Source organism: Rhizobium sp. CF122, from assembly GCF_000282035.1.
Taxonomy (GTDB): domain Bacteria; phylum Pseudomonadota; class Alphaproteobacteria; order Rhizobiales; family Rhizobiaceae; genus Rhizobium.
Genome location: NZ_AKKA01000075.1, coordinates 1 through 114,348, shown reverse-complemented (window position 1 = coordinate 114,348; position 114,348 = coordinate 1). Strand labels below are relative to the sequence as shown.

Sequence of the window (114,348 nt, the reverse complement as noted above, 5' to 3'; positions counted from 1 at the left end):
GACGACGAGTTCCTTCAGTTGATCGTTGGTGAGCGCGACGGCTCCTGCCTTGGTCAGATCCTCGACGGTCAGGCCGCGCTCGGCCTTGGCGACGGCCGCAGGCGTCGGCGTGTACCAGATCGGCGACGTCCATGCGCGTTCCTGCACCGTGGCGGCCACGCTGCTGGGTGGAAGGATGCCGAGCTTGGCGGCGTCGTATGTGCTCCAGCGCGGTGTCGGTATCTGCAGGACGCGCGAGTAGTAGAACGCGTGCAGGCTCGGGTCGAACTCGGGGTCAGTCCAGACCGCCTTCAGTTCCACCGCGCCGATGTCGTTGGTGTAGGTCGCCTTGGTGATATCGACGGTGCTCCCGATCGGCGGCAGCTTGCCGGTGACCGGATCGGGCTGCCGGTTTCCTGCCCAGGCGACGTCGAAGATCTTTTCGAAGATCTGACCCTGCTTTGTCCAGCCCTTGACGATCTGGATCCGATCGAGATTACCGTCGTCAGGGTCCTTCACCGCCGAGACGATAAAGGATGGAACCTTGTCGTCGGCCGCAGGAAGATCGCCTCCCATCGGCACACCGCCGGCATAGGCGCTCTTGGCCCAGTCCGCGTTCGCCAGGACACCCTTGTCGTAGTCCCAGCCGCCGAACATCCGTGCCTGGATCCGCACGCCACTCGTGGCGTAGACCTCCTTGCGCAGCATCGCATTGAAGATTGCATCGCGGGAGTTCTGTTCCGCCCAGACGACGGTGAGGCCCGAGGTTCCGGTCTCGAGGATGTTCATGCCGGATTCGACTTTGCCCGCCAGTCGTGAGGCGGGCGTCGCGTCGACGAGGCCATGATCGCCGAAAAAGTTCGATTGCGAATAAGCGGTGACGGTGTTGTGAGAGTCCCCGGCGCCGACTACCCCGAACTTGTAGGGGTTGTAGCCCCGGGTCGCCTGCATCGCCAAACCGTTCTCGTATGCTTCTCGGGCGTAGCTGCCGCGCAGCCTGGAAGTGCTGTTATCGAGCCCGATCAGGAAGTTCATGATCTCGAAGTTGGCGAACTCGTCGTTCGGCGACAGGTTCGGATGGGTCTCGGAAGCCCCTTTCACCTGCTTGAGTTCCGTGAGCGGCTCGTTGGTCATGCGCTGCTGAGCCCAGGCGGCATCGAGCGGGTTGCCCTTGCTGTCGACATCGGTCGGAAACATGATGCCGTTCGAAAGGTTGGCATTATGCGAGATGGCCAGTACCTCGTTCCCGGCCTTTCGCTGACCGTCCATCCACGTCCAGAGGTCTTCGGGATGGTCGGATTGGATTGCGGAGAACGGGGCTTCCGGAAGCTTTGCGCAGTCTTTGAAGAAGACGTTTCGATGCATGTTCTGGTTATTGGGCATCGACGTCCACTCGTACGAACAGAAGGTGGTGAACGTTCCCGGCTTGTTGTACTTCTCGGCGATGGCGGTGTTCTCCTTCCACACCGTGCCTGCCAATGCCGGATCAAGGAGTTCGGTGACTGGCTGGTGTTTGGCAATGCTTCCGGCCAGGAACTGGAAGATTTTCATCGCGCTGTTGTCTTTGGTCACCTTCAGCTTCGCGGCGATCGGCAGCTTGCTGATCGGCGACGTGGGATCATTGGCAAGACGGACGACACCGACATATTCCGAGTGATCGGTCACCCCTTGAAAATCGAGCGGCGTCTTGATCTTCACATCGAAGCCGGCCGGATGCTTGATGGTCTGCCCCATCGAGTACTGGTAGGCCTCTTCCGGTCCCGTCACGGTGTTTCCGATGATGTAGGCATCAAGCGACCAGCTCGTGTGCTGGTGGGTCTGTCCGAAGTACGCATGTCGCTCCTGTGCCGAGGCCGCTCCGACGCTGACCGTCAAAACCGTGGAGGATAGCAAGAGAATTGGTAGGTTCGAACTGCGCATTGCTTCGACCCTTCATGTGGGATGAATTTGCCGTCGTTATTGGAAGTTCAGCGGACAAGTTCGATTTCGGTTGGACGCCATTCCTTCGTGAAGAAGGGCTCAAGCGGGCTGTAGAGCCGCAAGATCGTAAACCATCCCTTGCCGGGAACCGTCTGTACCCAGTTGCCTCGCTTGACGCCTTTCGGCTGATCGGGGCCGAAATAGATCGTGGTGGAGCCATCCGCGGCTGCTTCCGCCGCGGGAGACGGATAGGTTTGGCTGCCCGCACGAGGATATCGCTGGGGCGTGTCGAGCATGGAGCGGGTCTGGTTGTCGTAGACCGTGAACGACCAGAAGGCCGCCTCCGGTATGCCCTTGGGCAGCGTTAACTTGTAGGTCTTGCCGCCGTCGAGGGCCTTCTTCTCACCGTCCAGGAAGCCCATGAGGTACTGCGAACCGACGCGCGGCAGTCGCATGATCATACCGGGGGAGTCCAGGGTGTAGCCGTAGTAGAAGGCCGTCTTGGAGTCGAGCGTGCGCGCGCCAGTCGGCGGAAGCGGATCGAACAAACCGTCCTTGGTGAGCATCGGCGGCGGCGTCTCGAAGTTCGCGCCACCCTCCCACAGCATGTTGGCCCAGGACGAGTCCGGATAGTAGGTCCATCCGAGGGAATCCTTCGGCCGCCAGTTGAGCACGCGCCCGGAGGCGTTTCCGACCGCCGCGGCGTCCACGAGAATCTTCTTCATCCTCTCGTTCGGCTTGAACTCCTTGCCCTTGGCGATCCCGATCGCCGCCAGTTGTCCGGCCAGCTCGGGATTGTAGGAGTCGGCTGGCTCCGCCTGGATGTTGTCATTGATCATCTCGAAAAATGAGAAGTCGTTTGGCGGGATCGTGTTGAAGGCCTTGCCGCTGGCGTCGATGAAATTTGTTTCGGGAACCGGTGGATTGGCTTCGAGCCTGACCTTGCCTTCGAGGGCCGTCGCTATGCTCGTTCCGAAGCCGCCGGGCGTGTAGGGGTAGATCTTCAATGTCTTCTTGATCAGGTCGACGGTCGGCTTCGGATCATTTTCCGTCAAGAAGGCGCGGGCAGCGTACAGCGCACGCAATGTCCTGGAGTGCGCCACATGGAAACCGCTGTCCGGGAGCGGACCATCGTAGCCCGGCGGGATCAGCAGATATCTTCCGCCTTCGCCGCGATCCGGGCCGGGAAAGCCGATATCGATGATCCACTGGAACCACATGTCGTTGATGGTGCCTAGCCCCTTCGGCGGCTGTTCGATGACAACCGGCCCCTTGGAAAGATCGATGACGGCGAGGTAGTAGACCGTGTCTGCATTGGCCGTGAGGAACAGCGACTTGGAATCCATCAGTTCGGGAAAGATGACGACGTCGTTGTCCTTCGCGCCGATGCTTTGGAACCCGCGTTCGAGCGCGATCGCGGATGCGCCGCCATAGCTATTGAGGAAGGCGTCGAGGCCGCGCGTGAAGTCGAGCGTGTCATAGATCTTCTGGGCGGTCTCCGGAGTAGGAGCGCCGTCCTTGAAGTCTAGCGTGCCGATCCGCGTCTCGACCTTGTCGGGGGTCGTTATCGCTTTCGGGACTTCGAACGCGTTCTGGGCGAACGCCAAGGTGCCCAAAGCCGACGTGGCCAAGGCAACTGCTAGTAGCGAGACCGTTCTTTTTTGCGCCGTCATGATGTTCCCTCGAGCGGTAGACCTATCATTCAGCGGAGCTCTGCCCTGACGGCATGAGACACCGAGCAACTCTTAACTCGGGATCCTGACCGGGCATCGCAAAAGCGCAAGTATGTAACAGTAACATACGGGGTAGTTTTCGGGTGGCTCGGCGCTTGCTGCATGATCTTGTCGACGTCTTCTTTGGGCCCGGCCCCACGATATTAACCCACGGCGCAAAAACAGCTTGCGTCGTGTGCAGTATCTGCGTGGACGACGATCGATTTCTGCAGTAGGTTGCATTCGAAATGCTTCATATAATTTCTGGTACAGGCGTCCCTCAAGAGCGGGTGAGGAGAAAGTCGTGCAGAATGAATTGCCAGATGGGCGCATCGCTGCGCCATCATCGCCGCGCCCTCCTCCCACCCTGGACGATATTCGCGACCAGCTAGCGCGCGTCGTCAACAGTGCGGAATTCCCCCGCGTTGGCCGCAGCGCCGCATTCCTTACCTATGTGACGGACGAGGTGCTTTCCGGGCGTGGAGATCGGATCAAGGGCTATTCGATCGCCGTGGAAGTGTTCAAGCGCTCGGAAGGCTTCAAGCAGGACGATCCCGTCGTTCGCATCGAGGCTGGACGCCTGCGGCGGGCGCTGGAGCGTTACTACCTGGTGGCCGGACAGAATGATCCGATTCGAATAGACATGCCCAAGGGCGGATACGTTCCGTCCTTCGTGTGGAACGATGCTTCACCGAACCCCGACGATCCAGGCTTGTCCCGGCCGCGCGCGCAATGGCGGAAGCTGATGCCGATAGGCGTGGGAGCCGCGCTGATGCTCTGCGTCGTGGTGACCGCACTCGTGCTGTCTGCTTATCTGCTGCCAGGTTTGCCGAAGTCTCTGAAGGCCCAGTCGGAAGGTCCGACGCTCGTCGTCGCGCCGTTCGCCAACCTCGGGGATGGCCCGAAGGCGGCGCTCTACACCGCCGGCTTGACGGAGGAGCTTCTGACAGCGCTTCCTCGCTTCAAGGAAATCAGGGTCTTTGGCCGCGAAACGTCCACCTCCCTGCCATCGGAAGTCGAGGCGTCTCAAGTCCGGGACGAGCTCGGTGCCCGCTTCCTTCTTGTGGGCGGCGTTCGCGTTTCGGACGACCGCGTTCGTGTGACCGCGCGCCTGCTTGACACCGACACGAGCGAAATCCTCTGGTCGCAGACCTACGACGACGACATCAAAAGTGGCGATCTGTTCAGTATCCAGTCGGACGTAGCCAACAAGGTGGCGACAGCAGTGGCCCAGCCCTACGGCATCATGGCCCAGTCGGACGCAACCAATCCGCCCCCTGAGGATCTCGGTGTCTATGGCTGCACGCTGAGCTTCTATGGATACCGTGCGGAATTGAGCGCCGTCCAGCATCGTCGAGTGCGGGACTGCCTTGAGAGCGCCGTCGCCCGGTACCCGTCCTTTGCCACCGCATGGGCGATGCTCTCCATCATCTATCTTGACGAGGACCGGTTCCGGTTCAATCCGAGTACCAACGCGACGCCGGCGATCGATCGTAGCTTGCAGGCCGCCCGTCGTGCCGTACAACTGGATGCGGGCAATACCCGTGCACATCAGGCGCTGATGACCGCATTGTTCTTCAAGCAGGAGGTTGCCGAAGCACTGCATGTGGGCGAACAGGCGTTGGCGACCAATCCGAACGACACGGAACTGCTCGGAGAATTTGGTACCCGCGTCGCGATGAGTGGCGAATGGGAGCGTGGCGCGGCGCTGCTCGACCGCGCACTTGCCCTTAACCCCGGCGGCGGCGGCTACTACCATGGCACGCGCGCGCTCGCCGCCTACATGCTGAACGACGACAAGACCTCGGTCATCGAAATCAAGCAGGCGGATCTCCAGAAGTTTCCTCTCTTCCATGCGGTCGCCGCGGTGATCTATGTCAATGCCGGGATGATGGACGAAGCGCGCCGCGAGGCAACGCGCTTCAACGAGATGAGACCGGATTTCGTACCCAATGTCGTGGCCGAACTGAAGGCCAGAAACGTCCAGCCAGGCGACCGCGCGAGACTGATCGCCGATCTAAGGAAGGCGGGCCTGCCGGCATCGGACGAAGTACGGGAATCGATGCTGCTGCCGGTTCACAGTTCGTCCGTGCTTGTGCCACGTTGACTGGCGCGCGGGCCCGTGTCTGGGGGCCGTAACGGCACAGATGCTACCAGATGTTACGGGCGTTTTCCGTCGTCCGACTGTAGAGTTGGCCGGATTGCAACGATCCGCTCGGGAGGGCATGCGTCGATGACCAGACCATCAGGTAGATTTCAGCATCGGTTGGCGGCCGCATTCGCGGCCGGGGCGCTCGCCATGATCGTTTCCGGATCCTTGTCGGCAACCCGTGCCGACGAAGCCGACGCCAAGAAGCTGGTGAAGGCGATGTCCGACTATCTCGCCTCCCAGAAGGCCATCTCCTTCGCCTACGACACCAACTTGGAAGTCGTCACCCCCGAGCATCAAAAGATCCTGCTGGCAAGTTCCGGCAAGGTGGAAATGGGCCGACCGGACAAGCTCCGCATCACCCGGCACGGCGGTTTCGCCAACGTCGAGATGGTCTTTGACGGCAAGACGGCGACCGTTTTCGGCAAGGACGCCAATCTCTATGCGCAGGCCGAGGTGCCCGGAACGATCGCTCAGTTGGTCGACGAGATGCGAGACAAGCTGCATCGGCCTGTCCCCGGTGCCGACCTCCTGTTGCCCGACGTCTACGGCACGTTGATGGACGGCGTGACGGACGTGAAGGATCTCGGCAGCGGTGTCATCGGCGGCACCGAGTGCGACCACCTCGCCTTCCGCGCCAAGGAGGTCGACTGGCAGATTTGGATCGCGCAGGGCGAACATCCCTACCCCTGCAGGTATGTGATCACCGCGACGCAGGTCGATCAGGGGCCGCAATACAGCATCCAGATCAGCGACTGGAAGACGGGCACCGACGTCGTGGCGGCAGACTACACGTTCAAAAACACCACGGACGCCAAGAAGGTCGATCTGTCGAAGCTCAAGGACACCGACGAGCTTCCCGATCACCTCGCAAAAGGAGCGAAGCAATGACCCTGTTCAGACGCGTGAGAGTTCTCCTGATTGCCGCGGCCGTTGGAATTTCCGGGCTTGAGGTCGCCGAGAAATTTTCAATTCCTGTGCCAGACGGCATCGTAACCCCGGCCGAAGCCCGGATCGGCCGGCCGCTGACGCCGGTCAGCGTCGCCGGAGTGGCACGGCGCACGGTCCGGCGCTGCGCGGTCGGCGTCTACTACTGCTAGGACGAGGCGGTCGAGGGGCTGTCGGTCAGCATTTTTTTGATGAGGGCGATCTGTGGGCAGTCAAAGTAGCGTAGCGTCGGCATCGGCCCACAAGAGTTGGCTTCGTTGGTTTCTTGTATGTTCAATGATCGTGGCACTACCCGGATGCGGAGGACATCCGAAGGATGTGCTGACACCCGTGGCCGACACGTCTCCGCAGTCGCCGAAGGTCGACATGCTGATCGCGACGACCCGCACCCGGTCGACCGTTCCAGGCGAGATGTTCAACGGAGAACGTGCGCTGGCCCCGGCCTTCGCCGACATGACGATCTCCATTCCGCCCAGTAAAGTTCGCAAGAAAGGACAGGTCGCCTGGCCAAAGAAACTGCCGTCCAATCCGGCGACGGATTTCGCGACCGTGAAGGCCGACGATCTCAACATCGACGAAGCCAAGAAATGGCTGAGCGCGAGCGTCAGAAAGGCGCCCGACGGCAGCGTCCTTGTCTTCATCCACGGTTTCAACAACAGGTTCGAGGATGCCGTCTACCGCTTCGCGCAGATCGTCCATGACTCCGGCGTCCATAGCGCCCCCGTCCTGGTGACATGGCCCTCGCGCGGCAGCCTGCTTGCCTACGGCTATGACCGCGAAAGCACCAACTATACGCGCAACGCCCTGGAGACGCTTTTCCAGTATCTGGCAAAGGATCCCGAGGTCAAGGAAGTCTCGATCCTCGCGCATTCGATGGGCAACTGGCTGGCGCTGGAATCCTTGCGCCAGATGGCCATTCGCAACGGCCGCCTACCGGAGAAGTTCAAGAACGTCATGCTCGCGGCCCCTGACGTTGACGTCGATGTCTTCCGCCAGCAGATCGCGGATATGGGCAAGCAGCACCCGCAGTTCACGCTGTTTGTCTCACGTGATGACAAGGCACTGGCTTTCTCGCGCCGGGTCTGGGGCGACGTCTCCCGGCTTGGTGCCATCGATCCGGAGCAGGCCCCGTATAAGAAGGAGCTCGAGGACAACAAGATCATGGTGATCGACCTCACCAAGATCAAATCCGGCGACAGCATGAACCACGGCAAATTCGCGGAGTCGCCTGAGATCGTGCAGCTCATTGGCCAGCGTATCTCCGACGGGCAGACGTTGACTGACAGTCACGTCGGACTTGGCGACCAGATTTTGGTGGCGACCAGTGGGGCTGCGACGGCCGCTGGGAACGTTGCCGGCCTGGTTCTCGCCGCGCCCGTTGCTGTGGTCGACCAGGACACTCGCGACAACTACGCCACCCATGTCGGAACCCTGGCAGGCTCGAGCAGCGCACAGCCGGCTGCGGCCAACGACTGCGATCAGACCAGACCGACGCCGAGCTGCAAACGTTGATTTCGCGGACAGAAGCTACCCATGGCGCGGTTCGGCAATGGAGCCGATGCGCCGTCGGTCTTTGAGTTCGGCGACGAGGTTTGGCCTTGTGGCGTTGGCGGTAGAGCCGCTCGTCGTATGGCTACAGTATTTCAAACAAGCGGCCCCCAGCGTCCATTTCACAGCCTGCATCATAACTGCCTTACTATCGTGTGCACTGCACAAATAAACGCTCTTACGACGGCGGTCACAGCAAGCAATTGCACAAAATGTTCGCATAATGTAAATATGCATAAAAAATGCTCATCAGCGGAATTATCCGATTTCTCCTCTTGTTTCATGCTGTTACCCGTTCGTCTTAGAACTGGCACGCTGATTGCAGGTTCCAAGACGCTCCGGTCAACGGCGACCGGCGCAGACAGGCGCGGCATAAGCGCCTGCAAACGACACCGACGTCGCAAGGTTTTTGAGGTCCGGGATCATCCGATCCCGCGAACGCAATTTCCGGCGGCGTTTTTTTGTGTCCAAAGTTCAGCCAGCAGAGGGAACCTGCGCATGACAAAGATTTCGACGACTGGGATTTCGACAACCAGCATGACCCGCCGCAGCATGCTCAAGATGACTGCAACGGCTGCCCTCATCGGCGCCGTCAAGACTGCCTTCCCGTCCGGCGCCTTCGCAGCCGGGGCAGGCCCTGAAGTGAAAGGTCTCAAGCTGGGCTTTATCGCTCTTACGGATTCCGCTCCGCTGATCATCGCCAAGGAAAAGGGCTTTTTCGACAAGCATGGCCTTCCGGAAACGGATGTCGCAAAGCAGGCATCCTGGGGTGCGACGCGCGACAATCTGGTGCTGGGCGGCGCAGCAAATGGCATCGATGGCGCTCACATCCTTTCGCCGCTCCCATATCTCATGCATACCGGCAAGGTGACGCAGAACAATAAGCCGGTACCGATGGCGATTCTGGCCCGGCTCAATCTCGACAGCCAGGGCATTTCCGTCGCCAAGGAATATGCCGAAACCGGCGTGCAGCTCGATGCCTCCAAACTGAAGGCCGCCTTCGAGAAAAAGAAGGCGGAAGGCAAGGAAGTCAAGGCCGCCATGACCTTCCCGGGCGGCACCCACGACCTTTGGATCCGTTACTGGCTCGCCGCCGGTGGCATCGATCCGAACAAGGACGTTTCGACCATCGTCGTGCCGCCGCCGCAGATGGTTGCCAACATGAAGGTCGGCAACATGGACGTCTTCTGTGTGGGCGAACCGTGGAATGAGCAGCTCGTCAACCAGGGCATCGGCTTCACCGCAGCCACCACCGGCGAGCTCTGGAAGGGTCATCCCGAAAAGGCGCTCGGGCTCCGGGCCGACTGGATCGAAAAGAATCCCAATGCTGCCAAGGCCCTGCTGATGGCTGTCATGGAGGCTCAGCAGTGGTGCGAGAGCATGGACAACAAGGCGGAGATGGCAGATATCCTCGGCAAGCGCCAATGGTTCAACGTCCCGACGAAGGATGTGCTCGGCCGCCTCAAGGGCGACATCAATTATGGCAACGGCCGTGAGGTCAAGGCCACTGACCTTTATATGAAGTTCTGGAAAGACGGCGCCTCCTACCCCTTCAAGAGCCACGATACCTGGTTCATGACGGAAAACATCCGCTGGGGAAATCTGCCTGCGAATACCGACATCAAGGCGCTGGTCAACCAGGTGAACCGCGAAGACATCTGGCGCGAGGCCGCCAAGGATCTCGGCGTCGCTGCAGCCGACATTCCCGCATCGTCATCCCGCGGCAAGGAGACCTTCTTCGACGGCAAGGTCTTCGATCCTGAAAATCCCTTTGCCTATCTCGACAGCCTTTCGATCAAGGCTGCCTCCTGACACCCACCTCCGGCGCGCGACGGCGCGCCGGCCTTTCATTCACGTGAGGAGCGCGTTGATGTCCGCCCTGGCAAATAAAGAAAATCCCTCCACGACCGCCTCTGCCAAGCCGGCGGCAAAGGTTCTGCCATTTTCCGGCAAGCATGGATCGCGGATCGACGTTCGTCGTGCGGGATTGGCCGCACTTCGCAATGTCGTTCCGCCGGCCGTCGTGCTGACACTCATCCTTCTCGTCTGGCAGGTGCTCTGTTCATCGACGGATGCGTCTTTGCCCTCGCCGCATCAGGTCTGGCAGGATAGCTATGACCTGATCGCCTATCCGTTCTTCAACTACGGCTCCCAAGATATCGGGCTCGGCTGGCGCGTGCTCGTTTCGCTGCAACGCGTGGTTTACGGCTTTGGGCTTGCGGCGGTCGCCGGCGTCATCATCGGTGCGATCATCGGCCAGTCGATCTGGGCGATGCGTGGCCTCGATCCGATCTTCCAGGTGCTGCGTACGGTTCCGCCGCTTGCCTGGTTGCCACTGTCGCTCGCAGCCTTCCAGGATTCCAACCCTTCGGCAATCTTCGTTATCTTCATCACCTCGATCTGGCCGGTGATTATCAACACCGCCGTCGGTGTACGCAACATCCCGCAGGACTACCGCAACGTCGCCGAAGTGCTGCGCCTCAACCAGTTCGAATTTTTCTTCAAGATCATGCTGCCTTCGGCAGCCCCCTACATCTTCACCGGCCTCAGGATCGGCGTCGGTCTCTCCTGGCTCGCCATCGTCGCGGCCGAAATGCTGACTGGCGGCGTCGGTATCGGCTTCTTCATCTGGGACGCGTGGAACTCGTCGCGCCTTCCAGACATCATCGTCGCGCTCGCCTATATCGGCGTCGTCGGCTTCGCCCTCGACAAGCTGGTGGCCGCGCTCGGCAAACTTATCACCCGCGGCGCCATGGCCAACTGAGGAACGCACTGATGAACGCATATCTGAAGCTCGACCATATCGACAAACATTTCGATCGGGGCGGCGTGCGCGCCGAGGTCCTGAAGGACATCAACCTGACGATTTCCGAGGGCGAATTCGTCTCGATCATCGGCCATTCGGGCTGTGGCAAGTCCACTCTGCTCAACCTCATTGCCGGCCTGACCCCGGTTTCAGCGGGCGCCGTGCTTCTTGAAAACCGCGAGGTCAACGAACCCGGCCCGGAACGCGCGGTCGTCTTCCAGAACCACTCGCTCCTGCCGTGGCTGACGGTCTACGAGAACGTGAACCTCGCCGTCTCCAAACTCTTCAACAAAACAAAGAGCAAGGCCGAGCGGCATGACTGGGTCATGGCCAATCTCGACCTTGTGCAGATGGCGCATGCCAAGGACAAGCGGCCTTCGGAAATTTCCGGGGGTATGAAACAGCGCGTCGGGATTGCCCGCGCGCTTTCAATGGAGCCGAAGATCCTGCTGCTCGACGAGCCCTTCGGCGCGCTCGATGCGCTAACCCGCGCCCATCTTCAGGACGCGGTGATGGAAATCCACGCCCGGCTTGGCAACACGATGGTGATGATTACCCATGATGTCGATGAAGCAGTGCTCCTTTCCGATCGCATCGTGATGATGACCAATGGCCCGGCGGCCCGCATCGGCGAAGTGCTCGATGTGACCATATTCCGTCCCCGCAATCGCATCGAACTCGCCTCCGACCGGACATACCTCAAATGCCGCGAAGCCGTGCTGAAGTTCCTCTACGAACGCCACCGTTTCATCGAAGCTGCAGAGTAGATAGCGCGAAACGAATTGGCTGCGCCCGGACATTCCGAGCGCCGGCCAGCAGGCATTCGGTGATGACCTCCTTCAGCGGCATCGCTTCGTGGCAATCCCGAGCGCCGTCTCCAGCCACCGCATTATCTGGGTTTCGCGAGAATATGCGCGAACGCAGGATCGTCACCTAAACCATCTTGGTTGGCGAGATGACGAGATCCGGAGAGGCGTTGAGCGTGCCCCGTGAGGAGCACGCACAACATCGACGGATCATTAGCGAAAACCGCCGCTGGCGACCAATCGCTCGCCGGTCAGCCAGCGGGCATCGTCGGAAGCGAGGAAGACAGCGACGCCAGCAATGTCGTCCGGCTGGCCGATGCGGCCGAGCGGAGTCTGGGTCACTGCGCTGCGCTCGAAATCCGAGCCGATGAACCCCGCGGTGTGGGTACCCTCAGTCTCGACGATGCCCGGGAGGATCGCGTTGACCCGGATTTTGCGCGGGCCCAGCTCATTGGCAAGCACGCTGGTGATGCTGTCCAATGCGCCCTTGGTCCCGGTGTAGACGCTGGAAGCTGGCGGAGCCAGACTGGTCGCCGCCGACGAGATGTTGATGACGCTGCCGCCCTCACCGAGATGCTTGAGCGCGGCTTGGGTGCTCAGCAGAACGCCCAGAACGTTCACGTCGAACATGCGACGATACTGTTCCTCGGTCACCTGCTCGATCGGCGCGAATTCGTAGACCCCGGAGTTGTTGACCAGCACGTCGAGCTGGCCGAATTCCTTGACCGCAGCGTCCACCAGTCCCTGCGCCTGTTCGGCCTTCGAAACGTCGCCCTGGACCGCGATGGCTTTGCCACCGGCCTCCGTGATCGTCTGGACCACCGCGTCCGCCCCCGCCTTACTCGAAGCGTAGTTCACCACCACCTGTGCACCTTCCGATGCGAGTGCCTTGGCAATCGCAGCACCGATGCCTTTGGAGCCCCCCGTCACGACGGCAACTTTTCCAGCGAGCTTACCCATGGCGCATTCCTTTCAACTCGGAGTGCCGTCGGAATTGGCGGCATTGTTCCATAGTTCGGAAGTTCGGAACTGTTGATCTTGGTTTCAAGCCCCCATATACAAAAAATCATGAGACCGCTCTTTCATCCAGCAATAGAGGACGTACGGCCTGAAGCGATCCTGCATGCCCTCTCCGATCCGGAACGCGCGGCGATATTCGCGCAAATTGCGGGCGGCGGCTCCGGCGGGACGTGCGCTGCGCTTGCCAACATGCGCGAGCGCGTAATCCCCAAGTCATCGCTATCAAACCACATCAAAGTGCTGCGCGAGGCCGGCCTTATCCGCTGCGAGCGTCAGGGCGTGGAAATGCGTAACCATTCGCGCTGCTCGGAATTGGATGAACGCTTTCCAGGTCTCGCTATGGCCATTCTGAGTGCTTACGGATGGCTTCCCAGAGAGGCGAAGGCGGATTGACAGCTATATGACCCGCTGGCGAGCTGTCCCTCCGTTGCTGTTGCACAATTCAGTCGATCACAATGATTGCCAGCGGTCATCGGACAGGTGGGTTTGTCGGCGAAGCCACAGAGAGAGATAGGTCGTTCCAGAAGTTGGTCTTGGGGTTCAGGGCGATCCGACGACCGCCCATTCGAACCGTCGCCGGTGACCTATTTGGCCACGTGCCACACTCCTCCAACGCCATCGCCGTTGGCTTCACCGGCTTTCTTATCCTCGACATAGGTGTAAAGCGGCTTACCCTCATAGGCCCACATCTCTTTGCCATCCGCAGCTTTGACTAGAGACCATTCGCCTTCCGCCTTGGCCTTGGCTCCAGCGTGGAACGCCGGCCACTTCTTCAGGCAATCGCTATCGCAGTTGGATTTGCCTTTTGTATCTTTGTCGAAGGTGTAAAGCACCATGCCTTTTTCAGTGGCCAGGACCTTGCCCATTTTCGTCTCGACCATCTTGGCCGGCTCGGCCGCAAAAGCAGACCCGGTTAAAGCAGTTAACGCACCTATCGCGATCAATATCGTTCTCATGATTTTTCTCCCATTCGGCAGTGCCGGCGGAATGCCAGCGGTACCCGATCTAACTGACAAAAACGCCCAACTATGAAAGCGGTTCCGCCCATGGGGGACGACACGACAGGCCAGGGTCAATCTTGTTCCCGAAGAATGCGTGAGTGTATGTCCGGAAAAAGGCCGATCCCAGACCTCGGTGCAAGAGCTCATATGTCCGCTTTTCGTATTAGGTGACCTGGCAGCGGACGGTCGTCCATCGGCCCCAAAGCCGACACGGAGGCGCGATTTTCTAGGGGCAGCTTCGCGCCAATTGCAGTCGGTCCCAGAGGCAGTTTACCTGACCGGCTGCCGACACAGCGGCTAAGTTACATCCTACCATTCCCACTGTGAGTATCGTCCCGTGACACGCTCCTAAAAAACGTGGCTGTGCACGCATCGACGGACGAGAAACTGACGATAATAGAACCGCTAAGCTATAGATGGCAAACAGCAGGAACAGGATATTGAGAGGCGGAATATAAACAAGGAGGATGTGCCAGCAACTCGCGAGCTTATAGGCTCCTGCGGTGTTGTACGCAGCTAAAGCGAGCGCCGTCCATAGCAGGATGTGCAATGAGATCAGTCGCCAACTTGCGTTCATCCCAACGGCCGTGCTTGCAACTTTATTTGGAAGGTCGTCCTCATCACAATCGCCACCTAAAACACAACTCCAGGCAAAGAGTAATCGACAGAAAACTATAGCGCATTAAAAAACTCATGTGATTTTTACGCAGTTCTTTGTTGGTCGGTGGCCGGTTTGGGCGGTGGGACATGCCGCCGTCGCAAGACTTCTGAAGGTTCCCACGCGCAGCTGATTTGCACCGTGAACATAGCGAGTGGTGCCGTGGCGTGATAGGTGTCGGACTTAGATCAAGCCCAGCATTCACCTGAACGCCTAGCAAAGGACAGATGCCATGGGAGACCCGATACGCCCGCTGCAACCAGGGGAATACGCGCCCGCCTTCGCACTTCCGTCGGCAAATCAAAAAGGAACGGTTTCGCTCGCCAGCCTCCACGGTCACCCGTTTCTGATTGCCTTCTTCCGCGGGTTGCACTGCCCGTTCTGCCGGCGTCAGGTGGGACAGCTCGGTGGCCTACAGCCTGCCCTGCGCGCCGCGGGGGTGGAAACTGTTGCCGTGATCAACACGCCGGTGGAGCGCGCCCGCATATATTTCGGGCACCGGCCGACGCCGGCCGTGCTCCTATGTGACCAGGATTGCTCCACGCACCGGGCCTTCGGCGTGCCGCGCGGCAACTTCCTGCCCGAAGGCAGCCACGAACAGCCTGTATGGCCCTATCGGGCAAGCATGGAGCAATTCGAGGCCGCTCGCATTAACCCGACGGGCGAATTGCCGGAAGCGCTACATCCGATGGCGGCCAATGCCTTGCTCAACGCCAAGGACGGCTTCGAGCTTAATGAAGTTGATCATGCCATCTTCGCAAGCCACCCCACACAGCTTGTCGGGCACTTCCTCATCGACGCCGACGGCATCGTTCGCTGGGTGCAAATTGAAGCGCGCGACGGGCCGAACAGCCTCTGCATCTTTCCAAACGCGGCGGAGATGCTCGCCGCTGCCGGTAGCCTCCGACACTGAAGGCGTAGCATTGTCAGGCGTGTATCACGTCATCGGGCGGGAATGACTTTGACGGCTAATGGTGAGGATTGACGCCATCTCGGAGCGACTTGCCCTTCCGGTGAACTTTCCGCTGAAGCCGGCTACTCCGGCAAGCCCAGCATGCGCGCCCCGTCCGCAAACCTGTCGGCGATTGCCCGCACCATCCCCAGTTCGAAGAACACGCGGAGCCGAAACCCTGGCTCCAGTTCGAGCAATCGCTGCACGGCCGGCCGTGCTTCCTCCTGGCGGCCAGCGAGCGCCAACGCAGCAGCCTGAAAGAAATAAAGCGTACTGAACCGGGGATTTGCCTGAGCGGCCCTCGCGCAATGCGCTACCGCCTCGTCGTATCGCTCCTGCTGGATAGCCGCTGTTCCGAGCGCCAAATGCGCCGCATAGGCCATCGGATCGAACGGGCTGAGCCTTAGCGCGCGTTCGGCATTGGAGGTCGCCTTGGCGGGTAGACCGGCAAAGGCGTAGAGGACGGAGCCGAAATAGAGCGCGGTAGCGCAGGAGGAATTCAAAGACAGGGCGCGCTCGGCTGCGTTCAACGCCGCTTCCTGATCCTTGCCCAGCATAAAGATCGCAAAGGCGGCGATGGCCAATGCCGCCGCGTCGTCGGTGCCGCTCGCAATCACGGAGCGTGCGTGCCCGATCCCGGCGACCTTGTCGGCCTCGTCGAAGCCGCCCCGCGTGAAGAAGATCTCGTGGCACCAGGCAAGGCGCGCATGGGCGGCGGCGTAGTTCGGGTCCAGGCCTAGCGCATCCTCCAGAAGCCCGGCAGCGACCTTGGCGTCGGCGGGCATCACCGTTGCCATGTGGGGGACGGCGCGCAGATAGAGGTCATAGGCGTCAAGGTTTTCAGGGCGCTTTTGCCGAGCACGCTCGATCTCCGATCGCTGCAGGCTCGGCTCGACGATGCCCACCACCTTTTCAGTGATCTGGTCCTGTAGGTCGAAGACATCCTCCCGCGCGCCGTCGTATCTGTCGGCCCACAGATGCGCTCCGGTCTCAGCTTCGACAAGCTGGGCAGTGATGCGCAATCGGTTGCCCGCGTTGCGCACACCGCCCTCCAACACATAGCGCACGCCAAGCTCGCGCCCAACCTGCCGGACATCCACGGCCTTTCCCTTATAGACAAAGCTCGAGTTCCGCGCGATCACGAACAGCCATTTGATCCGCGACAGCCCAGTGATGATGTCTTCCACCATGCCGTCGGCAAAATACTCCTGCTCCGGGTCACCGCTCATGTTCTGGAACGGCAGGACCGCGATCGAGGGTTTGTCGGGCAGCGCGAGCCGCGTCGAAGACTTTTCCGGTCCTGCGCTGTCCGCTGGCGTTGCAGGCTTCGCCTGGGTGGGGATACCGACCAGCAGCGAATAGACGTGGACCGGCTCGTTGATGTTCTTGAGCTGCACGTCGCCGCGATCGTTGATTGCGAGATCAAGCCTTGCCTTGACCTGCCAGTACGCCTGTTCGGAGAGGCAGATGCCGCCGGGATCGCAAATTCCTTGCAGGCGGGCAGCGATATTGACGCCATCACCCATAAGATCGCCGTCGCTTTCTTCGACGACATCGCCCAGATGGATGCCGACGCGGAACTCAATCCGCCGCTCAGCCGGCAGGCCGGCATTGCGCTCGATCATGCTGTTCTGCACCTCGATGGCGCAACGCACGGCATCGACAACGCTGCGGAATTCTACAAGACTGCCGTCGCCGGTGCGCTTGACCACGCGGCCGTGATACACGGCGATCGTAGGGTCGATGAGATCGCTGCGCAAAGCCCGCAGCCGCGCCAGGATACGATCCTCGTCCGCGCCGGCGAGCCGGCTGTAACCGACCACATCCGACACTAGGATCGCTGCGATCTTTCGGGCCTCGCTCATGGGCGCGCCTCCCACACTCTAGCCTACCACCACAGCCCGGACAGAGCCACTCCGACTAACGGGGACGCGCCAATCGCGTGGAACAACCGCATCCGTTCTTCAACGGCGGTGACAAGGTCTCTTCGTGCTCATCGATTTCGAGGCGACAGCGCGGGGCAATAACTATAAGTTCCCCATTATGGTCACCTCTGGCAGGTCAACGCTGCCTGCAAGGTTGTCAAGTTCGACCGCGTTACGAGATCGCTCAGATGATCGCGATGGTCACGGGGAATGACCATTGCTGTCGGCCTGTCGTTGGAGAAGGCGGGTCTTCTTCCGCAAAACGCCAACTGCGGTCATTGCGCTGAACTTGGTTGAAACTCGACACTAGCGCCTGTTATTCGTTCCTGCATCCGCTGTTTCACTCGTGCGCAAGCAATGCCTTTCCCGATGTGACCTGGGAATCATAGAAAATGCGCACTGACAGAACAACGCCGGCGATCAGAACTACGACGCCAGTGCCTTCAATCGGAGTTGGCCAACGCGCATGCACGATAAGCCCTCCGATTACCCCAAAGGCTGTTTCCGAGACGATCAATTGCGCGGCTAATGCAACCGGCAGGCTTCGTGACGCAATGTTCCAAGCCCAAACGCCGCACACAGTTGCCAACAGCGCGAAAGTTGTACCCCAAACATATAGGTTGCCCGCAGTGCTCCAGCCGAAGCCTATCGTTGGAAGACGGAAGAGGCCCATTGCAGCCCCGACAGGATAGAACGCCAGCATCAGGACGCCGCCCCCCACCAGTATCAACGCCGACCAAACACCGGAAGGCATTTTTGGTCGAGCGGCGAGTGCAGCCTGATTGGCGAGGGCGAACCAGACCCAAAGTCCGACGGCAGCAAGCGCTAGCGGCACGCCAACCCACAATGATCGGACCGAGTTCAATCCTTCGGCCGTGAATGCCGTACCATTGACGAGAACCAGGCCGACCAGCACCAGCGCGAGAGGCATCATAAGGGTTCGCCACGGCAGCGATCCCTGACGTTGATTACCAATGACCATCAGTACGATTGGTACTAGGCCGAGAAAGGCTGGAGCGATTACCGGACCGGCATAGATGGCCGCTCCCGTCACGGTCAGGAAGTAGCCGACATATCCGATGAAGGCGAGCCAGATAGCCGACAGACAGTTCCGGAGCGTGAGATGTCGCACCACGCGCTTCTCCAATGACAGGACGCAAAGTCCTACGAGAGCTGAGACAACATGACGGATGAGGGCAAAATCGAAGGTGGAATAGTCACCGATTATGAAGGGCACAACGAAGTTAAGCGAAAAGGCAAAAGCCGCAAAGAGAGCGGCCAACACACCAACATAGAAAAGCCTGTCCATAGTGGTCACCCTTTTGAAGTGCATCGCTGACGCCGCTCCTTGATCGCTTTGACCCCCGACATCGTCGGTTGGCAACCAAGAGAGCCCACAGCTGAATGAGCGGAATTTACCGGCCGCGAGCCCTCGCCGGTACTCGGTGAAAATGAGAACCACCCTCTCGATGCTCGTCCATCGGATAGCCGTGCCGAGGTTTTGCATCCTCGGCGTCAACGGGAACCCGCGATTATTCAACGATGTCAGCAACGGGCCCGAAAGCAGTCGTCAGCGAGAGACCGCTTTGCGCCCTCGAATTTTCGCCGTTCGCGCCGTATCCGAAAGTACCTAGAAGCTGACATGAAATCGGCCTAGGAATGCAGCTATAAGTGAGCTGGCGCTCATCCGTAGTTGGCTTGTGATCATACCGGATACTTCTCGTCGGAATACTAAGACACGAGAGCGAATGCCCGTAAACCATCAACATCGCAGCCTGCTGTGCCGGATCGCACATCATAGTCTTCCAAAGGCCATCCTACGGGCACGGTGGTCGGGATCGAGCTTGTCATCGACGAAGCGGCAGTCACGCGGACGGTGACGGTGGGCGTCATCGCGCGGTGGGATGTCGACAACAACAGCGGCTTGGTGATAGGTTCCGAGGGAACGAGCGATGCCGGTTCGTACATGATTTCGACGAATGTAGCGTTCGTTACCGCCGTCAGGTTAATTCGGTTTAACGAAAAATTCCTTGCAACAAATCATGGGGTACGATAGTTATTCGGTCGGGCCTGGCCCACGAGATCGCCTTTGCGGTCGCCCAAAAGCCTCGACGGAAACGTCGGAGGCTTTTTGAGTTTTAGGCCTTCCGTTCGACATTCTCAAAGCAGCTATATTTGGATCCGAGCATCGGCCGCTCGTCTTCCTGATATGGCAGTCAATCAGCTTTCCGTCGTCCGTCAGGCGCTGGTAAGGACGATTGCTGGCGTGATAGCCGCCCATGCAGATCGGCCATAGATAAAGATCCGCCAGTTGCGCCATCGGCGAAGTCTTCTGCTTGGTCTTGAACTCGTAGAGCGTCTGGGTCAACTGCTCGGGGGTCAAGGGGCCGTACTTATCGGAATTGTCCTTAGCGAACGGCATTCCCTCCGCCTTTAGAGCTTTGTAGTAGCCCTCCAGGTTCGCATCTTCAGCCTTGTTGCAGCGCTCAGGATGCACGCGCAGCTTCATGCCTTGGGCGATAGCGTCCCACGCGCAACAGGATCGAGATCGGACATATTCACCCGTCATTGTACGACCCCGGCATTGCGCAGCCCCTCCAAGACAAGCTCGAAATCGGCGGGGTTCTTGAAGGGCAAGACTTTGCGACGGTATTCCAATGAGTAGTCGGGGTTGACGCGCAGCACCTCTTGCCACCTCGCGCGAGCCTCTTCGAAACGGCCGAGGTGCCCGTAACAAGCGGCCAGAAGCGCGCGCGAGACATCGGTGACGGGGTTGCGGCTCACGCGCTGCAGCAACAGTTCGACGGCCTCTTCGTATCTTCGCAGTTGAAACAAGGCCAAGGCCTGAAAGTGGAGAACGACATCCGGAAAGTACGGGTTCAGGACCCTCGCCCGATCGAAATAGGCGAGTGCCTCCTCGGATCTGCCTGAATAGATTAGTGCCTCGCCGAGGCTAACCTGCCCTTCGGCGAAGTTCGGATTGAGGACTATCGCGCGTTCGGCCTCGCTGATGGCTCTATCGTGCTGTCGCGAGTAAAGCTTGACCACACTCAGTGCCCAGTGCGCCACGGGATCGCTATCGTCCCGCGCTACCGCGAGCGTCGCAGCCTCTTCGGCTTGCTCGATAGAGCGCTGCGGCGACGCGCTCCACCGGTTGAGGTAGTCGAGCCCGTGGGTAAGGGCGAGGAAGGCGTGCGCTGAGGCGAACCTCGGGTCAAGTTCAACGGCACGTTGCAAAAGGTCGCGAGCGTCGCTGTTCGTTTGCTTCGTCAGCCGGTGCCACAGCTCCCGGCCGCGCAAGAAGCAGTCATACGCCTCAGGGTGCCGGGTCTGCCCCGGCGCCAGTCTTTTCCGATCGCCCTCTGTCAGGTTGACCGCCAGCGCGTCGACGATCTGCTGCGTGACATCGTCCTGAACCGCGAATATGTCGGTGAGCTCGCGATCGAACCTCTCCGCCCATAGATGCCCGCCGGTGGTCGCGTCGATGAGCTGCGCGGTTATGCGTACCCTGTTCCCCGATTTGCGTACGCTGCCCTCAAGTACATGCCGCACGCCGAGCTTCGTGCCCACCTCCTGCATATGGACGTTCTTGCCCTTGAAAGTGAACGACGAATTGCGGGCGATGACGAAGAGCTGCGACAGCTTCGATAGCGCCGTAATGATGTCTTCCGAGATGCCGTCGGCGAAGTAGTCCTGTTCAGCGTCACCGCTCATGTTGGCGAAGGGTAGGACGGCGATCGACAGCTTCGGTGACACTGCCGTCGCCGGTTGGCTCGTCGGCGTTTCCGAGCTCGCGGCTGCCTTGGTCCCGGCGCTGCCGACTTGCAGTGAATAGACCCGGATCGGCTCGGCGATGTTCTTGAGTTGCGTGTTGCCGAGATCGCTGACCGAGAGGTCGAGCCTCGCCTTGACTTGGCGATAGGCATCCTCGGACAGGCAGATCGCGCCCGCCGCGGCGACGCCCTCTAATCGCGAGGCGATGTTGACGCCGTCGCCCATCAGATCGCCGTCGCTTTCCTCGACCACGTCGCCCAAATGGATACCGATCCGGAATTCGATGCGACGGTCCTGCGGCACGCCGTCATTACGCTCCACCATACCGTTCTGCACCTCAATGGCGCAGCGCACGGCGTCCACCACGCTACGGAACTCGACCAAGGCACCATCGCCGGTTCGCTTCACCACCCGGCCATGGTGCACGGCGATCGTCGGATCGATGAGGTCGCTGCGCAGTGCCCGCAACCTCGCCAGGATGCGGTCCTCGTCGGCGCCGGCAAGCCGGCTGTACCCAACCACGTCAGCGGCCAGGATTGCAGCCAGCTTTCGGGTCTCGCTCATGGCGCCGTCTCCTCACTTCCACGATAGCAGGGAGAAAGAAGGCAAGAAAGAACTTTGAGCCGCTGCTCAGAGCGATCTTAGTTGAGATCGAGTCGGCCGTGGCTCATGTGGACGCAGCCGAGGTGTAGCCCCACGCAATGACTGCTCTGTCAGGCTCCCGGCCGTTCGACGCGGTCGTTCCGAAAGCCCACTCAGGATCAGGTCACGACGATGTCCGCGCCCACCCGAATGTCCGCTCTTTGAAGATCCGCAGCCCGAAGTTGCCGGTCCGTTTTTCGGCCCCTCAATCCTTGCGCCCATGCGTTCTCCTAACGGCCAATGTTGGCCGAAGGAGAACTGAAATGGGTATTGCACAATACAATCCTACCGCCCTGGGCCGTCCGGCGTGGAACGCCGGCCGAAAGGTCGGTGTCAAGAAGCCGCTGAAACAGCGCCAGATTTGGGCGATCCGCTTCTTCCTTGATAGGGAGGGGCGCCTGAGAGATCGTGCGTTGTTTGATCTCGCAATCGACAGTAAGCTGCGTGGTTGCGATCTCGTGAAAATGAAAATCGGGAGTCTCGTGACAGGAACGGAAATTCGAACTCGAGCCATGGTCGTCCAGCAAAAGACCGGCCGTCCGGTTCAGTTCGAAATCACGGCGGAGGTGAGGGCAAGTTTGCTTACATGGCTTAAACGGCGAGGTGAAACAGTTGACGATTACGCCTTTCCCAGTCGAGTCGACCACACCGATCATCTGAGTACTCGCCAGTATGCCCGATTGGTCGATGAATGGGCGACCGCAATTGGCCTACGACGCGAAGACTACGGCACGCACTCGCTTCGGCGCACGAAGGCCGCAATGATCTACAAGGCGACAGGCAATCTTCGCGCGATCCAAATCCTGTTGGGGCACACCAAGATCGAAAATACGGTCAAGTACCTCGGCGTGGACATTGAGGATGCACTGGAACTAGCTGAGCACACTGAGATCTGAGCGCGTACGGCCCCGCGCACAGTGGGGCTGCACGTGTCAACGAAACTTTCTCAATTCCAAAGATTGCGACCGAGCCGCTATGCGCCTGCTTGTCGGTCGTTAAGACACCCGGTTTCTCGTTCTGACAGCTGCCGGTCGACTACGAAAGCGATAATGCCGCCTGTGAGCCGTTCAGGCGGCTAGCGTTCCCTCAATAATTGAGTGCTTCCCATCCCATTCTCAATACTTTCAGGGCGTCAGGTGAGTTGAGCGAGGATATCGTCGACGACACTTGGGACGGAACCCGTCGTGTCGATATTGACGCCGATGGGAAGATATTCCCGGGTATGATGGTAGCGCAGCACCAGCGCCCGCTCGGCCGGCTCGAAGCCCGGCTCATTCGGCCGCCCATCTAATCGTCGGTTCAACGTCTCAACGTCTATATCGAGCACGAAAACCTTGTCGAATAGGTCCAGGAATTTGTGGAAATTGCGCGAGCCGCCACAGAGGAAGGTGGCAGGATGGGTGGTGTCGGCAGCAATAGCGCGGACCTTGTCAACAGGCCAGATCCAGTGGGCGTATCCCCAAACGATGCGGTCGGCGCCTTCGGGTGGTCCTGCGAGTGCCTGGCCCGTCTCGGGGTCGCCGACATAGGCCAAGACCCGGTCACCATGGACGACATGGTAGCCCCGCCGCTCCAGTTCGGTAGCGACAGACGTTTTCCCAGTGCCGGAACCGCCTTCGATCAGATAGTTCTTGATTCCCATAGACGCCGCTTATCATGGCCTTCGATCTGGTGAGAAGACACTCTACCCGGGAACGCTTCGCCAACGAACTAACCTGATCAAGGTAGCTTTCGGTACTTTTCGAATTAGCGGCGAATGTCTGACGGATACGCGCGCCCGCTCCGGCCAGAAAGGCCGGTGGGGTCACTTCCCAAGAGCAGACGTTCCCTCGAGGCGAGTTTCCCGACCCGCGCTACTCGCCTATGCTGGAAAGCAATTCGTCGAGCTGATCCAACTGCTCCGGTAATGCGGCCGCCGAGCCCTGTAGTGCTTCCTCAAGCGCCTCCTTGGATGGATAGACTTCGTGGAAATTCACTAGTGTCCTCCCGCCTTGGTCCTCGAAGGTCACGGTCGTGATCGCGCCCTCTTCGCCCTCGTCGTTGGTCCAGACGATGCGCTCGTTCGGCACCACCTCGAGATACTTGCCATAGAAGGCCATGGTGTCCGAACCGCCGGCGCCGAATTCCAGCCGATATTTGCCGCCGGTACGGACGTCCATATCGCACGATACGAGCGAAACGCCGGACACCGATTTTGGCACCCACCAGCGCTGGAACAGCTCGGGCTGGCTCCACGCCCTGTAAACCGTGCTCGGCGGCGCATTGAATGTCCGCGTTACGACGAGTTCGCGATCCCCTCTGCGCTCGACTGACGTGCGGTTCTGCGCTCCACCTACACTGTTAACTTGCTGTGTCATCGCTTCCCTCCTGTTTCATTTCGCTGATGATTTCGTCCAATGCTTCGAAGCGGGCCTCGAAGAGCTTGCGATGCGCCTCGATCCACTCGGCCTCCGCCTTGAGGCCGTGTTTCCCAAGCTTGCAGGTTCTCACCCGTCCGACCTTCTGCGTGACGACGAGCCCCGCCCGCTCGAGAACCTGGACGTGCTTCTTCATGCCGGTCAGCGTCATCTGGAACTTATCCGCGAGACTGGTGATCGACGCGTCCCCTCGCCCAAGCTGATCGATGATCCCGCGGCGGGTCGCATCGGACAGCGCCGCAAACGAGAGATCGAGGGGAGGACTTAAATACTGAACCATCTAGTTCAGTGTATAACCTGCTCGCGCAGGAAGCGCAAGCTTCCATGCCGTAGACCGGTCATCCGAGGTCATGCACCGCGGCGGCGGCAGCAAAAAATCGTCTGCTGCGGGGTCAAAAGCGGACCTTCGAGCCGCTAATGAACGAATGTCAGCTTTCAACGCCTGCTCTCCGAAAGCAGCCCGCCGGCTAACGGCCCCTAAGCCGCCAATCACCGAAAGCAGAGGGAGCCTGCTTCCGCGCCGTCTGGAGAACCCGCGCCGCGTGCTCGAGCGCGCCGGCACTCGACTGAAGTAACGGGGACATCCAATCCGACGACCAAAGTCGCTGCGAGGCTTGAACGCGTGTGATCTTGCCATTGCAGAAGCCGTAAAGGCTCAGCCAAGCGCGTGGCTCGCCAGCCCGCACAGGTTCGGTCCTGGTACTACGGCCGCGTCGCCTTTGCCCCGCCGGGACATTGCGAGCACTGTGTCGAAGACCGTCAGGCCGGATTGCGAGAGGAATGTGGCGAAAGTGCCGGACTCGACTGGTGTATCGAGGCGCAGAAATTGATTTTCGTGGGCGAAGACATGTTGCCGTATCACTGCGACGGCGTCCGCATCAGTTTCTGCCACGACCGGGCCAATGACATGCCCCCTGCCAAACGGACGGCAAAGCGCGAAAGCGCACAGCCGACCGTCGCGAACCAAGCCGTAGCCTATGGATTGTGCAAAGAGCTTGCCGATCAGCGCCGCCCTCGAAACACCGAATGCCCCTGCATCCAGCTCGACGACAGCGGCAAGGTTCTCCCCCTCCAGCCGCCGGACCTCAGGTTGCTCCGTTTGCGTAATCAAGTCGATCGGGCGGCGGGCGATGCCCTGGCATTGGTATATGGTCCGTACGGGCTGGAAACCGAGGGAATGGTAAAGGCGGCGGGCGGCCCTGGTCGCATTGAGCCTTAGATCGCGTCCATGGCAATCCGAAAGCACGTGGTCCATTAGCCATCGCCCGGCGCCGTTTGTCTGCAGCCGCGGCGAAGTAATTACCATGCCTATGGTCGCGAAATCATCACCGTGCGGAAACCACATGGCCGAACCTGTCAGCCTGCCGATTTCATCAAGCGCCACATAGCCGCGGCCGACCTCGCGCAGGAGCTGCAAGTCCTCAGAGCGGAGCGGCCATCCGACGGAAACCGACAGGGCGTGCAGTTGCTCGAGATCGGCGCTGTCGATCCCGGCTATGCGCATTTCGAAACTGTCGATGACTTTGGATTCGGATGTCGGTGTGTCCACTCCTTGCCTCCCGTCCCTGCCGTCGTCTTGCTCTCGTCCCGATTTCCAACCGGCCCACGGCAACTTCTATCCCTTAGACTAGGACGGTGCGCTCGATACAATTCACTTGAGAAGCCGCCTGACGCACAACAATCCTCTAAATCCGACGCGCTTTCGGCATCTAAAGCCTGGATAGGCTTCTAAGGTACTTGGCATGATCGACGGCGCCGACCCCAGCGAAACGGGATGAGGACAAGAATGCAGGCAGTGGAAATCCTCGAAAAGCTCGTCAGCTTCCCCTCCGTCGTCAGCACCCCCAATACTGACATCGTTGCCTGGATCCGCAGCTATCTGCAAAACCACGGCATCGCCGTCACCCTGCTTCCCGGCCCGGAAGGCGATCGGTCTAACCTGTTCGCCACGATCGGTCCGAAAGAGGTGCCGGGCTATATTCTTTCGGGTCACATGGACGTCGTTCCGGCGGCCGAAAGCGGCTGGACGGGCGATCCCTTCCGTGTGCGTCAAGAGGCGGGCCGACTCTATGGGCGGGGCGCCACCGACATGAAGGGTTTCTTGGCCGCTGCCCTCGCCGTCGCGCCAAAGCTCGCCGACATGCACCTGCGCCGGCCGCTGCACCTCGCCTTCTCCTATGACGAGGAGGCGGGCTGCCGCGGTGTGCCACATATGATCGCGCGCCTGCCGGAACTCTGCGCAACGCCGCTCGGCGCGATCATCGGCGAGCCGAGCAGCTTGCATGCGATCCGCGCCCACAAGGGCAAGGCCGCCGCCAGACTTACGGTCAAGGGTCGTTCCGGCCATTCGTCGAGGCCCGAGATGGGACTGAATGCCATCCATGCCATTGCAAGCGTCTTCGCACGGGCGATCGGCGAAGCCGACCGACTGTCCCGTGGTCCTTTCGAGCATGTTTTCGAGCCGCCCTACTCCTCTCTGCAGATCGGCACGGTGAAGGGCGGCCAGGCGGTCAACATCATCCCGGACACCTGCGAGGCCGAGTTCGAGGCACGGGCAATTTCCGGCGTCGATCCGGCGGAACTGCTCGCGCCGATGCGAGAGGCCGCCGAGGCGCTGTCGGAACGCGGCTTCGAAGTGGAATGGCAGGAACTGAGCTCCTATCCGGCACTTTCGCTCGGCCCTGATGCGCCGCTTGCGCGGCTGCTGGAAGAATTGACCGGTCTCGAGTCTCTCCCCGCGGTCAGCTACGGCACCGAGGCGGGACTTTTCCAACGGGCTGGCATCGACGCGATCATCTGCGGCCCCGGCGAGATCGGCCGCGCCCACAAGCCCGACGAATTCATCCTCGTCGATGAGCTCCTGGCCTGCCAGGCGATGATCGAGCGGCTCGGCGAATGTTGCCGCGCCTGAGACAAGAAGGAGACGCGCGATGACCTTCCTCTTCAATTCCGACGCAAAACGCGGTGCGATTTTCGCCGAAGCTTTTTCGCGTGAGCTTCCGGACGTTCCTTTCGCCACCGATGCGGCGGCGGCCGATCCGGATGCGGTGCGCTACCTGATCACCTGGACGGTTCCCGAAAACCTCTCGCGCTATCGCAACCTCGAAATCCTCTTCTCGATCGGCGCCGGCGTCGACCAGTTCCGCATCGAGGCCGTGCCGCCCCATGTGAAGGTCGTACGCATGGTCGAGGACGGCATCGTCCGGATGATGCAGGAATATGTGACACTTGCCGTGCTCGCGCTGCACCGCAATCTACCCGCCTATCTCGACCAGCAGCGGCGGCAATCGTGGCAGGCCATCACACAGATCCAGGCGGCCCAACGCCGCGTCGGCGTGCTTGGCCTCGGCATGCTCGCCACCGCCGTCCTGGAGCGCTTGAAGCCTTTCGGCTTTCCCCTTTCCGGCTGGAGCCGTAGCCCGCACGAAATTGAGGGCGTCAGATGCCTCAATGGCAAAGACGGGCTCCATGCGCTGCTCGGCTCCACGGACATTCTGATCTGTCTCCTGCCCCTGACTGACGAGACACGCGGTTTCCTCGACTCCGTCCTTTTCGCCAAGCTCCCGGCAGGCGCGGCACTTGTTCATGTCGGCCGCGGGCCGCAGCTCGATCATGAAGCACTGATCGGGGCGCTCGATAGCGGCCATCTCTCCGGTGCTGTCATCGACGTCACTGATCCCGAACCGCTGTCAACGGGTCATCCCTTTTGGAGCCACCCGAAAATCCTGCTGACGCCGCACATAGCAAGCGTCACCCAACCGGAAACAGCCGCCGAGGCCGTGATCGAGAACATCAAGCGTCATCGAGGCGGACTTGATCCCATCGGGCTCATCGATCGCGGCCGCGGCTATTAAGCTCTCAATCCCAGGAAAGGAAACCCATGTCCCTTTTGAAGAACATCGACACCAATCCCTCTTTCGCGCCGCGCGAGTCCGGTCCGCTTCCGGATCGCCTGATCTCGGGCAGTCCCTCCTTCAAGACCTGGGCTCAAGACGTCGCACGGGGAGAGATGATCCATACAGGCGTCTGGGAGGCAACCCCCGGAGAGACGCGCTCGATTAAGGGCGAGACTTTCGAGTTCTGCCATATCCTCTCCGGTGTCGTCGAACTCACGCCGGAAGGCGGCGGGCCGGTCGTCTACAAAGCCGGTGACAGCTTCGTCATGAAGCCGGGGTTTGTCGGTGTCTGGAAGACGATCGAGACCGTACGTAAGATCTACGTAACGGTCATGTAGTGCCCGGCCGCGCGATCCGATCAAGGCCCTTGATACAGGCCTATCTCCCACGGATTGCGCGCGAACTGGTTTCGGCGGAAACTTGCCGGCAACCGGCATCCTCGCCCTCCGACACGCTCGCGGCTTTCTGGCGTGTCGTTGCTGCTCCAACCTGGCAATCGCTTTCTCGTGCCCCTGTCAGATTGCTCCGGCGCATCGCCGATACGTCACCGACCGGCCCATCTCAGCCTCCGAAGATTTCGCTGTCTTGTCACTAAAAACGTAATTTTCCGCCGTCGGCGCATCGCCACTCGATGCATGCTGCTCGCGTTCTCCCGGTAGGCTTGCATGACCTTATCCGAGGACCCGCTATGACTCTCAGCTTTGACCCCGACACTCTTCCCCTGCCCCTCGGGCACTTCATCGGCGATCGGCTGATCCCTGCCGAGGGCGATATCGACATGCATCGTCCGTCCGACGGCAAGGCCTATGCGGACTGTCCACTCGCAGACGAAGCTCTCGTCGATCGCGCCGTCGAAACCGCCAAGAATGCGCTGAAGGCGAGCAACTGGGGCGGCGTGCGTCCGCGCGAGCGCACAGTCGTGCTGCAGCGTTGGGCCGACCTGATCGAAAGGGAGGCGGAAACCCTCGCTAAGCTCGAGGCGCTTTCCTCGACACGCCCGGTCGGGCACCTGATCGCCGGCGACATAGCCGTCAGCGCCGAACAGATCCGCTTTTTCGCAGAATTCGCCGACAAGGAAGGCAGCGACCTCGTGCCGACTGATGACAACAATCTCGGCATGATCATGACCGAGCCCTATGGCGTCGTCGGCGCCATCACGCCGTGGAATTTCCCCGTTTCGATGGCCGCTTGGAAGCTCGGTCCCGCCCTTGCCGCCGGCAATGCCGTCGTCTTGAAACCCTCCGAAATCACGCCATTTTCGACCGTCTACCTCGCCGAGCTCGGGGTCCGCGCGGGCCTGCCGGCCGGTCTCATTAATGTCGTGCTGGGCGACGGTCCGGTGACCGGCACTGCCCTCACCGGCCATCCGGACGTCGCCAAGGTAAGCTTCACCGGTTCGACCAGCGCCGGCTCGGCCATCATGGCCAATGTCGCCCGCACCGGGGTCAAGCCCATGACGCTTGAACTCGGCGGGAAGAGCCCGCAACTGGTCTTCGCCGATGCCGATCTCGACAAGGCGGCGGCGGCAATCGCCCAGAGCATGATGTCTAACGCTGGCCAAGCCTGCATCGCCGGCTCCCGCCTGATCGTGGAGGAAAGCGTTGCTGCGCCGCTCGCCGAGGCGATCATCACGCGCATGAAGGCGGCGAAGCCGGGTCCGACCTGGGATGAGGCAAGCGAATACTCGCCGATCATCTCGAAGCGCCAGTTGAACCGCATCCACGGCATCGTCGAGGCTGCCGTTGCAGCCGGCGGCGAATGCCTGTTCGGGGGCGCCCCAATGGATGCGTCGGGCTATTTCTATCAGCCGACGTTGATGGCCGTGCACGACAGTTCCTCGCCAGCGATTACCGAAGAAATCTTCGGTCCGGTCCTGACCATGCAGACCTTCGCCGACGAAGAGGAGGCACTGGCTCTCGCCGACCACCCGACCTACGGCCTGGCCGCTGGCCTCTTCACCCGCGACCTGTCGCGCGCGCTGCGGCTGACGCGACTGCTGCAGGCCGGCACGATTTGGGTCAACCGCTATAGCCGCTCGCGCGACCACATCCTGCCGACCGGCGGCTACAAGCGCTCTGGCGTCGGCAAGGACCTCGGACGCGAGGCCTACCAGGCCAACCGCAAGTGCAAGAGCGTTCTCATCAGCCTCTAGGAGCCTCCATGAAATCCTATTCGATCGCACTCATTCCCGGCGACGGCATTGGCCAGGACGTAATGGATGCCGCCTGGCAGGTTCTTTCGACCGTCGCCAGGCATTCCGGCTTCTCGCTCACCGCCACGCCCTTTCCCTGGTCCTGCGCCTTTTACAAGGAAACGGGCGCGATGATGCCGACGGACGGCATAGAAATCTTGCGCCGCTTCGATGCAATCCTACTCGGCGCCGTCGGCTGGCCCGCGGAAGTGCCAGATTCCGTCTCACTCCACGGCTTGCTCCTGCCGATCCGCAAGGCTTTCGTGCAATATGCCAATATCCGCCCGCACCGGCTGCTGCCGGGTGTCCAAGGTCCGTTGAAGGCGGAAAATTTCGACATCCTCTGCATCCGCGAGAATACCGAAGGCGAATATTCCGGCGCCGGCGGCCGCGTGCATCAGGAAACGGTCGATGAGGTCGCGGTCGAGACCTCGATCTTCACCCGCACGGGCGTCGAACGGATCCTGCGCTTCGGCTTCGAGCAGGCGCGACAACGCCGCGGCAAGCTCGCTTCGGTGACAAAATCCAACGCCCAGAAATACTCCATGGTGTTCTGGGACGAGATTACGCGAGAGCTCGCCGCCGAATACGCGGATGTCGAGGCGACGAGCTACCACATCGACGCCATGGCCGCCCGCATGGTGATGGCGCCGGACAGCCTCGACGTCGTCGTCGCCTCGAACCTCTTCGGCGACATCCTGACTGATCTCGGTGCCGCGATCCAGGGCGGGCTCGGGTTTGCGGCTTCCGCCAACATCAACCCTGATCGAAGCGCACCGTCGATGTTCGAGCCGGTACACGGCTCCGCACCCGACATCGCCCATCTCGGCATCGCCAACCCTGTCGCCGCCATATGGTCCGGCGCGATGATGCTGGAGCATCTCGAAGAAAAGGAAGCCGCTCGAACCGTCATGAGCGCGCTCGAAAGGACCACTGCCCGGGGCATCGGCACCGTGCCCGGTAAGGACAAGACAGAAACTATCACCGCGGCGATCCTTGCCGCGCTCGGCTGATCTTTAGAGGAGCAGAATATGATGTTGAACGACAAGGAACTTTTCCGGCAAGAGGGCTTCATCGACGGAGCCTGGCTGGGCGCAGCCTCGAGTAAGACCGTCGACGTTTTCGACCCCGCCAGTCGGACGCGTTTCGGCACCATCCCGGACATGGGCGAAGAGGAAACGCGCGCCGCCATCGAAGCCGCCAATGCCGCCTTCGGACCGTGGAAGAAGAAGACGCATGCCGAACGGGCCGCATTACTTGAGCGCTGGTATGCGCTGATGATCGAAAACCTCGAGGATTTGGCTCTGCTCTTGACGATGGAACAAGGCAAGCCGCTCGACGAGGCGCGCGTCGAGATCCGTTATGGCGCTTCGTTCGTCAAATGGTTCGCCGAGGAGGCGCGTCGCATCGGCGGCCACACCATTCCCTCTCCGACGGCCGATCGGCGCATCGTCGTTCTGAAAGAGGCGGTCGGCGTCTGCGCGATCGTGACGCCGTGGAACTTCCCGAACGCAATGATTACCCGCAAAGTGGCACCTGCCTTGGCGGCCGGCTGCACGGTGGTGATCAAGCCCTCGGAGTTCACGCCCTTTTCAGCGCTCGCCCTCGGAGTTCTGGCAGAGCGCGCCGGCATTCCCGCAGGCGTGATCAACATCGTCACCGGCATGCCGACCGCAATCGGCAACGAGTTCATGGCGAATGAAACAGTGCGCAAGATCTCCTTTACGGGCTCGACGCGCGTCGGATCTCTCTTGATGCGAGGCGCGGCCGACAGCGTCAAGCGCCTCTCGCTCGAACTCGGCGGGAATGCCCCCTTCATCGTCTTCGACGATGCCGACCTTGATCTGGCGGTCGAAGGCGCGATCGCGTCCAAGTTCCGCAATGGCGGCCAGACCTGCGTCTGTGCGAACCGTATTCTCGTGCAGGCCGGCGTCTATGACGCCTTTGCAGAGAAACTCGGCGCACGCGTTAACGCAATGAAGGTTGGGCCCGGTACGGAACCCGGCATTGCGATCGGACCGATGATCAATGACGCGGCGATCGACAAGATCGACCGTCATGTCGAGGACGCGCTTGCCAAGGGCGCGAAACTTGCGGCGCGCGGCAGGTGGGTGCCGGAGGGAAGACAATATAGGCCCCCCATCGTGCTCACGGGCGCCACCACCGAGATGCTGCTTGCCAGCGAAGAGACCTTCGGTCCCGTCGCACCGCTCTTCCGCTTCGAGACGGAGGAGGAGGCAATCGCCATCGCCAACGGCACGCCCTTCGGCTTGGCCGCCTATTTCTACACTGAGAGCCTGAAACGTTCGTGGCGTGTGGCGGAAGCGCTGGAATTCGGTATGGTCGGCCTCAACACCGGCGCCATCTCCACCGAAGTCGCCCCCTTCGGCGGCGTCAAGCAATCCGGCCTGGGCCGCGAGGGCGCCCAGGTCGGCATCGAGGAATATCTCGAGATGAAGAGCTTCCACATCGGCGGACTGGATTAATGCATGTTGCCCAAAAGTGTGCCGCGGCTTTTGGGACAACGACATGCACAAACAAGGGATCCACGGCGCGTGATTCGATTGAACGCGACGCGCCGTAGGTTGGTCACGACGATCTTGGGTCGAATCGAAGCCTAAGACGTGATCGGTTCCAGGAGTAGAGTGGGATGCGCGCGAAAAGCCGGCGTGTTTCTTCATCTCGCTCTCAAGCGCGCGAGGCGCTTCAGCTCTTTCGCAAGATCGCTGCACACTTGACGCGGCACGCCGGGTTAGATCATCCAAACAAAGAAGGGCGCGCACCTGTCCGGTCCGCGCCCTTCTTCCTACCCCCGCGTTGCCTACTGGATCGTGTCCAGCATCTTGTAGTACATGCCGACGAGCGGCAGGAACCAGGGCTTGCCGAAATGTCCCGGCACGGCCGGCCATTCGAGACCCTTCAGCGGGTTGCGGTCCGGCCGGTCGAGAATTGCGTCCGCGATAATCATGCCGAGATGCGTCGAAAGCTGCGCCCCGTGGCCGGAATAGCCCATGGCGTACCAAACGCCATCTTGATAACCGGCGCGGGGGAAACGGTCCTTGGTCATGTCGACGAGGCCGCCCCAGCAGTAGTCGATCTCGACATTGGCGAGTTGCGGAAAGATCGCGGTAAGGCTCGCCTTAAGGATCGCGCCGCTTTTTGCGTCCGAACGCTGGTCGGATGTCGCCGAGAAGCGCGCGCGGCCGCCGAAGATCAGACGGTTGTCGGGCGAGAGCCTGAAATAGTTACCGATGTTCATCGACGTGACGCAGGTGCGGCTACCCGGCATTGTCGCCGCGATCTCCGCGCCTGTCAGCGATCGGGTGGCGATGATGAAGCTGCCGACGGCGATGATGCGGCGGCGGAAATAACCGAAAATCGAAGGCGTGTAGGCGCCGGTGGCGACAAGAACCGCATCCGCGGTGACGCTGCCGCGGGAGGTCTTCAATGTGTGCCGGCCGCCCGCCTGCCGATGCTCGGTGACCGCCGCGCTCTCGAAAACCATGGCGCCGTGGCGCGTGGCCGCTTCGGCGAGGCCGACGACATACCGCCCCATATGCATCATCGCGCTCTTCTTCGAGAGCATTGCCCCGAAGAAGGGCGAGCCGACCTCCTGTTTCAGATCCTCGGCGCTGAGAAGCGCCGTATCTGGATCGACCTCCGCGTTGACCGCCTCGAAGTTGCGGGCGATCGCCTCGAAATGCTGGGGCTTCGAGGCAAGCTTCACTTTGCCGGCGCGGCGGAAGTTGCAGTCGATGCCTTCTTCGGTGATCAGTGCCTCGATCGTGTCGACTGAATCGTCGAACGCCTTGTAGAGCGCAATCGCCCGCTCCCTGCCGAGTTCCGCCTTGGCCGCGAGATAGCTATGGGCGAGCCCGTTATTCAAGTGTCCGCCATTGCGGCCGGAGGCGCCCCAGCCGACTTTCTCCGCCTCCAGAACGACGACCTTCGCCCCCGCCCGGGCGAGCTGCCGGGCCGCACTGAGGCCGGTGAAGCCGCCGCCGATCACGGCGACGTCGTAATGGCCATCGACCGGGCCTTGCGCAGCTCCGGCAAAGGCAGGGGCTGTATCATGCCAATAGGACAGGAACTTCATGGCGCACCGCCTTTTCTAAAGACCGACGACGCCCGGCAGGCCGGAGATGTCGGCGATCTCGACATAGCCGTAATAGGGATTGGCTGGCTCGTGACCGCGATTGACCCAGACTTTGTTCTTGATGCCGAGGTCGTGCGCCGACATCAGGTCGTAGCGGAAGGAGGACGAGCAGTGGAGGATGTCCTCGGGGCGGCAGGCCAGCATGTCGAGCATGTATTCGAAGGCCCTGAAGCGAGGCTTGTAGGCCTGCGCCTGTTCGGCGGTGTAGACCGCATGGAAGGGTGCGCCAAGCTTTTCGACATTCGACAGGATCTGCGAATTCATTGCATTCGACAGGATCACCAGTGGGATCTCCTTGGCGACCTTGGCAAGCCCCGCCGGCACGTCCGCATGCGGCCCCCATGTCGGCACGCGCTCGTAGACCACCTTCGCAGCTTCATCGCGGAATTTAATGCCGTTGCGCTTGCAGGTCCGTTCGAGCGAATTGTGCACCACCTCGGCATAGGGCTTCCAGGCGCCCAGGATCTCGTCCAGGCGGTAGGCCGCGAAATTCTTGATGAATTCAGCCATGCGCGCCTCGTCGAGCTGCTCCCGATAGAGGTCGCGGGCCGCTTCCGCCATCTGGAAGTTCGTCAGCGTGCCGTAGCAGTCGAAGGTGATGTATTTCGGACGGAATGTCGTCATGTGCGTATCCTTGAAAGAACGGGACCAGGTATTCTGTAAGGATCATAGGCTCTGCGCCTCCCATCGCCTCGCCTGATTTGGCCGCGTTCGAAGCAGAATCTATCGTATCGAGAGCCGGCTTTGGCAGAAGGTTGTGCGGCCTGCTGGTCGTCAATGGTGTCTTCCGCCCCGGCCCCCTCCCAGCGCTCTTGCCTTCCAGCATAAGATGCGGCGACCGGTAGATGCAAAGCTATAAGATACCGCGCGAGCCAATGCCTTCAGACGATCTGCCGGCCGGCACTCCTTCAGACTTGCGGGCAGAAAATGAAGGAAGTGCCATGCAGACAAGTCAGATCGATATTGCCGCCTTCGGGCCTGAGCATCTGGAAGCCGCCGTCACGCTCTCCCGGCAGGCCGGCTGGCCACATCGCCTTGAAGATTGGCAGATGGCGCTGACCCTGAGCAAAGGCGTCGTCGCGATTGAGGGCGATCGGGTCGTCGGCACTGTACTCGTCACGCCTTACAAGTCGGACTGTGCGACGATCAACATGGTTATCGTCGACGAGGCGATGCGCGGCCGCGGCCTCGGTCGCAAGCTGATGGACGCCGCGTTGCGGCTAGCGGCCGATCGTCCGCTCAGACTCGTGGCAACGACTGAGGGCCTGCCGCTATACGAAAGGCTCGGCTTCCGCGAGACGGGTCGCGTGTTGCAGCATCAGGGCATCGTCGGAGCAATCGCCGAGCCTGGGCAAACGGAACAGGCGGCCGCGGGCGACATCGAAGCGATCGTCACGCTCGACCGCCTCGCTTTCGGCGCCGACCGTGAAGGGATGATCGCCTATCTCGGGAAGGTCGGCAACTTTGCAGTGATCCGCCGGGACGGGCGCGTTTGCGGGTTCGGCGCCATCCGCCCCTTCGGCCGCGGCGAGGCCATCGGGCCCGTCGTCGCCGAAGGTCTCGAAGACGCCAAGGCGCTCGTGGCCCACTTCATTTCCACGCGAACCGGCCTGTTCATCAGGCTCGATACCACTGCCGAGGCGGGCCTTTCTCTCTGGCTTGCCGGCCAGGGTCTAGCCCATGTCGGTGGGGGTATCGCCATGATGAAGCCCCCGATCCACCGCGCCGCCGACCCGGCCGCTACCACCTTCGCCCTCGCCAATCAGGCGCTCGGCTGATCCGGAGATCGTCATGTACAGCAATTCCCTCATCGAACTCGATCGCGCCCACCTCATCCATCCGGTCGCCTCCTATCGCGGCCATGAAAAACTCGGCGTGCGCGTGCTCGCCTCGGCGAAAGGCGCGACGGTCACCGATGCTTCGGGCAAGCAACTGATCGACGGCTTTGCCGGCCTTTGGTGCGTCAATGCCGGCTATGGCCACGAAGCGATCGTCGAAGCGGCGGCCCGCCAGATGCGCGAGCTTCCCTATGCGACCGCCTATTTCGGGTTCGGCTCCGAGCCCGCGATCCGCCTCGCCACCGAACTCGCCGAGCGCGCGCCGGGCGATCTGAACCACGTCTATTTCACGCTCGGCGGCTCCGACGCTGTCGACAGCACGATCCGCTTCATCCGCTATTATTGGATTGCCCGCGGCGAGCCGCAACGCGATCAGTTCATTTCGATGGAGCAAGGCTATCACGGCTCATCGACGGTCGGCGCCGGCCTGACCGCGCTGCCGGCCTTTCATGCTGGCTTCGGCATTCCCTTTGACTGGCAGCACAAAATTCCGTCTCACTATGCCTATCGCAATCCGGTGGGAGAGAGCCCTTCGGCGATCGTCGAGGCCTCGCTAGCCGCCCTGCGGCGCAAGGTCGAGGAGATCGGCCCCGAGCGTGTCGCCGCCTTCTATGCGGAGCCTATCCAGGGCTCGGGCGGCGTGCTGGTGCCACCCAAGGGCTGGATGAAGGCGATGCGCGAACTCTGCCGCGAGCTCGGCATCCTCTTCGTTGCAGACGAGGTGATCACCGGCTTCGGCCGCACCGGACCGCTCTTTGCGTCAACCGAGGACGAGATCGTGCCGGACTTCATGACTGTCGCGAAGGGGCTGACGTCTGGTTACGTCCCGATGGGCGCTGTCTTTATGTCCGATCACGTTTATCAGACGATTGCCGACGGCGCCGGCGCTTCCGCCGTCGGCCACGGCTATACCTATTCGGCGCATCCGGTCAGCGCCGCTGTCGGTCTCGAGGTGCTGAAGCTCTACGAGAACGGCCTCTTGGAAAACGGCGTCACGGCCGGTGCGCGGCTGATGGAAGGTCTCGAAAGCCTGAGGGACCATCCCCTTGTTGGCGATGTGCGCGGCCGCGGCATGCTGGCCGCCGTCGAGCTCGTCGTCGACAAGTCGAGGAAGACCCCTTTGCCGGCGGCCGCGGAGCCGGCGCGCCGCATCTTCGACCGTGCCTGGGAAAACGGTCTCGTCATCCGCGCCTTCGCCAATGGCGTGCTCGGCTATGCGCCGCCGCTGTGCTGCACTGCGACGGAGATCGACGCGATTGTTGAGCGCACCCGCCAGACATTGGACGAGACCTTGAAAGACCCGGATGTTCGCCAGGCTTTGAGGGCCTGATGGACGACTGACGCTATATAGCGCGGAACCGCCATATTCGAAATTTTGTGCCGCGCCACGGTGCCTTTTCGGAGACTCCGGCGCGGCACAACTGCCAAACTCAAATCAAGGAAGCGGCCGGATCCCGGCATATGCGGCCTTTCCAGCAAGAGCGGGGAAAACATCCCGCCGACGGGAACAGAATATTCTTCTTCATGAAGTCGGCGTTCCGGCCTGGGACGCGAAAAAACTGGGGAATCGATGTGCATAAGAGCCTTCCCGAATTCAAATACATGACCTTCGACGTTGTCGGCACGCTGATCGACTTCGAGGGCGGCCTCAAGGATTGCCTCGCCGGCATCGCCACCGAGGCCGGTGTCGCCATCGATGGCGAGGAGGCGCTCAGCCTCTACCGCGCGGCGCGCTACTCCAAGGGCGCCGACCTCTTCCCGGACGACCTGGTGCGTGTCTATCTTGACATCGCGCCGAAGCTCGGCCTTCCGACTGAGCGGAAATATGGCGAGCGTCTCAGGGACTCCGCCGCGAACTGGAGGGCCTTCGGAGACAGCACAGAAGCGCTGGCGCGCCTTGCGAAGAATTACCGGCTTGTCGCTATGACCAATGCGCGCCGCTGGGCGTTCGATTTCTTCGCCAAGGAACTGGGCGATCCCTTCTACGCCGCATTCACCGCCGACGATACCGGTACCGAAAAACCTGACCCCGCCTTCTTTGAGAAGGTCTTCGACTTCATCGGCTCGGAAGGCAATTCGAAGGACGACGTCCTGCATGTCGCTCAGAGCCAGTACCACGACATCGGCATTTCGCGGAAGCTTGGGCTGACCAACTGCTGGATCGAGCGGCGCCACGCGCAGAAAGGTTACGGCGGCACCATAGAGCCGGCCGAGTTCACCGAACCCGACTACCACTTCACCTCCATGGCCGGCCTTGCCGATGCCGTGGCCGTCGCACGTAGCTGACCAGTTCACCGGATTGGGTCTAAGCCCGCGGAAGACGGGCAGCCCGCCAACAGACGAAAAGGGGAATGACATGAACAACAAGATCACCAATTGGACCAGATCCGACGACGCCATGGTCGAAAACGCCATCCGCCGCGGAGCAACGCGCCGTGAACTGCTGCAGATGATGCTCGCCGGTGGCGCCGCCCTCTCTGCCGGCAGTCTAGTGCTCGGCCGCGCCTCCAACGCGGTAGCCGCAACGCCGGTCTCCGGCGGCGCACTCAAAGCGGCCGGCTGGTCGTCCTCGACCGCGGACACGCTCGACCCGGCCAAGGCATCGCTCTCCACCGACTATGTGCGCTGCTGCTCCTTCTACAACCGTCTCACCTTCCTCGATAAGAGCGGCAGCCCGCAGATGGAGCTCGCCGAGGCTATCGAGTCCAAGGATGCGAAGACCTGGACGGTCAAACTGAGGAGCGGCGTCACCTTCCACGACGGCAAGCCGTTGACCGCCGACGACGTGGTCTTCTCGTTGAAACGCCATCTCGATCCATCCGTCGGTTCGAAGGTCGCGAAGATCGCGGCGCAGATGACAGGCTTCAAGGCCGTGGACAAGCAGACGGTCGAGATCACACTCGCAAATCCGAACGCCGACCTGCCGACCATCTTGTCGATGCACCACTTCATGATCGTCGCCGATGGCACGACCGATTTTTCCAAGGGCAACGGCACCGGCGCATTCGTGAGAGAAGTCTTTGAGCCCGGCGTGCGCTCGATCGGCATCAAGAACAAGAACTATTGGAAGTCCGGCCCGAACGTCGATTCCTTCGAGTACTTCGCGATCAGCGACGATAGCTCGCGCGTCAACGCACTGCTCTCGGGCGACATCCATCTCGCCGCTACGATCAATCCGCGCTCGATGCGCCTGGTCGAGGCCCAAGGCGACGGCTTCGTGCTCTCGAAAACGACCTCCGGCAACTACACCAATCTCAACATACGCATGGACTTGGAGCCTGGCAGCAAGCGGGACTTCGTCGAGGGAATGAAGTCCCTCGTCAACCGCGAGCAGATCGTCAAATCGGCGCTCCGCGGCCTCGGCGAAATCGGCAACGACCAGCCGGTTTCCCCAGCAAACTTCTACCACAATGCGGACCTGAGGCCGCGGGCGTTCGATCCGGAGAAGGCGAAGTTCCATTTCGAGAAGGCCGGTGTCCTTGGCCAGTCGATCCCTGTGATTGCTTCCGAGGCGGCAAACTCCTCGATCGATATGGCAATGATCATCCAGGCGTCAGCTGCCGAAATCGGACTGAAGCTCGACGTTCAACGCGTTCCGGCCGACGGCTATTGGGACAATTATTGGCTCAAGGCGCCGGTCCATTTTGGCAACATCAACCCGCGTCCGACACCGGACATCCTGTTCTCGCTGCTCTATACTTCGGAAGCGCCGTGGAACGAAAGCCAGTACAAATCGGAGAAATTCGACAAGATGCTGATCGAGGCGCGCGGCTCACTCGACCAGGAGAAGCGCAAAGCGATCTATAACGAGATGCAGGTGATGGTCGCAAACGAAGCCGGCACCATCATTCCGGCCTATATCTCCAATGTCGACGCGATCACCGCCAAGCTCAAGGGCTTGGAAGCCAACCCGCTTGGCGGCCAGATGGGGTATGCCTTCGCGGAATATGTCTGGCTCGAAGCCTGATGAAGCGAACGGTCGGGGTTGCAGCCGCACCGCTGCAGCCCTGGTCCTTTTGGTTTGAAATCTCGAATGCCGAAAGGGAACGCGCGTGAACAACCATGTCCTATCACTCGTGTTGAGCAGATTGCTCATCGCCTTGATCACGCTGGTGATCGTCTCCTTCGCCGTGTTCTTCGCGACGACGCTCTTGCCGGGAGACACAGCGACGATCCTGCTTGGCCAGGCCGCCACGCCGGAGGCAGTCGAAGGTCTGCGCAAGGCCATGCATCTCGACGACCCGGCGATCTTCCGTTTCCTGCGCTGGATCGTTGGTTTGCTGCAGGGCGACCTCGGCACCTCCTATGCCAATGAGATGCCGGTCGCCGAGCTGATCGGGGGGCGTTTCATCAACACGCTGCAGCTCGCGGGCATCACCGCGCTCTTTTCCGTGCCGATCGCGCTGACGCTCGGCATCACCGCGGCGATGCTACGTGGCTCGCTGTACGACCGCGCCGTCACCGTGCTGACGATCGGCGTCATCTCCGTGCCGGAATTCATGATAGCGACCTCCGCGGTGTTGATCTTCGCCGTCTACCTGAAATGGCTGCCGGCGCTCTCCTTCGCGAACGAAGTCACGTCGCTGACAGACCTCCTGCGCATCTATGCCATGCCGGTGATCACCCTTACCTTCGTCATCTCGGCGCAAATGATCCGTATGACCCGGGCAGCGGTGATCGAGACCCTCAACACGCCTTACGTGGAGATGGCGTTGCTCAAGGGCGCCTCGCGGCCGCGCATTGTATTTCGGCATGCGCTGCCGAACGCTCTGGGCCCGATTGTCAACGCGGTCGCGCTTTCGCTCTCATACCTGCTCGGCGGCGTCATCATTGTCGAGACGATCTTCAACTATCCAGGTATCGCCAAGCTGATGGTCGACGCCGTCGCCACCCGCGACCTGCCGCTGATCCAGAGCTGCGCGATGATCTTCTGCCTCGGCTACCTGCTCCTGATCACGGCCGCCGATATCATAGCCATCCTTTCCAATCCGAGGCTCCGATGACAATGACCAGTTCTGAGACCAAGTCTGACCGGATTTCCGGAACCCGCCTCGGCTATCGCTTCAACATCATCGGCATGGTCGGTCTCTCGGTCATCCTTTTTTGGGTGTTGATCGCGATATTCGCGCCGCTGATCATCCCCTACCCTGTTGGCGAGATTGTCGACCTCGATTACTTCGGCCCGATGAGCCGCGACTTCTGGCTCGGCTCCGACTATCTCGGCCGCGACATGCTCTCGCGAATCCTGATGGGCGGCCGCTACACGGTCGGCATCTCGCTTGCGGCAGTTACGATCGCCTGCTTCAGCGGCGTGATGCTCGGCATGATCGCAGCGGTCGCCGGCGGCTGGCTCGACACGGTCCTGAGCCGCCTCCTCGACGCCCTCAACTCGATCCCGAGCAAGCTGTTCGGCCTTGTGGTCGTCGCTGCCGTCGGCTCCTCCATTCCCGTGCTGATCCTGACGCTGTCGGTGATCTATATCCCCGGCGCGTACCGTTTCGCCCGCGCGCTTGCCGTCAATATCAACGCGATGGATTTCATCACCGTCGCCCGCATCCGAGGCGAAAGCACCCTCTATCTCATCCGCTCGGAAATCCTGCCGAACATCGTCGGACCGGTACTTGCTGACCTCGGCATCCGCTTCGTCTTCATCGTTCTCCTGCTCTCCGGCCTCTCCTTCCTCGGCCTTGGCGTCCAGCCGCCCTATGCCGACTGGGGGGCTCTCGTGCGCGAGAACATCGGCGGCCTGCCCTTTGGCGCACCGGCGGTGATGGCTCCCTCCTTTGCGATCGCCAGCCTCACCATCAGCGTTAACCTGCTGATCGACAACCTGCCAAAGAAGATCCGCGATCGGAGCGAATGATGGTCAATCTCGTAGAAATCCGCGACCTGAAGGTCGAAGCCACCACCGATTCCGGCCGGCGCGTCGAGATCATCAACGGCGTCAGCTTCGACATTGCCGAGGGCGAGATCGTGGCGCTGATCGGCGAAAGCGGCTCCGGCAAGACGACGATCGCGCTCACGCTGATGGGCCATGCCCGCCCCGGCTGTCGCATCTCCGGCGGCAGCGTCTCCGTCGCCGGAAAGGACATGGTGACGCTGAGCGAAAAGCAGCGCGCCAGGGTGCGCGGCACCGAGGTCACCTATGTTCCGCAATCAGCCGCCGCCGCATTCAACCCGGCCGCCACGATCATGGACCAGGTCATCGAGGTCACCCGAATTCATGGGCTTATGTCGGCCGACGAGGCGCGCCTCCGCGCTGTCGAGCTTTTCACGGCGTTGTCACTGCCTGAGCCGGAAACGATCGGCAGCCGCTATCCGCACCAGGTTTCCGGTGGCCAGTTACAGCGCCTTTCGGCCGCCATGGCGCTGATCGGCGACCCGAAGCTCGTCATCTTCGACGAGCCGACGACGGCGCTCGACGTGACGACACAGATCGAGGTGCTGCGCGCCTTCAAGTCAGTCATGAAGAAGGGCGGCATCTCCGGCGTTTATGTCTCGCACGACCTCGCCGTGGTCGCCCAGATCGCCGACCGCATCGTCGTCTTGAAGGGCGGAGAGACCAAGGAGATCGGCACCACCAAGGAGATCCTCGACGGCGCGAAGCACCCCTACACGCGGGAACTGCTCGCCGCTTTTGAGCCCAAACCCCGTGGCGCTGCGGGCGCGGCAGAGAGTGGTCCGGCCCCGTTGCTCGAAATCGAAAATCTCGTCGCGGGCTACGGCCAGGCCCAGGCCGACGGCCTGCCTCTCGTGCGCGCCGTCGAGCATGTCAGTCTCAAGGTGCAGAAGGGGCGCAACCTCGGTATCATCGGCGAGTCGGGTTGCGGCAAGTCGACGCTCGCGCGCACCATCGCCGGCATACTGCCGGCCGCTGTCGGCAAGATCGTCTTCGACGGCAAGGAACTCGGTCGTAGCGCCCGCGCGCGCTCGCGCGATGAACTGCGCGAAATGCAGATCGTCTTCCAATATGCCGATACGGCGCTTAATCCGGCGAAATCCGTCGAGGACATCTTAGCCCGGCCGCTGACCTTCTATCACGGCATGAATGCCAAGGCGCGCAGCGCACGCATCGACGAGCTGCTCGACATGGTGCGCCTGCCGCGCAACCTGCGTCATCGCCGCCCAGGGGAGCTCTCGGGCGGCCAGAAGCAGCGCGTCAACTTCGCCCGCGCACTCGCCGCCGAGCCGAAGCTGATCCTTTGCGACGAGATCACCTCTGCATTGGACACGGTGGTCGCGGCCGCCGTCATCGATCTCCTCAAGGAATTGCAGCGCGAGCTCGGTCTTTCCTACATCTTCATCAGCCATGACCTCTCCGTGGTGGAGGCCATCTGCGACGAGATCGTCGTGATGTATGGCGGTAGAAAGGTAGAGGAAATCACGCCGGCGAAGGTCAAGACACCTGAGCACCCCTATTCGCAGTTGCTCTTCTCGTCGGTGCCGAGGCTCGATCCCACGTGGCTCGATGGGCTCGAACAGGATCCGGAGCTCGTGCGAGCCTATTGCCGGCGCTGAGGCGCCGGAGGAGCGGGCCAAATCGCAAGCCCCGGCCGCGCAACCCGGCGCAAACCGATCCGAAGATCCTACATTCGAAACAGGCTGGTCAGTGGCATGTGCACCTTGACGATCGGCGACTTCAAGACGACGAAACTGAAATACTTGTCGATGCCGACGTCCATGTCGGTGAGGCGCTCCATGATCGTCTGGTATTCGCCGATCCCGGCCGTGACGAATTTCAGCAGATAATCGTAGCCGCCGGACACCAGATGGCATTCGATCACGTGGTCAACCTTCTCGATCGCCGCAAGGAAGCGGGCAAAGTCGATCTGCCGGTGGTTCTTCAATGTGATCTCGGTGAAGACCGTCAGTGTCTGCCCCAACTTGCCGACGTTGATTTGTGCCGAATAACCCTCAATATAGCCCTCCGACTGCAGCTTCTTCACCCGCATGAGGCAGGGGCTCGGCGACAGGTTGACCAGTTCGGCGAGTTCGACATTGGTGATGCGGCCATTCTTCTGCAGTTCGTACAGAATTTTGATATCGATCCGGTCGAGTTTCATGACGCCCTTTCCCCTTGCTGAAGTGGCCAACGGGACAGCAGATTGTGCTGCGACTTTCCCAGCCATGACCTTAACACACTGGAGAGGCGTGTCGATTTCGTTTGGCACAATGGGCCGAAGCAGAAACGGCGGCATTGCTCCCGCAAGACGGAATCTTGTGCTGCGCGCAGTCGCAGTCCGGCAACGCTGTTGCGCCAAAGCCGCTAGACTGTGGTGGTCATAACGGAGGTCACGCCATGCCCGCACCGCTGAAACTCATCGACACAACGCCGCAGTTGCCCGAAGACGCCGATGCCGTCGTCATCGGCGGCGGCATTGTCGGCGTGTTTGCGGCCTACTATCTTGCCCGCCGGGGATTGAAGGTAGCCCTCGTCGAGAAAGGCCGGATCGGCGCGGAGCAGTCGAGCCGCAACTGGGGATGGTGCCGCCAGCAGAACCGTGACGCCCGCGAATTGCCAATGGCGACGAAGAGCCTCGATCTTTGGGAGCGTTTTTCCGCCGAGAGCGGCGAGGACACCGGCTTCCGACGCTGCGGGTTGTTCTACCTTAGCAATAGCGAAGAGGAACTGGCCGGCTGGGCCCGGTGGCGCGACTTTGCCCGCAAACTCGGCGTCACGACGCATATGCTCGACAGTGCCGAGGCGAGCGAACGCGGCCGCGCCACCGGAAAACCATGGAAGGGGGGCGTCTTTTCGCCGACCGACGGCACCGCCGATCCGGCAAGTGCAGCACCCGCGGTCGCGCGTGCGATCCTCAAGCTTGGTGGCACCGTGCATCAGTCCTGCGCCGCCCGCGGCATACAGACAGAAGGCGGTCGCCTTTCCGGTGTTGTCACCGAGCATGGCACCATCCGCACGAAGACGGCGATCCTTGCCGGCGGCGCCTGGGCCTCCTCCTTCTGCCGGCAGCTCGGCATCCGCTTTCCCCAGGCGTCGGTCCGCTCGTCGATTCTTGCCGTCTCGCCAGGCGCCATCAGCCTTCCGGATGCGCTGCATACGGCCGCCGTTTCGGTGACGCGTCGCGGGGACGGCGGCTACACGCTCGCCATCAGCGGCCGCGGCCGTGTCGATCCGACGCCGCAGCAATTGCGTTTCGCGCCGCAGTTTCTGCCGATGTTCGCTCGGCGCTGGCGCAGCCTTGCACCCGGCGGCCTCGAAGGCTTCCGCTCCGGTCACGAGAGCCTGACTCACTGGCGCCTCGATGCCCCGACGCCAATGGAGCGCATGCGCATCCTTGATCCTGCCGTCGATAAGGACACTATTCGCCTCACCCATTCGCGCGCCCTCGACCTCCTGCCCGACCTGAAGAACACCAGCATCACGGCCGCATGGGCGGGGTATATCGACAGCACGCCGGATGGTGTGCCCGGCATTGGCGAAATCGCCGCCATACCGGGGTTCATCCTCGCCGCCGGCTTCAGCGGGCATGGCTTCGGCATTGGTCCCGGCGCCGGTCACCTGATCGCCGACATCGTCACTGGTGACGAGCCAATCGTCGACCCCCGCGCCTACCATCCGGACCGCTTCCGAAAATCTGCCTGGGGTAAGGTCGCCGAGTTCTAGGGAGGCGAGGCCCGAGGTGCCGTAGCGAAGACGCTGAAGTCGGGCCCGACTGCGACGATCCAGTCCTGGCGGCAGGCCACGAATGGCGCCTTTGGCGCGATAGCGCGTGACGGTCGGCCAGCGGCCTCGTGAGGTTCACAGAACCCAAATAGATGCTGGAGGAATGTATTGCCGGGACTGGTATCGCACAGATCATCGGGTGGGGAGCGAACGGCTCGAGAACCGCGCGCCGATCGATCAGCTTCCGGCCTGGCAGGGCTTTTGCTCATTCTGCGCCTGTAGCAAAGAACCAACGGACTAATTTCGGATGGCCGCCGTGAAGCAAAGCTTCTTGGATGCTGTGATCAAGGCGCGTTTCCAGTGCCGGTGACGGCCTGGACTTTGACACCATGGTCAAGCGGCCCCTGCGTCAAAATCCGGATCAGCATGAGGCGAGTTCTTTTTGCTCGCTGTCGGGACAGAACAAAAAGTGAATCCCGGAAAAGCGGACGCGGGAGTACGTATATTCTAGTAAAAATGTAGAGACACTTTAATTTGGCGTCGTCTTATTCCGGAGGGTATGATGAAAATCACAAGACGAGCTTTCACTGCGGTGGTGGCAGGTGCCATCGCGACACCTTTGACGCATGTTCGACTGGCTGGCGCTGCTGACAAGGTCGTACGTATCGGCTACCAGAAATATGGGACTCTGGTGCTTCTCAAGGGCAAAGGGACGCTGGAGAAGAAACTTGAATCCATCGACTACAAGGTTGAATGGACCGAGTTTCCGGGCGGTCCCCAGCTCCTCGAGGCTCTGAATGCTGGTGCTGTCGATTTCGGATCGACAGGCGAAACGCCGCCGATCTTCGCCCAGGCCGCGAACGCTCCGCTTGTCTACATCGCACACGAGCCGCCCGCCCCGCGCGGCGAGGCCATACTTGTCCCGAAGGATAGCCCCATAAAGTCTGTTGCGGACCTGAAGGGCAAGAAGGTCGCCTTCAACAAGGGCTCGAACGTGCATTACCTGCTCGTCAAGGCGCTCGAAGAAGCTGGCTTGTCCTATGAGGATGTGACGTCATCCTTCCTCGCCCCGGCCGACGGTCGAGCAGCCTTCGAAAAGGGCGCGGTGGACGCATGGGTCATCTGGGATCCCTTCCAGGCAGCTGCGGAAGTGGCGATCGAAGCGCGAGAGCTCAGAAACGGCGAGGGTATCGTTCCCAATCACCAGTTCTATCTCGGCACCAGGACGCTGGTCGACGGCCACGCCCAGGCGATCGATGTCTTGATAGACGCCATTTCTGAGATTGACGAATGGACCAAGTCCGACACGACGGCTGCGGCTGCAGAGCTATCACCATCGGTTGGCATCCCTGAACCTGTCCTCGTCAAGGCGCTCGAGCGTCAATCCTACGGGGTCAAGAACCTTGATGACTCTGTTGTCGCGCAGCAGCAAGACATCGCCGACACCTTTTTCAAACTCAAGCTTATTCCCAAGAAGGTGACGATTGCCGACGTTGTCCGCAAGGGCAAGGCCTGATACCCGGCGGCTGCACGTATCACGTCGACCGATGGATAAAAGAGTTCCGCTTCTGTCGGGACTCGCAGCCTTTCGGAAAAAGGTTGAAGGCCGCCAGCTGAGAGACGACCGTCAGATAATCGTAATTCCTGCGCGCTTACCCCAGCCTCTCAGCTCCAGAAGAAGGTTGGGATTTGTAGCAACATCGATACAATCCAAGACATCAAAGTCGCTCTCTCGGACACGATCTCCAAAAAAGACCAGGCAGCTCTCCGGATCGCATTGGCGCGACGTCCAGATCATGCCTTTGATATCCGGATACGCTCTGTGAAGCGCCTGCGCCCACAAGACTGTTTTCAGATAGGTCGACTTTGGTGTCTCTATCAAATTCGTGCGGGCGATACCCCAGGCTTTGAGGTCCGGGGAATAAAGATTGACGACAGGGAGGTCTTTATTTGGAACGATTCTGCTGACGCTCCGCGATTTGACCGTGCTTAAGCGAGTGGTTTTAAATCGCGCGGTAGGAGCAATATCATGAAATATGCTCTCGAACGCGGCAGCCTCCCGGCTGGTCGCCGCATAAAGCGATGGAACACATGTGCCAGTCACGTCTGCGAACGGCGCAAATCTTGTCGGTTGCCCGAGGCACGGATTGAACTGACCCGGACGAAACGCAGATGCGTGTGTCCGATGAAGTACCGATCCAGCGCTGATCGTCGCGACATTGACGATCGCGAATGCAGCCGGTGGAGGAGGAACACTGTTCCCCCTCACCCAATAACCTCCTCATGTTCCTTCTTCGCCGCAGCCACCAGGGCGTCGGCATTGTCGAGGAGATCGATAGGTGCGGCATCTTCCAGCCAGCCGTTCGAAGACACCAACCACAACGCCTTCTGCCAGGCTGTCATGGATTGAGGAAGCGCCGCCAGAACCTGCTTTATGGTTGGGTGCGGTCGGCCGTCCTGGAACTGAAACGCCGGGAAAAACTCAGAGCCTCGATGCTGAACGGAAATGATTTCGCCATTCTTCTTCCAGCGCGCTGCTGTTGCGTAACTGTTCTTTGCGCTGGATCCAGACTGCTTTCCAACATCGATACTATTTAGTTGAGGCAACTCCTGGACAAAGCGATCACGTAACGCAAGATTGTCTGCCGCAAGCACGCCGCGCGCATCTTCGAGTTCGTCCGGCAAAAGCACTTCCGCTAGTTTGCCTATTGCTGCTTCCAGTCGATTCTCTTCGACCGACCCGCTTACCCGGACCAGTGCGTCAGCGAAAGTTTTTACCGACTCCTTGTCGGCCCCGGATAAATTCCGGTGGAGACGCAGAATGACGGAGTCGCCGAATGCGATTTCGGCCACCGCATTGGCGAACCGCTGTAGCTCTTGCTCAGTTCCTCCGACCCTCAAAGTCTCGCCTTTCCGCAAAGAACCGAGGGCCTCAAAAATCGCAGCCGATAGTTTCGCCTGGACAGCGCTTGTATCCTTGCTGGCGATCGCCGGTGAAGCCAGGTCATCTATCAGTATGGCATGGTCGAACAGTGGCTGCATTGGGAGCCTCATGAGTTTAGTGATAAATCCTCTATATCACTTATGTCACGCCGCGTCGATATCAAGTGGCCGGCCAGGATGGAGCCCGTGGGTCGTGGCAAAGTTGCCGCACGCGGTCGAAAACGGCGCAGCCGTTCTCCTGCGGATGGCATTACACGCCGCAATGCGAAAGGAACCAGACTCGGGTCTTCAGATTTTATTTTATACCATTCAGGCGGCGCAAATCCTTGCGCATACGTATTGCTGCATCGCAACATTCGTGCTTTAGTTCGTTATCTGAGCAAGGATATCGACCATGTCCCAAGTAGCTCTCCAGTCGAAAACGCTCCCCACGGTTCTGGTTGTCGAGGCCAGCGCCGAACTGCGAGCAGCGATGCGGCGGGCGATCGAAATGGCCGGTCTGGCGGCCGTGGATGCCGCCGGCGGCGAGGAAGCTTTGCGCATCCTGGATCGCCGGAACGACATCGACTTGGTCTTCACGGCGATAAACATGCCGGGCAACGTAGATGGTGTAAATCTCGCCGTGAGGATCCACCGGCAATGGCCCGAACTCGCCATTGTCATTACGTCCGCCGTCGTGAGCTTGCGGCAGTCCTCGTTGCCCGAACGGTGCCGTTTTCTGAAGAAACCGTACAATAGCGCCGAGGCGATCAAGTGCTTCAGGTTCTTGCTGGGGTGTTGAAATGGCACAAACATTGCGACCATCGCCCATTTCACTCAGGAGTTTCTGCGCCTGAGAGAGCCTGCGCGAGCTTCGCGTGCAGTGTCACCGTTCGTCCCGAACCATCGTACTTTCTGGGGGAACGCATGCGCGTACTTGATGCACGCCAGCCATCGGGAAGCGTCGCTGAACTACGAACAACTCCACAAGCTGACGCTCATGATGACCCGCGACAGTTCCGAAGTCCTTCAAATATTTCAGCGCATGGTCTTCAACGTGTATGCTCGAAACCAAGACGACCACGCAAAGAACCACCCTTTCTGGACACTCTCTCCTACTTACGATCTCACCTTCTCCTCAGGGCCAGGAGGAGAACACAGCGCTGATGTCGCGGGCGAAGGAAGAAGTCCAGGTATGCAGCACCTGCTGACCGTCTCCAGGGAAGCATCTCTGGCTTACGTCTTCGGAACCGGGGGCGCCAGCTATTGAAGGGGGTGGACGCCCCTTCAACGCGCGCAGGTGACAGCGGCCAACAGACCCTGCTCGACGGTCTTGAACAATTGCAATCGTCCTTTGTGGGCAACGATTACGAAACGTCCTTGGCCGTTGCTGGCAGTGTCGGCGCCGAGACCCGTCGGCAATACCGCCATCGGCGACACGGGTAAATATCGGCTCGCGGCTGGAGGCCAGAACCCGTGACTAGAAAACCTCGATCCTCGTCAGCAGTGCGGTTCGTAACGCGGTTGAAGAGAGCTGCCTCGTTGGTGGAACGGACACTGAACCGTTACCGCGCCAGCCATCCGCCATCGACGGGCAGGACGATGCCGTGGACATAGTCGGATGCCTGTGATGCCAGGAAGACCGCTGCGCCGCCGAGTTGTGCGGGGTCGCCCCAGTGGCCAGCCGGGATGCGGGCAAGGATGGCGGCGCTGCGGTCCGCATCCTCGCGCAGGGCAGTGGTGTTGTTGGTCACGAAATAGCCCGGCGCAATGGCATTGACGTTGATGCCCTTGCCGGCCCATTCGCAGGCCAGCAACCTGGTCAATCCGGCAAGTCCGCTCTTTGAGGCCGTGTAGGAGGGAATGCGGATGCCGCCCTGGAAGGACAATAACGAGGCGATGTTGATGATCTTGCCGCTGCCTCTTTCCAGCATATGCCGGGCAGCAGCCTGCGACAGGAAGAAGACGCTCTTCAGGTTGATGTCCATGACCGCATCCCAATCGGCTTCCGTGAAGTCGATGGCATCGGCCCGACGGATGATTCCGGCATTGTTGACCAGGATGTCGAGCTTGCCGAAGGTCGCAACCGTTTCGTCGACGATTGCCTTGACGGGCTCGATAAAACCGAGATCGGCCTTGATGGCGTGAAAGCCTGCGCCGGTCTTGCGAACCGCGGCTTCGGTTTCGTCCATCGCCGAGCGGCCGACGGCAACGATTGAAGCGCCGGCGGTGGCCAGCGCGACCGCGATCGCCTGGCCAAGGCCGGTATTGGCACCGGTGACCACCGCCACCTGGCCGGAAAGGTCGAACATGGTCATGACAGCCTCACGTCAGGAATTCGGCGCGATGCGGCGTGAAGGTATCGATCAGCCGACCCTCTTCCAGCGCCTTGACCCCATGCACCAGGTTGGGAGGCACGATGAAGCTTCCACCCTGATAGAGGGTTTCGGTGCGGCCATCGATCGTCACCTCGAAACTGCCTTGCGCCACGTAGCTTGCCTGGATATGCGGATGCGAGTGCTGCGCGCCGATGGCATCCTTCTCGAAGGCAACCTCCACCATCATCATCTCCGGCAGATAGGCCATGATGCGGCGGCTTACGCCCGGCTCCGGGCTGACCCACTCGGCACCCTCGGCCGATACGAAAAGATCACTCGCTGTCATCGTCCGTCCTCACTTCAGATCTTCGATGGCGATGAGATCGACATCGGTGTAGTCGACATTGTCGCCGGCCATTGCCCAGATGAACGCATAGCTCGATGTGCCGGCCCCGGAATGGATCGACCAGCCGGGCGACAGAATGGCCTCCTCGTTCTTGACGATGAGATGGCGTGTCTCCTCAGGCTCGCCCATCAGATGCAGGACGCGGGCCTTTTCCGGCAGATCGAAGTAGAGATAGGCCTCCATGCGCCGGTCATGCACGTGGCAGGGCATGGTGTTCCACACCGAGCCCGCCGCAAGCGTCGTCATGCCGACGACGAGCTGGCAGGTCCTGGCGCCCTGCGGATGGATGAACTGGAAGATCGAGCGCTCATTGCTGGTCGCCTGAGAGCCAAGGTCGATACGCTTGGCATCGGATATACCGATGCGTTTCGAGGCGTGACGGACATGCGCCGGCGCACTCAGAAGGTAGAACTTCGCCGGCTGTTCGGCCGAAACGGAACGGAACGTTACCAAACTCCCCATCCCGGCATAGACCATGTCGCGGGCGCCGGCCTGAAACTCCTCGCCGTCGACGACAACGATACCCGCACCGCCAATGTTGACCGCGATCAGCTCACGCCGGGCAAGAAGCGTCTCGGTCCCGGCAGGCTTGATCGTTTCCAGTGCCAGCGGGGCAGACGTCGGCATCGCGCCGCCGACGATCATGCGGTCGTAGTTGGTGTAGTGCAGCTGAATGCGCCCGGGCGCGAAGAGCGGCGGCAAGAGGAAATTCTCGCGCAGCTCGGCCGTGTTGAACCTTGCCGCCGTCTTCGGGTCGATCGCGAAGCGGTTGGTAAAATCGGTGTGGCCCATCATACCCTCCCAGAACCTCTTATTTCAAGTCATCATACATATTGATCACAGTGTGGCAACACACACCCTTCAATTGCATCAGCAATCGACGCAAGAAATACCGCATTAAATTATTATTTTTCCTTATTAAATTTGATTCTTAGCCGGACAAAATTCTTGTTGCTGCAATTTTTGTATGATGACTTCCGGCATAGTTGTCTCAATGAGCCGCTCGCGATATGCTCAAGCATCTTTCACGGACATGATGACGCCCTTGAACACCGCGCCCCCTCCGGTCGATCTCAATTCATCCCGACGGCAGAAGCTCTCCGAACGGATTGCCGGTTCTCTTCGCCAGGATTTCCTTTCGGGCCAGGTCTCCCTTGGCCAGAAGTTGCCGACAGAGACCCAGCTCGCCGGAACTTTCGATGTCAGCAGAACCGTCATTCGCGAAGCAATCGCCGCCCTCGTCGCCGATGGATTGCTGGAAACGAGGCAGGGCGCCGGCATCTTCGTGATCGGCCATCAGTCGTCCGGCCCGATCTTGAGGCAGGATAGATCAAGCAATATATCGCACGCTCTGAACGTGCTTGAAGTTCGCATCGCGCTCGAGGCCGAAAGTGCGGCGCTGGCCGCAACCCGCAGAAATGCGTCGCAGGAAGCGCAGATCCAGGAGAGCTTTTTCGAATTCGATCGCCTCCTGCAACTTGGCAAGCCGACGGGCCAGGCTGACTTCGCCTTCCACCGTTCCATTGCCGAGGCAACCAACAATCCTTTCTATGTCGAAGTTCTCGACGCGCTCGGCGAGCGTACCATCCCGTGCGACGTCAATTCGCCCTATGCCACCGAAGATGTGCTCTCGTATAACTATCAGGCCGGATTGCAGAGAGAGCATCTTGCAATACTGAACGCAATTTCTGCAGGCGATGCTGCTGGTGCGCGCGATGCCATGCGCGCTCATCTCTCGGCAAGCCAGGAACGATATCGCGAACGCCTGCGGGATCGGCGAACGCGATATCAAAGCGTTGTCGAGGCGACCTAACGGATAACGGCGTTCAATCGGTCCGGGTCGACTGGCGTCATCATGACCCTACGATACGGTCTGCATCCATCAAATGTGCCAATCGTTGCCTGCACTGGCTTCCGTGGCTGCGTGCACTGGACTATCCGCAAGAGCATACGCCCTGATATAGTCGATGTGCATTTCCGAACCATTTGCCAGACCGTTCGATGGCGTTCCCGCGGGGCCGCCGACAGCAAGATTGACCAGCATGTACATGGGATCGTGCATGTCCTCGGGCGTGTCCGTCTGCGCAACGGCGACATCGTCGAAGTACCAGGTGATGTGATCCTCGTCCCAGAGGACGCCATAGTTGTGGAAGCCTTGAGTGCTTGCCACTTTGACAGGAAAGGACGTCATCGTATGCGCACCGCTGTGGTCGCTGTGTACCGTGACATTGACGGTGTTCGGGTCCTGCCCGCGCATCTCGACGACATCGAGTTCTGGCGGCCAGGATCCGTCCTCCGGAAGCAGCCAGAAGGCAGGCCAGACGCCCTGCTCTGTCGGCATATCGGCACGGATTTCGAAGTAGCCATAGGTCTGGGCGAAGGATGAATGCGTGTTCAGAAGACCGGATGTGTAGTCGTAGCCGTTGATCTGCGACTGGATCGCCTGCGAGGCCGGTTCCGCTGAAATCGTCAATACGCCGTTGCTCACTGAGAACGGATTTGCCGCTGCGGTCGGCGCGTAGGACGGGTTGATGTACCATTGAAGCTCACCATTGCCCGTCAGCGGACTGCCGCGTTCTGGCGCCCACCAGAATTTCGCATCCCATGTCCCTTGATCTCCGCTGCGTAAAGACAGGCTGTTGAACTCGTCGTCGAAGGTCAGCGCCAGGTGAGAACGGTCGAGCGTCAATTGGAATTGGCTCGCCTGCAGATCCGACGCCACGGTATTGGCGAAGACGAGGCTCTCGCCGCCGCCGAGATCGAGCCGCAGATTGGCGCCCTCCTGAACGGTATGAGCCAGAACCTGCTGGAACGACGAAAGCCCATAGCTGTTCAGCCGCACGGTATCGTCGCTGCTGAAATCGACGATCAGGTCGCTTCCGTTGCCCCGAGTGAAGAGGAATGTATCGGCCCCGCCTCCACCGATCAGCACGTCATTGCCGGCGCCGCCGTCGATCGTTTGGCTTCCCGAGGCTCCGGAGATGATATTGTCCTGCGCGTTACCGAAAGCATAGCGCCCGTTGCCGGTGACAGTCAGGTTCTCGAAATTCTCAGGCAGCGTGTAGCTCATCCAGGTGTTGATCGTGTCGATCCCTGCTCCAGGCGCCTCCACCGCGCGATTTATGCTGGAATAGAGATAGTAGATGTCATCGCCGGTTCCGCCGTGCATGGTCACGTTGACGGAGCTGTCACCCCATATTGAATCGTTACCTGACGTTCCGTTCAGCACGGGGCCGGAGCCGGTCGCGGAAAACCATGCGGTCGAGGCGCCACTGTAAAACAGCGGTTGGCCGACGGCGTTTTGTATCGACTTTGCCATTATCAACTCCTTCGGGTTTTGATAGGTCTCAAGGGTCTTGCTTCTCCCATGGCTGCAACTATTCCTCCCGAAATGCACGAGCCAGCTGGTCCGTGAACGGCTTTGCAAGATAACCGAGTGCTGTGCGCTCGCCCGTCTCGATGAAGGCTTCGACGGGCATTCCGGCAACCGGTGCCAGCGCGCCAAGCCTTTGCCATTCGCTCTCGGGCACCGCGACCCGAAGCGTGTAGTAGGATTGACCAGAATGTGTGTCCGTCGTCAGGTCAGCGGATATCGACGCAACGCGTCCCCTCAGTTCCGGCGTCGTCCTGTAGCTGAACGCAGAGAACCGCAGGCCGACTTCCTTGCCAACAGCAACCTGGTCGACGTCCTGCGGCGACAGCTTCAGTTCGGGCGTGAGCACATCATGATCGGGCACGATCTGCATGATGGCCTCGCCGGGCGAAATCACGGCCCCCGGCGCATGGACGGCGAGCTGGTGGACGATGCCGTCTTGCGGCGCCCTGAGGTCGACGTGTCGCAGCTCATCCTCTATCGCAACGCGGCGCTCGGCATATTCACCGCTGTCGCCCTCGGCCTGCCTGAGCTGCTCGGACACCTCGCTTCGATGGTCGTCGCCCACCTGGATAATCTGCAGCTCTGTTTCGGCGATCTTGCCCTTGATTTCGGCTGTCGAGGCAACGAGGCTCCCGGCCTCTCCTGTCAAATCGGCCGCATCACGTTGCAAGGCATAGACCCGTGTTGCCGGAATGACTCCCTGTCGAAGCAGCGGCTCAAGGCTTGCCAGTTCCTTGTCGATGATGCCGATCGCACGGCGCTTGCCGTCCTGCTGCGCTGTCAGACCTTCGGCCTGCTGTTCAAGCTGGCGTACGCGCTCGCGCAGTTGCGCCGTCCGACCGCTGAGCGATGCGCGGCGGTCATCGAACAATCGCTGCTCGGCGCTCGTAAGGGCGGCAGCCTGAGCAGCATCTGTGCCGCTGGCGACTGCCGGAAATGCGATGGCATCATGGCCGTCGCGCTCTGCTGCAAGCCTGGCGGATCGCGCCGCAAGCTCTCTCAGCCGTCGCGATATGATCGCAAGGTTCGCCTTCGTCTGCGTGTCGTCGAGATGAACGAGGATCTGGCCAGCCGTGACGCGATCACCGTTGCGGACGAAGACCTTCCCCACGGTGCCGCCTTTCTGGTGCTGCACCGGCTTGACGTAGCTGTCGACGACAAGTGTTCCCTGAGCGATCACTGCGCCGTTTATGCGGATCGCCGAGGCAAGCCCCCCAAGCACGCCGACAAGAAGGATGCCAGTTGCCAGAGCGAGAAAAGTGAGGCGGCGGATCGCCCGTTCTGTCGATGTAACGGCTGCTCTGATCATGACGAAAGCCCCTCGCCAGCGCGCAACAGTCGGACAAAGGAACCGGTAGCGGAGACTGGCTTTGGTCCCGTCTTGAGAACATCGCTCTTTTGACCGAACGCTTTGGCACGACCGCCGTCGAGAACCAGCACCTTGTCGACGACAGAAAGCGCGCTCGATCGGTGGGCGATGATCAACACCACCCCTTGCCGCGAGCGAATACCCTCGATCGCCTGCGCGAGTGCCAGCTCACCCTGAATGTCGAGATTGGAATTCGGTTCATCGAGCACAACGAGGAATGGATCGTCGTAGAGTGCCCTCGCCAACCCGATGCGCTGTCGCTGGCCCGCAGATAGCGCCGTTCCCTGCGCACCGATCCGTGTGTCGAAGCCATCAGAAAAACCCACAATCATATCGTAGACGCCCGCCGCCCGGGCGGCAGCGATGATCAACTCCGAAGAGGCTTCCGGATCAAACCGGGCGATGTTGTCGGCAATAGTCCCCTCGAACAAAGACACGTCTTGCGGCAGATAGCCGATGTGGTGGCCGAGCGCTTCGGGCGTCCATTGTGAAAGCGACGCTCCGTCCAGCCTGATATCTCCGGCAAAGGCCGGCCACAGCCCGACGACGCCGCGCGCCAGCGAAGACTTGCCCGAAGCGCTCGGGCCGATAATGCCAACTGCCTCACCCGCTTTGACCTCGAAAGACACGCCGCGAATGATTGGCATTTTCGAGCCCGGAGCTCCGAGGTGAAGGTTGTCCACCATCAACGATTGCCGCGGCGCCGGCAGCGCGACGTCGTGCAGCGTCTCCTCCGTGAGCCGGACCTCCCGGTCGAGCCGAGACCATGCTTGGCGCGCAGCTGCAAATCCTCGCCAATGTGCGATGGCAAGCTCGATCGGGGCGAGCGCACGGCTGACGAGAATCGAGCTTGCAATCATGATGCCGCCGGTTGCTTCCTGGCGAATGACCAGTATGGCGCCCACCGCCAGCACGGCGGACTGCAGCAACATGCGCGCCGACCGCGACAGCGTCGAAAGCGAGTTGACGAAAGTGGCGGTGCGCAAGTGACTGTCGAGGTGGCGCCGGTTGACCTCAGCCCAGCGCACCGAAAGCGCGCCCGCAAAGCCCATTCCGACGACCGCTTCGGAATTGCGCCTCGCGGTTTCAGCAAATTCCATTCGCTCAGCCAGGATCGTGGCCGTCTCCCTTACGGGTTCGCGCGACTTGAGCTCGGCAAGCAGCGCCAGACCCGTCAAGATCACGGCGCCTGCCGCGGCTGTGACGCCAATCCAGTGGTGAAACAGGAAGCAGAGCGCGAGATAGAATGGCATCCAGGGCAGATCGAACAACGATCCCGGACCCGGGCCGGACAGGAATCCACGAACTGTATCGATATCGCGGATCGTCTGCAGACCATCTCCCGGCGACGGTTTGCGCGATGCTGACAGGGCGACTGAGAGAAAGGCACGCCCTGAGAACCGCTCGTCCACCGCCCGTCCGATCTGCCCTAAAAGCAGGGATCGCGTGAGATCAAGCAGCCACTGGAAGGTGAAGAGGGCCACAACGATGACCACCAAACCGACGAGGGTCGGCAGGCTGCGGCTGGGAATGACGCGATCATAGACCTGTAGCATGAAGAACGAACCAGTGAGCGCCAGGACGTTGACAAGGCAACTGCTCACACCAAGTCCGAGAGCACCTAAGCGCAACGACGAGAAGAGGCCAAAGAGAGATCGAGGCTGAGAAAGGGATCCGGTTTCAGACAAATGGGCTCCTTGGGGTCATAGCGCAGACGCACCGTGGCCGAAGCGTCGGCGACACGCGAAATCGAGATCGTTTGCCTAGACTGAGCCAAAAGGGACCGGATGACGACCGCAAACGGCGGTTTCTGTTCCACTTAGCGTTAAGTCACCAAACGAGGTGTTAAGCGCTAAGTCGTATCCCAGTCACGTCGTTAAACGACTGTCTTCTTCCGAGCGCAATAGCGTGATTGCTGCCCAATCGACCAGTACTTACGAGCGAACCTCAGGAATTGAATAAAATTGCGGTTGCATTTGCGCTTGGATTTGCGTTTCGAGCCGCGGGTTCGAGGGCTCTGCAAGTCTCGCCGAGCGCGATCCCGTTCAAATGATCTGCGTTATGCAGCTGATTGGCGAGCAACAAACGCCTGCACCAAGCGATCGGACGAGTTTGACCAGCATGGGACTAAGTATCGCGCTCCATCCCGAAGCCCTCGACTGTCAAATTGCTGACCGCGGTGCGGACAGATGGCTGAGAACTCTGCTTAGGGTATGAATCCGCCAACCAACATCGATCTATGCCCCAGCGTCAGAACAACAGTCGCCACAATGCCCCGGCGGCCTCCAAAGTGGCGGTGACTGAACCACGGTCGCCAATTGCACGCGGCAAACGCACTAATCGGTAAATTCGTATGTTTATCGACAAAAAACACTTGTCAGCGCCAAGATAGATGATAACGTTTCAAGTAATTTGAGGGCCGGGGCATCGGTTGGCGCATCAATCTTTGGGCGCGGCTTCGTGACGGCGAGCACGCGCTCGATGTGGTCAAGCTCCTTCTTCGTCCGCAGCGCACCTACACCAATCTGTTCGACTCTCATCCGCCATTTCAGATCGACGGAAACTTCGGCGGCGCCGCCGGTATCCTGGAGATGCTTGCGCAGTCGCGTCCGAACGAGCTCCGCCTTCTTCCGGCCCTTCCAAGGGAATGGCCCATCGGATCATTGGTCGGCCTCCGCGTTCGGGGCGGTATGACGCTCGATCTCCACTGGAAGGACGGACGACCGACGAAGCTGAAGCTCTCGGCGCCCCGATGTCGAAACGATTGTCCGATTTGCCGGTGCGCGGCAGAAAATCAAGCTCTCAGCCGGCGCGGCCGTCGAGATCGATTGCACGGCGGAGCTGTTCGGTAGACCGAGACCAAAAGGGGGCTGAGGAGCATCGCGTGTTCCCGCCAATCTGGTCAGGATCGCCCGAAATCCGTTCGGCGCAACGCAACGGCAGCGACATTGAATAACCAACATCTCAAGGACCAAATCGCGCCTATCGATCCGCACACCAACGCCGTTTCGAAGAGCATTTACCGCCTGCGAAAGGTGAGGCGGTTACGCCCCACCTCTCAATTAGTCTTGAGCTTCCGTAGAACCCCAAAGGCCCTGCCAATTCTGTTCGCCAACCATGGCGCCCAAAGCAAAGCAAATGGGTTCGCCGATCAAACGTACGAGTTTGCCCGCAAAATTGGGCTCTGCTCGCATACCCATCTGATATGTCAATTCCTCAGCGCGTGCTTTGGCAATCGGATACATGATGGCTTCCGCCACGCGGGATTTCCCCATCAAGCGGACATAGGGAATTGCCCAAAAGTGATAGCCGCGGATTATTGTGCCGAGAGGTTCTGGAACGTGAATGAAAGATCGGCCTTCCAGACATCACGCTCGAGCATGCCCTTCTTGAAGAAGTGGGTGCAAATCACACGACTGGAGCTGCCGCTAGAGCCGCCATACCTCTTACCGCGAGCGTCGTAGTTGGAGTTATAGGTTTACCGTTTCGGGTCAGCTGACCACTTTCTCCGTAACCGTGGATACGGTTGCCATTGCCGTCATATGTGCCGTCACCTGTACGGGACTCAACGTTGGTTGACTGACGGCGACCATTCAGATTCATAGATATTCCCTTCTATTTGCTTGATCGCATGGTGCACTGATATTTTTGCTTTACGCATGCGATTTGAGGCGTGGAGCATTGAGCCTCTCCATCCACGACCGAGCAGAATGAGCATTGATCATTCATTTCCAGGCAGTCCGGATTGGCCTTTATGAAATCTTTCATGCTTTCGGTCTGTTCCGGCGCCCCTCCTTTTGGTTTGGCTGCGTCGGCCGCGAAGACGGGCGATACATTGACGGCTGCAAGCAGGACCAAGAGGGCAATTTTGGACGATACACGTTTCATTGAGAGACTTCCTTCGTAGGTATGTTTCAACTCGGAAAAGTTGAATGGTGTTAAAGTAGCTAATCCCAATGGAGCATGAACAAGCCTCGCTCTGCGCAACCAGAGCGATTCTTTCAATTTCTGGCCGAATAAGGCTAATGGAACGTGCGTGGAAATATGGGTAGCAGTTCAACGGCCTTATCAGCGACTGCCTTGAGCTTTTCCGTTCAGCGGCGCTCGAGGCATGCATCGGAAGGACGAAACAACGTCACCGAGTACCCCCGCCGAGCGCGCGGTTTGCGACCTCATGAGCTGCGATCGCCATCGGCACCCACTTTATCTTGCGTGAGTTTTTCTCGGGAAGATCAGGGGCGCCGGGAGGCACCCTATCCCAATCCAGGACGACGATGACGTCGAAGTCCGCGGCCTCCGGATTGAAACGAGCCCCCCATCATTGACCGTGCTGCCGAAGAGATAGGCTCCAATCGGCTTTGGGGATTCCAAATCCGACGACCCATTCGGAGAGAATGACCTGCAGTTCGTCGATGATCGCCGGGCGCTGAAGCACTGAAAGACCTTTCGCTGTTTTAACGGGATAAATCAGGAGATAGGCCGGCGGCGAGGCGGTCACATCATCTTGCGCTTTGCCCCCATAGTCAGAACAACGGTCGCCACAATGCCGCCATAGATTTCGAGGCTATCTTGCTTGTAAAACAAGTGGATAGCGGAAATGAAACTCCTGGCTCTATTTGCAACAGCGCTTTTGCTTATTGCCTTTCAGGCTCAGGCCCAGATTTACGGACCGTATGACGACTACGGCGATTATGGCTACTATGACCCGTATGGGCCATATGGCCCCCCACCCGACTATGGCGAGCCAATACCGGAGCGCCAACGCCGAACGAGAAGCGGCGGGGGAACAATTGTCATTGCCACGCGGGAGCACACGCTGGTCTATACGACGCCTCGAGGCGAGCAGCTCGCCTATCCGATTGCTGTCGGGCGCGAGGGAAAACAATGGTACGGTACGACACATGTCACGTCGAAGCGCAGACATCCCGAGTGGCGACCGACGGCGAGCATGCGCCGGAAGAACCCGAGGCTGCCCGTAGTCGTGAAGCCGGGGCCTTCCAATCCGCTCGGTACACGCGCCATCTATCTTGCCGACGGCTTGCTGCGTATCCACGGTACCAACGACCCATCTTCCATCGGCACCAACGCATCGAGCGGATGTTTTCGCATGTACCGGGAAGATGTCGAGGAGCTTTACGATATGGTCCGACCGGGAACCCGTGTGATCGTCCAGCAGTGATACTGCCAAACCCGCGTGTCGGGCACATAGAGCCTCGATCGCCAAGGGCTGTCTGGCGTCTGGACGCTCTTTGCCAATGCCACCGCTGCAGGAGAGCGCCAACGCTGGAACCGGCGTTTTCGTCATCAAAGTTTCATACGGGTCTGCGATGACCTGACAACGATGTCGAATCCAAATCCCGCCGAATTCTCTCCTGCGTCCTCCCGCATCTCACCAACTGCCTCTCCGCGCCTGGCGGCATTAGCTGAAGCTGTTCTTATCGGAGGCGCTAAAGCGCGCTCATCGCTGCGCCGTCGCTTGGATGGCGAGTTGGTGGCAAAAGCGCAAAGGGATTATCAGACCGAGATCGACATTGCCGTCGAGCAGATCATCGTCGACGAAGTGAACAGGTCCTTTCCCTCATACGCGATTAAAGGCGAGGAAGCGGTCGGCAACCGGAATGCAAAGGATGGCGTGCCTGTCATCTACATCGATCCAATCGACGGGACGACAAATTTCGCCTGGGGCATCCCGCATTTCGGCATGACGATCTCGATCGTCGAAGGCGCTGAGATCGTCGCCGGCGTCGTCTATGACGCAATGCTGGATGAGCTCTTCAGTGCGGAGCTCGGCGGCGGATCGTACCTGAACGGCGAGCGGATCGGGTGCGTGAGCTCCAAGGGGATCGAAGACGTTCTCGTCGGGGCTGGCTTGCCGATTCCGGGCCAACTCAAGGCCGTGCCCGAGGACGTCTATTTCAACGCGCTCAAGCGGTTGATGGCAACCACCGCTGGCGTGCGTAGGCTTGGTTCAGCGGCATTATCGATCGCCTATGTCGCCTGTGGCCGCCTGGACGGCTTCTTCGAGGATGGTCTGTCATTGCACGATTATGGCGCTTCTGCCTTGCTGGTGCGCGAGGCGGGTGGCGTGGTTTCCGCTTTCAATGGTGGGCCCGTCACCTCAAACGGAGACATCCTTGCTGGCAACCGGGTTCTACACCCCTGGATCGTTGAAGGCTTTCAGGCCTGATTTTCCATCAAAAGCCGTTCCAGGCCGACCGGGTCATCCGTCGTGATCTGGTCAGCCTTCAGCTCGATAAGGCGCCTGACGCCCGGCAGGGCGGACGGAACGGCCGCGTTGATCGTGTAGGCGTCAACGACCCGCCCCGCATCATGAAAAGCACCGATCAGATCATAGCCGGCCTGATCGGCGAAGAATACCAGGCGGCGATCGAGATAAATCATCCGTGCGCGGGGCACGGCGCGTTGAGCGTCAGCAACGAAGCCTGCGAAATCGCGGGTTTCCATCAACCTTTCGATAGCGCCGCCGTGACATGGGTCGTAGCCGATTGCCATGTCAGGCACGGCCGTTGAAAGCCGCGCGACGGCAACCGAATCGCCGCCTGAAAGAATGACGGTCCCCGCGACCGGCGAAATGGCTGCCGTAAACGCGGCAATGTCAACGTCGCGTATGGTGTTTGAACTCTCCTTAAGGTCAAGCTGCAACACGGCGCCAGGATCCCGGTTGATCTGGGCCAGGAGTTGCGCAAGATCGCCAAGCATCATGACCTTGTGCCCGCTCGGTGCCCCGAAAGGATCCCGTAGATAAAGGCCACGCAAATAGGCCTCGGACGCCTCGCGAACCGGACCGGACCCTGTTGTCGCCGCGTCAAGGGTCTCGTCATGCAAAACAGCGAAGCCATCGCCGCCAAAGCGCACAAGATCGATCTCGACGCTGGCCCCGAGTTCCATACCTTCAACGATGCGCTCGTCGGTGAAGGAAATGTCACCGGCAAAACGGTGGCCGCGGTGCCACTTCAGCCAGGTGCGATGCCCCGCTCTTTCAATTGCAACTCCACGGCCTTCAAGCATGCCCAAACACCCGATCGTTTTGTCGAGCCGATACGGGGGCGAATTCGTAGACAAGCCGATTCTCGCGGAACGCCCTGAAGGCCGCGGCCACTGGCTCCACTGGCGCGCCCGTCGTCCAGTCGCTGTCGCTCGATGTCATTACCTTCAGCCTTGTTCCGTCGGCGAGATCGACATCGACGACCTTATGGGTGCCAAAATCGATGCTGCGATGAACGATGCCGGTACCCGTACCCTTCGTCACGGCAAGCGAGAGGGCTTCGGGCCGAACGGCAAGCACGACCTCGCCGTCTGCAACAGGAACCGGGAGCGCAAAGGCTGCATGCTGGCTCAAACCGCCCTTCACAGTCGTGCGAATGAAGTTCATCGAACCGATGAACCCGGCGACGAATTCCGTCTCTGGTTCTCGATAGATACGATCGGGCGGCCCGATCTGCTCGGTGCGACCATCACGCATAACAACGATCCGGTCAGCAAGCGCCAGCGCCTCGTCCTGCCCGTGCGTGACGAAGAGCGTGGTGATGCCAAGCCGCTGCTGGATATCACGCACCTCCTCGCGCAGCCGCTCGCGCAAGTGCTGGTCGAGGCTTGCGAAGGGTTCGTCGAGCAGAAGGATCTTGGGTTCGAGGACAAGCGAGCGGGCAAGCGCTACACGTTGCTGCTGGCCACCAGACAGCTGCGTGGTCATGCGTTTGCCGTAGTCGGCAAGGCCGACGAGCGCCAGCGCCTGTTCGGCGCGTTCCCGGATCTCTGCTCCCGGCAGGCGGCGAAGCTTGAGACCGAACGCAATGTTGTTGAAGACGTCCATGTGCGTCCACAGCGCATGGCTCTGGAACACCATCCCTGTCGGCCGCTTTTCCGGCGGCATTGACGTAACATCCTTTGCATCGATCAGGATGCTTCCCGCAGTCGGCGCTTCGAAGCCGCCAATCATGCGCAACAATGTCGACTTGCCCAAGCCGGAAGGACCAAGCAGGCAGACCAGTTCTCCGTCTTCGACATCGAGCGAGACATCGCGAACGGCATGGGAGGCGCCGAAGCTCTTCGAGACGCCCTTTATGGTCAAGCGTGCCATGTGAATCCCTTCCTGGCTTCATTCGCCGCAATGAGCCTCATGCTCCCAACCCCTTTGCGAAGGTTCCTGTGCCGACCACCCTGCGAGCAAACATGAGCGCGATGAAAGAAGGAACCCACAGCATCACGGAGAGCACGGCGCCGTATTGAACGACGATCTGATTGTTGATGAAGGTGACCATCAGCACCGGCATCGTTCGGATTTGCGGCGCTCCGATCAGCCATGCCCCTTCTGTTTCGTAGAACGTCCCGACAAAAGTCAGCAAGGCGGCCGCTACAATCGTCGGCGCCGCTTGCGGCAGCGTAATCGACCAGAAGACGCGCAAAGGGGCGGCCCCGGCATCGCGCGCTGCCTCCTCCATCCGGCGATCGACGTTTTGGAAGGCAGCGACCGGAATCCAGATCATCAGCATCAAGGTTCCTACCAACTGGATGAGGACGACGCCCCAGAACGTGCTGATCAGCCCGATTTGCAAAAAGATGCCAGCAATTGCGACCAAGAGCCCGAATTTCGGAAATGCATGCGAGGCGAGGAACGACAGAAAAAGGACATTCCTGCCCGGAAACTTCATGCGCGCGAAGGCATAGGCGGCGGGAAGACAAATGACGGCGGAAAGAATTGTCACAGTGGTTGCCAAGCGCAGGCTAAGGAAAAGGGCCTCCCAGACATCGGTTCGCGACAATGTCAGCGACCAGTAGCGAAGTCCGAATTGTTGCGGGATCACGGAGGGGTAGCGCCAGACTTCGCTGAAGGCCCAGGTTCCGACAACAATGAGCGGCAAAGCGATAAACAGCGTCAACAGCAATGCCAGCAAGGCGCCGATCCAATCCGCCTCCGCGACGGCAAGCCTTACAGGCTTCATCACACGCCTCGCCTGTTTCGGGCGATAGAGCGCACGTAGAATATCCCGAATACGAGGCAAAAGCCGAAAGCGATAACCGCTTGCGTCAGGGCGTTGACGGGGTCGTTCATGTCCGAGAACGTCCGCTGCATGAAGGGACCCATCATCTCTGGTGAAGCCGGCCCGAGAAGATAAGGGAGCGTGAAGGACGAGAAGATACCGAGGATCGCAAAAGAGGTCGTGACGAGCAGCGAATTGCTCATTCGCGGCATGATGATCGACAAGAAGACGCGTAGTGGCGAAGCACCGACATCGCGCGCTGCCTCGATTGAGCTCTTCGGAATATTGCCCAACCCCGCCGTGAGCATCAGGACCGTGAGTGGCAGGTTGTCCCAGACGAGCCCAATGACCGGTCCCCATGGCGTCAGATAGGGGGATGGCAGCTTTGGTAATCCGACCGCATTCAGCAGCACGTCGACGGCGCCGTTTGGACCAATGGTGCGGATGAGCGCGTAGGACAGGATGATCGACGGCACGAACATCGGGAAGATGGCGAGCCCTTGCACATAGGCGCAGAGCGGCCCACGAGAAAAGCGAAGGTAGAGAGCGATCGGCAGACCGATGGCCAGCAGCAGCACGCCGCAAACCAGCGTCGTCCAAAGCGTGATCCAAAGATTGGCACGACTGTACTGGTCGCCGAAGAAGAAGCGGTAGGAGGCCAACGAAAGCACCGATGCTCCGTCCGGTTGGGCGACGAAGACCGTGCTCGCCACCGCCGACAGGATCGGGTAGAGGATCAACCAAGCCAGAAGAAGCACAGGCAGGGCAACCAACGGAAGCCCCACCCAGCCCTGCCCACTCGCCGGCGCAGAAAGCCGCGCCAGCAGCGGAAGTGTCATGGACCTGCGCATCAGGTGCGGCTGATGCCCGGCGCGACGTTGCGATACCAGCCGTCGTTGATGGTGGCTTCCCAGTCACCAGCCGGGAAGGTGGGGATCGTCGCCGGAATGACGTCCGCATACTTCTGGCGCAGCTCATCCGAAATGTGATCCCAGGAGACGCCGGGGAAGCCGCCGATTTCGGTGATGATCGCTTCCTGCATCTCCTTGGTCAGCAGGAAAGCCGCAAGCTTCATCGCTGCGTCTTTGTTGGCGCCATTCGAAAATACCGTCATGCGAGAAAAGCCACCGCAGAGCGCCAGGTCACCCAGCTGGACGAGACCCGTGGTTTCCGGCAGGACGCCCTGCGAAATCGCTTGCAAGACCTGGTCGGACCAGACTGGCGTCATTGTTACGACGCCTTGCGCAAGAAGCTGGATCGACTGCGTGTTTCCGGCCGTATAGGCGCCCTTTTCGTAAAGCGACGGCGCCAGATCGTTAAGAAGCGCCCAGGCTGGCGTCAACGTCTGGTTGGCGTAATCGGCTGTGAAGTTGTCGATCGTGAACTTCTTCGGGTCACGGCCGTTGGCTTCATGAATAGCGCGGCGCACGAAGTTTCCGCCGGAACCGCCCTTATCGGGGCGGTTGTAGATGAACTGGCCCGGATTGGCCTTGATCCACGCCGACAGTTGCTCCCAGCTCTTTGGAGCATCCTTCGGATCGAGCTTGGTCTTGTCATAGGCAAGCAGCACCTGCGATCCGCGATAAGGGAGAGAATACTTGCTGTCGACCGCCAACGGGTTGACGTGGTCAAACCCTTCGATGTTCTGCGCGGAGAACTCCACCCATAGACCGGCCTCCGCGCCAGCTGGTGGAAGGCGAGGATCAAAATGCTCAAAGATATCGGCTTGCGGATCCGTCTTCGTCTTTAGCGCCGCAAGGGCGCGGTCTGCAATCGCGCGCAAGCCAGTGTTGTCACCGGCGTCGGTGATCTTCACAGCCAGATCCGGATGAGCCTTTTCGAAGGCCGGGCGGACGATGTTATTCCAGAAATCGACGATGTTCGCGTCCGATCCGCTGTAGAGATCGATCGTCGTTGTCGCGGCCGATGCAAGGCGTGGCAGCATCAGCATGCCCGCGGCTGCGGTGGTGGTGACAAGGAAATCGCGTCTGTTCATAGCCCTCTCCATTGGCTCGGATGTAGAAGGCCGTGCTACGCCTTAAGCGTAACAGAGTCATGACAGCGGGGCGATCTCGGCGATAAATTGCACAGCTGTGCAATCCATTGTCGCGTTGGCGGCGCGGGGACGCCGATTAGACATCGGTCCAGTTGGAAAAAGCTGCTGCCTGGCCTCGCGACCTGCCGCGCTCATCAAGCAACTGCCAGACAATTCCATTCTCCATCCAGAAGTGTTTTCCAGACTTGGTGACACGCAGGCCCCGGTAGTCCGCGACATAGCCTTGACGTTCGACGGCATCGAGAAGCAATTGGCGTTCTTTTCGATCCGGAACCTCGGCAGACAAGCGCGACGGCAGCTTCGTGAACTCATCCCATGTATATTCGAAGCGCGTCTGGGCGGCGATATTGGCGTAAATGAAGCGCGGATCAGGATCCGTATTGTGGACCAGAACGACAAAAGGTGCTTCACGATAGAGCCAGCCGGGCCCCTGCCCCGGTTGAACAAACGCCTTGCCGACGAGCCGGTGAAAGCTACCGGTCAACAGCTTGAAGAACTCCAAGTCCGCAGCCAGATCGACTGGTTCATGCAGCTTGCTTTCCATTCTTCATTCCACCGTCTGTAGATATTCGACGAATATCGTCGTCGAATGAATTGTTAAGACCACCGAAGGGGCAGGACCACGACACGCCAAAGTGTGATCCGACAAGGATTCTAGGCGTCAAATAGCGACGAAGGCAACTCAACGGTTATTCGGCTCGGTCCTGCGAGACGCATTGCCACAGCTTCTCGCAACAGGGCAAAGCGGAGTTCCAACGCAGTGATCTCTGGTGACCTTGGCAGCATGGTCAATTCAGCTGCGAAAAGATCAAACTCCCTTCCCAGGGCGGTCTCATCAAAAGGTGGGTTCACGTGCTCACGACCGATAGATTGTCTGAAGACTCACTCAACCATGAACTTACAGCGAGCGCTGAGACTGCGCTTAACGCGCCTGCAGACATGCTGAATATCCAATTAACAAGCTTGCGCAGTGTAGCAAATTGGCACGAGCGGCGCGCCTGCTCGGAACCCTTCTCTGCTGATATGGCTCCCAATAAATAGCACGGATCCCAACAATCTACAGCGCGGTCTTTGGAGCTCGCTGAACACCATCCCTTGCCTAGCCGCGGAGTTTGTCCGGCCACCAATGGCTGGCCAGAACGGCGCAGGTTCGTGGAGTTGGGTCTCGCTCCGCGCCGCAAGGGTTCATGTTCTTGCCGGCAGGTACCGCGCGGCTGGGTACCCCACCCGTGCATGGGCTCGCAAACCGGAGCTTCGGACTGTAAAGGTTCGTTGCGTGAGCACTACCCTTACGGTCCCGTTCGATATCGTACAAAGAAGGGGAACGTAAGCAGAGGCGACGAACACGATCTGTCAGTTCAAGTACCGCCGAGATTGCCACCGGACAACTGCTGGAAACGCGCAGGCACATCTTCGACGCTGACAAACTGCTCGTGGCTCTTCAGAAATTGCCTGAAACGCTCCGCCGCGACGGCGATTGGGCGTTCCCTGCAGGCGGCTTCCCGGACAACTTTCACGACCGTTTCGTAGGTCAAATCTCGCTTGCTGGTCGGCCATTCATCGAGAAAATCGAACACGTCGTCCAGGCCCACGATTTCCTGGATAAAGTGCTTACGCTGCGCAAAAATCGGCGCATTAAACAAGTCAAGTGCCATTCTATCTCATCCCTGGTTGGGCCTGTTTGAGAAACAGGAGTTGCTGGCCGCCTACCGGAGTTCAAAATCCTCTGCTGATAGCGGAAAGCGCTTTGGCATTCAGCCCGAAGTGATCGCACGTCGGCCGTTGGACGCCAGGTGCTCTGTAATGGCGCGCCGGATTTCGGTAACCGTGTCGAAGAGCCTGTTGTCCAGGTCGATGACATTGAACCGGACAGCGATGAACTTGAGGCGGTCTTCGACAGGAACCGCGATCCCAACTTCCTGACCGTTAAATACGACAGCTTGCTTTTGCATAACAAACCTCGGGCACGCCACACGGGAGCACCATCTTAGAAAAGTGGTAATGGATTTACGACGCGTCAGATTGCCGTCGTAGGTCGGTATCGGATCAAGACGAGATCACACACTCGCTGCACCATCGCGAAGAAACGAAGTCGGACAAACAACGTCACCATCCTCCCTCAAGCGGGGTCAAACCACGGCTGAGTATCGTCGGCAAGGACCTGTATTTCGGAACTCTTCTGCAAAAAAACGTAGTCGAGAAAATTCAAGCAAGCAACTGATTTTTGTTATTATTTAGCGTTTTAAATCGTATGACAATTACCGCAGGTGCGAAGTGAAAAATGACGTACGTTCGTCCGATCTTATCTTCGTAAGGTTTGACGCTCTCCGCCATAGAAGGCGTCAACCACCAAGGACGGGTTCGTTCCTGCTCGGATCTCAGCGGCAGCGAATGGGTTGGCAGAGACGCTACACTGAACATCGATCCTCCTCATGAATAGCGACGGCTGCTGCCCTTTCCCGCTGCCATTGGACGCGGCAATCCTCGCAGCTGGATTGGCGGCCCAATTGCCGTCGCCAACCAGCTTCAGCAGATATCAGCCCGAGGCCCAGCCCGTGCGACGTAGGAACAGCCCCACACGCACCGCGCGGCAACGGCTGCTTCCCGACTGCTTGCGGGTTCAACGGGCGTTAACGGCTAAAGACTCCCAAGCACCAACATCCCAATGGCAATCCAGAACAGCGCACACACTTCTGCCGCCACCAAGTAGCCAATCGCGCGATCACTCATTAATGTCCCCTCCTCAGACGACCTTTCAAATACGTCTACTCCACCAAGACGTGTCTGTTTCGCCATGCAATGTCCCGCGCCCGCAGCAGTTCGACGTACCTGCGTCGAAGGATCGGGATGTCAATGTCGCCTTTTGCCCATTCCTCCAACCAACTTTCGAATTCCGCGGATCCCTCCAGGGGCAGCCCAACCTCTTTGGCACGGTTGAATGCCCTAGCGATAATTGCGCGCCGACCTTCAATTGACATCGCATTCCCTCAAAATAGGACGCCCGTGCCCGCCGACCAGTCGTCAAATCCTTTGCGGCACCAGCAAACGTGACGCGATATCATGCATAACGCAACGATTTTATTTAAGGCGGCACTAAAGTGCAGCCATCCGTCAAACACGGCTGAGTACAGTTTCCCTCTTTCGCTTTGCACAACGGGCAGCCAGGAGGCGCGTTGGTAGTGGAACGACCGCGACGCCTTGCCGAAGGCTCAAAACAAGCTCTATTTTTTCAGGACTTCCCCAAGGTTGCTCGACCAACCACTCTCTTTTCCAAGAGCCTCGACGAGATCAGAGCCTTCATCGGACAGCCCGAAACGCACTGTCATCCTGAAACCACTGCAGCGGTCGGGGGCCGACATGCCGTTGCATTTTCGTGGCTGAGAAAGGCGCCTGCTCATCGCGCTCTGCCGACACCCATGCCCTTGGCTGAGCAGCGAAGATTTGATCATTGATGCTTGTCACGAAACAAAGATGAGAACTGCTTACCTTGAAGGCCTCGAATGCGAGGCGTATCGTCCGATTGTTGCCCGCTCTAGGGCACTGCTCATCATTCTTGAGCCCTGCCTCTGCAGGGCTCTCTTTTTCAGCTGGCCTTCCGCACCTTTGCTGCGTCATCCGGCAAGACCTGAAGACCTGCCTCGTGGGCGGCTACAACGAAGGCCGCTCGAGCGCTTGCAGCGTCCGTATAGAATTCCAAGGCTTCCAGAGTCGACATGAGTGCGTGATGGAAGGATGGAACATTGGACCAATCCCATTTGCTGCTTAGGAGAATGGCGGCGAGGTCCTCGACTGTATCAGCATGCCGAAAGCAGCCGGTATTGCCTTCAAATCCAACGTCCATCGGGTTGATAAAAACGGGAATCTCGCTGGCCATCTCCTAAACCCCTTGACATCAGAGAATCCAGTAAATGGAAAAGCGATTCGTTTCGTCCAGTGCCGTTGCGCAACATCACGCTTGACGACGTGCCAAGACGAGAACAAACGGAGAACATTCAGACGGAGGTTCTCATGACCCATACGGAACAAGTCATTGCGAAGGCCCTGGCTGTGGTTGCCAACATCCGGTCCGAGTGGGAGCGAGATGCCGAAAGGCGAAAGCGTGTCTTCGGTAAACTCGATGTCAGCCGCCGGCGACCGACAGTCCGAGGCCAGCAACTCACGCTTGACCTTCCCTCACCGCAGCTGACTTGAAGCGGGACTTTCGGACAGGCCGCGCGTACGCATTCATGTCCGGAGAAGGGCAATAAGTGGGATATTCGGCAGCCCCGCACTGCGGTTACCGTTCAACGCGATGAGGCTCTTGGCACGCTTGAGTGACGCGCTCTGTTCGTTGTGATAGCGCGCGCCGATTTCCATCATCGGCACGATGCCCGGCATGAACTCGCGCTCGCTGAAGATGCCTTCCCTGTCGATCCCACCTGAGGGGCATCTTGCAGATCGCAGATGCCGAGCGCTGTCGATTCTTCCCAGATACTACAGCTTGTAGAGGGCCTCTGAGAGGCCGAAAGCACCGGCTCCTGTGATCCCTTGGGGTCGGGTCGCCCGACGGTCGGCAGGCAAAGGCGCTGACCTTACCCGTTCCTTTATTCCGTATTAAATTTTGCTCCCGCGCGCTCCAATCATGGCGCGCGAGAACTCGCTATTGCGTACGACTTTATGCTGCACGCTCCATCGCCCGAGTAACAACGCAACCGATGAAACGCTCAAGTCACAGCAGCTTTTCGAGTGTTATCGGCAGGTCCCGGACGCGTTTTCCGGTTGCGTGAAAGACGGCATTGGCGATTGCCGGCGCGACACCGACGATACCGACCTCGCCAACGCCTTTGCCTCCCAGAACCGAGGCATTGAGGTCGGGGATGCCAACCGAGATAACCTGGATCGGCGGGATGTCGGCATTCGTTGCAACGAGATAGTCACCGAGATTGTTGTTGATGACTCGTCCGTTGCGCGAATCGACCAAACCTTCTTCGAGCAACGCTTGACCGATCCCCATGATGATGCCGCCGCGCCATTGGCTTTCGGCGAGCTTGGGGTTGTAGATCCTGCCGCAATCGAATGCCGAGACCATTCGCGACACGCGGATCGTGCCGAAGTCTTCGTCCACCTTGACCTCGACGAAATGCGCGCACCAACTGTGCATGGAGAATTCACCCGCGGTCGGCCCTTGGATGCTTCCCATGGTTGTCCAGGCCTTCTTGTGACCCTCCGGCCCCTGCTCTCCTTCTGGAAGGGTGTTTCGCCGTGTGTCGATGCTGTCGCGACCAAGGGCCGTCATGAGTTCCGAAATGGAGACGGACAGTCCCCCATCGCGGGGCACAAAGATCCGGCCATCCGCGACCATCAGCGTATTGGCGCCCGTATCGCGGAAGGGAGAGGCGCCGTCGTTGAGAGCAAGTTCGATCAGTTCATCGCGAGCAGCCGATGCCGCCTTGTGAACGGCTCCGGTGATGGCGCCGGCAAGCATCGAACCGCCAGCGACCGTGGCGCCGGGAAGCGATGAATCGCCAAGTCGGACATTGATGCTTTCCGCTGGGACGCCGAGCACCTCGGCGGCGGTCTGAGCGAGTATCGTATAGGTACCCTGCCCCATGTCGATCGCGCCGCTGACGACTTCCACAGAGCCATCGGCGAGGATCCGGATCAGTGCCTCGCTGGATGCGCGCAGAACGGGGAATGTGCCGCACGCAACGCCCCAGCCGATCAGTTGCCTGCCCTCCCGCATCGAGCGCGGGGCAAAGCTGCGGTGTGACCAACCGAACGCCTCGCCGCCCTCGGAAAGCGCCTCGCGCAACCGGCGGGTCGACCACGGCTTGCCTGATTGCGGATCACGCTCCGCGTAATTGCGAAGCCTAATCTCAACCGGATCGATCCCGACCGCATAGGCAAGCTCATCCATGGCGCTTTCCAGGCCAAAGGCACTGGGGTTCTTGCCGGGCGCGCGCAGGGCTCCAGGCATGACCGTGTTCACCCGCACGAGGCTGTGTTTCGCGCTGAAATTTTCCACGGCATACATCAATGGGGTCGCCGCGTTTGTCTGCTCGGGAAAATCCGCATAGGTGGCGGTCTCGCTGGCACCCTCATGTACGATCGATTGCAGCACGCCATCGGCATTGGCGCCGAGCGCGATTGTCTGCCTTGTCGCGGCGCGGCCGCCAAAAGCCGTGAACGTCTGCGGGCGCGTTACAGCGAGCTTCACCGGCCGGCCAAGCTTGCGGGCTGCGGCCGTTGCGATAGCGCCATAGGCGTAGGCTGTGGCCTTGGAACCGAAGCCCCCACCGATAAACGGCGAGACAATACGAACATTCTCATATGGCAGCCCGTACCACTCGGCATAGGTGCGAGCCATCCCGTGCGTCCACTGGCTGGGTTCCCAGATGGTCAGTTGGTCGCCTTCCCACTTCGCAACGAGGCCATGCGGCTCGACCGCCACATGATATTCGCGCGGCGTTCGGTACTCAGCCTCGATGCGGACCGGCGAAGTGGCGAGCGCGCTCTCTGCGTCGCCCCAAGTCACCGTAAGCGCATCGAGCGGCCTTTCCTCACCCGCCTTGGGATCATCGAAGTCAATGATCGCCGACACCTCCTCATAGGTGACGTCGACCAGCCGGGCAGCTTCGACAGCCTGCTCCAGCGTTTCACAAATCACGGCAGCGACGGCCTGGCCGTTGAAGGTGATATCGTTGGACAGAGGAGAGTAAGGCTGGTTGTCGGGCCGGTTTCCGTACCAGTCGGAAGCCATCTTCAAGCCGAGTTCGACAGCGGGTGTCAGCACCAACAGCGTACCGGGCGCCGCTTGCGCCTTTGTCGCGTCAACCTTCACAACCCGACCGGCGGCGATCCGGCTCTGCACGAGGACCGCGTAGACCAGACCCTCGACCGGTTGTTCCAAAGCATAGGTCGCTCCGCCGGTGATTTTCAGCCTTCCATCGAAGCGCGAGAGGCGACTGCCGATCGTACCGTCAGAGGCGTCGCCGCGTTTGCGGGGTTCCATGATGGTCATGCGAGACCTCCCATATTCAGAATGGCGCGCGCAACGACACGCGGCGCAAGTTCGATCTTGTAACGATTGCCGCCGTTAGCGACGGCGCCTTCCATGGCCAGTCGGCTTGCTTTCTCGACTGTGCCGGCATCGAGGACCTTACCGATCAGCGCCTTCTCGACCGACCGTGCGCGCCACGGCTTCGTGGCAACGCCACCCAATGCAACGCGGATGTCGCAGATCGTCTTGCCGTCCGCCTCCAACTCCAGCCCGACGGCTGCGCTTGCGGCAGCGAACTCATAGGACTGCCGATCGCGAACCTTGAGGTAGGTCGAGGCTCTGGCGACCGGCGCCGCAGGAATGTTGATGGCCATCACCATCTCGCCACGCTCAAGGATCGTCTCACGTTCTGGTGTGTCGCCGGGAAGCACGAAGAAGTCTTCCGCAGTGACTTTGCGGTCACTGAGATCGATCGTTGCCTCCAGGGCAACCAGTGCAACGGCAAGATCACCCGGATAGGAGGCAATGCAGGCCCCGCTGGTGCCAAGCACCGCGTGATTGCGGGTCACACCACCGATCGCAGAGCAACCGGAGCCGGGATGACGCTTGTTACACGCGGAAAACGTTCCGGGATCGCGGAAGTAGGGACAGCGCGTCCGCTGCAGAAGATTACCGCCGATCGTCGCCATGTTGCGCAACTGCGGAGATGCTGCCAGCAAAAGCGACTGCGAAATGGCGGGATAATTTGCCCGGATCCCCGGGCTACCGGCCACATCTTCCATTTTCGCAAGCGCACCGATCGTAACGCCATCGGCATCGGCCGAAATCTGCGACAGGCCGGAAAGGTGAGTGATGTCGACAACGGAATCGGGCTCGGCAACACCGCATTTGGCAAGATCGAGAAGCGTCGTACCACCGGCGAGCAGCATTGCGCCTGATTGCATGGCGTACTGGCGGGCATCGTCGAGCGAGCCAGCTCGGAAGTAGCTGAAGTCCCTCATCACGCCATCTCCGCCGCTTCGCGCACTGCCGCCACGATGTGATTATAGGCACCGCACCGACAGAGATTGCCGGCCATGTATTCTCGGATCTCTTCGTCCGAGCCGACCCGCCCCTCACGGATGCAGGCAACGGCCGACATGATCTGGCCAGGTGTGCAATAGCCGCATTGGAACGCGTCATGCTCCAGGAAGGCCGCCTGGACCGGATGCAGGTCGCCGCTTTCGGCCGCAAGCCCTTCAATCGTCGTGATGTTCCGCCCTTCAACCTGTGCGGCAAGCGTCAGACAGGCAAGCACGCGCTTGCCGTCGACATGGACGGTGCAGGCACCGCATTGTCCCTGGTCGCAGCCCTTCTTTGTTCCGGTAAGACAGAGTTGCTCACGCAACGCGTCGAGTAGCGTCGTGCGCGGATCGACATCGAGCTCATGCCGCCGCGCATTGATGTCCAAGGAGAGATGAACCGTTCGTGTCATGATAAGCTCCTGCTATCGTCACGAGATTGGAGGTCGAAATCCAAAAAAGGGGTGGCCGCTCAGGATCAGCGCGCTAGCTAAGCTCATGGGAAGCAAGCCTGGGCACGTTTGGGCATGACATCCCGCCCCGTTCTGGATTAAGAGGTAAAAGGCACTCCACATAAACGGAGGAGCCTCCGTTTAATCTAGTGACTTGCCGCCGAGCGTCAAGTCCTGAATGTGCTTGGAGCTTATTTTGGCCTCGGCCCCGCCGAAGACGGAACCGTCCACACTGCCGCCAATGCGCGCGGATGCACGCCGCAATCGCGAGAAACTCGTCGACGTCGCAGCAGCCGCCTTTGCGGAGGCAGGCGTCGAAACTTCGCTGGAAGACATTGCCCGCAGGGCCGGCGTCGGCATCGGTACGCTCTACCGGCATTTTCCGACGCGTGAGCATCTGGTTGAGGTGGTTTACCGCCGTGAGTTGGAAAGCCTAGCGGCTGCCGCGAGGGAACTGGCGGCAAGCCATGCGCCTGATGCTGCACTCGAAGAATGGATGCGCCGCTTTGTCGGTTATATCGCCGCCAAGCGCGGGATGGCGACCAGCCTGAAGATCCTGATGAACTCCAATGCCTCTCTGTTTGCTGAAGGCAGCGGCCTTTTGCGAGGCGCCGTCGACGGGCTCCTCAAGGCAGCCGCTGAGCAAGGCCTCGTTCGAAGCGATATCGATACGACGGACCTTCTGCATGCCCTTTCGAGCATCTACTCGCTACCGGCGTCTCCAGATTGGCGGGACCGCTCGAACCGGCTTATCGGCTTGCTGATGGACGGGCTGCGGACACAAAAATAGTCGCCTCACTCTCCGTGGGACGACGTGGCACCGCCGGATTGCATATGTACTCTCTCGAGGCAAAAAAGAAGCGGCGCTCGTGGCGCCGCTCTCGTCTTTTAGGCCGCCCGAACGCTCGCGCCCAACGGAATTTCCACATCGATTTCGAGGATGGACATATGCTCGTCGCGATCCATCGTCACTCGAACCCTTTCGCTATCGACTTGTACGTGCTTGGCGATAACGGCGAGGATTTCCTCGCGCAGCAAGGATACGAGATCGGATCCCGCCGAGACGCGCTCATGCGCGAGCAGCACCTGCAGGCGTTCGCGGGCCGCAGGCGCGGTCCTCTGTTTGCCAAAGAAGCTGAAGATGCTCATGCAGCGGCCCTCCGTCCGAAGATCTTGCCGAAGATGCCCCGCTTCTCTCCCGGGATGGTGACCGGCAGCTCTTCGCCGGCCAGTCTGCGCGCAGCATCGAAATAAGCCATGGCAGGTGCGCTGCGGCTGTCGGCCAGGGTGACTGGGGCACCGATATTGGACGCACGCAGCACATCCGTGCTTTCAGGAATGATGCCGAGGAGTGGAATGGAGAGGATCTCCAGCACGTCATCGACTTTCAGCATATCACCGCGTTCAGCGCGGTTGGGGTCGTAACGCGTCAAGAGCAGATGTTTTTCCATCCGTTCTCCGCGTTCGGCCTTCGCAGTCTTCGAGTCGAGCAGCCCGATGATGCGATCGGAATCACGGACTGAAGAGACTTCGGGATTGGTGACGACCACGGCGACGTCGGCGTGGCGCATGGCAAGCGTTGCGCCGCGTTCGATCCCAGCGGGGCTATCGCAGATGATCCAGTCGAAATGACGCTTCAGATCGTTGATCACACGCTCGACACCCTCGGCCGTGAGGTTGTCCTTGTCCCGCGTTTGCGAAGCCGGCAACAGGAAGAGTGTCTCCAGCCGCTTGTCGCGTATCAGCGCCTGAGAAAGCTTGGCGTCGCCCTGGATGACATTGACAAGGTCGTAAACGACCCTGCGCTCAGCGCCCATGACGAGATCGAGATTGCGCAGGCCGACATCGAAGTCGACCACGGCCACCTTCTCGTTCCTCTGTGCTAAGGCCGCTCCGAGGGCTGCAGTGGATGTGGTCTTGCCCACTCCGCCCTTGCCCGAAGTGACGACGATGACTTTCCCCATCTTTCTCTCCTGTGTGATAGCCAGCTTCGGGCCTAGATAATTTTCTCTGCCTTGATCGAGTCGCCTTCCAGCCAAAGCTGGACGGCCTGTCCGCGAAGGTTCGGCGCTATGTCTTCCGCCATCTTGTAGATACCGTCGATCGCGACCAGTTCGGCTTCAAGCTTGCGGCAGAAGATGCGCGCCGAGGTATTCCCGACTGATCCCGCCATCGCGCGCCCCCTGAGCGTGCCGTAGACATGAACCGAGCCCCCGGCGATAATTTCCGAACCGGATGCGACTGAGCCGATGACCGTGACGTCGCCTTCCGGAAAGATCAGCGACTGACCCGAGCGAATCGGCTCGCGAATGACGATCGACTGCAGCGCCGGCCGTGTCTCGACGGCCGCTGACTGCGTGCGAACATCGATGACCGGTTCCTGCTGCGGAACCTCGAAGTCCGAGACCGGGCGCCCGCCCTTGAGAGCCGGCGGCATCCCAGGCCCGATCAGCGAAGGCCGGCAGCCGTCGATGCCCATGATACTGACGTTGCGCTGCGCCAGCTCAGCGATCAAACCCTTGAGCTGCGCCCGGTCAATCTCCAGGTCACTGACATCAAGGACGACCGGTCGCCCCAGGAAGAAGCCGGCGGAGCGCGCGGCAAGATCGTCTAGTCTTACGAGCCAGTCATCGAAGGGAAGATCTGGCGAAAGCATGACCGCCAGGAAAGAGCGGCCCTTGATGCGGATCGAGCGAGCGTCTGTTAGCACTTTGGTCATCTAGGTTAAGAAATCGTTGAACATTTCTATGTCTGATTTGGTTAACAAATGGTTAATTTCCGATGCCCGGATCGTTAACAAATCTCAGTTCGCACACTCCCAAAACTCGCAACTGAGCGTCTGATTAGCGCTCGACATATCAGGCAGCCATATCTTTGGGTTAGATGCCAGGTCGAAACACTTCGCGTGAACAAGCGAGACGAAACTCGCCTCGAGAGGCTCAACCTTGCCCCCTGCCGCGAAGGATCGGGCTGAAATGGCGCATCGGGCGAGATCCGCAACAAGCGTACTCGCTAGAGCTGATGCGGCACCCCAAAATAGCAAAGGCCCGCTCGAGCGGGCCTTGATCTCTTGGTCTTCCGGAGGTCTTAGCGACCGTAAACCAGGCGCTTGATATCGCCACGGGTGACGCCAATGTCCTTCAGTGCTGCGTCGTCGAGTCTGGAAAGATCCCGGTATGCCTTACGGAGCTGAAGGAACTCTCCGATCCTGTTGCCGATTTTCATGTCATATCTCCTTGTGCGTTGCACAATTATATAGCTCATTGCTTCCTCAATGAGCACTTCGAAAACCGCATAAGAGGCATCTCGAATTTGCAATCTCGACATGCAGGTTGAGAAGAAGCACGGGGCAAGGCAGTTGGCGCGCCTCGCGCCCGATTTGCCGTCACCCTCACCGCCCGACTCAGCACCCCGTCGGACAGCGAACCAGAACGAGGATTTCGAATTGATTCTTAGCAGTTTCGCGCTCCGGCGAAATAAACGTTTCAGCTTGCCGCATTTTTCTCTCAAAACTGAAACGCAGTCCCTGCCAAATCGCACTAAACTCTTCAGAGATCAGGGATTTGGGAGGATCGAAGATGGCGCAGGCAACAGCGGTTCTATTGCGTGGCAGGAACGCACCCGATGAGGGAATCGACTGGCAACGCGTTACCTACCTTCTGCACCTCTCGCGAATTCTTGACGAGATGGAGGAGACGCGGCTCGTCCCGGAGAAGAAGGTCCTCTATCAATTCTCCGCCCGTGGCCATGACATGGCACAGATCATACTCGGCTTGCAGCTGACGAACCACCACGACGCCACCTGCGGCTATTATCGGTCGCGCCCGCTGCTTCTTTCGCTCGGCGTCGACCCGGCCGATGCGCTCGGTTCCGCCATGGGCCGCGCCGGCGGCTATTCCGATGGCCGCGATATCGGCGTGGTCTTCAACTATCCGAACCGCAACGGCGCTTCGGCTCTGCCGATGTGCGGCGGTGTCGGAGCTCAATACACTCCGACGGCGGGCTGGGCCCAGGCGCTGCAATATTACGCAACCGTGCTTCAGGAGCATGACTATCGTGATGCCATCGCCGTCGTGCTTGGCGGCGACGGTTCGGTCGCATCGAACGGTTTCTGGTCTGCGCTGACGATTGCCACGACGCAGTCGCTGCCGATGTTGTTTTACGTCGAGGATAACGGCTTCGGAATCTCGGTCCCTTCCGACGTGCAGACGCCTGGCGGAAACATCGCGGCCAATCTCGCGAGCTGGCGCGGCCTGACGATCTTTGAAGGCGATGGGTGCGATCCCGCAGCGGTCGCGCGATTGACGCAGCAGGCAGTCGGCTTCGTCCGCGAGCGTAGAATGCCTGCTCTTTTGCGGCTTACTGTTCCCCGATTGGAAGGGCACAGCTTCCAAGACACCCAGTCGTATAAGAGCGAAGCGCTGGTCAAGGCGGAATGGGCTCGCGATCCGCTACCACGCCTGCGAGACTACCTGGTTCCCGCCGTGATGAGCTCTAACGAGTGGGAGGCCTGCCGGCTTGAGGCGGAGGGCATGGCAGAAAAAGCGCGCGCCGAGGCCGAAGACCGGGTTGTTGCCGCTCCCGAAACGGTCACCCGCCATGTCTTCTTCGACGGTGAAATGCAGGCGATGGGTGGTCAGCATTGCGACGGCTATCGTGCCCCGGAATGCAGCGACGAGGCGGCACCGGACGGCCAGCGTATCAATATGGTCACGGCGATCAGGCGTACGCTCGATCACGAATTGACGATCAACGAGCGCGTGGTGCTGTTCGGCGAGGACATTGGCCCGAAGGGCGGCGTTCATGCCGTCACGCTGGGACTGCAGGACAAGTTCGGCAAGGAACGGGTCTTTGACACATCGCTCTCGGAGGAAGGCATCGTCGGCCGCGCCGTCGGGATGGCGCTTGCGGGTCTCGTTCCCGTTCCTGAAATTCAGTTCCGCAAATATGCCGAACCCGCGACCGAACAGATCAATGATTGCGGCACGATCCGCTGGCGCACCAACAACCGGTTCGCCGCACCTGTTGTCCTGCGCATGCCGGGCGGCTTTTTCAAATGTGGCGATCCCTGGCACAGCCAGACGAACGAGGTCGCCTTTGTCCACCAGCCGGGCTGGAAGGTCGCCGTGCCCTCGAATGCGGAAGATGCGGTCGGGCTCCTGCGCACCGCCTTGCGCGGCAACGATCCTGTCATCTTCTTCGAGCATCGCGCCATGCTCGATCATCCGTGGGCACGCCGCCCTTACCCGGGTGACAACTACGCCCTGCCCTTTGGCAAGGCACGCTTTACGCGCAAGGGCAATGCGATCACGATCGTCACCTGGGGCGCCATGGTTCCCCGCTGCGAGGAGGCGGCGGAAGGCATCTCTGCTGATGTCATCGATCTTCGCACGTTGATGCCCTTCGACCGCGCAAGCGTCGTTTCCTCCGTCCGTCGCACGCGACGGTGTCTCATCGTCCATGAGGATCTTGGGACCGGTGGCTTCGGCGCGGAAATTGCCGCCATCGTTGCCGACGAGGCCTTCATGGATCTCGACGCACCAGTGTCGCGATTGACGATGCCGGATATCCCAAGCCCACACAACCCGGCCTTGCTCGACTGGGCGGTGCCGTCGGTCGACCGCATCAGGCAGAAGATCACGACGCTCGTGGAGTACTAGAACATGGCCGATTTTTCCGAAGTCCTCGTCCCCGTCGAACAGGAGGGAACGAAGGCAGTTGTCCGCAACTGGCTGAAGCAGCCAGGCGAGATCGTCGCCGTGGACGATCCGCTCGTCGAGCTCGAAACGGACAAGGTCACGCAGGAGATTTCCGCACCCGCAGCAGGAATCCTCGACGAGATCGTCATGGCATCAGGCACGGATGCAGCGCCCGGCGCGGTTCTCTGCCGCATTCGTCTGAGGGCAAGCACTGCCGGAGATGACCATGCGCCGGAGGCTCCACCTTTGCCATCTGGCGAGACTGGCAGTGAGAGCGGCGACCGCTTCTCGCCGGCAGTTCGCAGTGCTGGCGAGCAATACGACATCGACCCGGCTGAGGTCGTCGGCACCGGCAGGGATGGACGTGTTACGCGCATTGATATGGATGCGGCGTTCGCGCTGAAACAGAAGATCGAGCGCGATGAGATGCCATCTTCCGTCAGGACCCCGATCACCCCCGATCCAGGCGTGCTCACCCGCGATCAGATCACTCACCGCTCGCACATGGCTGCTCATACTCCCATGCGGCTTTCCATCGCCCGGCACATGCTGGAATCGGTTACGACTGCCCCACATGTCACGGCGATCTTCGAGGCCGATTTCAGCGCGATCATCAAGCATCGCGACAAGAGCAAGGCGGCATTTGCCGCCGACGGCATCAATCTTTCCTTTACGGCCTATATCATCGCCGCCTGCGTCGCGGCGATGCGGGCTGTGCCTGAGATCAACAGCCGTTGGCATGACGATCATTTGGAGGTCTTCGACGATATCAACATCGGCGTCGGCATGGCGCTTGGCGACAAGGGCTTGGTCGTTCCGGTCGTTCGGCAAGTCCAGGATCTCTCGCTGGCTGCGATTGCCGCCAGACTTCAGGACCTGACCATCCGTGGGCGGGCCGGCGGCCTCACCAACGCCGATATGCGCGGCGGTACCTTCACGATCTCAAACCACGGGGTGTCAGGCTCCCTGATCGCTGCACCCATCATCATCAATCAGCCGCAATCGGCGATCCTTGGCGTAGGAAAAATGGAAAAGCGTGTTGTCGTGCGAGAGGTCGATGGCGTCGATACCATCCAAATCCGACCAATGACCTATGTGTCCTTGACGATCGATCATCGCGCGCTGGACGCTCATCAGACAAACGCCTGGCTGACGCGTTTCGTCGAAACCCTCGAAGGCTGGCCGGCATAGCGCCGGCGGCCGCGCAAAGGAATGGGGCACCGTGAGGCGCCCCTTTGCTATCATTTGGCGTTGCGGATCGTCAGCGCCGGATTATGCGCAAAGAAATTGTGCGGCTCGATGTGGATCGTTTTCCATTCGGTCGACATCACGGGCCAATCCTCCATGCGCGGGATATGGTGGAAGCCGGCCGTGAACCAGGTCACGATATCCTTGCCCATCAGCGGCTTGTTGGCCTTGACCCATTGCGGCAGCGTATCCGAGCCATCGCTCTGCATCGCATACTTGCCGCCCGCATACTGCTGATTGATGTTGTAGACGGTGTTCCAGACCGAATACTCGATGTAGGCGTTGCGCTTCATCGGCGGGTCCTTGGCAAAGTCGAACGGGCCGTAGGCAACGTCGCCATGATGGATCATCCAGCCCGGCTCTTGGCCGAGATAGCCTTCGCGGGAGGGATCGGAAATCATGAAGTAGCGCGGCTTCATCGCCGACAGTTGATAGCGCGCCTCCATCTCGGTCTTCGGCATCGTGTGCTGCACCGTCCACATCGAGCGCCGCGGGTTCTTCGCGTCGACCTTGGCCGGAACGACATCCATCGTCCCGAAATGGTTGTCCGGCTGGTCGACGTCGAAGTCGATGCGGAAGTTGAAGTAATGGTCATGGTTTGCCGCCACCAGGTTCGGTGCGATCAGCGTTCCATGCGCTGTGTCTTGCGCGGCTGTCGGATCGCTCATCGAGGTCGATGCAACGCCCTTTACTGCGTCCAGACCCGTTGCCCCGATCATGATCCTGATCTGACCGTCCTGCTGCAGGCGATAGTCGATCAGATAGTCATAGTTTCCGACTTCGGAGGCAGTGCGGACGACGAGCTCGCTCGCCGGACGGCCTTCGGCCGGGATCGGCTTTTCGGGAGTCTGTGCGAAGACTTCGAAATGGCGCCATGCCGGATCGCCGATGCTGCGCTCGAAGACGCAGATTGCGTTCGGAATGGTCAGCGGATTGCCCTTGTCGTCGGCAATCGTTGCGGGCAGGAAGGTCGCATAGTCGGGGCAATCGACGCCAGAGCGCAGCGGGCTTAAGAACAAGCCGAAGCCATACTCCCCGCTGTCCATATAGGTACGCCAGTACCAGCCTTCTGTCGGGTCCATGTAAGGTACGAACACCTCGGACAGATGCGACTGGTAGATCACCGAACGCCACGTGTCCCCATCCTTCACGTCGAGGTTGGAGACGACGAGGCCGGGGCGCTTGTCAACGCGGAAGTTCATCCGCCACATATCCCATTCGAGGTGGCTGCCTGTGATCTTGTAGTTCGGGCCGCCGGGCTGGGACAGCTTCGCAGGGTTCATCTCAGGGCGGAGCGGCTCGCGCTCGGCAACTTCCTTCTCGGTGTAACCCCAGTTGTCCTTGGGGCCGTCGATCACACCGGTGTCGATGACGCGAAGGACTTCCTTCTTACCGATATCGTAAACGGCAAACAGGCCCTCGATGGGCTTTGCGTAGAAGTTCGATCCCTCGGGCACCTTGTAGCAAGGCACCTTCATCAGACGCGAGTTCTCGTATTCATCGGTGAAGAAATTACCGGCAGTCAACGGCAAGCAGAAAGCCTGTTCCGGCGTCAGACCACGCTTCTTCAGGCCAGCGATCATGTCCGGATTGGCAAGCGCACCCTGAAGAGCGTCCATGAACTCGGTGAACAGCACCATCGGCTGCCCTTTGATCTGCGTCGTGCTCTCAACCGTGCCCTTGGTGATGTTGACGACTGCCTCCTTGAACCCCTGGGGGCTCGTCAACTGGACCTTCGCCTCGCGGTCGATCTGGTCGTCGCCTTCCTTAAAGGAGAGAACCTCCTCCTTGGTGGGCTCCTTGAGCTCGATCAGCGGATAAAGCGTATTGTCGTCGACCACTTTCTGGTCGCGCAGGATCTTGTTGATCTTCTGATATTCCTCTGCCGTCAGCCCATCCAACGGATGAGCGATAGCAGCTGGCCCGCCAAGCGCCAGAAGCAAGCCGGCCGAAGCCAGATATCGCTTTATGTTCATTGCATCCTCCCTATTGCATGCCTTCACTGATCAAGCGAATACCACCTGGATATTCGTGTATTCCTGCAGCCCTTCCTCGGCGAATTCGACGCCGAACCCGGAAGCCTTCACGCCGCCGAACGGTGCGTTCGGCTGAATGGCGCCATGCTTGTTGATCCAGACCGAACCGCACTCCATGCGCCTGGCAACCACCTTCGCGGCTGAGATGTCGGACGACCAGAGGGAACCTCCAAGGCCATTGGCGCTGTCGTTTGCAAGTGCAATTGCCTCGTCGACGCTGCTGAATTTGATGACAGGAAGCGCAGGACCGAACTGTTCCTCGTCGACAAGCGGATCGCCGTTCTTCAAACCAGCAATGATGGTCGGCGGAAAGAAAAGTCCCTCGCCCGGCTCACCGCCCAGCAACACCGCTCCTCGCTCTTTGGCATCCATGACGAGACGCGAGAGCTTTTCGAACTGCATGCGGTTCTGCACGGGGCCGAGAACGCTGCCCTCCTCCATGCCGTCACCGACAGGAATGTTGCGTGCATAGGCGACAAGGGCATCGCAGACGGCATCGTGAATCGACTCATGGACATAGAGGCGCTTCATCGCCGCGCAGGTCTGGCCGTTGTTGATAAAGGCGCCCCAGAACAGGTCCTCGGCAATTGCCTGCGGGTCGGCATCGGGCAGGACGATCCCGGCATCGTTGCCGCCGAGTTCGAGTGTCAGGCGCTTCATCGTCTCTGCGGCAGAGCGCATGACTTTCTGGCCTGTGGCACACGAGCCCGTAAACACGATCTTGCTGATGTCGGGATGGGCCGACATTGCCGCGCCGATGTTGAACTCGCCGTCGTCGCCAGTCACGACATTCAGTACGCCGGGCGGCAGCACCTCGTTCATGATTTCGACCAGGCGAAGTGTCGCAAGCGGCGTCAGCGGCGACGGCTTGATGACGACGGTGTTGCCGGTGCGCAGAGCCGGCATGACGTGCCAGATGGCGATCATGACCGGGAAGTTCCAAGGGGTGATCGAGCCGACGACGCCGAGCGGCTTGCGATGAAGTTCGATACGCCCTTCGTTGTTGTCCTGGAGGATTTTCGGCGGCAGCGACAACGCGGTCGTATAGCCTGCCCAGGCAACAGCACCTCCCAGCTCCCAGCGCGAGCCGAGCCCGTTCAGCGGCTTGCCCTGCTCGAGCGTGATCAGCCGCGCGAGTTCGTCGGCGTGTGCTTCAATGTGGGCGGTAGCGGCCGCACAGGCGGCTTGCAATTCCTGCTCGCTTTTGGCCGACCATGCGGGAAAAGCTGCCTTGGCGGCAGCAACGGCAGCGTTGAGCTCTGCAGCGCCCATGTTTGGCGCACGGCCAACTTCGCCTCCCGTGGCCGGGTTGAGCACGCTGAAACTGTGCTCGCCGGTCATCGGCTTTCCGTCGATCGTGGCGCTATGGATCGTCATTCTCACCTCCTCCGAATGAGGTCCTGACCATCGGGCAGGACTGGAAGCGGAGACTAGGCGATTACAGGCATCAGGACTTGGACTGAGCCGTCTGCATCTATGGACAAATCCGTCAGTGGCGGCGCGCAACAACGCCCGGTGCGCAGCCGTATTTCTTTCGGAACTCGCGATAGAAATAGGAAAGATCGTTGAAACCGGCGTCGTAGGCGACTGCGGCAATCCCGTCGGCAGGCTTGGTGGTACGCGGCTGCGTCAGCGTTGCATGCGCAAGTTCCAGGCGACGGCTGAGCAGCCGATGGCCTGGCGTTTCGCCAAGCAGGCGGAAATGCCGCTGCAACATGCGCTCCGAAACATTGAGCCGCCTTGCCAACTCGCCGGGCCCGAACGTCGGATCGGCACGGTGCCGATCAATCATGGCGAGCGCTCGCGACAGCAGGGTTTCGCTGGGTCCCGCAGCTTCGGCTGTCTTGGTACTGTGAAGGTAGGCGCCCAAAAGCGACAACATCGCCTCGCCGAGCTGCGCCGACGCTCCAGGCTCTGTGAGCATCTTGGTAATCACGGCCCGCATTGCCAGCCAAAGGGGATCGTCCCGACTGATGGCGACACCATCAATACAGGGCTTGCCAAACCGATGAAGCATCTCGGCGCGTGGCATATGGACCGACAACTGGCTGGAGCGCTCACCGTCATAAACGAACGACGACGGCCGAACGGAATCGACAAGGAACATGTCTCCCGGGGCCAGCCGGGCTGAACGCTCGCCCTGCTCCACGCGACAGTGCCCCTCGTCCTGGATCAGCAGGAACAGATGCTCACCGGGATCCTGCCGGATTGATTTCATCCCACGCTGCACGTGGCGGGCATCAAGTGCGACGATCGCAGTATCGAAAAGCCCCATACGACGCGTTGCCACATCGCCGGCCATCACATTGGTGCGGGCCATGGGTTCGACATCGAACGCACCGCAAACTTTCCGGATTTCCTCCTGCAGAACCTCTACGGCCACCGGCTTGTGCACCGGCGTTACCAGCGACTGCATTCTCCCCTCCCTGGCTCCTGCAGACTTGACTTAAGCGTTCCTGTCGTATCGCATCCTATTCCGAATTGATACAGGTCGTCCATCAGCACATTCTTACATGCGCATTGGATGCCGGTCGGTCAAGGCGCTTCACGAATGCGCTAACGCAGCGTCTCGCTCGAGGCGTTCGCAACCCACTCGAGGATGACACACAGCGGACGAGTGGAGACACCTGCAGCTATAAGTTCCAGAACCAGGACTTGCCGATCTCAGCCGAAGCCTCCTCCGGCGTGATCCCGATGTCCTGAAGCTGATCCCTCGTCAGCTCCGCGATTGCCCGCCGGCTGCGACGTTTCTCCAAGCGCCAGGACAGAAACGCCAGTGCGCGTCTCAGAGCGCTTCGCAGCGGGGCGGCGTCGCTTTTCCAATCCAGTTCCTTCCCGACGTCGGTCGACATTTCACTCTCCTGTCATCAGCGATCCACAATGCGATCAGCAGAACGCCAATAGGATAAGGCTGGCGAATACGTCGAAGGAAGGTTATTGCACTTATACAAAGCATAAGGATTTTTAATGATACCCAACCTTGATCAACTCTTGGCCTTTGTAACCGTCATCGATCTAGGGAGTTTCACGGCGGCGGCCGACAAGGTTGGCCTTACCCAACCGGCCGTCAGTCTGCAGGTCAAACTGCTCGAGCAGCGGCTTGGGGTTCGGCTGATCGAGCGCGTGGGGCGACGCGCACTGCCATCGCCAGCCGGCTCGGATCTCCTCGTTCACGCAAGGCGCATCCTGGAAGAGTGTGGTGCGGCGGCCGATGCAATGACGCCACATCGAGAGGGCTCGGCCGGTCGAGTCAGGATCGGCAGCGGCGGGACGGCGTCAATACACCTGCTTCCTCGCGCAATCGCGTCCGCGAGAAAGCGAATGCCGGGACTTGAGATTACCGTCCGGATCGGCAACACCGAAGAGGTCTTGCGTGATCTTGAGGCAAACGCACTCGACCTCGCCGTCGTCACCCTTCCCGCCTCTGGCCGGTCGCTGGAGATCGAGCCTTTCTACGAGGACGAGTTGCTGGCAGTGGCTCCCAAAGACAGCGAAATACCCGAAGGAGGACCCGACGCCGCGTTTCTCAAAGACAAGGTTCTCCTGCTCTACGAGGGCGGCAACACGCGCGCTGCCACAGACGGGTGGTTCGCCGACGCGGGCGTCCGCATACAGCCTGCGATGGAGTTCGGAAGCGTTGAAGCGATCAAGGAGCTGGTCGCCGCAGGATTGGGCTGGTCGCTGCTGCCTGCACTCGCGTTGAAGCAAGACCGTGCAGGATTTCTCATAACGTCGCCCGTCAGGCCGCGCCTGGTCCGTCAGCTCGGCATTGTTTTGCGCCGGGACAAGCACCTCACAAAAGGTCTGCGGGAAGTTATGAAGTGTCTGCGCGAATTCTGAGGCTAGCTTTAGCGCGAATACTGTTGGCGGCGTGGCCATTGCTGTCATGTGTCGTTCTCATGATACGACAAGGGCACTGTCTGCGTACATCCCATATCTGCCATTCACATGAATATGCACAATGGGGCCCTATGGTAGCGTTTTTGATTGACTACAACACGGCATGCGCTAGCTGTTATACAACGAGCTGATTCAATCCTGGTGGGATACATCAAAGAATCTAGGCGCCGCGCAACGAGGAGGCCCAACCCATATGCCGGAAAATCGTGCGAATTGGCCTAAGCTGGTTCCACAAGGATCCGAATTCTTCAACCGCGCCGAGGCAGTTTTCTCGCTCTGGGATCTCGACCTCGTTCTTGTCGATTGGTCCGAAAAACTCGCCGAGCGCTCGGGCTTTAACGAGCAGGCCCACACGAAGTTGGCTGATATTTACCCGGCGCTGGCAACCCCTCCGTCCGCAGACCTCGTACAACTCGTCATCAAGACCGGCCGGCCACAATCCATCCGGTTAGGTGTATCAACGCACGACCGGTACGACCTGCTGCTGCTGCCGGCCAGGGAGGGGTTGGCGATCGTCGAAATCGGCGCTGCCGATCGCAATGAGACGACAACTGCGCACGAGCAGGAGCGAGCGCTGCTCCTACACCAGGCAACCCATGACGTCCTGACGGGATTGCCCAACCGCCGGCAGTTCAGCGACGAGTTGGGGCGGCTTCTTCCTACCGACGACAAGCGCGGTCTTGCGCTGATGCAGATCGACCTGGACGACTTTAAACCAGTCAACGATACGCTAGGGCACGGCGCTGGAGACATTGTTCTGAAGCTTGCCGCCGGCAGGATCCGAAGCGTGCTTGGCATGGACGAGACAGCCTTCCGCCTTGCCGGTGACGAATTCGCGATCATCCAAACTGCTCAAGAGCAACCACGTGAGGCCGAGCGACTGGCTGACGCGCTGGTTGGCGAATTCAAGAAGCCATTCGTGGTAGACGGCATCACTGTCTTTGTGGGAGCCAGTATCGGCATTGCGATTGCGCCGCGCGATGGCGATGAGGGCGAGCAGTTAATGAAAGCAGCCGACGTCGCCCTCTATGCTGCAAAAAAGGAAGGACGCCGCCGCGCGCGAACCTTTGATCCCAGCATGTTGGTAGTGCTGGAGCAACGGGAGGTGCTGAGGCGCAGCCTTAGAGTCGCGCTTCAGCATGGAGAGTTCTTCCTCGAATATCAGCCTCTTGTCGACAACTCGCGCACCGTAACCGGCTTCGAGGCTCTCCTGCGCTGGCGCCATCCCAGGCTCGGCGTGATCCCTCCGATCGCCTTTATCCCGATGGCAGAGGCAGATGGGCTGATGAGCGAAATCGGCCAATGGGTGCTGGACGAAGCCTGTCGGGAAGCCTTGAGTTGGCCGGACCATTACACCGTTGCCATCAACTTATCCCCGGCGGAATTCTTGACAACAGGCTTCACTGATCGCGTGTCGCAAACTCTCGATCTTATCGGCTTTCCCGCCGAACGCCTGGAACTCGAGATTACGGAAACCGTCCTTCTGGAGCGCACGATCAATAACCTCGATACTTTGAACATCCTCAACGTGCTTGGCATCCAGATCTCCCTCGACGACTTCGGGACTGAGTACTCATCCTTGAGTTACCTGAAGAATTTTCCCTTCGATAACATCAAGATCGACAAATACTTCATCAACGACCTCCTGGACGACGAAAAGAGCCAGACGATCGTGCGGTCCGTCATTGCGCTGTCGCACGGGCTTGGCATGCGTGTCACTGCCGAAGGCGTGGAGACAGCCGAACAGGCCGCGTGGTTGCTGGAGGAGGGCTGCGACAGGCTGCAGGGCCACTTCCTGAGCCCACCGATGCATGTGGACCACATTGGCCAATTCATCGGCCACCGGAAAGCGCGGCGGGGAAACGGCGGCGCAACGAGGACCATGACGGGTCCGGAGGGAGCCGGGATGGCGCTTGGCCAAGGAGGTGCAGGTTGAAAAGGCAGGAGGCGGCGACGACAGCAGACACGGCTTTCGAGCAACTTCTCAATCTGGAAATGGAGATGGCAACGTTCACGGCCGACTGGCTGCATTGCGATCAACTCTCGAACTATGTCGCCCGAATGGTCAGCCATGACCGCCGTGATCCGCTGCGCCACTCCAATCTTCTTTCTTCGGCCCTCAACGAACTCCTCGAGATGTCGTTTCGCTCGAACGCGCAAGAGGGCGAACTGATATGCGTCTTCTATCGTCATGAACAGATAGAACGGATCGAGTTGAGCTTTCCGTGCCCGTCGCAACAGCGTCGCTTTTACTTTGAACTCGTCCAGGGTCTGAAACACAGTGGACAACTGGCAAACTACGTAGAGGTCATCGCCGACGAGACGGCTCCCCTGGAGCAAGCAGTCCTATTGGGATTGGCGGTCAACTATGACGCGGACATAGAGCTACGCGCCTCGAGCGCCGACGCGCTCACCTTCGTTGTCGACCTGCCGCTCGAGAGGCTCCTCCATTGACCCCGAACGGTTCTTCACCTGTCTTTACGACGCAATTCGACACCGGCAATCAGGAATTTGTAGCAACCGGCGTTCTCCGACCCCGTTCGATCACCGACATCGCGGATGATCTCTTACTGCTGCGAGACAAGATTGAAACGGTCCAAGGGGTCTTCTACGTCAATCTGAAACGCGTTACCCACATGAACAGCACGGCATTCCGTGCCCTGGCGCGGGTCCTGGTCGACGCCTCCCGCTCGCGGCCGGAGCTCAGGATTGTCGTTCTGACGTCGAGTGTTGTCACATGGGCAACGCAGGTGTTTCGGCACCTGAGCGAACTCTCGCCTAACATCTCCATGGAGATATATGATTCTGCCTTTTATCCCGGTCAGACATTTGTCGAGAACGAGAGCTTCATCCCTATCCTCCGGACACAGACGAAAATGACCTGGCGTCACGAGCGGGAGATCCTGCCACGGCACGGACTTCGCAGCGGCATGACGATCGCCGACATTTGCTGCGGCATCGGTGATTTCGCAATGCTTGTCAGGAAGGAATTCGACCCCGCCAGGATAGTCGCGCTCGACCATTCCATGGCAAGCCTCGACTATGCGCGCTCCGTTGCGGAAGACTTCTGCGTTCGCGATATCGAGTACACTTATGGCGATGCATCGCAGATGCTGTTCGAAAACGACCAGTTCGATTTTGTGACGTGCCGGCACTCGCTGCAGATCTTCAACCGACCCGAACTCCTGTTGAGGGAGCTTTATCGCATCTGCAAGCCGGGCGGCAGGGTCTACATCACCAACGAAAAGAACTCCCACTGCCTGGGTGAGCCCCGCGCCGACAGCATCCAGTGGACCTATAACGAGGTTGCCAAGCTCTTTCGCCATTTCGACATGGACGTCGAAATGGGGCCAAAGGGTTCTCGCCTGCTGCTGGATACTGGTTTCGAGGATGTGAGGATCGAAAGTTTCATGGTTACCAACCTCGACGGCGATCCGCAGGAATTCGCCGACGTCATTGAAGCCTGGGAAGATGTTTATGCCGGGGAAATGTCCGTCAGACGAGGAGACACGCCCGAATTCATCGCGCGGTTCAGGCAGGGCTTTAGAGATCATATCTTTGCCGCGCTTCACCCGAGAGGCTATGCCGGCTGGCCTATCTGGGCAGCGTCGGGGCAAAAGCCGCTATGACCGGTGCTTCAAAGAAACCAAGCCTCGGATTGCGCTCGTTTCGGACGAAATTCATCATCGTCGTCGGCGGCGCCGTGCTTTTCGATCTTCTTGTCAGCGGCGGCCTTGCGCTCTGGAATGTGCAACGTCTGTCACGCGATGCGACCACTCAGGTCGGCGAGGGCCTAGAAAGGGCGAGCCAGGATTATATCCGCTCCTCCACCGATTCCACGGTCGCGCAGGTCGGGCTGCTTCTCGACCAGGTGCATTCCGACGTTAAGGCCCTCGCCGGCGTGCTACAGGCGCAGATCGATCGACCGATCAGAAACAACCAGGTTGGCGACGCAATGGCCACAGCTGACCCTGATGCTGTGACCCTAAGCTTCAACAGCATCGGCGGCTGGGCGCAGAACGCTCCCGGCTCACAATCCGTCGTCAGTGTCTGGGGCTACCTCCTCGACAAGGATCATCGTCCGCTGCCGCAAGTGCAGGCCGATATCGAAACCAGTGCCGTTCTTGATCTCGTTGCCCCGAACCTCCTGCAAAACGGAGCCTCCAAACTTCAAATGTACTACATCGGTCCGAAAGAGCGGCCGATCTTCAGAACTGCTCCCTATACCGATCAGGCGCAGACATTCGACAAGCTCTATCCCGGCCACAATGAGGCGAACTTCTGGGACTTCTTCTTCCCCGGCATTTACGAATCTTGGCAGCAGTGGGCGCAAAATCCAGCCTCCCGCCCCGTTCCTGAAAACATCACCCAGACCGCCCCCTACACCGACGCCATAACAGGAAAGCTGATCGTCAGCTTCTTCCATCCTCTCTGGACGGCTGATCGCCGCGACGTAGCTGGGACGGCCGGCGCCGACATCACGCTCGATCAGCTTGGCGAAATCGTCGAACACGTGAAGGTCGCGGAAAGCGGTTTCGGCTTCCTCGCCATGTCAAACGGCAATGTTGTTGCAATCAACCGAACCGGGGAGAAGGTCATCGGCTTGCGCGCGGCAAGCGATGCGACCAACCAAGGCGTGACAGGAGTTGACCGCTCGCTCCGAAACAGTTCGCAGAAAGCCATTGCCTCTCTTCCACTCGATGCGGATGGCGTCATTCAGCACATTTCACTGAGCGAAAATGGCGAGGACGTGCCCTATCTGGTGGTCACAAAACAGCTCCGCCCTTCCAATCTTTGGGTCAAGGGCCCCGTTCAGCGCGAAGTCATGTCGCTTGGTATTGTCGTACCAGAGCGGGAGATTTATGCCTCGCTGATCGCTGCCAGGGAGCAGATAGCGCGGGCGACCAACCGTATCCTGCTCTATCAGATCCTCGCGGTTCTCGTGTCACTGCTCATCGTCGCAGCCGCAGTATTTGCGGCGTCGAAGCGCATCACCAGCGGGATCCGTGCCCTGGCGGCCGCGGCAAAGCGCATTGAAGCGAAGGACTATTCCGTGCGGGTGGCGATTACCAGCAAGGATGAGGTCGCGCAGGCGGGGCTTGCCTTCAATCGCATGGCCGAACAGATCAGCTTCCACACCGAGAACCTCGAAAATCTGGTCGAGGAACGCACGAAAGAGATCGAGGAGGCAAAGGAAGAAATCTCGGCATTGAATACGCAGCTGAAGAGCGAAAACCTACGCCTCGGCGCCGAGCTCGATGTGGCCCGACACATCCAGATGATGGTGTTGCCACGCGCAACGGAGCTCGGCGCGGTAGAGCATTTGGAAATTGCCGCTTATATGCGTCCCGCCGACGAGGTTGGTGGCGACTACTATGACGTCTTGCAGAACGGCAGGACCCTGAAGATCGGTATTGGCGATGTTACAGGTCATGGCCTGGAGAGCGGCGTTCTGATGCTGATGGTGCAATCGGTCGCCCGCGCCTTGCTCGAGGCGGGAGAAACCGACCCATCGAAATTCCTTGCACACCTGAACCGAGCGATCTTCAAGAATATCGAGCGGACGAGGACCAATAAGCACCTCAGCTTGTCTTTTCTTGACTACGATGGTGAGCGCCTCACGATCTCCGGACAACATGAGGACCTCATTGTCATTCGCCAGACAGGCGAGGTCGAGCGCATAGATACCGGTGACCTCGGCCTTCCGGTTGGACTTGAATCCGATATCTCGCCTTTTGTTGATACTCGCGAGATATCCTTCGAGAAAGGCGACCTGATCGTGCTTCATACGGACGGTATCACGGAAGCCGAAAATACACGGGGCGAGCTGTTCGGCATCGATCGGCTTTGTCAGAGCGCACGGCGCCTGCATGGCCAGACCGCCGAAGAGGTAAAGGACGGTATTATCGAAGGGCTGATGGCCTATATCGGAACGCAGAAAATACATGATGACATCACGCTGGTTGTGATGCGGCATAGGTGATGACATGACCGTCACGCTCTTTGGACAGAAACACCTCACCTCCCCCGATACTACTCACGCGTTCCGGCTTCGGTTGTTTGACGGTCCGCTTGATCTCGCCTGGAAGCATTCCGGCATGACGTCCGACTTCATCGCCGAGATGATGGCGCCAAGGTTTCGTCCATCGAAGCGGATCTACAATCAGCTCAAGCAGGACATCGGTTACCTCGCAAACGAACTGATCGAGAACGCCATTAAGTTTCGCGTTCGTGGAGAAGTCGTGGTAGAAGCGCGTGCACAACCGGATTATTTTCGACTCAGGGTGTCCAATTTTGTCGACAGCGAGACGGCCGACAGATTCAAGCAACTGCTCGGGAAGGTAACGAGCGGCGATCCCGGCGATCTGCTTATCAGGCAGATCGAGTCAAATGCCACGACCGCGACCGGCGATGCGTCCGGCTTGGGTTTGCTCACCTTGATGAGCGACTACGAGGTGCAGTTTGCCTGGCTCTTCGAGGAGGACAACCCTCGCGAACGAACAAGGCTTGAAACATATGCCGCGATGGCAATTCCGGCATGAAACGGCAGGAGGTGCGCCATGGAAATTAGAGAAGAAGCCTACCGCGTCTGGTCCGAAGGCAGCACCGTCTATTTTGATGGGACAATGCGTCTGTCGGGACCTGACGCGTATGCGCCTGTCCAAGCACTCGCGATGAAGGCGCTCGAAATTGGGGGCGGCAAAACCACTTTGGACCTGACGGGCCTGGAGTTCCTCAATTCCTCCGGCATAAACCTGCTCGCCAAACTGACAATCGAAGCGCGCAACCGCCCGGACATTCATTTGACCGTGCTGGGGTCATCACAGATTTCTTGGCAGACGAAGTCGCTGCCCAACCTCAAGAAGCTGCACCCTGGCGTGGATCTAAGGATGACCTGACGGCGTACGACTAAGTGAAAAGAAAGGGCAGTGCTCGCCTGATCGATAATGGAGGCCGAATTGCCAGACGAACGATCTCGCTCCTCCCCCGCACCATCCGATGCCGGCGTCGGTGACGACGGCAGGGCTGTGCAGATGGAACGTCGTCGCTTTCCTCGCGAGACGAAACCACAAGAAGAGCAGCCCGCACCACCACCAGCATTGAAGCCGTTGCGGTTTTCCACGCGCGACCTCGAACCGGAACAGCAATTTGCCGCCTGGCAGTCTTACGTCGCGCCGCTTGTCGATATCAGGCGCCCGGATGGTTCTCCCATGGGCTTTGTGGCCGACCACGCGGCCTGGAACCTCGGCGGCATGCTCATCGTGCAGCAAAACACCCCCGCCCATAGCTACATGCGTTCGGAAGCGAAGGTGAGGTCAAGCCCTATCGATCACTGGCATATTTCTGTATTGCGCAGCGGCCGGACATGGACGGAAGTCGGTGGACACGTTTCCGAGGGCGAACCTGGAAAGGTGGAGTTGCGCAGTTTGGGGCATCCCTTTCGCGGTCGATCGACGGACGCCCAAACCCTGTCCCTGTATCTGCCTCGGGAACTGCTCCATCCCGCCTCCACCGAGATCAAGAACAACATCGCGCTTTCCGGAACGCGTGCCAAGCTCCTGATCGACTATCTGGACGGCGTGGAGGCGAAGCTCGCGCAGCTGGCGGAGGTTGATCTTCCGCATGTCGTCCAGACCATCCGTGACATGATCCTGACCTGGGTTTCGTCGTCGTCAGCACACCTCTCATCGCCAGAGCCGCACAACAATCTGCCGCTGAAGGAGCGCGTCTACCACTTCGTCCAGCACAATTTGATGTCGTCCGACCTGACAACCGACCGTTTGTGCCGGGAATTGGGCGTCTCGCGCACGCGGCTCTATCAGGCTTTCGAACCGGACGGCGGCGTGCATCACTATATTCAGCGACGCCGGCTTTTGTCCGCACACGCCGCTTTGAGTGATACGTCCAACCGGCAACAGATCGTCGATATCGCCTTTGCAGCAGGTTTTTCCTCAGCCGCGCATTTCAGCCGCGCCTTCAGCAAGGAATTCGGCTACAGCCCGCGCGAGGCGAGGCACGTGGCCATGCCCTCTTATCTCGGGCACTCGGTCGAGCCCGAGTCCGAGGCCGAGAGCGCTCAATCCTTCGACACGTGGCTGAAAACACTCGGGCACGCCCGCCGCGCCTGAGCGCTGCCATTCCGGTCGCGTTAAAGCGGCCATCGGCAGGATGCCGAAGGCTGACAGCCCCCACCCGTTCGACCACTCTGATCGCCGCGTCACGCCCATCCGTGTGCCAAAATCAATCATGGCGAGAGCCGCTGGGGCACTACCAAAGGCAGCAGAAATGGACGCTGCTGCAAGTTTCTGGATGCGCAGCTAACGACAGGGACCCCGTAAGCCCTTAATAAAGAAGCATAATCGCAGTGCAGTCAGTCAGACGGAACGCACAGCAAATGCGCTCCCTTCGTCAATGAAGCAACTTTCAGGGGCATGTCATGGAACCGACCAATCCTACGATCCAGATCAGCAATCCTCGATATCCTGCGAATGATCCTTACCGCGTCGTCGAGCGCGAGGAAGTCCTTGCACAGGCCTTTCGGGCTTTCGTGCAGCGAGCCGTTGCTGCCGGTTGGAAGGAATCGGAGGTTGCCCTGACCTTGGCCGATATCGCCGATGACTACGTAATGGCTCTCGCTCGAAGGGTTACGGCAAACTAGTACCGAGTACCGTCCGCGTATCGCAGCTGGGGGCAAACGCGGAAATGCCAACATCCCTTCAACCGGCCCGGGGCCCGCCGCTTTGCAGATGACGCGAAGCGGTGGGCCTCGGTCGTTGCGCCCTGGCTAGCCCAGTTCAACACCCTTGGCCGCGTCCTCGATAGATCAAGTCGGCGCCAAGACCGACAATCGGGAGCAGTCATTTGCTTTACAGATATCACGCTGTACAGTCTGCGAGCAGCCATCGGCAGCGGCTCGACTGCGAATGACTGCCGCGCCTAGAAGGAGGAATGATGTTCCATCATGTTTCTATCGGCGTGTCCGATCTTGAGCGTGCCCGCAAATTCTACGATGCAGCACTTGAGCCTTTGGGCTATGCGAGGCTTTCAACGAGTGACAAGTGGCTGGGATATGGCGCCGAACAACCCCAGCTTTGGATAAAGCTCGCGGAGCGCCCGGTTGTCCCCGATATGGAGTCGGGATTGCACTTCTGTTTTGTTGCCGACAGCGAGGAAGGTGTCAGAGGCTTTCACGCAAAAGGTATAGCCAATGGCGGGACGGACAATGGTGAACCCGGCATACGTCCCGAGTACGCGTCCTTCTATTATGCAGCATTCGTCATCGATCCGGATGGCTATCGCCTGGAAGCCTTTTTCCACCACCCTGAATGAAGGCCCGCGACGCGGGTCGCCTCAAATACCCCTGATCGCAAGGCAACCGCATGTCGCAACACCTTGAGCCGGCCTCCTCTCGTTCGCCTTCAGCGGTGATTTGGGTCGGCTTTATTGCGATGTGCGTCGGCATGTTCATGGCGATCCTGGACGTGCAGGTCGTCGCCACATCCCTGCCAACGATCCAGCAGGCCATCAATATCGATCCAGACCAGATGAGCTGGATCCAGACCATCTATCTCATCGCGGAGGTGGTCGCGATACCGTTGACCGGCTTGCTGACGCGCGTCTTGACGATGCGATGGTTATTCGTCGCCTCCATCGGCCTGTTTGTCGTCGCTTCCGCCGGCTGTGCGGCAAGCAGCGACTTCAGCGAGCTGGTTGCCTGGCGGGCGCTTCAAGGCTTCTCCGGCGGCACGTTGATTCCCGCGGTGTTTTCGGCTGTTTTCATCCTCTTTCCAAACGAGCGGCAGGCAATTGCCACAACAATTGCGGGCGTACTGGCGGTTCTGGCCCCAACTGTCGGCCCGATCATCGGCGGCTGGCTGACGTCGACCTACTCGTGGCACTGGCTGTTCCTCATCAATATCATCCCCGGGATCGTCTCGGCGCTCGTGGCGTGGCGGTTCTTGCCGCCGCAAAAGGGCGACACCTCCGAACTTCGAAATCTCGATAGTCTGTCGCTTGTCATGATGGCGTTGGCACTGACGAGCCTCGAGTTGGGACTGAAGGAAGCGCCGACGAGCGGCTGGATCTCGTCTTATGTTCTGAGCCTGCTGGTGGTAAGCTTGGTCTGTGGGGCCGCGTTTGCATCGCGGTCGCTGCGCAGGACACGCCCGATCGTCGACCTGCGTCATTTCCACGACCGGAATTTCCTGATCGGTTCGGCCCTCAGTTTCGTGCTGGGGATCGGCCTCTTCGGCTCGGTCTATCTTATGCCGGTTTTCCTTGCCTTCATCAGGGGGCACAACGCCCTGGAAATCGGGACGACGATGCTGGTTACGGGTATCACGCAGCTGATCGTCGCGCCGATCGCCGTTGCGCTGGAAAAGCGAACGGATCCGCGCCTGCTTTCGGCCGCAGGCTTCGTATTGTTCGCAATCGGATTGGGGATGAGCGCATTTCAGGATCCACGCTCCGACTACGACGCCATGTTCTGGCCCCAGGTCGTGCGCGGCGCAGCGATCATGTTCTGTCTGCTGCCACCGACCCGCCTCGCGCTCGGAACCTTGCCGCCGGCGCAGGTGCCTGATGCAAGCGGGCTCTTCAATCTGATGCGCAATCTTGGTGGGGCGATCGGCATCGCATTGATCGATACGATCATCTACACGAGGTCGGAGCCGCTTGGGCAGAGGCTATGGGATCAACTGCGAGCCGGCGACGCAGCCACAGCAGCGTTTGTCGGGGCTCCAACCGGCACGATCACCGGCAGCGCAGGCACCTTCAGTCCCGACACCATCGCCGCGCTGGATCCGCTGGTGCAGACGGCAGCAAGCGTCCAGGCGATCAACGAGGCTTGGCTGATCGTCGCCGTACTGACAGGCTGCGCACTGCTCTTTCTGCCATTCGCAAGACCGGTCGCTCCGCCGCAATGAAATTGCGGGAGGGCCTTTCGTTTGGCGATGCCAACATCAAAGAGTGAACAGAGCGTTTAGTCGTCTTTTCGTGGCAGATGCCGCTTCCCATGTTAAACCAATCGCAAATCCCACGGCAAACCGTGATATCCAACGGGCAAAATCATGAAGAAAATCGGCTTTCTCTCTTTCGGCCACTGGACGCCTTCGCCCCAGTCGCAGACCCGCTCCGCAGGCGACGCGCTGCTCCAATCGATCGACCTCGCCGTTGCCGCCGAAGAACTTGGTGCGGATGGTGCCTATTTCCGCGTCCACCATTTTGCTCGGCAGCTTGCCTCCCCGTTCCCCTTGCTGGCTGCAGTCGGCGCCAAGACGAAGACCATCGAAATCGGTACCGCGGTCATCGACATGCGCTACGAAAACCCGCTTTATATGGCTGAGGACGCCGGGGCCGCGGATCTGATCGCAGGCGGGCGCCTGCAACTCGGCATCAGCCGCGGTTCGCCCGAGCAGGTCATCGATGGCTGGCGCTATTTCGGCTACCAACCGCAGGACGGCTCGACAGATGCCGATATGGGCCGTGGCCATGCCGAAGTGTTCCTGGAAGCGCTGAAAGGTGAAGGCTTTGCCCAACCGAACCCGCGTCCGATGTTCCCCAACCCACCCGGCCTGCTGCGCCTTGAGCCCTATTCGGAAGGATTGCGCGACCGCATCTGGTGGGGTGCCGGATCCAACGCAACCGCCGTCTGGGCAGCCAAGCTCGGCATGAATCTGCAAAGTTCGACGTTGAAGGATGACGAAACGGGCGAACCCTTCCACGTCCAGCAGGCCGCGCAAATCCGTGCGTACCGCGAGGCATGGAAAGAAGCCGGCCATAGTCGCACGCCGCGCGTATCGGTCAGCCGCAGCATCTTCGCGCTCGTCGACGATCGCGACCGCGCCTATTTCGGTCGCGGCGGCAAGGAACAGGATTCGATCGGCTATATCGACGAAAACACCAAGGCCATCTTTGGCCGCTCCTACGCGGCCGAACCGGAAGCGCTGGTCAAACAGCTCGCCGAAGACCAAGCGATTGCCGAAGCCGATACCCTGCTGCTGACCGTCCCCAATCAGCTTGGCGTCGACTACAACGCCCATGTGATCGAGGCGATCCTCAAGCACGTAGCCCCTGCCCTCGGCTGGCGTTAGACTCTCGCGCCCGTCTATTGCTTTAGGGCGAGCCCGCTGCGTCCGCTTGTCGTATCGGCGATCAGCTGGGCAATTTCCTCTGACTTTGCTTCGGGAAAGCTGGCAGTGATCTCCGCACCCGCGCCAGAGAATGTCTCGCTCAGGATCTGCACGCCTTCGAAAGCGGTGAGCCTTGCCTTGAGGATGGCAAGGTCGGAGAACCCGGCGCGGATCGTTGCTTGCAACGTTGGAACGAGCTCGACGAGCTCGCCGGCCCGGAGGCAGGCGGCGGCCGTGCCGCCATAGGCGCGGATCAATCCACCGGTGCCAAGAAGAACGCCGCCAAACCAGCGCGTCACGATAACCATGACCTTGTCCAGCGATTGTCCGTCAATCGCCTGCAGTATGGGTTTTCCGGCTGTTCCACTTGGCTCGCCGTCATCGCTGAAGCGGTACGCCTGACCGATACGCCAAGCCCAGCAGTTGTGGTTTGCATCGGCCTGGGAGTGCGCCGCAAGCGCCTCCTTCGCTTCGAGCTCACTGGCGATCGGTACGCCGATCGCCAGAAACCGGCTCTTTTTCACGATCTGCTCAAGGGATGTGGTTCGTTCCAGCGAATACATGACAGCTGTATAGGGCAGCGCAAGCGCCGAGCGAAGACGGTTTATCGGGCGACGGCGGACATGACAGCGGAGAGTCTCTCCGTGGACGCAGCGCTGCCCTTACCCCACTATTGTGCCGGCATCGAGATCCGACCCTTCATGTTCGGATGAAAGCGACAATAGTAGTCGACCGGGGTGGTTGCCTTCAGCACCACACGTCCCGATTTGCCGGGAGGAATGACCACCTCCCAGGCTCCCTTCATGGTCGCCGTATGGGCAAGAATGTCCTTGTTGATCCATTCAATGGTGTCGCCTGGCCTTGCGCTAATCTCGGCGGGCGAAAACATCACCTTTTCGATTGTCACCGTGACTGTTTCCGCCCGCGCCGGAACGACACCTGTTGTCAACGCCAATACCGCAGCAATCCACAGATGCCGTCGCAGCATGTCGAAATCTCCTATTTGAGGTTGGCAGCGACGTGCTCGGCGTGCTGCTGGTGGCCCTGGAAGATTTTCAGACCGGTTTCGAGCAGTTCCTTGAGTTCGGCATTGCTCGCCGAGGGGATCAACAGCGTCTCGAGCGCGCCGTTGACCTGCTTGTGGTAGGCGACTTCGTTGGCGACGTAGGCCTTGTCGAAGCTCGCGCCGTTGAGCTTGGCGAGTTTCGCCCGCTCATCGGTCGCATCCTTGGCCAGCGCCTTGCTCGTAGCGTTGTCCTCAGGCGTAACCTTGAGCTTCTTGACCAATGCGAGAGCCTGCGTATTCACGGCCTCATGGTCTCGCACCATGTCCTCAGCGAAGGCAACAACGTCCTTGTTCTTGGATTTCGAGATCGCAAGTTTTGCTGCCTCTACGTCGATGACACCGGCTGTATAGGCGATATGAGCGATCTGCGGGTCCGTCGGTTTGTCCGCGGCCCATGCCGATGGCGCAATTGCGAGTAGGCAAAGCGCGGTCAAGGTTGTCATCTGTCGGGTATGCATGGAACCTCCTTGGCCCGAGCCGGCGAGGCTGGGCGTTGTTTTCTGGAACGAACATTGGATGCCGGCCCGACGCTTAGGTTCCCGCGATTAATCGGGAAAGCCGAGACGGCTCATCACGGCGGCCGTCAGACGCTCGCAACGGCGACCGGCAAAGGGAAATGCGGAAAGGAGCACGGGACCGATCTGCTCGTCGAGGCGCTCCCGCACCAGGCGTCTGGCACGATGCAACCGGGTCTTGACGGTCCCGGCCCGTAGGCCAAGCAGCGCAGCCGTCTCCTCCATGCTCAGCCCCTCGATGACTCGGGCGACAAAGACGGTTCGATAGATATCGGGAAGCGCATCGGTTGCCTGCTCGACCAGCTGCAAGATTTGTCGCTGCGCCATCGTCCGCTCCGGATCGCCACTGGGGTTGTCGACAGGAAATTGGACGATCGTCGCTCCACCGCTTTGCTCCATCGAACTCACCAAGCCCGTCGTCCGCCGTTTTTTTCGCAGACGCCCGAGTGCCTCGTTGATCACAATGCGTGATAGCCAGGTCGCCAGCGACGCATCTCCCCGGAAGCGATCGAGATGTGCAAACCCCAGCACATAGGCTTCCTGAACAACATCTTCGGCTTCGCTGTCGTTGCGAACGATGCTTCTTGCGAGCCTGAAAAGCCGCTGATTGTGAGACGTCATGATTGCGCGAAATGCGTGGCGATCGCGTGCAACCGCGCGACGCGCCAGCTCGACATCGGCGAGCGTATCGAGTGCTTCTGCCCGATCGGTTCGAATGTGCGACATCGTCACCTCCTTAGCATGGCTATAGATGGGGCTTGATCGGAAAGGTTCCCGAAAATCATGCGCCTGCATTTAGGCTGCCAAAGGCGTTGCCATCCCCGTGGGCCCGGCCGCTCGTTAGCATGTTGCGACCGTTTTTAGGTGGAGGAGTTTGACACGGCAGAAAAGATGCCGACATTGCCGTAAAGGCTTTACCGAAGCGGCCGCAGAAAGCGGGACCAACGCAGTTTCTGGATGGGATGGATAAAATGGACCTCAAGGACTCGACACTCTTTCGTCAGGCAGCCCTCATTGGCGACAAATGGATCGAGGCCGATCCGTCGAATGCGATCGAAGTCAACAACCCCGCAACAGGCGAAATCATCGGCCGCGTACCGAAGCTTGGCGCAGCGGAAACGAAAGCGGCGATCGAGGCCGCACGCATTGCCCAAAAGGGCTGGGCAGCGCGCACCGCCAAGGAGCGTTCGGGCATTCTTCGCAAATGGTTCGAGCTGATGATCGAGAACAAGGATGACCTCGGCCGCATCCTGACGCTCGAACAGGGCAAGCCGGTTGCCGAAGCGACCGGTGAGATCGTCTACGGTGCAAGCTTCATTGAATGGTTCGCGGAAGAAGGCCGGCGCGTCTATGGCGATCTGGTTCCCGGTCACCAGCCCGATAAGCGCATCATGATGATGAAACAGCCGATCGGGGTAGTCGCCGCGATCACCCCCTGGAATTTCCCGAACGCGATGATCACCCGCAAGGCGGGGCCCGCCTTTGCTGCCGGTTGCGCCATGGTGCTAAAGCCGGCCAGCCAGACGCCGTTCTCGGCCATTGCGATTGCCGTGCTTGCCGAACGCGCCGGACTGCCGAAAGGGCTGTTTTCCGTCGTCACCGGCTCGGCACGCGAGATTGGCGCCGAGATGACCGCCAACCCGACCGTCCGCAAGTTGACCTTCACCGGTTCCACCGAGATCGGCGCCGAGCTTTACAAGCAGAGCGCTGCGACGATCAAGAAGCTTGGGCTCGAGCTTGGCGGCAACGCCCCCTTCATCGTTTTCGACGACGCCGATCTCGATGCGGCGGTCGAAGGCGCGCTGATCGCCAAGTTCCGCAACAACGGTCAGACCTGCGTGTGCGCCAACCGGCTCTACGTGCAGGACGGCGTCTACGATGCCTTTGCCGAGAAGCTTGCGACCGCCGTCGGCAAACTGAAGACCGGCAACGGCTTCGACGAGGGTGTCATTCTCGGGCCGCTGATCGATCAGCCGGCTCTGGAAAAAGTCGAGGAGCACGTTGCCGATGCACTCGCCAAGGGGGCGAGCGTCGTTCAGGGAGGAAAGCGCCATACCCTCGGCGGCACTTTCTATGAGGCGACGGTGCTCGCCAACGTCACCAAGGAGATGGTCGTTGCCCGCGAGGAGACCTTCGGCCCAGTGGCGCCGCTCTTCCGCTTCAAGGATGAGGCCGACGTGATCGCGCAGGCCAACGACACCGAGTTTGGCCTGGCCTCCTACTTTTATGCCAAGGATCTTGCCCGCGTCTTCCGGGTGGCCGAGGCCCTCGAATACGGCATGGTCGGCGTCAACACCGGCCTGATCTCGACGGCAGAAGCGCCATTTGGCGGCGTCAAGCTCTCCGGCCTGGGGCGAGAGGGCTCAAAATACGGCATCGAAGAATTTATGGAGATTAAATACGTCTGCCTCGGCGGCATCAGTTGAATGCCCGGGGGCTGGCGCGGACCGCACGGTCCCCACACTCTTCTTTGGTAGGAACGGCAGGGGTTCTAAGGCCACCGTCCAATACAATGCGACCAGCGAAAGGTGTAACTTTGTTCGCCGGCGTAGCGTTGTATCAACCGAAATTACGCCATTCCTACCGATAGCGTGATTACCTTAGCCATGGTTATTGCACGTCTTTCGTGCCATATTGGCAATCAGCACTGCTCAACATTTGAGTCGCGATCGAGCGCAAGAATGGAGATGATAAAGATGCTGTATGGCCTTCCCAAGCCAATTTCGAATTCCTCTAAGTATTTGAAGGAACGAATACTAGGTTCTGCCGTTTTCTCAGTAGGCGCGCCGACAGGGCAGCGATCCCGATCCCGTTTCAACCAGCCGGCCGCGGGAGAGCATCATGCAAAAAGGTGAAAGCGACGTCTTCGATCTTTTCTCGGAAATTTACACAAGCGCCGCGCAAGAAGAATTGAGCCTACAGGAATACCTGCTTGCCTGCCGCGATGATAAAAGCCTGTATGCGACAGCACAGGAGCGAATGGTCGAAGCAATCGGCGAGCCGACCCTGATCGATACCAGCGCAGATGAGCGGCTTGGCAGGATTTTCGCCAACCGCACTGTCAAGATCTACCCATCCTTCGCTGATTTCTACGGAATGGAAGATACGATCGAGCGGATCGTCGGCTACTTCAGATATGCCGCGCAAGGGCTCGAGGAACGAAAGCAAATCCTCTATCTGCTTGGGCCGGTCGGCGGCGGCAAATCGTCGCTTGCCGAGCGCCTCAAGAGGCTGATGGAGCAGCGCCCAATCTACACCTTGGCCGTTAACGGCAAAATCAGTCCCGTCTTCGAGTCCCCTCTCGGCCTCTTCCACCCTGAACGGATGGCAGGGCTGTTGGAAGACAAGTACGGGATTGCACGACGGAGGCTCACGGGCCTGATCTCGCCATGGGCAACGAAACGGCTCGACGAGATCGGCGGCGACATCTCGAAGTTCAGTGTCGTCAAGCTGACACCCTCCCGTCTGCGGCAGATCGCAATCGCCAAGACCGAACCGGGTGATGAGAACAACCAGGATGTGTCTGCGCTCGTCGGCAAGGTCGATATCCGCCAGCTGGAAAACTTCAGCCAGGCCGATCCGGACGCCTACTCCTACAGCGGCGGACTGAACAGAACCACACAAGGACTTCTCGAGTTCGTCGAGATGTTCAAGGCGCCCATCAAGGTGCTGCACCCGCTGCTGACTGCGACGCAGGAAGGCAGCTATAACGGCACCGAGAACTTTGGCGCCTTCCCCTTCCAGGGCATCGTCGTTGCTCACTCCAACGAGTCCGAGTGGCTGCACTTCAAGAACAACAAAAACAACGAGGCGTTCCTCGACCGCATCCTCGTGGTCAAAGTGCCCTATTGCCTGCGGGTCACCGAGGAGCGGCAAATCTACGAGAAGCTGCTGCGCGAGAGCGAACTGGCAAAGAGCCCATGTGCCCCCGAGGTGCTCGAAAATCTCAGCCGCTTCACGGTTGCAACACGTCTCCACGTCCATGAGAACTCACCGCTTTACACCAAGATGCGCGTTTATGACGGCGAGAACCTGAAAGACACCGATCCCAAGGCCAAGTCCGTACAGGAGTATCGTGACGCCGCCGGTGTTGACGAAGGCATGACCGGTATCAGCACGCGCTTTGCCTTCAAGGTTCTCTCGGAAACCTTCAATTACGACACCAAGGAGGTGGCAGCCGACCCCGTACACCTGATGTACATCATGGAGCAGGCGATCCGACGCGAACAGTTTCCGAAGGAAACCGAGGCGCGCTACCTTGATTTCATCAAGTCCGAGCTTGCTGCGCGTTACGCCGAATTCATCGGCCATGAAATCCAGAAAGCCTACCTGGAATCCTATAGCGAATATGGGCAGAACCTGTTCGACCGCTATATCGCCTACGCCGATGCATGGCTGGAGGATCAGGACTTCAAGGACTACGATACCGGACAAATCCTCAACAGGGAGATACTCGATAGCGAGCTGTCGCAGATCGAGAAGCCGGCGGGCATTGCCAATCCCAAGGACTTCCGCAACGAGGTCGTGAAATTCACGTTGCGCGCGCGCGCCAAGAACCATGGGCGCAATCCCTCCTGGACGAGCTATGAAAAGCTTCGCGAAGTCATCGAGAAGCGCATGTTCGGTCAGGTGGAAGATCTCCTGCCGGTCATTAGTTTCGGCTCCAAGAAGGACAGCTCGACAGAGAAACAGCACGCCGAATTCGTCCAGCGCATGACGCAGCGTGGCTACACGGTTCGCCAGGTCCGGCGGCTCGTCGATTGGTATATGAGGGTCAACAAGGCCGGTTGACGATGCCGAACCGGGAGATTGGCAGATGCCGAATTTCATCGACCGCCGGCTCAACCCGAAGGACAAGAGCCTCGGCAACCGGCAGCGTTTCCTGAAGCGTGCCCGCGAGGAACTCAAGCGGGCCATCAAGGAACAGGTCAAGTCCGACAAGATTGCCGACGTGGACGCCGCCCATGGCGTCCCGATGCCGAAGCGTGGCGCAGGCGAGCCGACCTTTCAGCCCGCCTCCGACAGCGGTGAGCGCGAGTATATTTTGCCCGGCAACAAGGAATACATGGCGGGTGACAAGCTGTCGCGACCGCAAAGCGGTGGTGGCGGCAGCGGCCGCGGCGCTGGCCGTGGCGAGAGTGAGGACGACTTTCAGTTCATTCTATCCCGCGACGAGGTTCTCGATCTTTTCTTCGAGGACCTTGAGCTGCCTGATATGGTCAAGCTGAATCTCAAGGAAACGGTGACCTACAAGCCGCACCGCGTCGGCTTCAGCACAGCCGGAACACCCACGAACATCAATGTCGCGCGGACGATGCGCAATAGTTTCGGCCGCCGCATGGCCTTGCAGCGGCCGAGCGAAGCCGCGGTGAAAGCGCTTGCGGACGAGATCACCGCCCTGGAAGCCGAGAAGGAGTTATCCACTGCAAACCGACGGCGCCTACAGGCGCTGCGCGAGGACCTGGAGCAGATGGAGCGCAGACGTCGGCGCATTTCCTATGTCGATCCGGTCGACATTCGCTTCAACCGCTTCGAGCGCCAGCCGGTTCCCAATGCCAGCGCCGTGATGTTCTGCCTGATGGATGTGTCGGCATCCATGGGCGAGCGGGAAAAGGATCTTGCAAAACGCTTCTTCGTCCTGCTGCACCTCTTCCTGACCCGCCGTTATGAGCGGATCGATATCGTCTTCATTCGCCATACCGACGAAGCGCGCGAAGTCGACGAGGAGACGTTCTTCTACAGCAAGCAGAGCGGCGGGACGGTCGTTTCCACCGCACTTGAGGAAATGCTTCGTGTGATCGAGGAGCGCTATCCGGCACATTTGTGGAACATTTACGCCGCGCAGGCCTCCGATGGCGATAACATCAGCGGCGATTCCGAACGCTGTGCGGCACTGCTTCGCGACCATTTGATGCGTCTTTGCCAGTATTATGCCTATGTCGAGATCATCGACGAGCGCGAAACGGAAATCTTTGGAACGACCGACAACGGCACGTCGCTATGGCGCGCCTATCGCACGGTCGACGGGGAAGTGCCCAATTTCCAGATGACGCGGATCTCCCGACCCGCAGATATCTATCCCGTGTTCCGCAAGCTCTTTACCCGACAGCCTGCCATGCGCACGCGCAAGTAAGGACGACCAAATGGCGAGACGCTCGAGTTCAGGCCTGCTGTTTGATGGTTCCGATTGGAATTTTTCGACTCTTTCGCGCGCCTACGATGCCATCGAGACGATTGCGCTCGATGAGATGGGATTGGACGTCTATCCCAACCAGCTGGAGATCATTTCCTCCGAGCAGATGCTGGATGCCTACTCCTCGGTGGGCATGCCCCTGATGTACCAGCACTGGTCCTTCGGCAAGCGCTTCATTTTCGAGGATCACCTCTATCGCAAGGGACAGCGCGGCCTCGCCTACGAGCTGGTCATTAACTCCAATCCCTGCATCACCTATCTCATGGAAGAAAATACCATGGCAATGCAGGCGCTCGTGACCGCGCATGCCGCCTTCGGCCACAACCATTTTTTCAAAAACAACTATCTTTTCCGCCAATGGACCGACGCTGGCGCCATTCTGAGCTACATGGACTTCGCGAAGAAATACATTGCCAAGTGCGAAGAACGGCACGGGTTGAGCGCAGTGGAGGCGATCCTCGATTCAGCGCACGCCTTGATGGATCAGGGCGTATTCCGTTACCGTCGCCCGCCCCGACTTTCTTCCGAAAAGGTCAGAGAGCGCGCCCGGGAGCGACTGGAATACGAAGAGCAGACCTACAGCGATTTATGGCGTACGCTACCGCTGGCAACGGAAAGCCGCAACCCGGAAGACGCCGAACGCGACGCATCCGAACGCAAGAAGGTTCTCAATCTTCCAGAAGAGAACCTGCTCTATTTCCTGGAAAAGCACAGCCTCATCCTCGATCCCTGGCAGCGCGAGCTTCTCCGGATCGTTCGCGTCATTGCGCAATATTTCTATCCGCAGCGCCAAACCAAGGTGATGAACGAGGGCTGTGCGACCTTCGTGCACTACACGATCATCAACCGCCTCTTCGATCAGGGCCGGATCAGCGAGGGTGCGATGCTGGAATTGCTGAAAAGCCACTCCAACGTCGTATTTCAGCCCGCTTTCGATGACCCGCGCTTTCCTGGCATAAACCCCTACGCCTTGGGGTTCGCGATGATGCAGGACATCGAGCGCATCTGCATGGAACCGACGGAGGAAGATCGCGACTGGTTTCCGTCGTTTGCCGGCAATGGCGATTGGCAGGGGACGCTGCTCGACGCCTGGGCAAACCACCGGGACGAGTCCTTCATGCTGCAATATCTCAGCCCGGCAATGATCCGTAAGTTCCGCCTGTTTCTGCTCTCTGATCGCTCCACCGACAACTATTGCGAAGTATCTGCAATCCATAACGAGCGCGGCTATTCCAAGGTCCGCTCGGCGCTTGCCCACAGTTACGACGTCGGCGCCAGACAGCCCGATATCCAAGTTATCGATGTCGACCTGCTTGGTGATCGGCAGCTTCGGCTGCAGCACAATGTAAAGAACGGCATCCTACTGGAAGAAGGCACTCGTGATGCCACGCTGAGCCACATTCGCCGCCTCTGGGGCTACGACGTAAGCCTGAGCGGCGTCGATGCTGCAACCGGCGCGGTTCTCTACGAGTGCTCGACAGCTGAGATCTGAAGCCGGATTGATCGCCCTGAGGCGCGTTGGCACGACATCGCCGCTCTCGGAATCAGCGAATGCATTTGCCGTGCCACAGCCCGGGTTATGCCTTGGTGGACGTTGGGCATCTGCACGACGCCGAAATATCAATGCTTGTCCTCTTCCGCATGTCTACGCCTGATGCTTCGCACGACGAGCCACATACCAGCAACGACGATCGGAACAGACAGGCCGGTCAGCGTCTCGGGCGACACTTCGAGGCCGACATTGTGCGCGCCTTTTGCCAGGTAACCGAAGAGCCCGACGACATAGTAGGAGATTGCCGCCACCGACAGGCCTTCGACCGTCTGCTGCAGGCGCAGCTGCAGCTGTGCCCGGCGATCCATCGAGTTCAGCACCGTCGTATTGATACGCTCGAGTTCGACGTCGATCCAGCTTCGTAACAGCGCGGTGGCCCGGGCCAGCTTGCGCGAAAGATTCGCCTGACGCTCCTCGACCGACTGGCAGGTCCGCATGGCCGGTGCCAGTCGCCGTTCCAGGAAAGAACCGAGCGTCTCGCTGCCGGGTATCGCGGTTTCGGCGAGCGCGCGAATGCGCTCCTGGACGATCTCGTAGTAGGCGCGGCTGGCTCCGAACCGGTAGAGGCTGAGCGCCGCATTCGCCTCCAGTTCCGCCGCAAGGCGCGTAATCTCGAACAGCATCTGATCCGCCTCGTCGCGGGCGTGCAACTTCATCCGCTGTGTAATCGCGGTCAGGCCGGATTCGATCTGACGTATTTCGGGCGAGAGCGACTGCGCAAGCGGCAGGCCCATCATTGCGAGCGTGCGATAGGTCTCGATATCGAGAAGGCGCTGGACCAGCGCGCCGCGCGCACTGTCGGACATGCCGCGATCGATCACCAAAAACTTCGTCAATCCGTCACCGTCTTGGCGGAAATCGGTCAGGATCGTTGCCTGGCCGTTTCTCAGCTCGCTTCGGCACAGGCTGGTCGGATCGAAGACGGCAATCTCCTGCGCTGTATCCGATGTATCGGGCCGGATCTCCAGACGGATCCCTGATATGAAGGGCCCCGGCGGCGAAAAACTGTCGCCGAAGGGATGAACGGCTATCGGCGCGCCAAACCTCTCGGGCGATGGACAGTCCCAAAAGTATGTTGAGAACTCGGTGTGCCGCTCCCAGCGCAGCGTTCCCTGCCCCCAACTTATCGCATGATGGCTGGTTTCGCGGGCAGGCGGTGCAACGCCGCTGGAGCGGGATAGGTCGGCGAGCATCTCATGGTCGTTATCCCCGGCGCTTTCCGTCAAAAAAGCGAGCTGGAATATGACGCGTGGCGCCTGAACAAGCGCATAGGGCCGGGCATGAATCTCACCCAAAGCGCGTCCTCGAAGATCCGCAGGCGGAAAGCCAAAGCTTCCTTGCGTCATCCATGCATTCCTTTCGGTGGCGGGTTTTCCGGTCATCGATACTGGTGCCGCGGGCAGGTTGAGATGAAGAGGGAACTGAACAGGCTGGATTGGTCGCTTCCGATCAGCGTCAACACCTTCGTACGCCCCTCGCCAACTCGCAAGGAGATTTCTGATGTCCATGATGATGTCCCCACATCGCCCCTCAGGCGAGGCATGCAAGCATCTCGTTATATGCCTGTCCAGCGCGATCGGTTCGCGCGACCGTTTGCCACAGGCAAAGCATCAAAGAAGCGACTCATCTGCAGTGAGATTTAACGAACGAGGATTGCCCGGAAGTCGTTGGCATTGGTACCGGTGGGTCCGGTTTGACGATATCCGAGATCGCGTCGAAGACCGTCCTGGCGTCGTTTCGATCAAGATGATCCGCGGCATCATCCGCAACTGTCACAGCCGCGCCTTGGTTTGTCCATCCGCGAAGGTGCCGGCATTGTCTTCTAAGCCCTCGATCTCCCCCTTCCGTCACCCCTGACGGTCACGGTCGTCTCGGCGCCAGAAAGGATGACAACCGGCCTGGCGAGGGGACGATTCTTGGTCGCGACTTCACGGGCAATTGCCGCCACTTCGTAGGCTTCTCCTTCGATCGCGTCAGAAAGGACGACGGCATTGATGTCGGCGGCGCGTGCCTGCGCGACTGCGGCCTCCAAGGAGGCGGAAGCGGAAGCGATCAGACGCCGACCTTGCGGGCGCTTCACGAGATGGTCAGCGGAACCTCGCAGACGGTTTTTCATGGAACGACGAAAATACAAGCGGAGCTACCCACGATGACATTGTCATGTTATCGTCGGTTGCGAGGGAGACAGCAATGTCTGAGCTTCTACGAAGAGCCCCAAGCAGTGACAGCCCGCGTTCGCGGCGACGGCTGGAGCTGCTGACTTTCCTGATACTGGCGTTCGGAATCTGGCCCTTGGTGGCCGTCGGAGTCGTCGGCGGCTACGGCTTCATCGTGTGGATGTTCCAAGCTGTGTTCGGGCCCCCTGGCCCCCCAGCGGCGCACTGAGGCGGCTATGAGCTCAATCTCGAGACGTCAATTCCTTTCTGGCAACGCGGTGACGGCGTATGTCGGCCCTTGCCCACCAGGCGCATCCGCCGCCGCTGTCATAGAAGCCTGCACGGGTTGTGGCAAATGCATGGAACGATGTCCCACTGGGATAATCCGGATAGTAGGTGGTCTGCCGTCCCTCGATTTTTCGCAGGGCGAATGCATATTCTGCGGGGAATGCGCCCATGCATGTCCGGAACCGATTTTTTTGGCCGAGCGCATCTGCCGGTTTCCCCACGTCGCGACAATAAGCGATGATTGCTTCGCGCAACGACGGATCGCATGCCAGTCGTGCGGCGAAGCATGTCCCGAACAGGCCATTCGTTTCCGTCCTCGCATGGGCGGTCCCTTCGTGCCGGAGCTCGACGGCGAAAGGTGCACGGGGTGCGGTGCATGCCTGGGCATCTGTCCGGCGGACGCGATTTCGTTTCAAGCACGCACCGTGGAGGCAACCGATGTCTGACGGGCCGTCGCACTATCACGTATCAAGTGCTGTCGTTGCCACCCTGCCACCTAGCACTGAGCGTGTCCTTGCCGCGCTTGGCAAGATGGAGAACGTGGAAATCTACGGCTATTCCGGCGGCAAAATTATCGTCGTCATCGAAGGAACGAGTACTGGCCAACTGGGTGCGTGTCTGTCGCAAATCTCTCTGCTGGACGGAGTGATCGCGGCGAACATGGTGTTCGAGCATGTCGAGGAGGAGACGCAGTGCAATGACGGGAGAGTTGACAAGGCGTGACATTCTGAAAGCTCAGGCTGCGGCCATGGCAGCGGCGGCAGCGGGCATTGCGCTTCCTGTTTCCGCCCAGCCGGTGCCGGGCGGCGTGAGCGCTCTACAGATCAAATGGTCCAAGGCTCCATGCCGTTTTTGCGGGACTGGCTGCGGCGTAATGGTCGGCGTCAAGAATGGCCAGGTGGTCGCCACTCATGGAGACATGCAGGCCGAGGTCAACCGCGGCCTGAATTGCATCAAGGGCTACTTCCTGTCGAAGATCATGTACGGCGAGGATCGGCTGAAAACGCCGCTGCTGCGCAAACGGAACGGCGTCTATGCCAAGGACGGCGAGTTCGAACCCGTGAGTTGGGACGAGGCCTTCGACGTGATGGCCGCTCAGTGTAAGAAAGTGTTGAAGGAAAAGGGCCCGACGGCCGTCGGCATGTTTGGCTCGGGCCAGTGGACGATCTTCGAGGGGTATGCGGCCACAAAGCTCATGCGGGCGGGGTTCCGTTCCAACAACCTCGACCCCAACGCCCGGCATTGCATGGCGTCGGCGGCATATGCCTTCATGCGCACTTTCGGCATGGACGAGCCGATGGGCGTGTATGATGATTTCGAGAATGCCGATGCCTTTGTGCTTTGGGGCTCGAACATGGCGGAGATGCACCCGATCCTGTGGACACGCGTCGCCGACCGCCGGCTCGGGCAGCCGCATGTTCGCGTCGCGGTGCTCTCCACCTTCACGCATCGCAGCATGGATCTCGCCGACATCCCGATCATCTTCAAGCCGGGAACGGATCTTGCAATCCTCAACTACATCGCCAATCACATCATCCAGACCGGCCGCGTCAACCAGGACTTCGTACAGCGGCACACACGGTTCGTCCGCGGCGTCACCGACATCGGCTACGGCTTGCGGCCGGACAACCCGTTGGAAGTGGCGGCTGCCGGTGCGGCC

At 59.9% G+C, this 114,348-nt stretch carries 105 protein-coding genes and 2 pseudogenes (1 of these 107 only partly in view); 54 read left to right on the top strand and 53 right to left on the bottom strand.

Translation table 11 applies throughout. From position 1 onward, the window contains the following. Both PMI09_RS18030 and PMI09_RS18025 read right to left on the bottom strand, forming a co-directional pair. A protein-coding gene (locus PMI09_RS18030; protein WP_007797351.1) for a DUF3604 domain-containing protein crosses the window boundary here: on the bottom strand, positions 1–1,899 show its 5' portion. The gene continues 309 nt to the left of window position 1, outside the view; the window shows 1,899 of its 2,208 coding nt (coding positions 1–1,899); the start codon lies at positions 1,897–1,899; the stop codon falls past the left edge of the window. A gap of 47 nt (positions 1,900–1,946) precedes the next feature. Then, positions 1,947–3,572, bottom strand: a complete 1,626-nt coding sequence (locus tag PMI09_RS18025; RefSeq protein ID WP_007797348.1) for a DUF1254 domain-containing protein — start codon at positions 3,570–3,572, stop codon at positions 1,947–1,949. A gap of 343 nt (positions 3,573–3,915) precedes the next feature. Between PMI09_RS18025 and PMI09_RS18020 the strand changes: the two genes are divergently transcribed. From PMI09_RS18020 to PMI09_RS17990, 7 genes are all read left to right on the top strand, one after another. Next, complete coding sequence (locus PMI09_RS18020; protein WP_007797345.1) at positions 3,916–5,718, top strand: hypothetical protein; 1,803 nt, start codon at positions 3,916–3,918, stop codon at positions 5,716–5,718. Between the two features lie 192 nt (positions 5,719–5,910). After that, a complete protein-coding gene (locus tag PMI09_RS18015) occupies positions 5,911–6,651 on the top strand; it encodes a DUF2092 domain-containing protein (RefSeq protein ID WP_443216189.1) in 741 nt (246 codons plus the stop codon). Next, on the top strand, positions 6,648–6,860 hold the full coding sequence (locus PMI09_RS18010; protein ID WP_007797336.1) for a hypothetical protein: 213 nt from the start codon (positions 6,648–6,650) through the stop codon (positions 6,858–6,860). The genes PMI09_RS18015 and PMI09_RS18010 overlap by 4 nt, the downstream gene beginning before the upstream one ends. Positions 6,861–6,984: 124 nt before the next feature. Next, a complete protein-coding gene (locus PMI09_RS18005; protein WP_193385406.1) occupies positions 6,985–8,220 on the top strand; it encodes an alpha/beta hydrolase in 1,236 nt (411 codons plus the stop codon). A 534-nt stretch (positions 8,221–8,754) separates the two neighbouring features. Beyond that, a complete protein-coding gene (locus PMI09_RS18000; protein WP_007797332.1) occupies positions 8,755–10,068 on the top strand; it encodes a CmpA/NrtA family ABC transporter substrate-binding protein in 1,314 nt (437 codons plus the stop codon). A 58-nt stretch (positions 10,069–10,126) separates the two neighbouring features. Continuing rightward, positions 10,127–11,020, top strand: a complete 894-nt coding sequence (gene ntrB, locus PMI09_RS17995; protein WP_007797329.1) for a nitrate ABC transporter permease — start codon at positions 10,127–10,129, stop codon at positions 11,018–11,020. An 11-nt stretch (positions 11,021–11,031) separates the two neighbouring features. After that, entirely contained in the window at positions 11,032–11,829 is a 798-nt protein-coding gene (locus PMI09_RS17990) for an ABC transporter ATP-binding protein (protein WP_007797327.1), read from the top strand. 252 nt (positions 11,830–12,081) lie between these two features. On the opposite strand, the gene PMI09_RS17985 is transcribed toward PMI09_RS17990, so the two are convergent. Further along, positions 12,082–12,828, bottom strand: coding sequence for a glucose 1-dehydrogenase (locus PMI09_RS17985; RefSeq protein WP_007797323.1), 747 nt, complete (start codon positions 12,826–12,828; stop codon positions 12,082–12,084). 108 nt (positions 12,829–12,936) lie between these two features. On the opposite strand from PMI09_RS17985, the gene PMI09_RS17980 reads away from it, so the two are divergent. Then, positions 12,937–13,281 (top strand): ArsR/SmtB family transcription factor, encoded by a 345-nt coding sequence (locus PMI09_RS17980; protein WP_007797321.1) that lies wholly within the window; start codon positions 12,937–12,939, stop codon positions 13,279–13,281. A 191-nt stretch (positions 13,282–13,472) separates the two neighbouring features. Here PMI09_RS17980 and PMI09_RS17975 read toward each other — a convergent pair whose 3' ends face one another. Then, positions 13,473–13,844, bottom strand: a complete 372-nt coding sequence (locus PMI09_RS17975; RefSeq protein ID WP_007797316.1) for a COG4315 family predicted lipoprotein — start codon at positions 13,842–13,844, stop codon at positions 13,473–13,475. 935 nt (positions 13,845–14,779) lie between these two features. On the opposite strand from PMI09_RS17975, the gene PMI09_RS17970 reads away from it, so the two are divergent. Next, positions 14,780–15,460 carry a peroxiredoxin-like family protein gene (locus PMI09_RS17970; protein WP_007797314.1) on the top strand — a complete coding sequence of 227 codons (681 nt, stop codon included), beginning with the start codon at positions 14,780–14,782 and terminating at the stop codon, positions 15,458–15,460. A gap of 122 nt (positions 15,461–15,582) precedes the next feature. On the opposite strand, the gene PMI09_RS17965 is transcribed toward PMI09_RS17970, so the two are convergent. The 4 genes from PMI09_RS17965 to PMI09_RS17945 all read right to left on the bottom strand — a co-directional run bounded on the left by PMI09_RS17965 (position 15,583) and on the right by PMI09_RS17945 (position 21,762). Beyond that, the gene (locus PMI09_RS17965) at positions 15,583–17,364 is read right to left on the bottom strand and encodes an adenylate/guanylate cyclase domain-containing protein (RefSeq protein WP_007797311.1); all 1,782 of its coding nucleotides are present in this window, start codon (positions 17,362–17,364) and stop codon (positions 15,583–15,585) included. 400 nt (positions 17,365–17,764) lie between these two features. After that, positions 17,765–18,733, bottom strand: coding sequence for a DMT family transporter (locus PMI09_RS17960; RefSeq protein ID WP_037083436.1), 969 nt, complete (start codon positions 18,731–18,733; stop codon positions 17,765–17,767). A 747-nt stretch (positions 18,734–19,480) separates the two neighbouring features. Beyond that, complete coding sequence (locus PMI09_RS17950) at positions 19,481–19,933, bottom strand: DUF3800 domain-containing protein (protein ID WP_157213387.1); 453 nt, start codon at positions 19,931–19,933, stop codon at positions 19,481–19,483. A gap of 56 nt (positions 19,934–19,989) precedes the next feature. After that, complete coding sequence (locus tag PMI09_RS17945) at positions 19,990–21,762, bottom strand: adenylate/guanylate cyclase domain-containing protein (protein WP_007797302.1); 1,773 nt, start codon at positions 21,760–21,762, stop codon at positions 19,990–19,992. A 341-nt stretch (positions 21,763–22,103) separates the two neighbouring features. Here PMI09_RS17945 and PMI09_RS17940 point away from each other — a divergent pair, with 341 nt between their 5' ends. Next, on the top strand, positions 22,104–22,736 hold the full coding sequence (locus PMI09_RS17940) for a tyrosine-type recombinase/integrase (RefSeq protein WP_007797300.1): 633 nt from the start codon (positions 22,104–22,106) through the stop codon (positions 22,734–22,736). A gap of 236 nt (positions 22,737–22,972) precedes the next feature. Here PMI09_RS17940 and PMI09_RS17935 read toward each other — a convergent pair whose 3' ends face one another. The 4 genes from PMI09_RS17935 to PMI09_RS17920 all read right to left on the bottom strand — a co-directional run bounded on the left by PMI09_RS17935 (position 22,973) and on the right by PMI09_RS17920 (position 25,806). Then, positions 22,973–23,482, bottom strand: coding sequence for a hypothetical protein (locus PMI09_RS17935; protein ID WP_007797296.1), 510 nt, complete (start codon positions 23,480–23,482; stop codon positions 22,973–22,975). Positions 23,483–23,693: 211 nt separating this feature from the next. Beyond that, on the bottom strand, positions 23,694–24,197 hold the full coding sequence (locus tag PMI09_RS17930; protein ID WP_007797293.1) for an SRPBCC family protein: 504 nt from the start codon (positions 24,195–24,197) through the stop codon (positions 23,694–23,696). Next, positions 24,181–24,537 (bottom strand): ArsR/SmtB family transcription factor, encoded by a 357-nt coding sequence (locus PMI09_RS17925; RefSeq protein WP_007797290.1) that lies wholly within the window; start codon positions 24,535–24,537, stop codon positions 24,181–24,183. The genes PMI09_RS17930 and PMI09_RS17925 overlap by 17 nt, the downstream gene beginning before the upstream one ends. A 375-nt stretch (positions 24,538–24,912) precedes the next feature. Further along, complete coding sequence (locus tag PMI09_RS17920; RefSeq protein WP_007797287.1) at positions 24,913–25,806, bottom strand: GNAT family N-acetyltransferase; 894 nt, start codon at positions 25,804–25,806, stop codon at positions 24,913–24,915. Between the two features lie 237 nt (positions 25,807–26,043). On the opposite strand from PMI09_RS17920, the gene argE reads away from it, so the two are divergent. The 6 genes from argE to PMI09_RS17890 all read left to right on the top strand — a co-directional run bounded on the left by argE (position 26,044) and on the right by PMI09_RS17890 (position 32,830). After that, positions 26,044–27,168 (top strand): acetylornithine deacetylase, encoded by a 1,125-nt coding sequence (argE, locus tag PMI09_RS17915; protein WP_007797283.1) that lies wholly within the window; start codon positions 26,044–26,046, stop codon positions 27,166–27,168. A 19-nt stretch (positions 27,169–27,187) separates the two neighbouring features. After that, positions 27,188–28,111: a 2-hydroxyacid dehydrogenase gene (locus PMI09_RS17910; protein ID WP_007797279.1), complete on the top strand. Its 924-nt coding sequence runs from the start codon at positions 27,188–27,190 to the stop codon at positions 28,109–28,111. A 26-nt stretch (positions 28,112–28,137) separates the two neighbouring features. Beyond that, positions 28,138–28,491: a cupin domain-containing protein gene (locus PMI09_RS17905; RefSeq protein WP_007797275.1), complete on the top strand. Its 354-nt coding sequence runs from the start codon at positions 28,138–28,140 to the stop codon at positions 28,489–28,491. Positions 28,492–28,841: 350 nt separating this feature from the next. Then, entirely contained in the window at positions 28,842–30,305 is a 1,464-nt protein-coding gene (locus tag PMI09_RS17900; RefSeq protein WP_007797271.1) for an aldehyde dehydrogenase family protein, read from the top strand. A gap of 8 nt (positions 30,306–30,313) precedes the next feature. Further along, positions 30,314–31,357, top strand: a complete 1,044-nt coding sequence (locus PMI09_RS17895; protein ID WP_007797268.1) for a tartrate dehydrogenase — start codon at positions 30,314–30,316, stop codon at positions 31,355–31,357. Positions 31,358–31,375: 18 nt separating this feature from the next. Next, entirely contained in the window at positions 31,376–32,830 is a 1,455-nt protein-coding gene (locus PMI09_RS17890; RefSeq protein WP_037083430.1) for an NAD-dependent succinate-semialdehyde dehydrogenase, read from the top strand. 335 nt (positions 32,831–33,165) lie between these two features. Here the strand turns inward: PMI09_RS17890 and PMI09_RS17885 are convergent, their stop codons facing one another. Next, entirely contained in the window at positions 33,166–34,440 is a 1,275-nt protein-coding gene (locus PMI09_RS17885) for an NAD(P)/FAD-dependent oxidoreductase (RefSeq protein WP_007797261.1), read from the bottom strand. Positions 34,441–34,455: 15 nt separating this feature from the next. Then, the gene (locus PMI09_RS17880; RefSeq protein ID WP_007797258.1) at positions 34,456–35,124 is read right to left on the bottom strand and encodes a haloacid dehalogenase type II; all 669 of its coding nucleotides are present in this window, start codon (positions 35,122–35,124) and stop codon (positions 34,456–34,458) included. A 317-nt stretch (positions 35,125–35,441) separates the two neighbouring features. Between PMI09_RS17880 and PMI09_RS17875 the strand changes: the two genes are divergently transcribed. The 7 genes from PMI09_RS17875 to PMI09_RS17845 all read left to right on the top strand — a co-directional run bounded on the left by PMI09_RS17875 (position 35,442) and on the right by PMI09_RS17845 (position 43,856). Beyond that, complete coding sequence (locus PMI09_RS17875; RefSeq protein WP_007797255.1) at positions 35,442–36,278, top strand: GNAT family N-acetyltransferase; 837 nt, start codon at positions 35,442–35,444, stop codon at positions 36,276–36,278. A 13-nt stretch (positions 36,279–36,291) separates the two neighbouring features. Further along, entirely contained in the window at positions 36,292–37,668 is a 1,377-nt protein-coding gene (locus tag PMI09_RS17870) for an aspartate aminotransferase family protein (RefSeq protein WP_007797252.1), read from the top strand. Between the two features lie 242 nt (positions 37,669–37,910). After that, positions 37,911–38,624, top strand: coding sequence for an HAD-IA family hydrolase (locus PMI09_RS17865; RefSeq protein ID WP_037083449.1), 714 nt, complete (start codon positions 37,911–37,913; stop codon positions 38,622–38,624). 70 nt (positions 38,625–38,694) lie between these two features. Next, positions 38,695–40,305, top strand: coding sequence for an ABC transporter substrate-binding protein (locus tag PMI09_RS17860; RefSeq protein WP_007797246.1), 1,611 nt, complete (start codon positions 38,695–38,697; stop codon positions 40,303–40,305). A gap of 85 nt (positions 40,306–40,390) precedes the next feature. Continuing rightward, the gene (locus PMI09_RS17855; RefSeq protein ID WP_007797243.1) at positions 40,391–41,341 is read left to right on the top strand and encodes an ABC transporter permease; all 951 of its coding nucleotides are present in this window, start codon (positions 40,391–40,393) and stop codon (positions 41,339–41,341) included. Continuing rightward, positions 41,338–42,201 carry an ABC transporter permease gene (locus tag PMI09_RS17850; protein WP_007797239.1) on the top strand — a complete coding sequence of 288 codons (864 nt, stop codon included), beginning with the start codon at positions 41,338–41,340 and terminating at the stop codon, positions 42,199–42,201. The genes PMI09_RS17855 and PMI09_RS17850 overlap by 4 nt, the downstream gene beginning before the upstream one ends. Further along, positions 42,201–43,856, top strand: a complete 1,656-nt coding sequence (locus tag PMI09_RS17845) for an ABC transporter ATP-binding protein (protein WP_007797237.1) — start codon at positions 42,201–42,203, stop codon at positions 43,854–43,856. Before PMI09_RS17850 ends, PMI09_RS17845 begins: the two co-directional genes overlap by 1 nt. A 68-nt stretch (positions 43,857–43,924) precedes the next feature. On the opposite strand, the gene PMI09_RS17840 is transcribed toward PMI09_RS17845, so the two are convergent. After that, complete coding sequence (locus PMI09_RS17840; protein WP_007797235.1) at positions 43,925–44,401, bottom strand: Lrp/AsnC family transcriptional regulator; 477 nt, start codon at positions 44,399–44,401, stop codon at positions 43,925–43,927. Between the two features lie 236 nt (positions 44,402–44,637). Here PMI09_RS17840 and PMI09_RS17835 point away from each other — a divergent pair, with 236 nt between their 5' ends. Together PMI09_RS17835 and PMI09_RS17830 are read left to right on the top strand one after the other, a co-directional pair. Then, on the top strand, positions 44,638–45,963 hold the full coding sequence (locus PMI09_RS17835; protein WP_007797232.1) for an NAD(P)/FAD-dependent oxidoreductase: 1,326 nt from the start codon (positions 44,638–44,640) through the stop codon (positions 45,961–45,963). A gap of 562 nt (positions 45,964–46,525) precedes the next feature. Further along, positions 46,526–47,479: a sulfonate ABC transporter substrate-binding protein gene (locus PMI09_RS17830; protein WP_007797228.1), complete on the top strand. Its 954-nt coding sequence runs from the start codon at positions 46,526–46,528 to the stop codon at positions 47,477–47,479. A 111-nt stretch (positions 47,480–47,590) separates the two neighbouring features. Here PMI09_RS17830 and PMI09_RS17825 read toward each other — a convergent pair whose 3' ends face one another. The 3 genes from PMI09_RS17825 to PMI09_RS32840 all read right to left on the bottom strand — a co-directional run bounded on the left by PMI09_RS17825 (position 47,591) and on the right by PMI09_RS32840 (position 49,717). Then, the gene (locus PMI09_RS17825; RefSeq protein ID WP_007797226.1) at positions 47,591–48,232 is read right to left on the bottom strand and encodes an RES family NAD+ phosphorylase; all 642 of its coding nucleotides are present in this window, start codon (positions 48,230–48,232) and stop codon (positions 47,591–47,593) included. After that, positions 48,229–49,005 (bottom strand): hypothetical protein, encoded by a 777-nt coding sequence (locus PMI09_RS17820; RefSeq protein WP_007797223.1) that lies wholly within the window; start codon positions 49,003–49,005, stop codon positions 48,229–48,231. Before PMI09_RS17820 ends, PMI09_RS17825 begins: the two co-directional genes overlap by 4 nt. A 196-nt stretch (positions 49,006–49,201) precedes the next feature. Beyond that, positions 49,202–49,717 (bottom strand): hypothetical protein, encoded by a 516-nt coding sequence (locus PMI09_RS32840; protein WP_443216188.1) that lies wholly within the window; start codon positions 49,715–49,717, stop codon positions 49,202–49,204. 105 nt (positions 49,718–49,822) lie between these two features. On the opposite strand from PMI09_RS32840, the gene PMI09_RS17810 reads away from it, so the two are divergent. Further along, positions 49,823–50,155 carry a HipA domain-containing protein gene (locus PMI09_RS17810; RefSeq protein ID WP_338009970.1) on the top strand — a complete coding sequence of 111 codons (333 nt, stop codon included), beginning with the start codon at positions 49,823–49,825 and terminating at the stop codon, positions 50,153–50,155. A gap of 295 nt (positions 50,156–50,450) precedes the next feature. On the opposite strand, the gene kduD is transcribed toward PMI09_RS17810, so the two are convergent. Genes kduD through kduI form a run of 3 tightly spaced genes read right to left on the bottom strand, consistent with a single transcriptional unit; the run spans position 50,451 to position 52,401 of the window. Then, positions 50,451–51,203, bottom strand: coding sequence for a 2-dehydro-3-deoxy-D-gluconate 5-dehydrogenase KduD (kduD, locus tag PMI09_RS17805; protein ID WP_007797214.1), 753 nt, complete (start codon positions 51,201–51,203; stop codon positions 50,451–50,453). 7 nt (positions 51,204–51,210) lie between these two features. Next, positions 51,211–51,549 (bottom strand): cupin domain-containing protein, encoded by a 339-nt coding sequence (locus tag PMI09_RS17800; protein ID WP_007797212.1) that lies wholly within the window; start codon positions 51,547–51,549, stop codon positions 51,211–51,213. Between the two features lie 9 nt (positions 51,550–51,558). After that, positions 51,559–52,401, bottom strand: a complete 843-nt coding sequence (kduI, locus tag PMI09_RS17795; protein ID WP_007797210.1) for a 5-dehydro-4-deoxy-D-glucuronate isomerase — start codon at positions 52,399–52,401, stop codon at positions 51,559–51,561. A 241-nt stretch (positions 52,402–52,642) separates the two neighbouring features. Here kduI and PMI09_RS17790 point away from each other — a divergent pair, with 241 nt between their 5' ends. After that, positions 52,643–53,422 (top strand): FadR/GntR family transcriptional regulator, encoded by a 780-nt coding sequence (locus PMI09_RS17790; RefSeq protein WP_007797207.1) that lies wholly within the window; start codon positions 52,643–52,645, stop codon positions 53,420–53,422. A 69-nt stretch (positions 53,423–53,491) separates the two neighbouring features. Here PMI09_RS17790 and PMI09_RS17785 read toward each other — a convergent pair whose 3' ends face one another. From PMI09_RS17785 to PMI09_RS17775, 3 genes are read right to left on the bottom strand one after another with little or no spacing between them, the layout of a single operon-like run. After that, positions 53,492–54,928 (bottom strand): family 16 glycosylhydrolase, encoded by a 1,437-nt coding sequence (locus PMI09_RS17785; protein WP_007797204.1) that lies wholly within the window; start codon positions 54,926–54,928, stop codon positions 53,492–53,494. Positions 54,929–54,986: 58 nt separating this feature from the next. Further along, the gene (locus PMI09_RS17780; protein ID WP_007797201.1) at positions 54,987–56,294 is read right to left on the bottom strand and encodes an HlyD family type I secretion periplasmic adaptor subunit; all 1,308 of its coding nucleotides are present in this window, start codon (positions 56,292–56,294) and stop codon (positions 54,987–54,989) included. Further along, the gene (locus PMI09_RS17775; RefSeq protein ID WP_007797198.1) at positions 56,291–58,042 is read right to left on the bottom strand and encodes a type I secretion system permease/ATPase; all 1,752 of its coding nucleotides are present in this window, start codon (positions 58,040–58,042) and stop codon (positions 56,291–56,293) included. The genes PMI09_RS17780 and PMI09_RS17775 overlap by 4 nt, the downstream gene beginning before the upstream one ends. 729 nt (positions 58,043–58,771) lie before the next feature. Here PMI09_RS17775 and PMI09_RS32255 point away from each other — a divergent pair. Then, positions 58,772–59,228, top strand: a pseudogene (locus tag PMI09_RS32255) (glycosyl hydrolase family 95 catalytic domain-containing protein); the annotation flags it as partial. Positions 59,229–59,416: 188 nt separating this feature from the next. Here PMI09_RS32255 and PMI09_RS29765 read toward each other — a convergent pair. Together PMI09_RS29765 and PMI09_RS30495 are read right to left on the bottom strand one after the other, a co-directional pair. After that, a complete protein-coding gene (locus tag PMI09_RS29765) occupies positions 59,417–59,614 on the bottom strand; it encodes a hypothetical protein (protein ID WP_052026556.1) in 198 nt (65 codons plus the stop codon). A gap of 355 nt (positions 59,615–59,969) precedes the next feature. Beyond that, the gene (locus tag PMI09_RS30495) at positions 59,970–60,242 is read right to left on the bottom strand and encodes a hypothetical protein (RefSeq protein ID WP_007797189.1); all 273 of its coding nucleotides are present in this window, start codon (positions 60,240–60,242) and stop codon (positions 59,970–59,972) included. 709 nt (positions 60,243–60,951) lie between these two features. Between PMI09_RS30495 and PMI09_RS17755 the strand changes: the two genes are divergently transcribed. Together PMI09_RS17755 and PMI09_RS17750 are read left to right on the top strand one after the other, a co-directional pair. Continuing rightward, positions 60,952–61,533, top strand: a complete 582-nt coding sequence (locus tag PMI09_RS17755) for a L,D-transpeptidase (protein WP_007797185.1) — start codon at positions 60,952–60,954, stop codon at positions 61,531–61,533. A 162-nt stretch (positions 61,534–61,695) separates the two neighbouring features. Next, positions 61,696–62,541, top strand: coding sequence for an inositol monophosphatase family protein (locus tag PMI09_RS17750; protein ID WP_007797182.1), 846 nt, complete (start codon positions 61,696–61,698; stop codon positions 62,539–62,541). Here PMI09_RS17750 and PMI09_RS17745 read toward each other — a convergent pair. From PMI09_RS17745 to PMI09_RS17700, 9 genes are all read right to left on the bottom strand, one after another. After that, entirely contained in the window at positions 62,532–63,383 is an 852-nt protein-coding gene (locus PMI09_RS17745; protein WP_007797179.1) for a glycerophosphodiester phosphodiesterase, read from the bottom strand. The genes PMI09_RS17750 and PMI09_RS17745 overlap by 10 nt on opposite strands. Then, complete coding sequence (locus PMI09_RS17740; RefSeq protein ID WP_007797176.1) at positions 63,376–64,455, bottom strand: ABC transporter ATP-binding protein; 1,080 nt, start codon at positions 64,453–64,455, stop codon at positions 63,376–63,378. Before PMI09_RS17740 ends, PMI09_RS17745 begins: the two co-directional genes overlap by 8 nt. Before the next feature lie 37 nt (positions 64,456–64,492). Further along, positions 64,493–65,317 carry an ABC transporter permease gene (locus tag PMI09_RS17735; RefSeq protein WP_007797174.1) on the bottom strand — a complete coding sequence of 275 codons (825 nt, stop codon included), beginning with the start codon at positions 65,315–65,317 and terminating at the stop codon, positions 64,493–64,495. Then, a complete protein-coding gene (locus PMI09_RS17730) occupies positions 65,317–66,195 on the bottom strand; it encodes an ABC transporter permease (protein ID WP_052026554.1) in 879 nt (292 codons plus the stop codon). The genes PMI09_RS17735 and PMI09_RS17730 overlap by 1 nt, the downstream gene beginning before the upstream one ends. Before the next feature lie 11 nt (positions 66,196–66,206). After that, positions 66,207–67,352, bottom strand: coding sequence for an extracellular solute-binding protein (locus tag PMI09_RS17725; protein ID WP_007797170.1), 1,146 nt, complete (start codon positions 67,350–67,352; stop codon positions 66,207–66,209). Positions 67,353–67,488: 136 nt separating this feature from the next. Continuing rightward, entirely contained in the window at positions 67,489–67,956 is a 468-nt protein-coding gene (locus PMI09_RS17720) for an MEKHLA domain-containing protein (protein ID WP_007797166.1), read from the bottom strand. Between the two features lie 814 nt (positions 67,957–68,770). Beyond that, complete coding sequence (locus tag PMI09_RS17715) at positions 68,771–69,067, bottom strand: DUF982 domain-containing protein (protein WP_007797162.1); 297 nt, start codon at positions 69,065–69,067, stop codon at positions 68,771–68,773. Between the two features lie 99 nt (positions 69,068–69,166). Beyond that, complete coding sequence (locus PMI09_RS17710; protein WP_007797159.1) at positions 69,167–69,364, bottom strand: hypothetical protein; 198 nt, start codon at positions 69,362–69,364, stop codon at positions 69,167–69,169. A 1,631-nt stretch (positions 69,365–70,995) separates the two neighbouring features. Further along, the gene (locus tag PMI09_RS17700) at positions 70,996–71,286 is read right to left on the bottom strand and encodes a DUF982 domain-containing protein (RefSeq protein WP_007797151.1); all 291 of its coding nucleotides are present in this window, start codon (positions 71,284–71,286) and stop codon (positions 70,996–70,998) included. Between the two features lie 134 nt (positions 71,287–71,420). Here PMI09_RS17700 and PMI09_RS17695 point away from each other — a divergent pair, with 134 nt between their 5' ends. Then, positions 71,421–71,603, top strand: a complete 183-nt coding sequence (locus PMI09_RS17695) for a hypothetical protein (RefSeq protein WP_007797148.1) — start codon at positions 71,421–71,423, stop codon at positions 71,601–71,603. A gap of 33 nt (positions 71,604–71,636) precedes the next feature. Here PMI09_RS17695 and PMI09_RS31395 read toward each other — a convergent pair whose 3' ends face one another. The 4 genes from PMI09_RS31395 to PMI09_RS17680 form a co-directional block, all read right to left on the bottom strand. Then, complete coding sequence (locus PMI09_RS31395) at positions 71,637–71,789, bottom strand: hypothetical protein (protein ID WP_007797145.1); 153 nt, start codon at positions 71,787–71,789, stop codon at positions 71,637–71,639. Positions 71,790–72,120: 331 nt separating this feature from the next. After that, positions 72,121–74,412, bottom strand: a complete 2,292-nt coding sequence (locus tag PMI09_RS17690) for a xanthine dehydrogenase family protein molybdopterin-binding subunit (RefSeq protein WP_007797142.1) — start codon at positions 74,410–74,412, stop codon at positions 72,121–72,123. After that, positions 74,409–75,392: an FAD binding domain-containing protein gene (locus PMI09_RS17685; RefSeq protein WP_007797138.1), complete on the bottom strand. Its 984-nt coding sequence runs from the start codon at positions 75,390–75,392 to the stop codon at positions 74,409–74,411. Before PMI09_RS17685 ends, PMI09_RS17690 begins: the two co-directional genes overlap by 4 nt. Further along, entirely contained in the window at positions 75,392–75,865 is a 474-nt protein-coding gene (locus PMI09_RS17680; RefSeq protein WP_007797136.1) for a (2Fe-2S)-binding protein, read from the bottom strand. The genes PMI09_RS17685 and PMI09_RS17680 overlap by 1 nt, the downstream gene beginning before the upstream one ends. A 235-nt stretch (positions 75,866–76,100) precedes the next feature. Here PMI09_RS17680 and PMI09_RS17675 point away from each other — a divergent pair, with 235 nt between their 5' ends. Further along, a complete protein-coding gene (locus PMI09_RS17675; RefSeq protein WP_007797133.1) occupies positions 76,101–76,694 on the top strand; it encodes a TetR/AcrR family transcriptional regulator in 594 nt (197 codons plus the stop codon). A gap of 98 nt (positions 76,695–76,792) precedes the next feature. Here PMI09_RS17675 and minE read toward each other — a convergent pair whose 3' ends face one another. From minE to PMI09_RS30485, 4 genes are all read right to left on the bottom strand, one after another. After that, positions 76,793–77,053, bottom strand: coding sequence for a cell division topological specificity factor MinE (minE, locus tag PMI09_RS17670; protein WP_007797130.1), 261 nt, complete (start codon positions 77,051–77,053; stop codon positions 76,793–76,795). Then, entirely contained in the window at positions 77,050–77,868 is an 819-nt protein-coding gene (minD, locus tag PMI09_RS17665) for a septum site-determining protein MinD (RefSeq protein ID WP_007797127.1), read from the bottom strand. The genes minE and minD overlap by 4 nt, the downstream gene beginning before the upstream one ends. 32 nt (positions 77,869–77,900) lie before the next feature. Next, the gene (gene minC, locus PMI09_RS17660) at positions 77,901–78,623 is read right to left on the bottom strand and encodes a septum site-determining protein MinC (protein ID WP_007797123.1); all 723 of its coding nucleotides are present in this window, start codon (positions 78,621–78,623) and stop codon (positions 77,901–77,903) included. Positions 78,624–78,991: 368 nt separating this feature from the next. Beyond that, complete coding sequence (locus PMI09_RS30485; RefSeq protein WP_007797120.1) at positions 78,992–79,129, bottom strand: DUF1127 domain-containing protein; 138 nt, start codon at positions 79,127–79,129, stop codon at positions 78,992–78,994. Between the two features lie 353 nt (positions 79,130–79,482). On the opposite strand from PMI09_RS30485, the gene PMI09_RS17655 reads away from it, so the two are divergent. Beyond that, positions 79,483–81,564: an alpha-ketoacid dehydrogenase subunit alpha/beta gene (locus PMI09_RS17655; protein ID WP_007797117.1), complete on the top strand. Its 2,082-nt coding sequence runs from the start codon at positions 79,483–79,485 to the stop codon at positions 81,562–81,564. Between the two features lie 3 nt (positions 81,565–81,567). Then, positions 81,568–82,794, top strand: a complete 1,227-nt coding sequence (locus tag PMI09_RS17650; protein WP_007797115.1) for a dihydrolipoamide acetyltransferase family protein — start codon at positions 81,568–81,570, stop codon at positions 82,792–82,794. Positions 82,795–82,844: 50 nt separating this feature from the next. On the opposite strand, the gene PMI09_RS17645 is transcribed toward PMI09_RS17650, so the two are convergent. The 4 genes from PMI09_RS17645 to PMI09_RS17630 form a co-directional block, all read right to left on the bottom strand. Then, positions 82,845–84,827 carry a copper amine oxidase gene (locus tag PMI09_RS17645; protein ID WP_007797112.1) on the bottom strand — a complete coding sequence of 661 codons (1,983 nt, stop codon included), beginning with the start codon at positions 84,825–84,827 and terminating at the stop codon, positions 82,845–82,847. 30 nt (positions 84,828–84,857) lie between these two features. Next, a complete protein-coding gene (locus PMI09_RS17640) occupies positions 84,858–86,264 on the bottom strand; it encodes an aldehyde dehydrogenase family protein (protein ID WP_007797110.1) in 1,407 nt (468 codons plus the stop codon). Between the two features lie 112 nt (positions 86,265–86,376). After that, positions 86,377–87,303, bottom strand: coding sequence for a helix-turn-helix domain-containing protein (locus tag PMI09_RS17635; RefSeq protein WP_007797107.1), 927 nt, complete (start codon positions 87,301–87,303; stop codon positions 86,377–86,379). Between the two features lie 217 nt (positions 87,304–87,520). After that, positions 87,521–87,739 (bottom strand): DUF1127 domain-containing protein, encoded by a 219-nt coding sequence (locus PMI09_RS17630; RefSeq protein ID WP_007797104.1) that lies wholly within the window; start codon positions 87,737–87,739, stop codon positions 87,521–87,523. Between the two features lie 115 nt (positions 87,740–87,854). Between PMI09_RS17630 and PMI09_RS17625 the strand changes: the two genes are divergently transcribed. The 12 genes from PMI09_RS17625 (at position 87,855) to PMI09_RS17570 (ending at position 100,879) form a co-directional block, all read left to right on the top strand. After that, positions 87,855–88,727 (top strand): LysR family transcriptional regulator, encoded by an 873-nt coding sequence (locus tag PMI09_RS17625; protein WP_007797101.1) that lies wholly within the window; start codon positions 87,855–87,857, stop codon positions 88,725–88,727. A 253-nt stretch (positions 88,728–88,980) separates the two neighbouring features. Beyond that, on the top strand, positions 88,981–90,723 hold the full coding sequence (locus PMI09_RS17620) for a putative bifunctional diguanylate cyclase/phosphodiesterase (protein WP_007797098.1): 1,743 nt from the start codon (positions 88,981–88,983) through the stop codon (positions 90,721–90,723). 59 nt (positions 90,724–90,782) lie between these two features. Next, complete coding sequence (locus PMI09_RS17615; RefSeq protein ID WP_052026558.1) at positions 90,783–91,241, top strand: hypothetical protein; 459 nt, start codon at positions 90,783–90,785, stop codon at positions 91,239–91,241. Then, positions 91,238–92,416 (top strand): class I SAM-dependent methyltransferase, encoded by a 1,179-nt coding sequence (locus tag PMI09_RS17610; protein WP_007797091.1) that lies wholly within the window; start codon positions 91,238–91,240, stop codon positions 92,414–92,416. Before PMI09_RS17615 ends, PMI09_RS17610 begins: the two co-directional genes overlap by 4 nt. After that, positions 92,413–94,770 carry a SpoIIE family protein phosphatase gene (locus PMI09_RS17605; RefSeq protein ID WP_007797088.1) on the top strand — a complete coding sequence of 786 codons (2,358 nt, stop codon included), beginning with the start codon at positions 92,413–92,415 and terminating at the stop codon, positions 94,768–94,770. Before PMI09_RS17610 ends, PMI09_RS17605 begins: the two co-directional genes overlap by 4 nt. A gap of 4 nt (positions 94,771–94,774) precedes the next feature. Then, a complete protein-coding gene (locus PMI09_RS17600) occupies positions 94,775–95,329 on the top strand; it encodes a slr1658 superfamily regulator (RefSeq protein ID WP_007797086.1) in 555 nt (184 codons plus the stop codon). Positions 95,330–95,347: 18 nt separating this feature from the next. Next, positions 95,348–95,686, top strand: coding sequence for a slr1659 superfamily regulator (locus tag PMI09_RS17595; protein WP_007797083.1), 339 nt, complete (start codon positions 95,348–95,350; stop codon positions 95,684–95,686). Between the two features lie 135 nt (positions 95,687–95,821). Next, complete coding sequence (locus PMI09_RS17590; RefSeq protein ID WP_007797079.1) at positions 95,822–96,916, top strand: helix-turn-helix domain-containing protein; 1,095 nt, start codon at positions 95,822–95,824, stop codon at positions 96,914–96,916. A gap of 308 nt (positions 96,917–97,224) precedes the next feature. Beyond that, positions 97,225–97,446 (top strand): hypothetical protein, encoded by a 222-nt coding sequence (locus PMI09_RS17585; protein ID WP_007797076.1) that lies wholly within the window; start codon positions 97,225–97,227, stop codon positions 97,444–97,446. Positions 97,447–97,739: 293 nt separating this feature from the next. Beyond that, the gene (locus PMI09_RS17580) at positions 97,740–98,117 is read left to right on the top strand and encodes a VOC family protein (protein WP_007797073.1); all 378 of its coding nucleotides are present in this window, start codon (positions 97,740–97,742) and stop codon (positions 98,115–98,117) included. Positions 98,118–98,167: 50 nt separating this feature from the next. Next, positions 98,168–99,712 (top strand): DHA2 family efflux MFS transporter permease subunit, encoded by a 1,545-nt coding sequence (locus tag PMI09_RS17575; RefSeq protein ID WP_007797070.1) that lies wholly within the window; start codon positions 98,168–98,170, stop codon positions 99,710–99,712. Positions 99,713–99,856: 144 nt separating this feature from the next. Next, a complete protein-coding gene (locus PMI09_RS17570) occupies positions 99,857–100,879 on the top strand; it encodes an LLM class flavin-dependent oxidoreductase (RefSeq protein ID WP_007797066.1) in 1,023 nt (340 codons plus the stop codon). 14 nt (positions 100,880–100,893) lie between these two features. Here the strand turns inward: PMI09_RS17570 and PMI09_RS17565 are convergent, their stop codons facing one another. The 4 genes from PMI09_RS17565 to PMI09_RS17550 all read right to left on the bottom strand — a co-directional run bounded on the left by PMI09_RS17565 (position 100,894) and on the right by PMI09_RS17550 (position 103,225). Further along, the gene (locus tag PMI09_RS17565) at positions 100,894–101,481 is read right to left on the bottom strand and encodes an IMPACT family protein (RefSeq protein ID WP_007797063.1); all 588 of its coding nucleotides are present in this window, start codon (positions 101,479–101,481) and stop codon (positions 100,894–100,896) included. A 107-nt stretch (positions 101,482–101,588) separates the two neighbouring features. Further along, entirely contained in the window at positions 101,589–101,906 is a 318-nt protein-coding gene (locus PMI09_RS17560) for a cupredoxin domain-containing protein (RefSeq protein ID WP_007797059.1), read from the bottom strand. Positions 101,907–101,917: 11 nt separating this feature from the next. Next, entirely contained in the window at positions 101,918–102,442 is a 525-nt protein-coding gene (locus PMI09_RS17555; protein ID WP_007797056.1) for a DUF4142 domain-containing protein, read from the bottom strand. A gap of 87 nt (positions 102,443–102,529) precedes the next feature. After that, positions 102,530–103,225 (bottom strand): RNA polymerase sigma factor, encoded by a 696-nt coding sequence (locus PMI09_RS17550; RefSeq protein ID WP_007797054.1) that lies wholly within the window; start codon positions 103,223–103,225, stop codon positions 102,530–102,532. Positions 103,226–103,470: 245 nt separating this feature from the next. Here PMI09_RS17550 and gabD point away from each other — a divergent pair, with 245 nt between their 5' ends. The 4 genes from gabD (at position 103,471) to PMI09_RS17530 (ending at position 110,184) form a co-directional block, all read left to right on the top strand. Then, positions 103,471–104,925 (top strand): NADP-dependent succinate-semialdehyde dehydrogenase, encoded by a 1,455-nt coding sequence (gene gabD / locus PMI09_RS17545; protein ID WP_007797051.1) that lies wholly within the window; start codon positions 103,471–103,473, stop codon positions 104,923–104,925. Positions 104,926–105,340: 415 nt separating this feature from the next. Beyond that, positions 105,341–107,290 carry a PrkA family serine protein kinase gene (locus tag PMI09_RS17540; protein WP_007797048.1) on the top strand — a complete coding sequence of 650 codons (1,950 nt, stop codon included), beginning with the start codon at positions 105,341–105,343 and terminating at the stop codon, positions 107,288–107,290. A gap of 25 nt (positions 107,291–107,315) precedes the next feature. Further along, positions 107,316–108,632 (top strand): YeaH/YhbH family protein, encoded by a 1,317-nt coding sequence (locus tag PMI09_RS17535; RefSeq protein WP_007797045.1) that lies wholly within the window; start codon positions 107,316–107,318, stop codon positions 108,630–108,632. Between the two features lie 10 nt (positions 108,633–108,642). Continuing rightward, a complete protein-coding gene (locus PMI09_RS17530) occupies positions 108,643–110,184 on the top strand; it encodes a SpoVR family protein (RefSeq protein WP_007797041.1) in 1,542 nt (513 codons plus the stop codon). Between the two features lie 128 nt (positions 110,185–110,312). Here the strand turns inward: PMI09_RS17530 and PMI09_RS17525 are convergent, their stop codons facing one another. Both PMI09_RS17525 and PMI09_RS32250 read right to left on the bottom strand, forming a co-directional pair. Continuing rightward, on the bottom strand, positions 110,313–111,590 hold the full coding sequence (locus PMI09_RS17525; protein ID WP_037083418.1) for a DUF3422 family protein: 1,278 nt from the start codon (positions 111,588–111,590) through the stop codon (positions 110,313–110,315). Positions 111,591–111,883: 293 nt separating this feature from the next. Continuing rightward, a pseudogene (locus PMI09_RS32250) lies at positions 111,884–112,300 on the bottom strand (MOFRL family protein); the annotation flags it as partial. Positions 112,301–112,434: 134 nt separating this feature from the next. Here PMI09_RS32250 and napE point away from each other — a divergent pair. The 4 genes from napE to PMI09_RS17505 all read left to right on the top strand — a co-directional run. After that, entirely contained in the window at positions 112,435–112,629 is a 195-nt protein-coding gene (napE, locus tag PMI09_RS17515; protein WP_007797030.1) for a periplasmic nitrate reductase, NapE protein, read from the top strand. A gap of 7 nt (positions 112,630–112,636) precedes the next feature. Continuing rightward, on the top strand, positions 112,637–113,134 hold the full coding sequence (locus PMI09_RS30480; protein WP_081499088.1) for a ferredoxin-type protein NapF: 498 nt from the start codon (positions 112,637–112,639) through the stop codon (positions 113,132–113,134). After that, positions 113,127–113,411 (top strand): chaperone NapD, encoded by a 285-nt coding sequence (locus PMI09_RS17510; protein WP_007797024.1) that lies wholly within the window; start codon positions 113,127–113,129, stop codon positions 113,409–113,411. The genes PMI09_RS30480 and PMI09_RS17510 overlap by 8 nt, the downstream gene beginning before the upstream one ends. Continuing rightward, the coding region (locus PMI09_RS17505) for a molybdopterin-dependent oxidoreductase (protein WP_007797021.1) at positions 113,386–114,348 on the top strand (963 nt) is incomplete at its 3' end. The genes PMI09_RS17510 and PMI09_RS17505, both read left to right, overlap by 26 nt.

Bases quoted from the DNA above. Each gene is read 5' to 3' on its own strand.
- PMI09_RS17645 (WP_007797112.1), bottom strand. From the start codon at position 84,827: ATGAACATAAAGCGATATCTGGCTTCGGCCGGCTTGCTTCTGGCGCTT.
- PMI09_RS17940 (WP_007797300.1), top strand. From the start codon at position 22,104: ATGGGTATTGCACAATACAATCCTACCGCCCTGGGCCGTCCGGCGTGG.
- PMI09_RS17565 (WP_007797063.1), bottom strand. From the start codon at position 101,481: ATGTATTCGCTGGAACGAACCACATCCCTTGAGCAGATCGTGAAAAAG.
- PMI09_RS17535 (WP_007797045.1), top strand. From the start codon at position 107,316: ATGCCGAATTTCATCGACCGCCGGCTCAACCCGAAGGACAAGAGCCTC.
- PMI09_RS17800 (WP_007797212.1), bottom strand. From the start codon at position 51,549: ATGACAGCGAGTGATCTTTTCGTATCGGCCGAGGGTGCCGAGTGGGTC.
- PMI09_RS17715 (WP_007797162.1), bottom strand. From the start codon at position 69,067: ATGGCACTTGACTTGTTTAATGCGCCGATTTTTGCGCAGCGTAAGCAC.
- PMI09_RS17655 (WP_007797117.1), top strand. From the start codon at position 79,483: ATGGCGCAGGCAACAGCGGTTCTATTGCGTGGCAGGAACGCACCCGAT.
- PMI09_RS17840 (WP_007797235.1), bottom strand. From the start codon at position 44,401: ATGAAACTCGACCGGATCGATATCAAAATTCTGTACGAACTGCAGAAG.
- PMI09_RS17950 (WP_157213387.1), bottom strand. From the start codon at position 19,933: ATGAAGCTGCGCGTGCATCCTGAGCGCTGCAACAAGGCTGAAGATGCG.
- PMI09_RS17790 (WP_007797207.1), top strand. From the start codon at position 52,643: ATGATGACGCCCTTGAACACCGCGCCCCCTCCGGTCGATCTCAATTCA.
- PMI09_RS17970 (WP_007797314.1), top strand. From the start codon at position 14,780: ATGGGAGACCCGATACGCCCGCTGCAACCAGGGGAATACGCGCCCGCC.
- PMI09_RS17635 (WP_007797107.1), bottom strand. From the start codon at position 87,303: ATGCAGTCGCTGGTAACGCCGGTGCACAAGCCGGTGGCCGTAGAGGTT.
- PMI09_RS17980 (WP_007797321.1), top strand. From the start codon at position 12,937: ATGAGACCGCTCTTTCATCCAGCAATAGAGGACGTACGGCCTGAAGCG.
- PMI09_RS17530 (WP_007797041.1), top strand. From the start codon at position 108,643: ATGGCGAGACGCTCGAGTTCAGGCCTGCTGTTTGATGGTTCCGATTGG.
- PMI09_RS17720 (WP_007797166.1), bottom strand. From the start codon at position 67,956: ATGGAAAGCAAGCTGCATGAACCAGTCGATCTGGCTGCGGACTTGGAG.
- PMI09_RS17595 (WP_007797083.1), top strand. From the start codon at position 95,348: ATGGAAATTAGAGAAGAAGCCTACCGCGTCTGGTCCGAAGGCAGCACC.
- PMI09_RS17975 (WP_007797316.1), bottom strand. From the start codon at position 13,844: ATGAGAACGATATTGATCGCGATAGGTGCGTTAACTGCTTTAACCGGG.
- PMI09_RS18010 (WP_007797336.1), top strand. From the start codon at position 6,648: ATGACCCTGTTCAGACGCGTGAGAGTTCTCCTGATTGCCGCGGCCGTT.
- PMI09_RS17925 (WP_007797290.1), bottom strand. From the start codon at position 24,537: ATGGTTCAGTATTTAAGTCCTCCCCTCGATCTCTCGTTTGCGGCGCTG.
- PMI09_RS17935 (WP_007797296.1), bottom strand. From the start codon at position 23,482: ATGGGAATCAAGAACTATCTGATCGAAGGCGGTTCCGGCACTGGGAAA.
- PMI09_RS18000 (WP_007797332.1), top strand. From the start codon at position 8,755: ATGACAAAGATTTCGACGACTGGGATTTCGACAACCAGCATGACCCGC.
- PMI09_RS17710 (WP_007797159.1), bottom strand. From the start codon at position 69,364: ATGCAAAAGCAAGCTGTCGTATTTAACGGTCAGGAAGTTGGGATCGCG.
- PMI09_RS17850 (WP_007797239.1), top strand. From the start codon at position 41,338: ATGACAATGACCAGTTCTGAGACCAAGTCTGACCGGATTTCCGGAACC.
- PMI09_RS18015 (WP_443216189.1), top strand. From the start codon at position 5,911: ATGATCGTTTCCGGATCCTTGTCGGCAACCCGTGCCGACGAAGCCGAC.
- PMI09_RS17830 (WP_007797228.1), top strand. From the start codon at position 46,526: ATGAAAATCACAAGACGAGCTTTCACTGCGGTGGTGGCAGGTGCCATC.
- PMI09_RS17910 (WP_007797279.1), top strand. From the start codon at position 27,188: ATGACCTTCCTCTTCAATTCCGACGCAAAACGCGGTGCGATTTTCGCC.
- PMI09_RS17650 (WP_007797115.1), top strand. From the start codon at position 81,568: ATGGCCGATTTTTCCGAAGTCCTCGTCCCCGTCGAACAGGAGGGAACG.
- PMI09_RS17725 (WP_007797170.1), bottom strand. From the start codon at position 67,352: ATGAACAGACGCGATTTCCTTGTCACCACCACCGCAGCCGCGGGCATG.
- PMI09_RS17990 (WP_007797327.1), top strand. From the start codon at position 11,032: ATGAACGCATATCTGAAGCTCGACCATATCGACAAACATTTCGATCGG.
- minC (WP_007797123.1), bottom strand. From the start codon at position 78,623: ATGACCAAAGTGCTAACAGACGCTCGCTCGATCCGCATCAAGGGCCGC.
- PMI09_RS17930 (WP_007797293.1), bottom strand. From the start codon at position 24,197: ATGACACAGCAAGTTAACAGTGTAGGTGGAGCGCAGAACCGCACGTCA.
- PMI09_RS17965 (WP_007797311.1), bottom strand. From the start codon at position 17,364: ATGAGCGAGGCCCGAAAGATCGCAGCGATCCTAGTGTCGGATGTGGTC.
- PMI09_RS18025 (WP_007797348.1), bottom strand. From the start codon at position 3,572: ATGACGGCGCAAAAAAGAACGGTCTCGCTACTAGCAGTTGCCTTGGCC.
- PMI09_RS17780 (WP_007797201.1), bottom strand. From the start codon at position 56,294: ATGATCAGAGCAGCCGTTACATCGACAGAACGGGCGATCCGCCGCCTC.
- PMI09_RS17590 (WP_007797079.1), top strand. From the start codon at position 95,822: ATGGAACGTCGTCGCTTTCCTCGCGAGACGAAACCACAAGAAGAGCAG.
- PMI09_RS17690 (WP_007797142.1), bottom strand. From the start codon at position 74,412: ATGACCATCATGGAACCCCGCAAACGCGGCGACGCCTCTGACGGTACG.
- PMI09_RS17885 (WP_007797261.1), bottom strand. From the start codon at position 34,440: ATGAAGTTCCTGTCCTATTGGCATGATACAGCCCCTGCCTTTGCCGGA.
- PMI09_RS17570 (WP_007797066.1), top strand. From the start codon at position 99,857: ATGAAGAAAATCGGCTTTCTCTCTTTCGGCCACTGGACGCCTTCGCCC.
- PMI09_RS17630 (WP_007797104.1), bottom strand. From the start codon at position 87,739: ATGTCGACCGACGTCGGGAAGGAACTGGATTGGAAAAGCGACGCCGCC.
- PMI09_RS17540 (WP_007797048.1), top strand. From the start codon at position 105,341: ATGCAAAAAGGTGAAAGCGACGTCTTCGATCTTTTCTCGGAAATTTAC.
- PMI09_RS17750 (WP_007797182.1), top strand. From the start codon at position 61,696: ATGTCGAATCCAAATCCCGCCGAATTCTCTCCTGCGTCCTCCCGCATC.
- PMI09_RS32840 (WP_443216188.1), bottom strand. From the start codon at position 49,717: ATGGGCGATGGTCGCAATGTTTGTGCCATTTCAACACCCCAGCAAGAA.
- kduI (WP_007797210.1), bottom strand. From the start codon at position 52,401: ATGGGCCACACCGATTTTACCAACCGCTTCGCGATCGACCCGAAGACG.
- napE (WP_007797030.1), top strand. From the start codon at position 112,435: ATGTCTGAGCTTCTACGAAGAGCCCCAAGCAGTGACAGCCCGCGTTCG.
- PMI09_RS17960 (WP_037083436.1), bottom strand. From the start codon at position 18,733: ATGGACAGGCTTTTCTATGTTGGTGTGTTGGCCGCTCTCTTTGCGGCT.
- argE (WP_007797283.1), top strand. From the start codon at position 26,044: ATGCAGGCAGTGGAAATCCTCGAAAAGCTCGTCAGCTTCCCCTCCGTC.
- PMI09_RS30480 (WP_081499088.1), top strand. From the start codon at position 112,637: ATGAGCTCAATCTCGAGACGTCAATTCCTTTCTGGCAACGCGGTGACG.
- PMI09_RS17525 (WP_037083418.1), bottom strand. From the start codon at position 111,590: ATGACGCAAGGAAGCTTTGGCTTTCCGCCTGCGGATCTTCGAGGACGC.
- PMI09_RS17735 (WP_007797174.1), bottom strand. From the start codon at position 65,317: ATGAAGCCTGTAAGGCTTGCCGTCGCGGAGGCGGATTGGATCGGCGCC.
- PMI09_RS17625 (WP_007797101.1), top strand. From the start codon at position 87,855: ATGATACCCAACCTTGATCAACTCTTGGCCTTTGTAACCGTCATCGAT.
- PMI09_RS17875 (WP_007797255.1), top strand. From the start codon at position 35,442: ATGCAGACAAGTCAGATCGATATTGCCGCCTTCGGGCCTGAGCATCTG.
- PMI09_RS17835 (WP_007797232.1), top strand. From the start codon at position 44,638: ATGCCCGCACCGCTGAAACTCATCGACACAACGCCGCAGTTGCCCGAA.
- PMI09_RS17905 (WP_007797275.1), top strand. From the start codon at position 28,138: ATGTCCCTTTTGAAGAACATCGACACCAATCCCTCTTTCGCGCCGCGC.
- PMI09_RS18005 (WP_193385406.1), top strand. From the start codon at position 6,985: ATGATCGTGGCACTACCCGGATGCGGAGGACATCCGAAGGATGTGCTG.
- PMI09_RS17580 (WP_007797073.1), top strand. From the start codon at position 97,740: ATGTTCCATCATGTTTCTATCGGCGTGTCCGATCTTGAGCGTGCCCGC.
- PMI09_RS17900 (WP_007797271.1), top strand. From the start codon at position 28,842: ATGACTCTCAGCTTTGACCCCGACACTCTTCCCCTGCCCCTCGGGCAC.
- PMI09_RS17550 (WP_007797054.1), bottom strand. From the start codon at position 103,225: ATGTCGCACATTCGAACCGATCGGGCAGAAGCACTCGATACGCTCGCC.
- PMI09_RS17945 (WP_007797302.1), bottom strand. From the start codon at position 21,762: ATGAGCGAGACCCGAAAGCTGGCTGCAATCCTGGCCGCTGACGTGGTT.
- minE (WP_007797130.1), bottom strand. From the start codon at position 77,053: ATGAGCATCTTCAGCTTCTTTGGCAAACAGAGGACCGCGCCTGCGGCC.
- PMI09_RS17745 (WP_007797179.1), bottom strand. From the start codon at position 63,383: ATGCTTGAAGGCCGTGGAGTTGCAATTGAAAGAGCGGGGCATCGCACC.
- PMI09_RS17695 (WP_007797148.1), top strand. From the start codon at position 71,421: ATGACCCATACGGAACAAGTCATTGCGAAGGCCCTGGCTGTGGTTGCC.
- PMI09_RS17740 (WP_007797176.1), bottom strand. From the start codon at position 64,455: ATGGCACGCTTGACCATAAAGGGCGTCTCGAAGAGCTTCGGCGCCTCC.
- kduD (WP_007797214.1), bottom strand. From the start codon at position 51,203: ATGACCATGTTCGACCTTTCCGGCCAGGTGGCGGTGGTCACCGGTGCC.
- gabD (WP_007797051.1), top strand. From the start codon at position 103,471: ATGGACCTCAAGGACTCGACACTCTTTCGTCAGGCAGCCCTCATTGGC.
- PMI09_RS17820 (WP_007797223.1), bottom strand. From the start codon at position 49,005: ATGCAGCCACTGTTCGACCATGCCATACTGATAGATGACCTGGCTTCA.
- PMI09_RS31395 (WP_007797145.1), bottom strand. From the start codon at position 71,789: ATGCCGGGCATCGTGCCGATGATGGAAATCGGCGCGCGCTATCACAAC.
- PMI09_RS17555 (WP_007797056.1), bottom strand. From the start codon at position 102,442: ATGCATACCCGACAGATGACAACCTTGACCGCGCTTTGCCTACTCGCA.
- PMI09_RS17680 (WP_007797136.1), bottom strand. From the start codon at position 75,865: ATGACACGAACGGTTCATCTCTCCTTGGACATCAATGCGCGGCGGCAT.
- PMI09_RS30485 (WP_007797120.1), bottom strand. From the start codon at position 79,129: ATGAAAATCGGCAACAGGATCGGAGAGTTCCTTCAGCTCCGTAAGGCA.
- PMI09_RS17845 (WP_007797237.1), top strand. From the start codon at position 42,201: ATGGTCAATCTCGTAGAAATCCGCGACCTGAAGGTCGAAGCCACCACC.
- PMI09_RS17985 (WP_007797323.1), bottom strand. From the start codon at position 12,828: ATGGGTAAGCTCGCTGGAAAAGTTGCCGTCGTGACGGGGGGCTCCAAA.
- PMI09_RS17640 (WP_007797110.1), bottom strand. From the start codon at position 86,264: ATGACGATCCATAGCGCCACGATCGACGGAAAGCCGATGACCGGCGAG.
- PMI09_RS17870 (WP_007797252.1), top strand. From the start codon at position 36,292: ATGTACAGCAATTCCCTCATCGAACTCGATCGCGCCCACCTCATCCAT.
- PMI09_RS30495 (WP_007797189.1), bottom strand. From the start codon at position 60,242: ATGAAACGTGTATCGTCCAAAATTGCCCTCTTGGTCCTGCTTGCAGCC.
- PMI09_RS17880 (WP_007797258.1), bottom strand. From the start codon at position 35,124: ATGACGACATTCCGTCCGAAATACATCACCTTCGACTGCTACGGCACG.
- ntrB (WP_007797329.1), top strand. From the start codon at position 10,127: ATGTCCGCCCTGGCAAATAAAGAAAATCCCTCCACGACCGCCTCTGCC.
- PMI09_RS17620 (WP_007797098.1), top strand. From the start codon at position 88,981: ATGCCGGAAAATCGTGCGAATTGGCCTAAGCTGGTTCCACAAGGATCC.
- PMI09_RS17605 (WP_007797088.1), top strand. From the start codon at position 92,413: ATGACCGGTGCTTCAAAGAAACCAAGCCTCGGATTGCGCTCGTTTCGG.
- PMI09_RS17685 (WP_007797138.1), bottom strand. From the start codon at position 75,392: ATGAGGGACTTCAGCTACTTCCGAGCTGGCTCGCTCGACGATGCCCGC.
- PMI09_RS17600 (WP_007797086.1), top strand. From the start codon at position 94,775: ATGACCGTCACGCTCTTTGGACAGAAACACCTCACCTCCCCCGATACT.
- PMI09_RS17585 (WP_007797076.1), top strand. From the start codon at position 97,225: ATGGAACCGACCAATCCTACGATCCAGATCAGCAATCCTCGATATCCT.
- PMI09_RS17510 (WP_007797024.1), top strand. From the start codon at position 113,127: ATGTCTGACGGGCCGTCGCACTATCACGTATCAAGTGCTGTCGTTGCC.
- PMI09_RS17560 (WP_007797059.1), bottom strand. From the start codon at position 101,906: ATGCTGCGACGGCATCTGTGGATTGCTGCGGTATTGGCGTTGACAACA.
- PMI09_RS17730 (WP_052026554.1), bottom strand. From the start codon at position 66,195: ATGACACTTCCGCTGCTGGCGCGGCTTTCTGCGCCGGCGAGTGGGCAG.
- PMI09_RS17615 (WP_052026558.1), top strand. From the start codon at position 90,783: ATGGAGATGGCAACGTTCACGGCCGACTGGCTGCATTGCGATCAACTC.
- PMI09_RS17575 (WP_007797070.1), top strand. From the start codon at position 98,168: ATGTCGCAACACCTTGAGCCGGCCTCCTCTCGTTCGCCTTCAGCGGTG.
- PMI09_RS17860 (WP_007797246.1), top strand. From the start codon at position 38,695: ATGAACAACAAGATCACCAATTGGACCAGATCCGACGACGCCATGGTC.
- PMI09_RS17895 (WP_007797268.1), top strand. From the start codon at position 30,314: ATGAAATCCTATTCGATCGCACTCATTCCCGGCGACGGCATTGGCCAG.
- minD (WP_007797127.1), bottom strand. From the start codon at position 77,868: ATGGGGAAAGTCATCGTCGTCACTTCGGGCAAGGGCGGAGTGGGCAAG.
- PMI09_RS17755 (WP_007797185.1), top strand. From the start codon at position 60,952: ATGAAACTCCTGGCTCTATTTGCAACAGCGCTTTTGCTTATTGCCTTT.
- PMI09_RS17785 (WP_007797204.1), bottom strand. From the start codon at position 54,928: ATGGCAAAGTCGATACAAAACGCCGTCGGCCAACCGCTGTTTTACAGT.
- PMI09_RS17700 (WP_007797151.1), bottom strand. From the start codon at position 71,286: ATGGCCAGCGAGATTCCCGTTTTTATCAACCCGATGGACGTTGGATTT.
- PMI09_RS17890 (WP_037083430.1), top strand. From the start codon at position 31,376: ATGATGTTGAACGACAAGGAACTTTTCCGGCAAGAGGGCTTCATCGAC.